At 61.4% G+C, this 108,611-nt stretch carries 115 protein-coding genes, 2 tRNA genes, 1 pseudogene and 1 riboswitch (2 of these 119 only partly in view); of the genes and pseudogenes, 72 read left to right on the top strand and 46 right to left on the bottom strand.

The annotated features are described in order from the left end of the window. Both AKL28_RS03845 and pilM read right to left on the bottom strand, forming a co-directional pair. A protein-coding gene (locus tag AKL28_RS03845; protein ID WP_061286658.1) for a hypothetical protein crosses the window boundary here: on the bottom strand, positions 1 to 127 show its 5' end (the start). It extends 470 nt beyond the left edge of the window; the window shows 127 of its 597 coding nt (coding positions 1-127); the start codon lies at positions 125 to 127; its stop codon lies beyond the left edge, outside the window. After that, the gene (gene pilM, locus AKL28_RS03840) at positions 124 to 987 is read right to left on the bottom strand and encodes a type IV pilus biogenesis protein PilM (RefSeq protein WP_050466726.1); all 864 of its coding nucleotides are present in this window, start codon (positions 985 to 987) and stop codon (positions 124 to 126) included. The genes AKL28_RS03845 and pilM overlap by 4 nt, the downstream gene beginning before the upstream one ends. A 550-nt stretch (positions 988 to 1,537) precedes the next feature. Between pilM and AKL28_RS03835 the strand changes: the two genes are divergently transcribed. Continuing rightward, a complete protein-coding gene (locus tag AKL28_RS03835; protein WP_082221349.1) occupies positions 1,538 to 3,853 on the top strand; it encodes a penicillin-binding protein 1A in 2,316 nt (771 codons plus the stop codon). 87 nt (positions 3,854 to 3,940) lie between these two features. Here AKL28_RS03835 and AKL28_RS03830 read toward each other — a convergent pair whose 3' ends face one another. From AKL28_RS03830 to AKL28_RS03815, 4 genes are all read right to left on the bottom strand, one after another. Continuing rightward, positions 3,941 to 5,119 (bottom strand): serine hydrolase domain-containing protein, encoded by a 1,179-nt coding sequence (locus AKL28_RS03830; protein ID WP_231602328.1) that lies wholly within the window; start codon positions 5,117 to 5,119, stop codon positions 3,941 to 3,943. Positions 5,120 to 5,141: 22 nt separating this feature from the next. Then, entirely contained in the window at positions 5,142 to 5,891 is a 750-nt protein-coding gene (gene queC, locus AKL28_RS03825; protein WP_050466723.1) for a 7-cyano-7-deazaguanine synthase QueC, read from the bottom strand. 289 nt (positions 5,892 to 6,180) lie between these two features. After that, positions 6,181 to 6,963, bottom strand: coding sequence for a DUF3108 domain-containing protein (locus tag AKL28_RS03820; protein WP_050466802.1), 783 nt, complete (start codon positions 6,961 to 6,963; stop codon positions 6,181 to 6,183). Between the two features lie 229 nt (positions 6,964 to 7,192). Beyond that, positions 7,193 to 8,320, bottom strand: coding sequence for a DUF3108 domain-containing protein (locus tag AKL28_RS03815; protein ID WP_050466722.1), 1,128 nt, complete (start codon positions 8,318 to 8,320; stop codon positions 7,193 to 7,195). 168 nt (positions 8,321 to 8,488) lie between these two features. Between AKL28_RS03815 and AKL28_RS03810 the strand changes: the two genes are divergently transcribed. The 4 genes from AKL28_RS03810 (at position 8,489) to rfaE2 (ending at position 12,350) form a co-directional block, all read left to right on the top strand. Then, the gene (locus tag AKL28_RS03810; protein ID WP_414735683.1) at positions 8,489 to 9,781 is read left to right on the top strand and encodes a branched-chain amino acid ABC transporter substrate-binding protein; all 1,293 of its coding nucleotides are present in this window, start codon (positions 8,489 to 8,491) and stop codon (positions 9,779 to 9,781) included. Between the two features lie 52 nt (positions 9,782 to 9,833). Next, positions 9,834 to 10,715, top strand: coding sequence for a PhaM family polyhydroxyalkanoate granule multifunctional regulatory protein (locus AKL28_RS03805; protein WP_050466720.1), 882 nt, complete (start codon positions 9,834 to 9,836; stop codon positions 10,713 to 10,715). A gap of 137 nt (positions 10,716 to 10,852) precedes the next feature. Further along, positions 10,853 to 11,710: an acyl-ACP desaturase gene (locus AKL28_RS03800; RefSeq protein ID WP_050466719.1), complete on the top strand. Its 858-nt coding sequence runs from the start codon at positions 10,853 to 10,855 to the stop codon at positions 11,708 to 11,710. A gap of 157 nt (positions 11,711 to 11,867) precedes the next feature. Beyond that, the gene (gene rfaE2 / locus AKL28_RS03795) at positions 11,868 to 12,350 is read left to right on the top strand and encodes a D-glycero-beta-D-manno-heptose 1-phosphate adenylyltransferase (protein WP_050466718.1); all 483 of its coding nucleotides are present in this window, start codon (positions 11,868 to 11,870) and stop codon (positions 12,348 to 12,350) included. A gap of 82 nt (positions 12,351 to 12,432) precedes the next feature. Here rfaE2 and AKL28_RS03790 read toward each other — a convergent pair whose 3' ends face one another. Both AKL28_RS03790 and AKL28_RS03785 read right to left on the bottom strand, forming a co-directional pair. Further along, positions 12,433 to 12,945, bottom strand: a complete 513-nt coding sequence (locus AKL28_RS03790; protein ID WP_050466717.1) for a copper chaperone PCu(A)C — start codon at positions 12,943 to 12,945, stop codon at positions 12,433 to 12,435. Positions 12,946 to 13,041: 96 nt separating this feature from the next. Further along, entirely contained in the window at positions 13,042 to 13,344 is a 303-nt protein-coding gene (locus tag AKL28_RS03785; protein ID WP_231602327.1) for a DUF2946 family protein, read from the bottom strand. 378 nt (positions 13,345 to 13,722) lie between these two features. On the opposite strand from AKL28_RS03785, the gene AKL28_RS03780 reads away from it, so the two are divergent. The 4 genes from AKL28_RS03780 (at position 13,723) to AKL28_RS03765 (ending at position 17,647) form a co-directional block, all read left to right on the top strand. Next, on the top strand, positions 13,723 to 14,703 hold the full coding sequence (locus AKL28_RS03780; protein ID WP_050466715.1) for an ABC transporter substrate-binding protein: 981 nt from the start codon (positions 13,723 to 13,725) through the stop codon (positions 14,701 to 14,703). Positions 14,704 to 14,851: 148 nt separating this feature from the next. Beyond that, positions 14,852 to 15,841, top strand: coding sequence for an ABC transporter substrate-binding protein (locus AKL28_RS03775; protein WP_050466801.1), 990 nt, complete (start codon positions 14,852 to 14,854; stop codon positions 15,839 to 15,841). 116 nt (positions 15,842 to 15,957) lie between these two features. Further along, the gene (locus tag AKL28_RS03770) at positions 15,958 to 16,851 is read left to right on the top strand and encodes an ABC transporter permease (RefSeq protein ID WP_050466714.1); all 894 of its coding nucleotides are present in this window, start codon (positions 15,958 to 15,960) and stop codon (positions 16,849 to 16,851) included. Position 16,852: 1 nt separating this feature from the next. Next, the gene (locus AKL28_RS03765; RefSeq protein WP_050466713.1) at positions 16,853 to 17,647 is read left to right on the top strand and encodes an ABC transporter ATP-binding protein; all 795 of its coding nucleotides are present in this window, start codon (positions 16,853 to 16,855) and stop codon (positions 17,645 to 17,647) included. An 84-nt stretch (positions 17,648 to 17,731) separates the two neighbouring features. Here AKL28_RS03765 and trmL read toward each other — a convergent pair whose 3' ends face one another. Together trmL and AKL28_RS03755 are read right to left on the bottom strand one after the other, a co-directional pair. After that, entirely contained in the window at positions 17,732 to 18,214 is a 483-nt protein-coding gene (gene trmL / locus AKL28_RS03760) for a tRNA (uridine(34)/cytosine(34)/5-carboxymethylaminomethyluridine(34)-2'-O)-methyltransferase TrmL (protein WP_050466712.1), read from the bottom strand. Between the two features lie 28 nt (positions 18,215 to 18,242). Continuing rightward, positions 18,243 to 19,079 carry a ComF family protein gene (locus tag AKL28_RS03755; RefSeq protein WP_050466711.1) on the bottom strand — a complete coding sequence of 279 codons (837 nt, stop codon included), beginning with the start codon at positions 19,077 to 19,079 and terminating at the stop codon, positions 18,243 to 18,245. A 68-nt stretch (positions 19,080 to 19,147) separates the two neighbouring features. Here AKL28_RS03755 and AKL28_RS03750 point away from each other — a divergent pair, with 68 nt between their 5' ends. From AKL28_RS03750 to AKL28_RS03720, 8 genes are all read left to right on the top strand, one after another. After that, positions 19,148 to 20,089, top strand: coding sequence for a methyltransferase domain-containing protein (locus AKL28_RS03750; protein WP_050466710.1), 942 nt, complete (start codon positions 19,148 to 19,150; stop codon positions 20,087 to 20,089). 378 nt (positions 20,090 to 20,467) lie between these two features. Continuing rightward, positions 20,468 to 20,929 carry a DUF2244 domain-containing protein gene (locus tag AKL28_RS03745; protein ID WP_050466709.1) on the top strand — a complete coding sequence of 154 codons (462 nt, stop codon included), beginning with the start codon at positions 20,468 to 20,470 and terminating at the stop codon, positions 20,927 to 20,929. A 31-nt stretch (positions 20,930 to 20,960) separates the two neighbouring features. Then, positions 20,961 to 22,121, top strand: coding sequence for a cytochrome c oxidase subunit II (gene coxB, locus AKL28_RS03740; RefSeq protein ID WP_050466708.1), 1,161 nt, complete (start codon positions 20,961 to 20,963; stop codon positions 22,119 to 22,121). A 19-nt stretch (positions 22,122 to 22,140) separates the two neighbouring features. Continuing rightward, positions 22,141 to 23,757, top strand: coding sequence for a cytochrome c oxidase subunit I (gene ctaD, locus AKL28_RS03735; protein ID WP_050466707.1), 1,617 nt, complete (start codon positions 22,141 to 22,143; stop codon positions 23,755 to 23,757). Positions 23,758 to 23,811: 54 nt separating this feature from the next. Next, positions 23,812 to 23,922 carry a cytochrome oxidase small assembly protein gene (locus tag AKL28_RS25010; RefSeq protein WP_218008556.1) on the top strand — a complete coding sequence of 37 codons (111 nt, stop codon included), beginning with the start codon at positions 23,812 to 23,814 and terminating at the stop codon, positions 23,920 to 23,922. Next, positions 23,919 to 24,488, top strand: coding sequence for a cytochrome c oxidase assembly protein (locus tag AKL28_RS03730; RefSeq protein ID WP_050466706.1), 570 nt, complete (start codon positions 23,919 to 23,921; stop codon positions 24,486 to 24,488). Before AKL28_RS25010 ends, AKL28_RS03730 begins: the two co-directional genes overlap by 4 nt. A 16-nt stretch (positions 24,489 to 24,504) precedes the next feature. Beyond that, complete coding sequence (locus AKL28_RS03725; protein ID WP_174525336.1) at positions 24,505 to 24,759, top strand: DUF2970 domain-containing protein; 255 nt, start codon at positions 24,505 to 24,507, stop codon at positions 24,757 to 24,759. 100 nt (positions 24,760 to 24,859) lie between these two features. Further along, entirely contained in the window at positions 24,860 to 25,720 is an 861-nt protein-coding gene (locus tag AKL28_RS03720) for a cytochrome c oxidase subunit 3 (protein WP_050466800.1), read from the top strand. A 61-nt stretch (positions 25,721 to 25,781) separates the two neighbouring features. Here AKL28_RS03720 and AKL28_RS03715 read toward each other — a convergent pair whose 3' ends face one another. After that, complete coding sequence (locus AKL28_RS03715) at positions 25,782 to 25,982, bottom strand: twin transmembrane helix small protein (RefSeq protein WP_013236083.1); 201 nt, start codon at positions 25,980 to 25,982, stop codon at positions 25,782 to 25,784. Between the two features lie 349 nt (positions 25,983 to 26,331). Between AKL28_RS03715 and AKL28_RS03710 the strand changes: the two genes are divergently transcribed. From AKL28_RS03710 to AKL28_RS03690, 5 genes are read left to right on the top strand one after another with little or no spacing between them, the layout of a single operon-like run. Further along, positions 26,332 to 27,063, top strand: coding sequence for an SURF1 family protein (locus tag AKL28_RS03710; protein ID WP_050466704.1), 732 nt, complete (start codon positions 26,332 to 26,334; stop codon positions 27,061 to 27,063). Then, positions 27,060 to 27,692, top strand: a complete 633-nt coding sequence (locus AKL28_RS03705; protein ID WP_050466703.1) for an SCO family protein — start codon at positions 27,060 to 27,062, stop codon at positions 27,690 to 27,692. The genes AKL28_RS03710 and AKL28_RS03705 overlap by 4 nt, the downstream gene beginning before the upstream one ends. A gap of 28 nt (positions 27,693 to 27,720) precedes the next feature. After that, positions 27,721 to 28,863, top strand: a complete 1,143-nt coding sequence (locus tag AKL28_RS03700) for a COX15/CtaA family protein (RefSeq protein ID WP_050466702.1) — start codon at positions 27,721 to 27,723, stop codon at positions 28,861 to 28,863. Beyond that, complete coding sequence (gene cyoE, locus AKL28_RS03695) at positions 28,860 to 29,753, top strand: heme o synthase (protein WP_050466701.1); 894 nt, start codon at positions 28,860 to 28,862, stop codon at positions 29,751 to 29,753. Before AKL28_RS03700 ends, cyoE begins: the two co-directional genes overlap by 4 nt. 4 nt (positions 29,754 to 29,757) lie before the next feature. Further along, positions 29,758 to 30,348, top strand: coding sequence for an SCO family protein (locus AKL28_RS03690; protein WP_050466700.1), 591 nt, complete (start codon positions 29,758 to 29,760; stop codon positions 30,346 to 30,348). A gap of 69 nt (positions 30,349 to 30,417) precedes the next feature. Here AKL28_RS03690 and rpoH read toward each other — a convergent pair whose 3' ends face one another. The 4 genes from rpoH to ftsY form a co-directional block, all read right to left on the bottom strand. Next, a complete protein-coding gene (gene rpoH / locus AKL28_RS03685) occupies positions 30,418 to 31,317 on the bottom strand; it encodes an RNA polymerase sigma factor RpoH (RefSeq protein WP_050466699.1) in 900 nt (299 codons plus the stop codon). A gap of 357 nt (positions 31,318 to 31,674) precedes the next feature. After that, the gene (ftsX, locus tag AKL28_RS03680; protein WP_050466698.1) at positions 31,675 to 32,598 is read right to left on the bottom strand and encodes a permease-like cell division protein FtsX; all 924 of its coding nucleotides are present in this window, start codon (positions 32,596 to 32,598) and stop codon (positions 31,675 to 31,677) included. Next, positions 32,595 to 33,287: a cell division ATP-binding protein FtsE gene (locus AKL28_RS03675; protein ID WP_050466697.1), complete on the bottom strand. Its 693-nt coding sequence runs from the start codon at positions 33,285 to 33,287 to the stop codon at positions 32,595 to 32,597. The genes ftsX and AKL28_RS03675 overlap by 4 nt, the downstream gene beginning before the upstream one ends. 5 nt (positions 33,288 to 33,292) lie before the next feature. Continuing rightward, a complete protein-coding gene (ftsY, locus tag AKL28_RS03670) occupies positions 33,293 to 34,438 on the bottom strand; it encodes a signal recognition particle-docking protein FtsY (protein WP_050466799.1) in 1,146 nt (381 codons plus the stop codon). Between the two features lie 205 nt (positions 34,439 to 34,643). Between ftsY and AKL28_RS03665 the strand changes: the two genes are divergently transcribed. The 6 genes from AKL28_RS03665 to AKL28_RS03640 all read left to right on the top strand — a co-directional run bounded on the left by AKL28_RS03665 (position 34,644) and on the right by AKL28_RS03640 (position 39,678). Further along, positions 34,644 to 36,014, top strand: a complete 1,371-nt coding sequence (locus AKL28_RS03665) for a M16 family metallopeptidase (protein WP_050466696.1) — start codon at positions 34,644 to 34,646, stop codon at positions 36,012 to 36,014. A gap of 62 nt (positions 36,015 to 36,076) precedes the next feature. Continuing rightward, on the top strand, positions 36,077 to 36,712 hold the full coding sequence (locus tag AKL28_RS03660; protein ID WP_050466695.1) for a ParA family protein: 636 nt from the start codon (positions 36,077 to 36,079) through the stop codon (positions 36,710 to 36,712). A 108-nt stretch (positions 36,713 to 36,820) separates the two neighbouring features. Continuing rightward, a complete protein-coding gene (locus tag AKL28_RS03655) occupies positions 36,821 to 38,107 on the top strand; it encodes a M16 family metallopeptidase (protein WP_231602326.1) in 1,287 nt (428 codons plus the stop codon). A 10-nt stretch (positions 38,108 to 38,117) separates the two neighbouring features. Continuing rightward, entirely contained in the window at positions 38,118 to 38,783 is a 666-nt protein-coding gene (rsmD, locus tag AKL28_RS03650; RefSeq protein WP_050466693.1) for a 16S rRNA (guanine(966)-N(2))-methyltransferase RsmD, read from the top strand. 36 nt (positions 38,784 to 38,819) lie between these two features. After that, positions 38,820 to 39,308 carry a pantetheine-phosphate adenylyltransferase gene (gene coaD, locus AKL28_RS03645; protein WP_050466692.1) on the top strand — a complete coding sequence of 163 codons (489 nt, stop codon included), beginning with the start codon at positions 38,820 to 38,822 and terminating at the stop codon, positions 39,306 to 39,308. A 109-nt stretch (positions 39,309 to 39,417) separates the two neighbouring features. Beyond that, positions 39,418 to 39,678 (top strand): YfhL family 4Fe-4S dicluster ferredoxin, encoded by a 261-nt coding sequence (locus AKL28_RS03640; protein WP_050466691.1) that lies wholly within the window; start codon positions 39,418 to 39,420, stop codon positions 39,676 to 39,678. Positions 39,679 to 39,740: 62 nt separating this feature from the next. Here AKL28_RS03640 and AKL28_RS03635 read toward each other — a convergent pair whose 3' ends face one another. From AKL28_RS03635 to ychF, 3 genes are all read right to left on the bottom strand, one after another. Further along, positions 39,741 to 40,862: a GGDEF domain-containing protein gene (locus tag AKL28_RS03635; protein WP_050466690.1), complete on the bottom strand. Its 1,122-nt coding sequence runs from the start codon at positions 40,860 to 40,862 to the stop codon at positions 39,741 to 39,743. 199 nt (positions 40,863 to 41,061) lie between these two features. Further along, the gene (locus AKL28_RS03630) at positions 41,062 to 41,982 is read right to left on the bottom strand and encodes a class I SAM-dependent methyltransferase (RefSeq protein ID WP_050466689.1); all 921 of its coding nucleotides are present in this window, start codon (positions 41,980 to 41,982) and stop codon (positions 41,062 to 41,064) included. A gap of 92 nt (positions 41,983 to 42,074) precedes the next feature. Beyond that, on the bottom strand, positions 42,075 to 43,166 hold the full coding sequence (gene ychF, locus AKL28_RS03625; RefSeq protein WP_050466688.1) for a redox-regulated ATPase YchF: 1,092 nt from the start codon (positions 43,164 to 43,166) through the stop codon (positions 42,075 to 42,077). A gap of 380 nt (positions 43,167 to 43,546) precedes the next feature. On the opposite strand from ychF, the gene AKL28_RS03620 reads away from it, so the two are divergent. The 24 genes from AKL28_RS03620 to tatC all read left to right on the top strand — a co-directional run bounded on the left by AKL28_RS03620 (position 43,547) and on the right by tatC (position 61,091). Beyond that, positions 43,547 to 44,350 carry an ABC transporter ATP-binding protein gene (locus AKL28_RS03620; protein ID WP_174525335.1) on the top strand — a complete coding sequence of 268 codons (804 nt, stop codon included), beginning with the start codon at positions 43,547 to 43,549 and terminating at the stop codon, positions 44,348 to 44,350. Continuing rightward, positions 44,347 to 45,126 carry a lipid asymmetry maintenance ABC transporter permease subunit MlaE gene (gene mlaE, locus AKL28_RS03615; protein ID WP_050466687.1) on the top strand — a complete coding sequence of 260 codons (780 nt, stop codon included), beginning with the start codon at positions 44,347 to 44,349 and terminating at the stop codon, positions 45,124 to 45,126. The genes AKL28_RS03620 and mlaE overlap by 4 nt, the downstream gene beginning before the upstream one ends. 23 nt (positions 45,127 to 45,149) lie before the next feature. Beyond that, on the top strand, positions 45,150 to 45,626 hold the full coding sequence (mlaD, locus tag AKL28_RS03610; protein ID WP_050466686.1) for an outer membrane lipid asymmetry maintenance protein MlaD: 477 nt from the start codon (positions 45,150 to 45,152) through the stop codon (positions 45,624 to 45,626). Beyond that, entirely contained in the window at positions 45,623 to 46,336 is a 714-nt protein-coding gene (locus tag AKL28_RS03605; protein WP_050466685.1) for an MlaA family lipoprotein, read from the top strand. Before mlaD ends, AKL28_RS03605 begins: the two co-directional genes overlap by 4 nt. A gap of 216 nt (positions 46,337 to 46,552) precedes the next feature. Continuing rightward, on the top strand, positions 46,553 to 47,185 hold the full coding sequence (locus AKL28_RS03600) for an MlaC/ttg2D family ABC transporter substrate-binding protein (RefSeq protein ID WP_050466684.1): 633 nt from the start codon (positions 46,553 to 46,555) through the stop codon (positions 47,183 to 47,185). 19 nt (positions 47,186 to 47,204) lie between these two features. Continuing rightward, a complete protein-coding gene (locus AKL28_RS03595; protein WP_050466683.1) occupies positions 47,205 to 47,504 on the top strand; it encodes an STAS domain-containing protein in 300 nt (99 codons plus the stop codon). Positions 47,505 to 47,840: 336 nt separating this feature from the next. After that, on the top strand, positions 47,841 to 48,752 hold the full coding sequence (locus tag AKL28_RS03590) for an ABC transporter ATP-binding protein (RefSeq protein WP_050466682.1): 912 nt from the start codon (positions 47,841 to 47,843) through the stop codon (positions 48,750 to 48,752). Then, the gene (locus tag AKL28_RS03585) at positions 48,749 to 49,513 is read left to right on the top strand and encodes an ABC transporter permease (RefSeq protein WP_050466681.1); all 765 of its coding nucleotides are present in this window, start codon (positions 48,749 to 48,751) and stop codon (positions 49,511 to 49,513) included. The genes AKL28_RS03590 and AKL28_RS03585 overlap by 4 nt, the downstream gene beginning before the upstream one ends. A 39-nt stretch (positions 49,514 to 49,552) precedes the next feature. Continuing rightward, positions 49,553 to 49,789 (top strand): BolA family protein, encoded by a 237-nt coding sequence (locus AKL28_RS03580; protein ID WP_050466680.1) that lies wholly within the window; start codon positions 49,553 to 49,555, stop codon positions 49,787 to 49,789. A 9-nt stretch (positions 49,790 to 49,798) separates the two neighbouring features. Then, the gene (murA, locus tag AKL28_RS03575; RefSeq protein WP_050466679.1) at positions 49,799 to 51,049 is read left to right on the top strand and encodes a UDP-N-acetylglucosamine 1-carboxyvinyltransferase; all 1,251 of its coding nucleotides are present in this window, start codon (positions 49,799 to 49,801) and stop codon (positions 51,047 to 51,049) included. A gap of 21 nt (positions 51,050 to 51,070) precedes the next feature. Further along, a complete protein-coding gene (hisG, locus tag AKL28_RS03570; protein WP_050466678.1) occupies positions 51,071 to 51,721 on the top strand; it encodes an ATP phosphoribosyltransferase in 651 nt (216 codons plus the stop codon). Positions 51,722 to 51,768: 47 nt separating this feature from the next. Beyond that, entirely contained in the window at positions 51,769 to 53,082 is a 1,314-nt protein-coding gene (hisD, locus tag AKL28_RS03565; protein ID WP_050466677.1) for a histidinol dehydrogenase, read from the top strand. Positions 53,083 to 53,086: 4 nt separating this feature from the next. After that, positions 53,087 to 53,902: a DNA-methyltransferase gene (locus AKL28_RS03560; RefSeq protein ID WP_050466676.1), complete on the top strand. Its 816-nt coding sequence runs from the start codon at positions 53,087 to 53,089 to the stop codon at positions 53,900 to 53,902. Then, a complete protein-coding gene (hisC, locus tag AKL28_RS03555; protein ID WP_050466675.1) occupies positions 53,883 to 54,995 on the top strand; it encodes a histidinol-phosphate transaminase in 1,113 nt (370 codons plus the stop codon). Before AKL28_RS03560 ends, hisC begins: the two co-directional genes overlap by 20 nt. A gap of 72 nt (positions 54,996 to 55,067) precedes the next feature. Continuing rightward, positions 55,068 to 55,664 (top strand): imidazoleglycerol-phosphate dehydratase HisB, encoded by a 597-nt coding sequence (hisB, locus tag AKL28_RS03550; protein ID WP_050466674.1) that lies wholly within the window; start codon positions 55,068 to 55,070, stop codon positions 55,662 to 55,664. Positions 55,665 to 55,709: 45 nt separating this feature from the next. Further along, entirely contained in the window at positions 55,710 to 56,348 is a 639-nt protein-coding gene (gene hisH, locus AKL28_RS03545) for an imidazole glycerol phosphate synthase subunit HisH (protein WP_050466673.1), read from the top strand. A 93-nt stretch (positions 56,349 to 56,441) separates the two neighbouring features. Beyond that, positions 56,442 to 57,239, top strand: a complete 798-nt coding sequence (gene hisA, locus AKL28_RS03540; protein WP_050466672.1) for a 1-(5-phosphoribosyl)-5-[(5-phosphoribosylamino)methylideneamino]imidazole-4-carboxamide isomerase — start codon at positions 56,442 to 56,444, stop codon at positions 57,237 to 57,239. A gap of 25 nt (positions 57,240 to 57,264) precedes the next feature. Then, entirely contained in the window at positions 57,265 to 58,029 is a 765-nt protein-coding gene (hisF, locus tag AKL28_RS03535) for an imidazole glycerol phosphate synthase subunit HisF (RefSeq protein ID WP_050466671.1), read from the top strand. Beyond that, complete coding sequence (gene hisI, locus AKL28_RS03530; protein ID WP_050466670.1) at positions 58,026 to 58,532, top strand: phosphoribosyl-AMP cyclohydrolase; 507 nt, start codon at positions 58,026 to 58,028, stop codon at positions 58,530 to 58,532. Before hisF ends, hisI begins: the two co-directional genes overlap by 4 nt. After that, positions 58,529 to 58,867: a phosphoribosyl-ATP diphosphatase gene (locus AKL28_RS03525; protein ID WP_050466669.1), complete on the top strand. Its 339-nt coding sequence runs from the start codon at positions 58,529 to 58,531 to the stop codon at positions 58,865 to 58,867. Before hisI ends, AKL28_RS03525 begins: the two co-directional genes overlap by 4 nt. A gap of 35 nt (positions 58,868 to 58,902) precedes the next feature. Next, positions 58,903 to 59,283: a histidine triad nucleotide-binding protein gene (locus AKL28_RS03520; RefSeq protein WP_050466668.1), complete on the top strand. Its 381-nt coding sequence runs from the start codon at positions 58,903 to 58,905 to the stop codon at positions 59,281 to 59,283. A gap of 80 nt (positions 59,284 to 59,363) precedes the next feature. Then, entirely contained in the window at positions 59,364 to 59,570 is a 207-nt protein-coding gene (gene tatA / locus AKL28_RS03515) for a Sec-independent protein translocase subunit TatA (RefSeq protein WP_050466667.1), read from the top strand. A gap of 168 nt (positions 59,571 to 59,738) precedes the next feature. Next, the gene (gene tatB / locus AKL28_RS03510; RefSeq protein ID WP_050466666.1) at positions 59,739 to 60,263 is read left to right on the top strand and encodes a Sec-independent protein translocase protein TatB; all 525 of its coding nucleotides are present in this window, start codon (positions 59,739 to 59,741) and stop codon (positions 60,261 to 60,263) included. A 48-nt stretch (positions 60,264 to 60,311) separates the two neighbouring features. Next, positions 60,312 to 61,091, top strand: a complete 780-nt coding sequence (gene tatC, locus AKL28_RS03505) for a twin-arginine translocase subunit TatC (protein WP_050466665.1) — start codon at positions 60,312 to 60,314, stop codon at positions 61,089 to 61,091. Positions 61,092 to 61,155: 64 nt separating this feature from the next. Here the strand turns inward: tatC and AKL28_RS03500 are convergent, their stop codons facing one another. Both AKL28_RS03500 and AKL28_RS03495 read right to left on the bottom strand, forming a co-directional pair. Then, positions 61,156 to 61,845, bottom strand: a complete 690-nt coding sequence (locus tag AKL28_RS03500; protein ID WP_050466664.1) for a DUF2461 domain-containing protein — start codon at positions 61,843 to 61,845, stop codon at positions 61,156 to 61,158. A gap of 76 nt (positions 61,846 to 61,921) precedes the next feature. Next, positions 61,922 to 63,103, bottom strand: a complete 1,182-nt coding sequence (locus tag AKL28_RS03495) for a Do family serine endopeptidase (protein ID WP_050466663.1) — start codon at positions 63,101 to 63,103, stop codon at positions 61,922 to 61,924. A gap of 35 nt (positions 63,104 to 63,138) precedes the next feature. Between AKL28_RS03495 and AKL28_RS03490 the strand changes: the two genes are divergently transcribed. Beyond that, positions 63,139 to 63,891, top strand: coding sequence for a Nif3-like dinuclear metal center hexameric protein (locus AKL28_RS03490; RefSeq protein WP_402702257.1), 753 nt, complete (start codon positions 63,139 to 63,141; stop codon positions 63,889 to 63,891). A gap of 78 nt (positions 63,892 to 63,969) precedes the next feature. Here the strand turns inward: AKL28_RS03490 and mscL are convergent, their stop codons facing one another. Next, positions 63,970 to 64,401 carry a large conductance mechanosensitive channel protein MscL gene (gene mscL / locus AKL28_RS03485; RefSeq protein ID WP_050466661.1) on the bottom strand — a complete coding sequence of 144 codons (432 nt, stop codon included), beginning with the start codon at positions 64,399 to 64,401 and terminating at the stop codon, positions 63,970 to 63,972. Between the two features lie 293 nt (positions 64,402 to 64,694). Here mscL and petA point away from each other — a divergent pair, with 293 nt between their 5' ends. The 6 genes from petA (at position 64,695) to AKL28_RS03455 (ending at position 68,925) form a co-directional block, all read left to right on the top strand. Further along, positions 64,695 to 65,303 carry a ubiquinol-cytochrome c reductase iron-sulfur subunit gene (gene petA / locus AKL28_RS03480; RefSeq protein WP_050466660.1) on the top strand — a complete coding sequence of 203 codons (609 nt, stop codon included), beginning with the start codon at positions 64,695 to 64,697 and terminating at the stop codon, positions 65,301 to 65,303. A gap of 2 nt (positions 65,304 to 65,305) precedes the next feature. After that, the gene (locus AKL28_RS03475) at positions 65,306 to 66,712 is read left to right on the top strand and encodes a cytochrome b (protein WP_050466659.1); all 1,407 of its coding nucleotides are present in this window, start codon (positions 65,306 to 65,308) and stop codon (positions 66,710 to 66,712) included. 24 nt (positions 66,713 to 66,736) lie between these two features. Continuing rightward, complete coding sequence (locus AKL28_RS03470) at positions 66,737 to 67,501, top strand: cytochrome c1 (protein ID WP_050466658.1); 765 nt, start codon at positions 66,737 to 66,739, stop codon at positions 67,499 to 67,501. A gap of 88 nt (positions 67,502 to 67,589) precedes the next feature. Continuing rightward, a complete protein-coding gene (locus AKL28_RS03465) occupies positions 67,590 to 68,201 on the top strand; it encodes a glutathione S-transferase N-terminal domain-containing protein (protein ID WP_050466657.1) in 612 nt (203 codons plus the stop codon). Between the two features lie 131 nt (positions 68,202 to 68,332). Then, on the top strand, positions 68,333 to 68,824 hold the full coding sequence (locus AKL28_RS03460) for a ClpXP protease specificity-enhancing factor (protein ID WP_050466656.1): 492 nt from the start codon (positions 68,333 to 68,335) through the stop codon (positions 68,822 to 68,824). Between the two features lie 25 nt (positions 68,825 to 68,849). Next, a tRNA-Thr gene (locus AKL28_RS03455) sits at positions 68,850 to 68,925 on the top strand. Positions 68,926 to 69,010: 85 nt separating this feature from the next. Here AKL28_RS03455 and AKL28_RS03450 read toward each other — a convergent pair. The 6 genes from AKL28_RS03450 to AKL28_RS03425 all read right to left on the bottom strand — a co-directional run bounded on the left by AKL28_RS03450 (position 69,011) and on the right by AKL28_RS03425 (position 73,778). After that, positions 69,011 to 69,964, bottom strand: a complete 954-nt coding sequence (locus AKL28_RS03450) for a quinone oxidoreductase family protein (protein ID WP_050466655.1) — start codon at positions 69,962 to 69,964, stop codon at positions 69,011 to 69,013. A gap of 29 nt (positions 69,965 to 69,993) precedes the next feature. Then, a complete protein-coding gene (locus AKL28_RS03445) occupies positions 69,994 to 70,767 on the bottom strand; it encodes an SDR family oxidoreductase (RefSeq protein WP_050466654.1) in 774 nt (257 codons plus the stop codon). A gap of 10 nt (positions 70,768 to 70,777) precedes the next feature. Beyond that, the gene (locus tag AKL28_RS03440) at positions 70,778 to 71,206 is read right to left on the bottom strand and encodes an ester cyclase (protein ID WP_050466653.1); all 429 of its coding nucleotides are present in this window, start codon (positions 71,204 to 71,206) and stop codon (positions 70,778 to 70,780) included. A 31-nt stretch (positions 71,207 to 71,237) separates the two neighbouring features. Next, entirely contained in the window at positions 71,238 to 72,014 is a 777-nt protein-coding gene (locus AKL28_RS03435; protein WP_050466652.1) for an SDR family NAD(P)-dependent oxidoreductase, read from the bottom strand. A 100-nt stretch (positions 72,015 to 72,114) separates the two neighbouring features. Continuing rightward, a complete protein-coding gene (gene wrbA, locus AKL28_RS03430; RefSeq protein WP_050466651.1) occupies positions 72,115 to 72,714 on the bottom strand; it encodes an NAD(P)H:quinone oxidoreductase in 600 nt (199 codons plus the stop codon). A 155-nt stretch (positions 72,715 to 72,869) separates the two neighbouring features. Continuing rightward, positions 72,870 to 73,778, bottom strand: a complete 909-nt coding sequence (locus AKL28_RS03425; RefSeq protein WP_050466650.1) for a LysR family transcriptional regulator — start codon at positions 73,776 to 73,778, stop codon at positions 72,870 to 72,872. A gap of 100 nt (positions 73,779 to 73,878) precedes the next feature. On the opposite strand from AKL28_RS03425, the gene AKL28_RS23825 reads away from it, so the two are divergent. Both AKL28_RS23825 and AKL28_RS03415 read left to right on the top strand, forming a co-directional pair. Continuing rightward, positions 73,879 to 74,751, top strand: coding sequence for a pirin family protein (locus AKL28_RS23825; RefSeq protein ID WP_082221344.1), 873 nt, complete (start codon positions 73,879 to 73,881; stop codon positions 74,749 to 74,751). A gap of 71 nt (positions 74,752 to 74,822) precedes the next feature. Next, positions 74,823 to 75,257, top strand: a complete 435-nt coding sequence (locus AKL28_RS03415) for a DoxX family protein (protein WP_050466648.1) — start codon at positions 74,823 to 74,825, stop codon at positions 75,255 to 75,257. 115 nt (positions 75,258 to 75,372) lie between these two features. Here the strand turns inward: AKL28_RS03415 and AKL28_RS03410 are convergent. Together AKL28_RS03410 and AKL28_RS25290 are read right to left on the bottom strand one after the other, a co-directional pair. After that, positions 75,373 to 75,675 (bottom strand): annotated as a pseudogene (locus tag AKL28_RS03410) (helix-turn-helix transcriptional regulator); the annotation flags it as partial. Between the two features lie 62 nt (positions 75,676 to 75,737). Continuing rightward, complete coding sequence (locus AKL28_RS25290) at positions 75,738 to 75,860, bottom strand: hypothetical protein (RefSeq protein WP_269432166.1); 123 nt, start codon at positions 75,858 to 75,860, stop codon at positions 75,738 to 75,740. Positions 75,861 to 76,501: 641 nt separating this feature from the next. Here AKL28_RS25290 and AKL28_RS23815 point away from each other — a divergent pair. Then, positions 76,502 to 78,631 carry an eCIS core domain-containing protein gene (locus tag AKL28_RS23815; protein WP_197091039.1) on the top strand — a complete coding sequence of 710 codons (2,130 nt, stop codon included), beginning with the start codon at positions 76,502 to 76,504 and terminating at the stop codon, positions 78,629 to 78,631. A gap of 116 nt (positions 78,632 to 78,747) precedes the next feature. On the opposite strand, the gene AKL28_RS03400 is transcribed toward AKL28_RS23815, so the two are convergent. Together AKL28_RS03400 and chrA are read right to left on the bottom strand one after the other, a co-directional pair. Then, entirely contained in the window at positions 78,748 to 79,086 is a 339-nt protein-coding gene (locus tag AKL28_RS03400) for a carboxymuconolactone decarboxylase family protein (protein WP_050466797.1), read from the bottom strand. Between the two features lie 178 nt (positions 79,087 to 79,264). Further along, the gene (chrA, locus tag AKL28_RS03395; RefSeq protein ID WP_050466646.1) at positions 79,265 to 80,488 is read right to left on the bottom strand and encodes a chromate efflux transporter; all 1,224 of its coding nucleotides are present in this window, start codon (positions 80,486 to 80,488) and stop codon (positions 79,265 to 79,267) included. Positions 80,489 to 80,846: 358 nt separating this feature from the next. Here chrA and AKL28_RS03390 point away from each other — a divergent pair, with 358 nt between their 5' ends. Next, positions 80,847 to 81,335: a response regulator gene (locus AKL28_RS03390; protein ID WP_231602324.1), complete on the top strand. Its 489-nt coding sequence runs from the start codon at positions 80,847 to 80,849 to the stop codon at positions 81,333 to 81,335. Positions 81,336 to 81,409: 74 nt separating this feature from the next. Here AKL28_RS03390 and AKL28_RS03385 read toward each other — a convergent pair whose 3' ends face one another. Further along, entirely contained in the window at positions 81,410 to 81,889 is a 480-nt protein-coding gene (locus AKL28_RS03385) for an Lrp/AsnC family transcriptional regulator (RefSeq protein ID WP_050466645.1), read from the bottom strand. A gap of 304 nt (positions 81,890 to 82,193) precedes the next feature. Between AKL28_RS03385 and mdeB the strand changes: the two genes are divergently transcribed. Next, on the top strand, positions 82,194 to 84,869 hold the full coding sequence (gene mdeB, locus AKL28_RS03380; RefSeq protein WP_050466644.1) for an alpha-ketoglutarate dehydrogenase: 2,676 nt from the start codon (positions 82,194 to 82,196) through the stop codon (positions 84,867 to 84,869). A gap of 182 nt (positions 84,870 to 85,051) precedes the next feature. Further along, positions 85,052 to 85,810, top strand: coding sequence for an SDR family oxidoreductase (locus tag AKL28_RS03375; RefSeq protein WP_050466643.1), 759 nt, complete (start codon positions 85,052 to 85,054; stop codon positions 85,808 to 85,810). An 85-nt stretch (positions 85,811 to 85,895) separates the two neighbouring features. Here the strand turns inward: AKL28_RS03375 and AKL28_RS03370 are convergent, their stop codons facing one another. The 9 genes from AKL28_RS03370 to AKL28_RS03330 form a co-directional block, all read right to left on the bottom strand. Then, positions 85,896 to 86,480 (bottom strand): UbiX family flavin prenyltransferase, encoded by a 585-nt coding sequence (locus AKL28_RS03370; RefSeq protein ID WP_050466642.1) that lies wholly within the window; start codon positions 86,478 to 86,480, stop codon positions 85,896 to 85,898. A gap of 40 nt (positions 86,481 to 86,520) precedes the next feature. Further along, a complete protein-coding gene (gene grxD / locus AKL28_RS03365) occupies positions 86,521 to 86,832 on the bottom strand; it encodes a Grx4 family monothiol glutaredoxin (RefSeq protein WP_050466641.1) in 312 nt (103 codons plus the stop codon). 260 nt (positions 86,833 to 87,092) lie between these two features. Further along, complete coding sequence (gene hpf / locus AKL28_RS03360; protein WP_050466640.1) at positions 87,093 to 87,452, bottom strand: ribosome hibernation-promoting factor, HPF/YfiA family; 360 nt, start codon at positions 87,450 to 87,452, stop codon at positions 87,093 to 87,095. Between the two features lie 143 nt (positions 87,453 to 87,595). Next, positions 87,596 to 89,089 (bottom strand): RNA polymerase factor sigma-54, encoded by a 1,494-nt coding sequence (locus tag AKL28_RS03355; protein WP_050466639.1) that lies wholly within the window; start codon positions 89,087 to 89,089, stop codon positions 87,596 to 87,598. 76 nt (positions 89,090 to 89,165) lie between these two features. Further along, positions 89,166 to 89,906: an LPS export ABC transporter ATP-binding protein gene (gene lptB / locus AKL28_RS03350; RefSeq protein ID WP_050466638.1), complete on the bottom strand. Its 741-nt coding sequence runs from the start codon at positions 89,904 to 89,906 to the stop codon at positions 89,166 to 89,168. 1 nt (position 89,907) lies between these two features. Then, the gene (gene lptA / locus AKL28_RS03345) at positions 89,908 to 90,495 is read right to left on the bottom strand and encodes a lipopolysaccharide transport periplasmic protein LptA (RefSeq protein WP_050466637.1); all 588 of its coding nucleotides are present in this window, start codon (positions 90,493 to 90,495) and stop codon (positions 89,908 to 89,910) included. Between the two features lie 26 nt (positions 90,496 to 90,521). Further along, the gene (lptC, locus tag AKL28_RS03340; RefSeq protein WP_050466636.1) at positions 90,522 to 91,130 is read right to left on the bottom strand and encodes an LPS export ABC transporter periplasmic protein LptC; all 609 of its coding nucleotides are present in this window, start codon (positions 91,128 to 91,130) and stop codon (positions 90,522 to 90,524) included. Then, positions 91,127 to 91,678, bottom strand: a complete 552-nt coding sequence (locus tag AKL28_RS03335) for a KdsC family phosphatase (protein WP_050466635.1) — start codon at positions 91,676 to 91,678, stop codon at positions 91,127 to 91,129. Before AKL28_RS03335 ends, lptC begins: the two co-directional genes overlap by 4 nt. Then, positions 91,678 to 92,706, bottom strand: a complete 1,029-nt coding sequence (locus AKL28_RS03330; protein WP_050466634.1) for a KpsF/GutQ family sugar-phosphate isomerase — start codon at positions 92,704 to 92,706, stop codon at positions 91,678 to 91,680. The genes AKL28_RS03335 and AKL28_RS03330 overlap by 1 nt, the downstream gene beginning before the upstream one ends. Positions 92,707 to 93,137: 431 nt before the next feature. On the opposite strand from AKL28_RS03330, the gene AKL28_RS03325 reads away from it, so the two are divergent. The 3 genes from AKL28_RS03325 (at position 93,138) to AKL28_RS03315 (ending at position 97,977) form a co-directional block, all read left to right on the top strand. Then, a complete protein-coding gene (locus tag AKL28_RS03325) occupies positions 93,138 to 95,129 on the top strand; it encodes a cation:proton antiporter domain-containing protein (protein ID WP_050466633.1) in 1,992 nt (663 codons plus the stop codon). Positions 95,130 to 95,138: 9 nt separating this feature from the next. Further along, positions 95,139 to 96,053 (top strand): AEC family transporter, encoded by a 915-nt coding sequence (locus AKL28_RS03320; RefSeq protein WP_050466632.1) that lies wholly within the window; start codon positions 95,139 to 95,141, stop codon positions 96,051 to 96,053. A 184-nt stretch (positions 96,054 to 96,237) separates the two neighbouring features. Then, entirely contained in the window at positions 96,238 to 97,977 is a 1,740-nt protein-coding gene (locus AKL28_RS03315) for a methyl-accepting chemotaxis protein (protein ID WP_050466631.1), read from the top strand. Between the two features lie 92 nt (positions 97,978 to 98,069). Here the strand turns inward: AKL28_RS03315 and AKL28_RS03310 are convergent, their stop codons facing one another. From AKL28_RS03310 to AKL28_RS03300, 3 genes are all read right to left on the bottom strand, one after another. Further along, the gene (locus tag AKL28_RS03310) at positions 98,070 to 98,837 is read right to left on the bottom strand and encodes a phytanoyl-CoA dioxygenase family protein (RefSeq protein ID WP_050466630.1); all 768 of its coding nucleotides are present in this window, start codon (positions 98,835 to 98,837) and stop codon (positions 98,070 to 98,072) included. Between the two features lie 137 nt (positions 98,838 to 98,974). Continuing rightward, positions 98,975 to 101,830 carry an excinuclease ABC subunit UvrA gene (uvrA, locus tag AKL28_RS03305; RefSeq protein ID WP_050466796.1) on the bottom strand — a complete coding sequence of 952 codons (2,856 nt, stop codon included), beginning with the start codon at positions 101,828 to 101,830 and terminating at the stop codon, positions 98,975 to 98,977. A gap of 220 nt (positions 101,831 to 102,050) precedes the next feature. Then, complete coding sequence (locus AKL28_RS03300) at positions 102,051 to 103,817, bottom strand: ArnT family glycosyltransferase (RefSeq protein WP_050466795.1); 1,767 nt, start codon at positions 103,815 to 103,817, stop codon at positions 102,051 to 102,053. 84 nt (positions 103,818 to 103,901) lie between these two features. On the opposite strand from AKL28_RS03300, the gene AKL28_RS25285 reads away from it, so the two are divergent. The 3 genes from AKL28_RS25285 to ssb all read left to right on the top strand — a co-directional run bounded on the left by AKL28_RS25285 (position 103,902) and on the right by ssb (position 106,049). Continuing rightward, positions 103,902 to 104,030, top strand: a complete 129-nt coding sequence (locus AKL28_RS25285) for a hypothetical protein (RefSeq protein ID WP_269432165.1) — start codon at positions 103,902 to 103,904, stop codon at positions 104,028 to 104,030. Positions 104,031 to 104,280: 250 nt separating this feature from the next. Next, complete coding sequence (locus tag AKL28_RS03295; protein WP_050466629.1) at positions 104,281 to 105,522, top strand: MFS transporter; 1,242 nt, start codon at positions 104,281 to 104,283, stop codon at positions 105,520 to 105,522. A 26-nt stretch (positions 105,523 to 105,548) separates the two neighbouring features. After that, positions 105,549 to 106,049, top strand: a complete 501-nt coding sequence (gene ssb, locus AKL28_RS03290) for a single-stranded DNA-binding protein (RefSeq protein WP_050466628.1) — start codon at positions 105,549 to 105,551, stop codon at positions 106,047 to 106,049. 180 nt (positions 106,050 to 106,229) lie between these two features. Here the strand turns inward: ssb and AKL28_RS03285 are convergent. After that, positions 106,230 to 106,306, bottom strand: a tRNA-Arg gene (locus AKL28_RS03285). A gap of 60 nt (positions 106,307 to 106,366) precedes the next feature. Then, positions 106,367 to 107,986, bottom strand: coding sequence for an OpgD/OpgG family glucan biosynthesis protein (locus AKL28_RS03280; RefSeq protein ID WP_050466627.1), 1,620 nt, complete (start codon positions 107,984 to 107,986; stop codon positions 106,367 to 106,369). A 230-nt stretch (positions 107,987 to 108,216) separates the two neighbouring features. After that, positions 108,217 to 108,423: riboswitch (yybP-ykoY riboswitch) on the top strand. A gap of 9 nt (positions 108,424 to 108,432) precedes the next feature. On the opposite strand from AKL28_RS03280, the gene AKL28_RS03275 reads away from it, so the two are divergent. Beyond that, a protein-coding gene (locus AKL28_RS03275) for a TMEM165/GDT1 family protein (protein WP_050466626.1) crosses the window boundary here: on the top strand, positions 108,433 to 108,611 show its start. Its footprint extends 397 nt past the window's final position; only the first 179 of its 576 coding nucleotides appear in the window; its start codon is at positions 108,433 to 108,435; its stop codon lies off the right edge, out of view.

Raw genomic sequence — 108,611 nt, 5'->3', positions numbered from 1 at the left:
ATGCCAGTACCGGCAAGACGCCTAGCAAGGCCGAAAACGCCAGCCAACGGTAGAACGAAAGTTCGCGTTCCCGGAGACGCTGGGACGGGGACAAAGCGAAGTTAGGGGCGGCCTGGCAATTGTTCACATGAGCCCTTCCGCGGCGAGCGCAACGGCGCAATGGAATGCCGGAAGATTGCGCGGCGCGATGGCCGCAGCCACGTGATTCGCCATCAGGATGTGAGGCGGAAATGTAGCAACCGCAGCGGGGATGCCGGCGTATTTCTGCAGCGCTGCCTCAACCAGGGGCAGGTCGACCACATCGCCGCTCAGCAGCAGCCGTTGCGGAGCCGGATGCATCATCGGCGCCAGCTCTCCCAGCAGGTCGGTAATGGACGAACTACCGGGCCGCCATGAGAGCGGTTGCCAGCTTTGCGCGCGCGGCGACAGCCAGGCCGAAGCCGTACCCAGGTGCAAGACGGCTGCGCAATCACTGCCGCGAAGGAAGGCTGCCAGGCTCCAGCCGTCGGGCACGACCGTGCGTGCTTCCAATCCCAGCGATTCGGCCAGGGCCAGCCTGTCTTCCACCAGCATGGCCGGCGCCGTGGCTGCCAGTACCTGCACATCGGCGGGAGAACGCGGAGCCGGGCCGAACACACGATAATCGAGCGCCAATTCATCCAGCGGTTGCCGCTGGTGGGTTGCCACTTCGGCCCGAACCTGCGCCAGCCGTTCCAGTTCGTTCGACGTGGCGGGCAACGTCAGTTGCGTCAATGTGACCGCTGCCGCCGGGATGGCCATGGCAACCGGGCCGGCATGAATCGTGTGTTGCCGCAGCAACTGGCGGCAGCCACGCACCAGCAGTTCGAAGTCGCCGATCTGGCCATCGTTGCAGATGGTCTGGCCAAAGGCATAGTCGGCCAGCAGTTCCAGCTGCAGCCTGTCGCGCTGCCGGCGCAGCACGGCCAGCCTGATGCGGTCGGCGCCAATGTCCAATCCGGCGCACATGCCCCGTGTGCCGATTCGCCATCTTTTCAATGCCAGTGAAAATGCCACGCGGAAATACCCTGTTCGGATGCGTTTCGAATAAGCCGGTGATTGTTCGGCAGGCCGCATCGGGCCGGCAATAGATGAAACTTGAAGAATGCAAAGCAAATGAACCGGCGCTGGAGGGAACCGCAGCGGCTGATCGGGTCAAACGAGTTTGGTCTATTTGCAACACTCGGTTATCCGCGGGTGTTGGATAGTTGTCTGGCGATTGCGCCAAATTGATGCAAATTGGAGGCAGATCGGAGCCGATCCTTCTCCGTGGCAGCATTTGGGCGCCGGTTGCCGCTGTCGATTGGCGGTTGGCCGGGGCCGGCTGCTTGGGCCGTAGGGGCGACCCGCTATAATGCGTCCTTGTCTCTTTAATCCGGCTACGGCCCGATTTGACTCGCCTATCTCGCATTTATCTAGTTTATTTCGCATGTCTTTACCTCCAAACGCTGGCGAAAAACCGAACCCGACTCCGGCTGACAAGCCGCAGGCAGGCAAGGAAAAAGCGCCGCGCAAGCGCCTGCACTGGTCTATCCGTCTCGTTCTCGGCTTCTTCGGCATCATCTTCGGTGTGGTGGTGATGGCCCTGCTGGGCGTGACCTTCATCGTTGCGCTGACCTATCCCAAGTTGCCCGATCTCGACACGTTGACGGATTACCGTCCGAAGATCCCGCTGCGCATTTTCTCGGCCGATGGCGTGCTGATCGGCGAGTTTGGCGAGGAGCGCCGCAACCTGGTGCATTTCAAGGACATTCCCGACATCATGAAGAAGGCCGTGCTGGCCATCGAGGATGACCGCTTCTACGAGCACGGCGGGGTCGACTACCAGGGCATCGCACGCGCCACCTTCTCCAACCTCTCGGGCGGCGGCGGCGGCGCTTCCACCATCACCCAGCAGGTGGCCCGCAATTTCTTCCTGACCAGCAACGAGCCGACCTTCCTGCAGAAGGCCACGCGCAAATTCTTCTATGAGATCCCGCTGGCCTGGAAGATCGAGAACAACCTGACCAAGGACCAGATCCTCGAGGTCTACATGAACCAGATTTATCTGGGGCAGCGCGCCTACGGTTTCGCTTCGGCCGCCCAGATTTATTTCGGCAAGCAACTGAAGGACATCACCATTGCCGAAGCGGCGATGCTGGCCGGCCTGCCCAAGGCGCCGTCGGCCTACAACCCGGTGGTCAATCCCAAGCGCGCCCATGCGCGCCAGCAGTACATCCTGCTGCGCATGCGCCAGCTGGGCTACATCACCGAGCCGCAATATCTGGAGGCGCGGGATGAGGAACTGCGCGTCAAGGGCGACAGTTCCGCCTTCGGCATGCACGCTGAATATGTGGCTGAAATGGCGCGCCAACTGGTCTATGCCCAGTACAAGGACGAGACCTATACGCGCGGCCTGAACGTGTTCACCACGATTACCAAGGCCGACCAGGACGCCGCCTACATCGCCCTGCGCCGCGGCATCATCGACTACGAGCGCCGCCACGGCTACCGCGGTCCGGAAGGCTACATGGAGTTGCCCGAAGGCGCCTCCAAGGAAGCCGTGGAAGATGCCATCGAAGTGGAGCTGGCCGACCATCCCGACAGCGACGACATGGTCTCGGCCGTGGTGCTGGACGCCAAGCCCAAGGAGATCACCGCGGTGCTGGCCACCGGCGAGGAAATCACCATTTCGGGTTCCGGCCTGGGCTTCGGCGCCAACCTGCTGTCGGACAAGGCGCCGCCGCAAAAGAAGATCCGCCGTGGCGCCATCATCCGCGTATTCCAGGACGGCAAGAACTGGATCATCACGCAGATGCCGGAAGTCGAATCGGCCTTCGTCTCGGTCAATCCGCAGGATGGCGCGATCCGTTCGCTGGTCGGCGGCTTCGATTTCAACCGCAACAAGTTCAACCACGTGACGCAGGCATGGCGCCAGCCGGGCTCGTCGTTCAAGCCGTTCATCTATTCCTCATCGCTGGAAAAGGGCTTGTCGCCGGCCACCATCATCAACGATGCTCCGCTGACCTTCACCCAGACCGGTGGCCAGGTCTGGCAGCCGAAGAACTACGGCGGCAAGTTCGAAGGACCGATCTCGATGCGCCGTGCGCTGCAGAAGTCGATCAACTTGGTCTCGATCCGCATTCTGGAGCGCGTCGGCGTGAAGTATGCGCAGGAATACATCACCCGCTTCGGTTTCGACGCCGAGAAGAACCCGCCGTACCTGACCCTGGCGCTGGGCGCCGGCAACGTCACGCCGCTGCAGATGGTGGGGGCGTATTCGGTGTTCGCCAACGGCGGCTACAAGATCAATCCCTACCTGATCACCAAGGTGGCCGACAACAACGGCAACGTGCTGTCGCAGGGTAAGCCGGCCACGGCCGACGACGAGTCCAACCGCGTGATCGATGCGCGCAATGCCTTCATCATGGACAGCATGCTGCGCGACGTGGTGCGCCACGGCACCGCGGTCAAGGCCTTGTCGCTGAAGCGTACCGACCTGGCCGGCAAGACCGGCACCACCAACGACTCGATGGACGCCTGGTTCGCCGGCTACCAGCCCAACCTGGCGGCCATTGCGTGGATCGGCTACGACCAGCCCAAGAGTCTGGGCGACCGCGAAACCGGCGGCGGCCTGGCGTTGCCGGTGTGGATCAACTACATGTCCAAGGTATTGAAGGACGTACCCAACGTGGACCGCAAGGTGCCGGACGGCATCATCGAGTCCGGCGGCGAGTACTACTATGCGGAGTATCCGCCTTCGGCCATGGTGCGCGATCTGGGGATGGGCGACCGTCCACCGCTGTCGCCGGAAGAGGAAAAGGCCAAGACGCAGATGAAGAACGAATTGTTCTGATATCAGGCGCCGTTGCCGCAAGACTGAAAAAAAGCCGTCCGCTTTCTGAAGCGGACGGCTTTTTTCATGCGTGCAGGAAAATCCGGTTCAGTCCTTGCCCGAAACGAAATGGGCCACCTTGCGCATGGCCAGCAAGGTCAGCACTTCATCCTGCTCCACGCCATGGTCGCTCAGTTTGACGATCACGGTGCGGGTTGCCGAGTTGATGTAGACGTACTGGCCGAACACCCCGATGGCGGAAAAATCGCGGTCGGCCTCGTTGCCGGGAGGGATCCACCAGCCGTCGCGGTAGTCGAGGGCGTTGCCGCGGTTGACCGGCTGGCGCGGTTCGTCGGTCCAGGCGGCGCTGACGACTTGCTTGCCGCCGGCACGTCCTTGATTCAGGTAGAGCAGGCCCAGTTTGGCAAAGTCGCGGGCGGTGGTGTTGATGCAGCAGAAGGCTTTTTCGACACCGTGGGCCTGGCTGTCGGTGCTCCAGGTGGCGTCCTGTTCCATGCCCAGCGGTTCCCACAGCGTCTGCTGTGCGTAGCTTGACAGGCTCTGGCCGGTGGTGCGCACCAGCACACGCGACAGCACCAGCGTATCCACGCTGCGGTATTCGAAGCGTGAGCCCGGCGCGAAACGCAGGCCGCTGAGCCCGGCGAGGAATTTGCCGAGATCGGTGCTGAGGTACATGCGCACTACCGGCGAGGTGAGCGAGCCGCCGTAGCGTTCGTCGACATCGATGCCGGAGCGCATGTCGAGCAGTTGGCCGACCGTGATGTTGCCGTAGGCCGGTGCGACCTCTTCGCCGCTGAGATAGTTGCCGATCGGTTCTTGCAGCGATGCCAGCTTGCCTTCGGCCAGCGCGGCGCCGGTCAGTGTGGCGACGAAGGATTTGGCGACCGAGAACGAGGTGAAGCGCGAGGCGGCATCGTAGCCATCGGTGTAGTGCTCGAATACGACTTTGCCATCCTGCACGACGAGGAAAGCATGGGTGTGAGTAGCCTTGAGGAAAGCGGCGACATCCAGCGTGCCGCCGTCTTTCCACGGCAGCGCAAGGTCGAGCGGGTGCAGTGTGGTCGGCAGCGGAGCCGGATGGCTGGAGCGCCGGATCGGGTTGGCGTCGTACAGCTTGTAGGTCTGGCTGCGCGGCGTCAGGTCCAGTTGCAGGTTCACCAGCACCGGCAGGCTGGGCAGGTTGGCGGCACGGCGTGCGATCTCGGCGCCGCCCAACAGCAGCAAGGCGACGGCAGCGCAGGCCAGCAGCCTGGATTTCCTGGTCATCGGCATACGTTTGCTTGCCGGATCAGGCCGCTTGTTGGCGGGCGAGGTATTGATGATAGCCGCGCGCGCGCAGCTCGCAAGCCGGGCATTTTCCGCAGCCGTGGCCCCAGTCATGCAGTGCGCCGCGTTCGCCCAGGTAGCAGGTGTGCGTTTCGCTGCGCACCAGCTCGACCAGCGCATCGCCGCCTAGTGTGCGGGCCAGGTCCCAGGTTTCGGCCTTGTCGATCCACATCAGCGGGGTTTCCACTTTCAGTTGCGTGGCCATGCCCAGGTTGAGCGCGACTTGCAGCGCCTTCATGGTGTCGTCGCGGCAGTCGGGATAGCCCGAGAAATCGGTTTCGCACATGCCGCCTACCAGCACGTTCAGGCCGCGGCGATAGGCCAGGGTGGCCGCCATCGTCATGAACAGCAGGTTGCGTCCGGGGACGAAGGTGTTGGGCAGGCCATTGTCCTGCATGGTGATCTCGACGTCGCGCGTCAAGGCGGTATCCGAAATCGAGCCGATCAGCGACAGGTCGATCATGTGGTCTTCGCCCAGGCGTGCCTGCCACTCGGGCGAGAAGCCCTTCATCTTTTCCAGCAGTGCCGGGCGCACGCTCAGCTCGATGGCGTGGCGCTGGCCGTAGTCGAAGCCGATGGTTTCCACGCGCTGGTAGCGCGAGAGCGCCCAGGCCAGGCAAGTGGTGGAATCCTGGCCGCCGGAAAACAGCACCAGCGCGCGTTGGGTCTTGACGGTCGGCGCGATCGGGGAGTCGGAAGAAGTGAGGGACATGTTGCCTGCCTGATTGTGTGACGTTGAACTGATTCTAACGGCGCGGGGCCTGGTTCGACTGTGTGTCGATTCAGGCCCCGCGTCTGGATTGCTGCAGCGCCGGCGCGGTGGCCGGCAGGTGCATTTGGTGTCCTGCTTTATTAATTCGTTGCGAAAGATTGCCTAAATACACGCCATGCGTCGTTGCAAATCCTCGCGATAGTCCTACTATCGCTGCGGTTTGCGCCTAGCCTGACGTGCATTTAGACAATCTTTCTGATGCAACGAATTAATAAAGCAGGACACCAGCTTAGTTGGTTTTCTTGACCGAATCCAGTACCTGCTCGATATAGTCGCCATCCGGATCGGTGAATTTCAGGCGCACCGGATACCACTCCATCGAGGGCGCCAGCCAGATGTCGAGCTTCTGGCCCTGGTCGTCGGGCGGCGGGGCGCGCAGGATGTGGACAGCGGTGGTTTCGCCCTGGGCGGTCTTGATCTTTTCGCGGCCGACTACAGTGAAGGTCCATTGTTCGGCGTCGCGTGGGCCGGCCACGAAGAACTTCCATTCCGAGTTTGGCGTCATCTTCGCCGGGTTGGCGCGGGCGACCGACACCAGTTGCCAGGTGATGCCGGTGCGGTCCTGTTCGCCGCCTTGCAGCGGGAAAGTATCGGCCGATTGCGTGAAGGTGATCTTGTTCTGCTCGCGATTGAAGGTGGTGGTCGACGGATCGCGGCGCAGGCGTTTCTCGACGAAGCGATCCGGCGCCAGGCCGTAGGCATCCACTGCGCCTTCGCTGCTGGTTTCCAGGATCTTGCCCAGCAGCATCGCGCGCGTTTCGGTCGTGACGCTGTAGGAGGTCTTGCGATTGGTCCATTTCACCAGGCCCTGGCCTTTGATATCCAGGCCGCTTTGCTTGGCCTGGATCGAATAAGTCAGCTCGGCCGAGGGCGGCAGGCTGAAGGCGCGCTTTTCGGCCGGATGCGGGCCGTCGGCTGCGTGCGCCAGCGGCACGGCGAGCAGGGCCGCCAGGGCGGTTGCGATAGTTGCGACGAGGGGGGCGCCGAAGCGGGAAGTGCGGATGTTGGTCATGGCGAGCTCTTCGTGTTGGTCTCTGTTGAAAGTATGGGCATTGCCGGACGACTTGGCGATGCCAGTACAGGTTGAGGCGGATGTGCCGCTTTCAAGCGGTACTGTGTTCTGGCCCTTCTGGACAGACACGTACCCCGGGGCGCGGTTCTGCCGCATTGGCGGAGAATTGTTCTCAATTGTTTCCGATTTTGACAGGGCTTGCTGCTTGTTGCATTCAAAAGCCGGGGTATCACTGCTTCAGCTTCTCCAGCAACATGTCCAGATAATCGCCATTCTGGCGCGGATCGGTATAGCGCAGGCGCACCGGATACCAGCCGTGCAACGGCGCCAGCCAGATATCGATGCGCTGGTCGTAGGAGCCCGGCTTGGGCATGCGCACCACGTGCCAGGCGCGCAGTTCGCCGATGGGGAGCTTGACATCTTCTTCGCCCAGCACCTGGATGCGCCAGATTTCGCCGTCGCGCGCGCCGGCCACGAACAGGTCGATCACTGCGCCGGGCTGGTACTTGCCGGCATCGCCACGGCCGATTGCCGCCAACTGCCAGACCAGGCTGGCGCGGTCCTGTTCGCCGCCGTTGCGCGGGTAGTTTTCGGTCGACGCCGAGAAACTGATCACATTGCGCTCGCGGTTGAAGTGCGTGTTGGTGGCCGATTTGCGCATGCGCTTTTCGGTGTACAGCTCGGGGGACACGCCGAAGGCGTCGATCTCGCCATTGCTGGAAAAATTGAGGAAGGTGAAGAGGAAGTCCTCGGCCTTGCCGTCCAGCCGGTAGGTCTTGCCGTCGGTTTTCCAGTCCAGCGTGCCGGAGCCGTGCACGGGCATCTGGTTGTAGGTGGCCTGTACGTCGTATTCCAGGCGCGCGGTAGGGGGCGGATCGGTGTCGTAGTGGGTGCCGGCGGCAGGCGGTGCCGCCTCCGCTTGCGTTTGGGCGTTTCCATCCTTGCGGTCTTTGCCGGAAGCGCCTGCGTCTTCTGTGCCGGCACCGTCGGTTGAACCGGATTGGGGGGCGGCAGTTTCCGGCGCCGGTTGCGTGCTGACGGCGACTACCGTTTCGCGGATGGGCTCGTCGGGCGGATCGGTCGATTCCGGTGCGGGAAGCGCTTTGCGTGGGGCAGTGGCCCTTCTTTTGGGTGCGGCTTTGGCGGCGGGCGGTTTGGCTACCGGCAGCGATACGGGCTGTTGCGGCGGCGGCACCGGCCGCAGCACGACCGAAATGGCTTGCTGGTCGTCCCGCGCGGCAGGAGCGATCAGGTGGCGCTTGCCCCAGTCCACCAGCAACAGGTGCAGTACAAGGGAGAGCGCGACCAACGCCAGCGCGCGTGGCCAGCGCTTGGGATGGCGGGAAACTTCTGTCATGGTCTCAAGTGTATCGGATCGTGCAGGCCTCGTCGTCGTGGCGCGGCAATTCTGGCAGCAATTTCAAACAACGTACAATGCGGCTTTTTCATGGGGGAGGGCTGGGCGCCATGCAGGTGCGATGCCCGTGCGCCTGCCACTTTCTACGAGATACCAATGAGGAAAATCGTGCGACTGAAGCTCCATCCATTGCTCTGTACCGCTGCTGCCGTCGTTGCGCTTGTCTTGCACGCGGCTGCGCAGGCCGCCGCGCCCGCTGCCCCTATCCGCATCGGCATGATCGATGGCTTGTCGGGTCCCTTCGCCAATGCCGGTGAGGCGGTGGTGCGCAACATCAGTTATGCCATCGACCGCATCAACGCACGCGGCGGGGTCACCCTGCCGGACGGCAAGCATCCACTGCAGTTGTCCACTTTCGATAACAAGCTGGGTGTGGAAGACTCCCTGGTGCAGTTGCGCCAGCTGACCGACCAGCGCATTCCCTTTCTGATCGAAGGCAACAGTTCGGCCGCGGCGGCCGCGCTGATCGATGCGGTCAACAAGCATAACCAGCGCGAACCGGACAACCGCGTGCTGTTCCTGAATTACTCGGCGGTCGACCCCGCACTCACCAATGAGAAATGCAGCTTCTGGCATTTCCGTTTCGATGCCAGCGCGGACATGCGCATGCAGGCGCTGACCGAGGCAATCAAGGCCGATGCCAAGACCAAGCGCGTCTATATCATCGGGCAGGACTATAGTTTTGGCCGTCAGGTGGCCAAGGCCGCGCGCGAGCAATTGACGGCCAAGCGTCCCGACATCGCCATCGTCGGCGACGAGCTGCATCCGATCGGCAAGATCAAGGATTTCGCCCCTTATATCGCCAAGATGAAGAGTGCAGGCGCCGACGCGGTGATCACCGGTAACTGGGGCAACGACCTGACGCTGCTGGTGAAGGCCGCCAGGGATGCCGGCTTCAAGGCCAAGTTTTATACCTTTTATGCCAATAGCCTGGGCGCGCCTGCGGCGATCGGCGACGCCGGCGTGGGCACGGTGCGCGCAGTGGCCGAATGGCATCCGAATGCCGGCACCGGCGCGGCCGATTCGCCCAGCGACATCTTTTATCAGGAGTTCCGCAAGCGCTATCCGCAGGCCAAGGATGACTACATGTACCTGCGCATGCAGGTCATGATCGAGATGCTGGCCAAGGCCATTGAAAAAGCCAAAAGCACCGATCCCAAGTCGGTTGCATATGCGCTGGAAGGCGCGCATTATCAAAGCGCGTTCCACGATGCCACCATGCGCGCGGCTGACCATCAATTGATCCAGCCTTTGTACCTGATGCTGATGCAGCGCGCCGACAGCGGCGGGATCCGCTTCGACAACGAAGGCAGCGGCTACGGTTTCCGCACCGAACGCTTCATTCCGGCCGAGCAGACCGTGCTGCCCACTTCGTGCAAGATGCAGCGCCCGCCGCGCTGATGGCGCGACCGTTCGCGTTTTCATGCGGTTTCCATACCCACAGGAGTATTCAATGCTGAATCAGGAAAAGATGCCGGGAGCAGGCTCGGTGGCCGATACGATCGAATTCATGAAACAGATATGGGGCAACATGGGAGCGCCATCGATGGTGACGCCCTCGTTGTCGGTCGACGATATCAACAAGAAGATTTCCGACCTGAAGACCGTGGCTTCCTGGCTGGAGCTCAACCTCAACATGCTCAAGGGCACCATCCAGGCGATGGAAGTGCAAAGCGCGACCTTGTCGACGCTGCAGGCGATGAGCGCCATCATGGCCTCGCGCGCGGCCGAACCGGAGCCGGCGCCGGCTGACGAGAGCGAGGGCGTGCCGCCATTCCCGTTCGGTTTTCCGATGTGGCCGGGCAGTATCCCTGCCAAAGCGGCCGAGGAGGAGGCGCAGCAGGAGCCCGCGCCGGTTGAGGTGCAAGGCGCCCAGCAACCTGAGCACAGCGAGCCGGAGCCGGTGGTAGAGCCGGACGGGGCGCCCGATTTCCAGTCGGCCATCGCCAATCCCAGTGCCTGGTGGAACGTGCTGCAGGAGCAGTTCAAGCATGCCGTGGGGAATGCCATGGCCGGCGGGCTTGCTGAGCAGGAACCTTTGCTCAAACCGGTAAAACCCGCCGATGCCAGGAAAATGGCCAAATCCGGAAAAACGGCCAAACGTAGCGAAAATAAGACAACCCGGCCGGCCGCCAAGCCTGCTCCCAAAGCCAGGCCCAAGCCCGCTGCCAAGAGGGCTGCGCCAATGAAGAAGGCCGAAAAGCCCGGAGCGGGCAAGCCGGTAGCCAAGAAAGTAGCAAAAAGCCCGGTAAATACGAGCACGTCGGCGAAGGCGGGTGTTGTACAATCCCGGCAAAACAAGAAGCCAGCCTCTCGCAAGCCAACCTCCCCCTGATTCCATCCGCGTCAGAACCCGGTACGCCAAGCCGTGTTCGTGAAGCTTGTCATATTCCTGAAACCTGACGGTTTTAGTATGGGATAGGGAAAAACTTTGTTAAAATCAAACACTTAACGCATATAGGCAAACCACAGATGCTGTACCCTGAATTGTTCAAATCGCTCGAGCAGGTCCGCTGGAATATGGATAAGGATATCCCTTGGGACAAGTTCGACGCTTCGCTGCTCACCGACGAACAGGCCCAGACCATTCGCATGAATGCGATCACGGAATGGTCTGCACTGCCGGCGACCGAAATGTTCCTGCGCGATAACCGCGGCGACAGCGATTTTTCGGCATTCATGTCGGTATGGTTCTTTGAAGAACAGAAGCACTCGCTGGTGCTGATGGAATACCTGCGTCGCTTCCGCCCGGATATGGCGCCGACCGAAGAGGAGCTGCACAACGTGCGCTTCGAGTTCGACCCCGCGCCGCCACTGGAAACCCTGATGATGCACTTCTGCGGCGAGATCCGCCTGAACCACTGGTACCGCTGTGCCGCCGACTGGCACACCGAGCCGGTCATCAAGCAGATCTACAAGATCATCAGCCAGGATGAGGCCCGGCATGGCGGCGCTTACCTGCGCTACATGAAGAAGGCGCTCAACGAAGTGGGCGACAAGGCCCGCGCCGCCTTCGCCAAGATCGGTGTCCTGATGGCGTCGGCGCGCCGTACCGAAAAGCCTTTGCATCCGACCAACCTGCACGTCAACCAGGCGCTGTTCCCGAACGACACGGTCCAAAGCCGCTTGCCGGACCCGGAGTGGCTGGAGCGCTGGCTGGACAACCAGATCAAGTTCGACACCGAATGGGAAAAGAAGGTGGTCGACCGTATCCTGCACAACATGTCGCTGCTGTTCGAGCGTACTTTCGGAACGGTGCAGGAGCTCAATCGCTACCGCAAGGAAGTTGCCCAGCGCCTGATGCCGGGTGAAGCCGTCGTCGCTGCCTGAGCAGCAGGCAGCGAACGTAAAGGGAGGCCCCGAAGCGGTGGCAACGCAGAGTGCCGCACACGGGCTCCTTCCCAGGCAGTAAAATCAAAAGCCGCGCATTTGTTGCGGCTTTTTTCATTTACGGCGGTCATTCATCGCCGGCACAAACCAATTCAACATGGCCGATTTCGAAGACAAGGTATGTACCCGCGCTCAACTCAAGGAGCGTATTTCCCAATTGCCCAAGCCGGTGGTGCTGACCAATGGCGTATTCGACATCCTGCACCGCGGCCACGTGACTTACCTGGCACAGGCGCGTGCACAGGGCGCTTCGCTGGTGGTGGCTGCCAATACCGACGCTTCGGTCAAGCGCCTGGGCAAGGGCGACGATCGTCCAATCAATACGTGTGAGGACCGCATGGCCGTGCTGGCGGCCCTCGAGTCGGTATCGCTGGTGGTGCCGTTTGACGAAGATACGGCGCTTGAAGTGGTGCAGGAGGGACAGCCCGAGATTTACGTGAAGGGCGGCGACTACGACATGGGCGCCATTCCCGAGGGAAAAGCCGTGGTGGCCTATGGGGGCCAAGTGCTGGCGATCGCCTTCGAGCATGACCGCTCGACGACCAAACTGCTGGCCAAGGTGCGCAAGCTGGCGGGCTGAGGTTTCGTACCCACAATGACAAGGCCGGCAGGAGAAAATGCTCCTGCCGGCCTTGTCATTTCTGCATCGAGGCTTGCCGGGATCAGTGGTGCATGTGGCCCTTCATGTCATCTTTGCCCGATGTTGAAGCTGCCGCCGGGTCTTCCACATTGAGCGTGACATCCACCTTGCCGGCCTTTTCGAAGGTCAGGGTCAGCGGTACCTTGTCGCCGGCCTTGAGCGGTTTGGACAAGCCCATCAGCATGATGTGATAGCCATTGCCCGGTTGCATGGCGATCTTCTGGCCGGGTTTGATTTCCAGGCCGCCATCGACCTCACGCATCTTCATCAGGTTGCCTTCCATCGCCATCGTATGGATTTCGGTCGATTTGGCGACCGGCGACGACAGGGCTACCAGCTTGTCCGATGCCGCGCCCTTGTTTTCGATGCTGAAATAGGCGCCGCCAGCCGGTTGGCCGGGCACGGTAGCGCGCGCGTAGGGATGGCCGATTTCCAGTTGACCCAGCTTGTATTCATGCGCCTGCGACAGCGGTGCGGCGGCGAGGAGAGCGGCGGCCATGGCGATGCCGGCGGCGCGTTGGAAGAATTGCTTCATATTATCGAGTCCTTTGGGTGTGTTGGCGCCGGGGGCGCACGGGCGGATGCCGCGCGCATTCCATTCGGCCTGTTTTTGCTGCGTTGTCGAGTGAGATCAGGCCGCGGGCGGCGCTCTGGCGCGCGGCGCACCCGGCGCGAGGCTGGGTGCGAAGCCGGCCTGCCATGTTCGCGCTACAGGATAGCTGATGCCGGACGCAGCGGCTCCGGGCAAGTCGGCCGCAGGCAACGGATAGGGCGTCTGGTTGCCGCAGCATAGCTGGCAATGGGCTGCGGCATGTGCCGGCGTACTGCCGGAATTGCCCGCACCTCCGGTGTTGGCCACGCTGCAGATCGCCATGGCGGGGATATCCTGCGGCGCCTGCGCGAAGGCCGGCTGCAGCCAAGGGCCGGCTGCCATGGACAAGACCAGCCACAGATGCAGCAAAGCGCGCCGCCAAAACGGCAACCCGGCGTGCGGCCTGTGGCGGCGTACGGCGGGGAAATGCGAGGTTGGCGGGCGTGAAGGCATGACGGGGGATTATAGCAACTGGCTGTAGCAAGTTCGGTTGGCCTGGTGCAAGGCGTTAATGCGAGCAGTAATATTGATGTCGATACGATTCGTATCGATTTGCGAGGCCAGTTGATTCTATCGATGCCCCATCACTTTCAGGAGGCGTATCTAAGGCCTGCGCGATGGCGCGGCAGGAATGGCGCTGTGCAAATTGATTGTTGAGGTGCGCTAGGCTAGACTTACCCTCTTTTCGCGTATTCCAAACAATTTCTAAAGGGAGACTTCATGTACTACAACACCAAATTGACGCTGCGTGCCCTGGTTGGTGCATTGTCCCTGGCTGCGGTTTGCGCAGCCCCCGCCATGGCGGCGGATAAGGCGGTTTCGGTGACCGCTATCGTCGAACACCCGGCGCTGGACGCGGTCCGCGATGGCGTCAAGGATGAGTTGAAGGATGAAGGCTTTGAAGCCGGCAAGAATCTGAAGTGGGATTACCAGAGCGCCCAGGGCAATACCGGCACCGCCGCCCAGATCGCCCGCAAGTTCGTGGGCGACAAGCCTGACGTCATCGTGGCCATCGCCACCCCGTCGGCCCAGGCCCTGGTGGCTGCCACCAAGACCATCCCCGTGGTCTACTCCGGCGTGACCGATCCGGTCGCCGCGCAACTGGTGAAGGACTGGAAAGCTTCCGGCACCAACGTGACCGGCGTGTCCGATGTGCTGGAACTGGACAAGCAGGTCGACCTGATCAAGCGCGTGGTGCCCAATGCCAAGCGCGTGGGCATGGTCTACAACCCAGGCGAAGCCAATTCGGCCGTGGTGGTCAAGGCGCTCAAGGAACTGCTGACCAAGTCCGGCATGACCCTGGTCGAAGCCGCCGCGCCACGTTCGGTTGACGTCGGTACCGCAGCCAAGAGCCTGATCGGCAAGGTCGATGTGATCTACACCAACACCGACAACAACGTGGTTTCTGCTTACGAATCGCTGGTCAAGGTCGGCAACGACGCCAAGATCCCGCTGGTCGCTTCCGATACCGACAGCGTCAAGCGCGGCGCCATCGCCGCCCTGGGCGTGAACTACTACGACCTGGGCCGCCAGACCGGCAAGGTCGTGGCGCGTATCCTCAAGGGCGACAAGCCGGGCGACATCGCTTCGGCCACCAGCAGCAAGCTGGAACTGTTCGTCAATACGGCTGCTGCGCAAAAACAGGGCGTGACCCTGTCGCCGGAACTGGTGAACTCGGCCAAGACCGTCATCAAGCAATAAGTTAAAGTAGCGCCTGACGCTCCCGACCGATCCCGCTATTAAGCGGGATCGTTTTATCCGGGGGCGCAAGTTGCCCTATCTGTACATCGTTGCATCGTCATATATGAATAACGGGCCAGGCAGCGCGGCTGCCCAGGCGCCGACCGCCATGAAAGAGGAGTGGACTGTGTTTGCATTAACTAAATCATTGCGCGCCATTGCCGGTGCGCTGGCCATCAGTGCCGTCTGCGCTTCCGCGCTGGCTGCAGAGAAGGTGGTCGCAGTGACTTCCTATGTCGAGCATCCGGCGCTGGATGCCGTGCGCGATGGCACCAAGGATGAACTCATCGCCGAAGGCTTCGAGCCGGGCAAGAACCTGAAATGGGATTTTCAGAGCGCCCAGGGCAATGCCGGCACTGCCGGCCAGATCGCCAAGAAGTTCGTGGGCGACAACCCTGACGCCATCGTCGTGATCGGCACCCCGTCGGCACAGCCGATGGTAGCTGCGACCAAGACTATCCCGATCGTCTATTCGGCTATCGCCGACCCGATGGCGGCGCAACTGGTCAAGGACTGGAAGCCATCCGGCACCAACGTGACTGGCATGTCGCACATGCTCGATCCGGTCCCGCAGGTCGAGATCATCAAGCGCGTGGTGCCCAACGCCAAGCGTGTCGGGATCGTTTACAATCCGGGCGAAGCCAATTCCGTGTCGGCGCTGAACAACATCAAGGGCGAGCTCCAGAAGCAAGGCATCACCCTGGTCGAGGCTGCCGCACCGCGCTCGGTTGACGTGGCGCCGGCCGCCAAGAGCCTGATCGGCAAGATCGATGTGATGTACACCACCACCGACAACAACGTGGTCTCGGTCTTCGAATCGCTGGCCAAGGTCTGCAATGATGCCAAGATCCCGCTGATCGCTTCCGATACCGGCAGCGTCAAGCGTGGCGCCGTGGCTGCGCTGGGTGTGAACTTCTACGATCTGGGCCGCCAGACCGGCAAGGTGGTGGCACGCATCCTGAAGGGTGAGAAGCCGGGCGATATCGCTTCTTCGACCAGCAAGAACCTTGAGCTTTACGTCAATACCTCGGCAGCGCAAAAGCAGGGTGTGACCCTGTCGCCGGACTTCCTGAAGTCGGCGACCAAGGTACTGAACTGATCTGCACGGCACCGCGAGGCACTGCGCCATCCCTGCGGCGCTTCGCGGAACGCAGAAGACATTCGGCATTAGCGTACCGCGCCAATGCCGAATGTGTTTTTTAAGAAAGACCTTTTATGTCGCTGTATACGCTGTTGGGCGCACTGGAAATCGGCCTGATTTTCAGCCTCGTGGCCCTTGGAGTGCTGATTTCCTTCCGCATTCTTACTTTCCCCGACCTGACCGTCGACGGCAGTTTTCCGCTGGGCGGCGCTGTAGCCGCCACCATGATCTCGGCTGGGCATGACCCGTTCCTGTCGACCGGCGTCGCCATCCTGGCCGGCGCACTGGCCGGCTTCACCACCGCCTGGCTGAATGTGCGGCTGAAGATCATGGATCTCCTGGCCAGTATCCTGATGATGATCGCGCTGTATTCGATCAACCTGCGCGTGATGGGCAAGCCTAACGTACCGCTGATTTCCGAGTCGACCATCTTCACGATCCTGCAACCCGACTGGATCCCCGACTATGTCGGCCGTCCGCTGATCCTGCTGGTGGTGGTGGCTGTCGTCAAACTGCTGCTGGATTGGTTCTTCTCTTCCGAAATCGGCTTGGCCATGCGCGCCACCGGCGCCAATGCCCGTATGGCGCGCGCCCAGGGCATCGCCACCGGTACTGCCACGCTGGCCGGCATGGCGCTGGCCAATGCGTTGGTGGCGCTGGCTGGCGCGCTGTTCGCGCAGACCCAGGGCGGCTCCGATATTTCCATGGGCATCGGCACCATCGTCATCGGCCTGGCGGCCGTGATCATCGGCGAGAACATCCTGCCGGCGCGCCGCCTGGTGTGGACCACGCTGGCGGTGATCCTGGGTGCCATCCTGTACCGCTTCTTCATCGCACTGGCCTTGAACAGCGACTTCATCGGCCTACAGGCGCAGGACCTGAACCTGGTGACCGCGGTGCTGGTGATGCTGGCGCTGGTGCTGCCGATGGGCAAGCGCAAGCTGAAACTGCTGATGAAGGGGGCTTGAGATGTTGAAAGCAAGCGATCTCAAGATCACCTTCAATCCCGGCACGCCGATCGAGAACCCGGCGCTGCGCGGCCTCTCGCTGGAAATTCCGACTGGCCAGTTCGTGGCCGTGATCGGTTCCAACGGCGCAGGCAAGTCGACTTTCCTGAACGCCATTTCGGGTGACTTGCTGATGGACTCGGGCACGATCGAAATCGATGGCACCGATGTCACCAGAAAGCAAGCCTGGGACCGCGCCGGCATGGTGGCGCGCGTGTTCCAGGATCCGATGGCCGGCACCTGCGAGGCATTGACCATCGAAGAAAACATGGCGCTGGCGATGGCGCGCGGCCGTCGCCGCGGCTTCAATTTCGCCATCCGCGGCAAGATGCGTGAGTTGTTCCGTGAGCGGCTGTCGGTGCTCAACCTGGGTTTGGAAAAGCGCCTCTCCGACCGCATCGGCCTGCTTTCCGGCGGCCAGCGCCAGGCGGTCAGCCTGTTGATGGCATCGCTGCAGCCTTCGCGCATTTTGCTGCTGGATGAGCACACCGCCGCGCTTGATCCCAAGACCGCCGCTTTCGTGCTGGAGCTGACGGCCAAGATCGTGGCCGAGAGCAAGCTGACCACGATGATGGTGACCCACAGCATGCGCCAGGCGCTGGACTATGGCGACCGCACCGTGATGCTGCACCAGGGCAAGGTGGTGCTGGACGTGTCGGGGAAGGAGCGCGCCGGGCTGGATGTGCCGGACCTGCTCAAGATGTTCGAGCAGACGCGCGGCGAGAAGCTGTCGGACGATGCCTTGTTGCTTGGTTAAGCGTATCGCACCATCAAAAAACGGCTCCTGCGGGAGCCGTTTTTGTTTGTTGTCGTCCCTGCTTTCGCAGGGAGTAGGCATGTATCAGCTCCCGCCCTCGTAGCCGTTCTGCCGCCACGCCTCATACACCACCACCGCCACGGTGTTGGAGAGATTGAGGCTGCGGTTGTCCGGCCGCATCGGCAGGCGGATGCGCTGCGTGGCCGGGAATGACTCGCGCAGTGCCGGTGCCAGCCCGCGTGTTTCGGAACCGAACACGAACGTGTCGCCGGGGTGGAAGGCGAGGCCCGCAAATGGCGTCGAGCCGTGGGTAGTCATGGCGAACATGCGCGCCGGATCGAATTGCGGATCGGCGCGGCGGCGTTCCAGGAAGGCATCCCAGTTGGAATGCACCTGCATGGTCGCGTAATCGTGGTAGTCGAGCCCGGCACGGCGCATCTTGGCGTCGTCCAGCGGGAAACCGAGCGGTTCGATCAGGTGCAGTTGTGCGCCGGTATTGGCGCACAGGCGGATGATGTTGCCGGTATTGGGAGGGATCTCCGGTTCGACCAGTACGACGTGAAACAAACAAATCTCCTGAAAATGCGATGCCGGATCAGCCCGGCGGGGTGCGTGCGAAAACCAAGTTGGTCACGCGCTTGGCGCCGAAGCGCTTGAGGGTGGCGGCCAGCTCGTTGAGGGTCTCGCCGGTGGTCATGACATCGTCGACGATGCCTACGTGGCGGCCGCGCACATGATCCATGGCGTCGTAAGGCACCACGAAGGCTTTGCGGATGTTGCGGCCACGCGCCACCAGCGGCAGGCCGGATTGCGCCTGGGTTTCTTTCACGCGTTCGAGCAGGTATGGATGCAGTTGGATGTCGAGCAGCCTGGACAACGGCTTGGCGATTTCCAATGCCTGGTTGAAGCCCCGTTCCTGCAGGCGGGCGCGGCCCAGCGGGACTGCTGCCAGCATGGTCGGCAGCGGCAGTTGGATATCGCTGCCCGGCAGCGGACTGCGCAGCGCGGCGTTGCGGATCAGTTCAGCCAGCAGCGGCGCCAGCCGCAGGTCGCCGCTGAACTTCAGGGCCAGCACCAGCTGGTCGGACGGCGCGAAATAGTCGGTGGCGACAATGGTGGCGTCGAATGCAGGTTTGTTCTTGAGGCAGGCGCCGCAGCGCAATTCCTTGCCGACGGCGGGCATCGGCAGCGCACACTGGATGCAGCGCCGATGCTGGCGCGTGAAAAAGCGCTGGCGGCAAGGCGTGCACAGCGTGTCGCGTCCGGCATCGCCGCACAGGGCGCAGGAGGAGGGCAGCAGTTGTGGAATACGGGCCAGCACGCGTTTCACCCAGCCGCTTTTTTGCGGCTTGGCTGGCGGTACTCGTTTGTAGGCGGCAGCCGTTTTGGGCGCGGTAGGCGCACTGCCGGGTTTGTGCGGTTTGACGTCCATGGGGTTGCGCCCGGGAAAAATGGATTTCGACTAAACTACGGCCATTATCTCACCTGTTTCCTGATTCGATGTCCCTCAGTCCGCCATCCGCCAGCGCCAAACTCAGCGCGCCTATCGATCTGCCTCTGGTGCGCCGTACCTTTGGCCGGCCGCAGCGGGTAGCCGAATCCGACTTCCTGCGCCGCGAGGTGTCTTTCCGCATGCAGGAGCGGCTGGCGCTGGTGAAGATCGTTCCCAGCCAGGTGCTTGACGCCGGCTGCGGTGAGGGCGCCGATCTGCCGATGCTGCAAAAACGTTACCCCGAGGCCCAGGTGGTGGGGCTGGACGGCGCCTATGGCATGCTGTCCGTGGCGGCCGAACACCAGCGCGGCGCCCAGTCGGCGGTCAACCGCCTGTTCGGTTCGATCAACAAATGGCTGGGCACGTCCGGCGGCAACGGCCCCGAGCTGGCGTGCGCCGACTTCGCCCAACTCCCTTTGGGACCCAATTCGCTCGACCTGGTCTGGTCCAATCTGGCGCTGCACTGGCATCCGCAGCCCGACCGTGTGTTCGCCGAATGGCGCCGCGTGCTGCGGGTGGAAGGCTTGCTGATGTTTTCGTGCTTTGGTCCGGATACCCTGCGTGAAGTGCGTAGCGCCTTCGAGAGCATCGACCTGGCGCCGCATGCCCTGCCTTTCGTGGACATGCACGACTTCGGCGACATGCTGGTCAACGCCGGCTTTTCCACGCCGGTGATGGATATGGAAACGATTACCGTGACTTACGAGACGCCGCAACGCTTGCTGGAAGACGTGCGCGCCTGGGGCGGCAATCCGCTGGAGACGCGTCGCCGCGGGCTGCTCTCGCGCGGACAGCACCAGCGCTTGCTGGCCGCCTTTGAGGCGATGCGCAACCGCGATGGCAAGATACCGCTGACGTTTGAGGTCGTGTACGGCCATGCCTTCCGGCCGGTACCGAAACAGACCGCTGCAGGCGAGAGCATCATCCGGTTCGATTTGCCCAGGAAATAGTGGCAGTGGCATATATCGGTTAGTTGCCAAAGTCCATCTGGATTTGGTCGTCGTTGTTGTATCGTTACGCCCTGCTGAATGGAGGGGAGGCTCCGGAAACCAGTCTACAAGCCGGAAAGCGGGTGGCAGTGCATGTTTTGGGGCGTCCGGGCAAAGCGCCCAAGAACACGGGGTTGCGTTTGCTTGATCACGGGCAGCGTTACCCCTTATACTCAAATGGTTAAGAATAAATAAAGAGCCGCAATGAGGACGGCACCAGCGCCATAGCGCGTCGCGGAGGGCGGCAACAGCCCCGTCGATGCAGTGCGCCGGCTCGGCCTCCAGCGGTTCGACTTATAGAGAGACACGCTCGACCGACAATCATGCTGGCGAGGTGCTATGGAGACGCGGGAATGGATATTGAAGCGCAATTGTTCGATTGCGCCGCGCCAGCTGGCGTGGGTCTTTGCAATACTCTGTGTCGTATCGCTGACGGTCGCGTTGGCATTCACCGTCCATGGTGCCTGGACTATCCTGGTTTTTTCTGTCATTGAGCTTTCGGCGGTCGGCATCGCCTTCCTGGTGTACGCCCGCCACGCAACTGATCGCGAGTATGTCGCTTTGTTGGATGACTGCCTGATTGTCGAATTGACACAGGCAAGCAAGGTAAACCGTATCAAGCTGGACTTGCGCCGTGCGCGTATCGATTTTCCTGTCGCCCGCCAGTCGCTGGTGGGGCTGGAGTGTTCCGGCATGCGCGTGGAAGTAGGCCGTTTTATGAGCGAATGGAAACGACGAGAGTTCGCGCGCGAGCTGGATCGCGAATTGTCCGCAAGGATCGGCGTGTTGGCGAAATTCTAATTCTTATAATTTTGGGCTTTTGAGGAAATCCATGAAACATGCGAAGCGCCTTCAATCGTTGACCCTCGGTGCATCGCTGCTGGCGGCGGGAATCCCGTCCTGGGCAGTGGTGGACAGTCCAGGGGGACCCGCAGTAAGGCAAATGAACTTCCAGCCGCCTGTCACCCAAATCGCCGAACAAATCTACGACCTGCACATCCTGATGCTGATCATCTGCCTAGTGATCTTCGTGGCGGTGTTTGGCGTCATGTTTTATTCCATCCTCAAGCACCGCAAGTCGCTTGGCCACAAGGCTTCTACCTTCCATGAAAGCACGACGGTGGAAATCGCCTGGACCGTGGTGCCGTTCCTGATCGTGATCGGCATGGCGCTGCCGGCCACCAAGACGGTGGTGGCGATGAAAGATACTTCCAATGCGGACCTCACCATCAAGGTCACCGGCATGCAGTGGAAGTGGGGCTACGATTACCTGAAGGGCGAGGGCGAAGGCATCTCCTTCCTCTCCAATCTGGCCACGCCGCGCGAGCAGGTCACCGACGCTTCGATCAAGAAGAACGACAACTACCTGCTGGAAGTGGACAACCCGGTCGTGGTGCCGGTCAACAAGAAGGTGCGCATCGTCACCACCGCCAACGACGTGATCCACTCGTGGACCATTCCCGCCTTCGGCGTCAAGCAGGATGCGATCCCCGGTTTCGTGCGTGACACCTGGTTCCGCGCCGAGAAGATCGGCACCTATCGCGGCCAGTGCGTCGAGCTGTGCGGCAAGGACCATGCTTTCATGCCCATCGTGGTGAACGTGGTCAGCGAGGCCGACTACAAGACCTGGGTCGATGAAAAGAAAAAGGAAATGGCGGCCAAGGCCGACGATCCGAACAAGACCTGGACTATCGACGAGCTCAAGCAGCGCGGCGAAAAGGTCTACACCGCCAATTGCGCCGTCTGCCACCAGGCTACCGGCAAGGGCGTGCCCGGCGCTTTCCCGGCGCTGGACGGCGACCCGGTGGTCAACGGCCCCAAGGCAGAGCAGATCCATGTGGTGCTGAACGGCAAGAACGCCATGCCGGCCTGGAAGACAGTGCTGAACGACACCGAGATCGCCGCCGTCATTACCTATACGCGCAACAGCTGGTCCAACAAGGCGCAGGAAAACATCGTTCAGCCCGCAGAAGTGCTGGCTGGCCGCAAGTAATCGATTGGAGAACAGGACTATGACCACCACCGTTGATCACACCCCTGATCATTCCCACGATCACGCGCATGGCCACGATCACGACCACTCGCACGACCATCCACACGGCTGGCGCCGCTGGCTGTTCGCCACCAACCACAAGGATATCGGCACGCTCTACCTGTGGTTCTCGTTCACCATGCTGCTCTCAGGCGGCGTGCTGGCGCTCCTGATCCGCGCCGAGCTGTTCCAGCCGGGCCTGCAGTTCTTCCGTCCCGAGTTCTTTAACCAGTTGACCACCATGCACGGCCTGGTGATGGTGTTCGGCGCCATCATGCCGGCCTTCGTCGGCTTCGCCAACTGGATGATCCCGCTGCAGATCGGCGCCTCCGACATGGCGTTCGCGCGCATGAACAACTTTTCGTTCTGGCTGCTGCCGCCGGCAGCGCTGCTGCTGGCAGGTTCGTTCCTGGTGCCGGGCGGCGCCACCGCCGCAGGCTGGACGCTGTACGCGCCGCTGTCGACGCAGATGGGCCCTGGCATGGACATGGCCATCTTCGCCATGCACATCATGGGCGCTTCGTCGATCATGGGTTCGATCAACATCATCGTCACCATCCTGAACATGCGCGCGCCCGGCATGACGCTGATGAAGATGCCGATGTTCTGCTGGACCTGGCTGATCACCGCCTACCTGCTGATCGCCGTGATGCCGGTGCTGGCAGGCGCCATCACCATGACGCTGACCGATCGCCACTTCGGCACCTCGTTCTTCAACGCGGCCGGCGGCGGCGATCCGGTGATGTACCAGCACATCTTCTGGTTCTTCGGCCACCCGGAGGTCTATATCATGATCTTGCCGGCCTTCGGCATCGTCTCGCAGATCATCCCGGCCTTCGCGCGCAAGCCGCTGTTCGGTTATGCCTCGATGGTGTACGCGACCGCTTCGATCGCGATCCTGTCCTTCATCGTCTGGGCGCACCATATGTTCACCACCGGCATGCCGGTGACTGCGCAGTTGTTCTTCATGTACGCCACCATGCTGATCGCGGTGCCGACCGGCGTGAAGATCTTCAACTGGATCGCCACCATGTGGCGCGGTTCGATGACCTTCGAGACGCCGATGCTGTTCTCGGTCGGCTTCATCTTCGTGTTCACCATGGGCGGCTTCACCGGCCTGATCCTGGCGGTCACCCCGATCGACATCCAGATGCAGGATACCTACTACGTGGTGGCGCACTTCCACTACGTGCTGGTGGCCGGTTCGCTGTTTGCGCTGTTCGCCGGTTACTACTACTGGAGTCCGAAGTGGACCGGCTACATGTACAACGAATGGCGCGGCAAGTTCCACTTCTGGGCTTCGCTGATCACCTTCAACGTCACCTTCTTCCCGATGCACTTCCTCGGGCTGGCCGGTATGCCGCGCCGCTATGCGGACTATCCGGCGCAGTTCACCGACTTCAACATGCTCGCCTCGATCGGCGCCTTCGGTTTCGGCCTGAGCCAGGTGTACTTCCTGTTCTGCGTGGTGATCCCGTCGATCAAGGGCGGCAAGAAGGCGGAAGCCAAGCCGTGGGAAGGTGCGGAAGGCCTGGAATGGACCGTGCCCAGCCCGGCGCCTTTCCACACTTTCGAAGAACCGCCTGTCCTCAAGTGATGAACCGGGCGCACGCGGGCAATGCCGGTGTGCGCCGACCAATCCGGGATTACCATGTCTGATCGCAAGAAACCGAACAATCTGCGCACCGGCCTGTTGCTGGGGCTGGTGGCGCTGGCCTTCTTCGTCGGCATTTTCATCAACCGCATCTGGTTTGCCAAATGAGCAAAAATGATCCGCAAGGCGGCAGCCAGGAGCGCGGCTTGAACCGCGTGATGCTGCGCAAGCTGGTGGTGGTGGCGGTGCTGATGTTCGGCTTCGGCTACGCACTGATTCCGCTGTACCGCAAGATCTGCGAAGTGACCGGCGTCAATTTCCTGACGCTCAAGGACGCGACGGTGGAAGCGCCGTCCAATACGCAGGTCGACAAGACGCGCACGGTCACCATCGAGTTCGACGGCAATTCGCAGGGGCCGTGGCGTTTCCGCCCGACGGTGGCGAGCATGCAGGTGCATCCGGGCGAGATGACCCAGGTGACCTACGAAGTGGTGAACACGCAGTCGCGCAATGTGGATGCCCAGGCGATCCCCAGCTATGCGCCGCAGCAGTCGGCGGCCTTCTTCAAGAAGGTGGAGTGCTTCTGCTTCACGCAGCAGACGCTGGGGCCGAACGAAGCCAAGCAGATGCCGGTGGTGTTCTACATCGATCCAAAACTGCCCAAGGATGTGACCACGATCACGCTCTCGTATACTTTCTTCGAGATCGGCGGCAAGGACAAGAAGGCGGGTTGACCGGGCCGGTTGGGCCATGGCGATACGCACGGGAGGAAGGGCTTTGACCGAAGAGCTGAAACAGGCATCGCAACGCAAGGCGTCATTCGGCGCGACGATGAAGGCGGTGTTCTGGTCCTTCTTCGGTGTGCGCAAGAAAAGCGACTACGAATCGGATGCGGCCAGGCTTAATCCCATCCACGTGCTGGTGGCCGGCGTGATCGGTGCGGCGATCTTCGTGGCGGTGCTGGTGGTAATCGTGAAGCTGGTGGTGGCACAGGCCGCCGGATGACAATGAATTAAAGGCAAGTGGCCAGCATGCCTGAAACAGGCGCAGGCCATTCAAAACAACGGAACAACAAGTCAGCTGAATTTCGTATCGGGAGATGGAAATGAGTTCTCAACAAGCCAAGGCGCCGTACTACTTCGTTCCGGGGCCGTCGCGCTGGCCGATGATGGCAGGCCTATCGATGCTCATCACGATGGCTGGCGCATCGGCATGGGTCAACGGCGCGGCATGGGCGCCCTATGTCAACATCTTCGGCATCCTGATGGTGCTGGCGGTGCTGTATTACTGGTTCGGCGACGCCATCAAGGAGTCCGAGTCCGGCCTCTACGGCGAGCACGTCGACCGCTCCTACCGCTGGAGCATGAGCTGGTTCATCTTCTCGGAAGTGATGTTCTTCGGCGCCTTCTTCGGGGCATTGTTCTATGCGCGCAGCATTACGATGCCCTGGCTGGCCGACCTCGACCACAAGGTGATCTGGCCGGACTTCGCCGCGCACTGGGGCGGCGTCGGCCCGGCGGGCACCGTGGAGAGTTTCACCACCATGGGACCGTTCCCGATCCCGACCATCAATACATTGCTGCTGCTGAGTTCGGGCGTGACCCTGACCATCTCGCACCATGCGCTGCGCGCCGGCCACCGTGCGAAGACGGCAGTGTGGCTGTTCCTGACCATCCTGCTGGGTGCGGTGTTCATGGGGTTCCAGGCGTACGAATACATCCACGCCTACACCGAACTGAACCTGAAGCTGACGTCCGGTATCTATGGGTCGACCTTCTTCATGCTGACCGGCTTCCACGGCTTCCACGTGACCATGGGCGCGATCATGCTGTCGGTGGTGCTGTATCGCTTGCTGCGCGGCCATTTCACGCCGACGCACCACTTCGCCTTCGAAGGCGCGGCCTGGTACTGGCACTTTGTGGACGTGGTGTGGCTGGGCCTGTACGTTGTGGTGTACTGGTTGTAAGCCTGACGGTTTCGTTGGATGATGTGAAAAAGCCGCACCCGTGTGCGGCTTTTTCATGTGGTCAGCGTATGCCGGTGGGCTGTATCCATCCGAGCTTGTAGCTCAACAGGATGAACAGGAACAACGCCACCGAGAAGCCCACGCGCAAAGTCAGGGCTTGCACCGTACGGTTGCTTTTGCCCTTGTCGCGCATAAGGAAGATCAGCGCGGAAGCCAGGCTGGCGAGGATGAGGATGAACGCGATCGCGACGACGATTTTCATGCGGGTAAAATTCCTGTGTCTCCGCCGCGTCGCCGGGTTGAATCGTCGGCGCAGCCGTTTGAAATATTTTCGTTCATTGTAGAGCGTGTTATGACTTATTTCAGCCCCCGCGTTCGGATGAGAAGGGTGCAGTGCAAGGCGCGGTGCGCCGCGCAGAGTGGGTCTCTGCGCAAGCGCCGCAACGCCGCAATGCGCTCTTCTCATCCGAACCTTCCGGGCAGCCCCGGCAACGGGCTGCCTGCCGCGTTACTCCTCCTTGCCGTGGCATCACCACGACGCGTCGTCGCGCCTTGCATCCGGCCCGTTGCCGGGGCTGCGCGGGGGCTGAAATAAGTCATAACACGCTCTAATGTCAATCAGATTTCGAATTCGCTGGATTCCCTTATGCGCCACGATCGTGGTCGCCGCCGCCGGCATCGCCCTTGGACAATGGCAGACTCATCGCGCCGAAGAGAAACTGGCGATCCAGCAGCGCATCGAGGTGCGCGCCAAAGAAGCGCCCTTGCAGGCGCTGCCGCTCGACAGCGATGCCGGTGCGAGCGAATTCCGCCATGTCTTGCTGGAGGGGGAGTTTGTGCCGCAGTGGACGGTCTATCTGGAAAATCGTCCGCATGATGGCGCGGTGGGCTTTCATGTGCTGACGCCGTTTAAAATAGCGGGTTCGCAGCGCACCGTCATGGTGGCGCGGGGCTGGGCGCCGCGCGATGCCACCGACCGTGCGAGAGTGCCGCATCCGGCCACGCCGGCCGGATTGACGCGCATCGATGGCATACTGCGTCGCGATGCCGGCCATGTGCTGCAGTTGGGACAGGCCGATGCGCCCAAGCCGGGCGCGATCCTGCAGAACCTCGATATCGCTGCGCTGGCCGTAGCCAGCGGCTTGCAGTTGTCGTCGCTGGTGGTGGAGCAGCGTGCCGCACCGCCGGATGGCGACGATGGATTGGTGCGCGACTGGCCCGTGCCGTCGCTGGGCATTGACCGTCACCGCGCCTATGCCTTGCAGTGGTATGCGCTGGCGGCGATGGCGCTGGTGTTTTTTCTTGTTACGGGATTGAGACGCAAGGGTAACGACAGGCAATGACAAACCTCGATGCAAGCCGGCCGGCCGCTTCCGCTGCCGCCGACGATGAAAAGCGCCGCCGCCGCGGCCGCTGGAAGATGCTGCTGGTGGTGCTGATATGTGCAGCGCCGATGATCGCGTCGTATTTCACCTATTACGTGATCAAGCCGGAGAGCCGCAACAACTACGGTGAGCTGATCGATCCGCGCCAGTACCCGATTCCCGACCTGGGCAGCAGCACGCTCGATGGCGGCAAAGGCGGGCTGGCGGATTACAAGGGCAAGTGGGTCATGCTGCAGGTGGATAGCGCCGACTGTGCCGCAGCCTGCCGCAACAAACTGTTCACCCTGCGCCAACTGCGGCTGATGCAAGGTAAGGAGATGGAGCGCGTCGAGCGCGTCTGGCTGGTGACCGACAAGGCGCCGGTAGAGACCATGCTCATCCGCGAATACGACGGCACCGATATGCTGCGGGTGGATGCCGCCAAGCTGAAGGCCTGGCTGCCGGTGGAGGCGGGCGGTTCGGCTGAGGATCATATCTACCTGATCGATCCGCTGGGCAATCTGATGATGCGCTTCCCCAAGGACCCGGACCCGGGCAAGATGAAGAAGGATATTTCCAAGCTGCTGCGCGCCTCGGCCATCGGCTAGACGCTATGCGGCGCAGGTTTGAAAGAAGATGAACGCAACGACGCTGATTGAACTGGGCCTGACCGGCCTCCTGGTGGCATTGATTCCGCTCTCGCTGGTATGGCGGGCCCAGGGTTTCGACAACAAGTATCGCAAACTGGTGTGGGTGACGATGTTCTTCACCTTCGACCTGATCATGTTCGGCGCCTTTACGCGGCTGACCGATTCCGGTCTGGGCTGCCCGGACTGGCCAGGCTGCTACAACCATTCGAATCCTTTGCTGGCGCATGCGCACATCAACGCCGCGCAGGAAGCCATGCCGACCGGACCGGTGACCTGGGGCAAGGCCTGGATCGAGATGACGCACCGCTATTTCGCCATGGCGGTAGGGGTACTGATCATCGCGCTGATGGCAATGGCCTGGCGGCGCTGGATCAAGTCCAAGGGCGCCGAGCGCCAATACCGCCCGTGGTTCCCGACGGCCCTGCTGGGCTTTGTCTGCCTGCAAGGCGCTTTCGGCGCCTGGACCGTGACCATGAAGCTGCAGCCTGTCATCGTCACCCTCCACCTGTTATTGGGACTGACGTTGCTGGCCATGCTGGCCTGGCTGGCCGCACGCCAGAATCCGCACCTGCCAGTGGCGCCCTCCGGCCGGGCGCTGGTGTGGCCCGCCACGATAGGTCTGGCGCTGCTGACGTTGCAGATCGCGCTGGGAGGCTGGGTCAGCACCAATTATGCGGCGCTGGCCTGCACCGACTTCCCGCTGTGCAATGGCAAGCTGGTGCCGGACATGGATTTTGAACATGGCTTCACCTTGTGGCGCCATCTGGGCATGACGGCTGACGGCGATTTCCTGCCGTTCCAGGCGCTGACGGCGATTCACTGGGTGCATCGCAGTTTCGCCTTTGTCGTGATCTTGTATGTTGTATGGCTGGCACACAAGGCGTTGCGCGACGAGGGCCTGCGCAAGACCGGCCGCTGGCTCTTGATCATCGTGGGTTTGCAACTGGTGACTGGCCTGGCGACCATCTACCTGAGCTGGCCGCTGGCCATTGCCGTGGTGCACAACGGCGGCGCGGCGCTGCTGGTCATGTTGCTGGTCATGTTAAACTACAAAGCTCGATACGCTCCCGCCGGCATCGCCGAGGCTGATTCCCAGCCAGCCGTTGCCGCGCCACTAGGCTCTGTATGACCACTCTGACTGCCCAACCTAACCGCATCGCCCAGTACTGGGCCCTGACCAAGCCGCGCGTGACGCAGCTGGCCGTGTTCTGCGCCGTGATCGGCATGTTCCTGTCGAGTCCGGAGCTGCCGGACTGGCACAAGGTGGTGTTCGGTACCGTGGGCATCTGGCTGCTGGCCGGCGCCGCTTTTGCGATCAACTGCCTGGTCGAACGCGAAATCGATTCGCGCATGGCGCGCACCGCCCGCCGTCCGCTGGCGCGCGGCGAAATCACCGTGACGCAGACGCTGATATTCTCGGGCGTCATCGGCGGCATGGGCATGTGGGTACTCTACAACCTGGTCAATCCGCTGACCATGTGGCTGACCTTCGCCACCTTCGTCGGCTACGCCATCATCTACACCATCATCCTGAAGCCCGCCACGCCGCAGAACATCGTGATCGGCGGCCTGGCCGGCGCCATGCCGCCGGCGCTGGGCTGGGCTGCGATCGCCAATGACGTGCCGATGCAGGCCTGGGTGCTGGTGATGATCATCTTCATCTGGACCCCGCCGCACTTCTGGGCGCTGGCCATGTACCGCCGCGACGATTACGCCAAGTCCGGCCTGCCGATGCTGCCGATCACGCATGGCATGGACGTGACCAAGTTCCACATCCTGATGTACACCATCGCACTGCTGGCGACCAGCATGCTGCCCTTCGCCATCGGGATGAGCGGTTTGATTTACCTGGGTACCGCCATCGTGCTGGGCGGCATCTTCTTCTGGTATTCGTGGCAGATCTACCGCCACTACACCGACCTGATCGCCCGCCGTGCGTTTGCCTATTCCATCGTCTACCTGTCGATCCTGTTCGCAGTGCTGCTGGTGGACCACTATTTCCTGTTCCGTACTTTCTGATCAGATGAAGCGATTCCTCTCGACGCTGCTGCTGGCAGCCTGCGCTACGTTGCTGGTTGCTTGCGGCCAGTCCAAGCCAGAACTCAAATTCAATAACACCGATGTCACCGGCCTTGATTACGCCAAGGATTTCGCGCTGACCGACCATACCGGCAAACCACGTACACTGGCCGATTTCAAGGGCAAGGCGGTGGTCGTGTTCTTCGGCTATACCCAGTGCCCGGATGTGTGTCCGACCACCATGGTCGAGATGGCCAATGTGATGAAGGAACTGGGGCCTGATGCCGACCGTGTGCAGGTGTTGTTCATCACCGTCGATCCTGAGCGCGATACGCAGGAAATTCTGTCGCAATATGTGCCGGCTTTCGACAAGCGTTTCCTGGGGTTGCGCGGTGATGCTCAACAGACCGAGAAGGTGGCCAAGGAATTCAAGGTGTTCTACCAGAAAGTGCCGGGCAAGCAGCCGGGCAGCTATACGATGGATCACACCGCTGGCAGCTATGTGTTCGACCCGCAGGGCCACATCCGTCTGTTCGTCAAGCACGGCCAGGGTCCGCAGACGCTGGCGCACGATATCAAGCTGCTGTTGTCCTGAGCGAAAACCGTACAGACAAAGAAAAAGGCACCCTCGGGTGCCTTTTTCTTTATTGCTTGCTGGTACGAATTACGAATACGCCTGCAGCGAAGTCTTCATCTTCTTCAACGCTACCGCTTCGATCTGGCGAATGCGCTCGGCGGACACGCCGAACTCGTCAGCCAGCTCATGCAGGGTTGCGCCAGAGCCGTCGTCGTTGGCCAGCCAGCGGGCTTCCACGATACGGCGCGAGCGGTCATCCAGCTTGGACAGGGCGGCTTCAATGCCTTCCGACTGCATGCGGTCGTAACGCTTGGCTTCCATCACGCGGGTCGGCTCGGTGTTTTCCGACGACAGGTAGGCGATCGGTGCGAACTTGTCGTCATCGTCATCGGTCGGCGATTCTAGCGCGATATCGCGGCCGGACAGGCGCGTTTCCATCTCGATCACTTCTTCGCGCTTGACGTCCAGCGTCTTGGCCAATGCCTCGACCTGGGCCGGCGACATGGTGTCCAGGCCTTCCTTGTGGCTGCGCAGGTTGAAGAACAGCTTGCGCTGCGCCTTGGTGGTGGCCACCTTGACCAGGCGCCAGTTCTTCAGGATGTACTCGTGGATCTCGGCCTTGATCCAGTGCATGGCGTAAGACACCAGGCGCACGTTCTGACCCGGATCGAAGCGCTTGACCGCCTTCATCAGGCCGATGTTGCCTTCCTGGATCAGGTCGGCGTGCGGCAGGCCATAGCCCAGGTAACCGCGGGCGATCGACACCACTAGGCGCAGGTGCGACAGCACCATTTTCTGGGCGGCGCCCAGATCGTTCTTTTCGCGCAGGTCGCGGGCCAGCTGGACTTCTTCTTCCTGAGTCAGCATGGGCAGGCGGTTCACTGCCGAAATGTATGCGTCGATATTGCCCAGGCTGCCGGAAAAACCGAGCGCGAGTGCATTCGACTCGACCGGCATGAGTGCAGATTGTGCAGACGCTGATTTCATTGATTCTCCTTGTTTCCTAAACGGAAGGACGTGTAGATTAAAGCAATGCTTTAAAGCTGGAGCATTTCGATAGGGTATTTTAGCACTCGTCATTTGAGAGTGCTAATTGCAAGTTTGGAAGACCCCGATAGAACTGCTCTATTGCAATTCTGATAATCATTGCTTTCGTCCCTGCATATTAGAAGGACATTGAGGGGGAAAGTTGCTGCGGCAGGTCAAAAAGGAAGTCAAAAACCTGTAACAAATTCTGTATGGCGATAGAGCCAAAACTAGGGCTGTTTGACGGTTTTTCAAGGCCCATCAATGAAAATGGCCGTCAGCGATGCCGGCGGCCATTGCATTGCAGAAATACAAGTCTTATTTCATGCGCGCCAGGTGCCTGCGTACCGACATCATCGCGCCGAACAGGCCAAGCAGGGCGCTCACCGCCAGCAGCAGGCCGATCGCCATGGGGCTGGGCAGCGCCAGCTGGAATTCGGACGCGTACAGGTGGGCGAAATCCAGAATGGCCGCATTCAGCGGCTGCTGCGCGGCGATGACCAGGCCCAGCGCCACCACTCCCGCACACAAACCGAGCAAGGCGCCGGTGTAGTAAAACGGGCGATGGATGAAGGCGTTGGTCGCGCCGAGCAGGCGCGAGACCTCGATTTCTTCACGCTGCGTCATCACTTGCAGACGGATGGTGTTGAACACCACCGCCACTACGACCGCACCCAGCGTGATGCCCAGGAACAGCAGCACCAGCCGCAGGATGCGCAGCAGTGCCGCCAGCCGCTTGACCCAGGCCGAATCGATCTGCACCGTGTCCACGCCCGGCTGGTTCTTGAGCTTTTGCGCGATATCGTCCACCCGGCCGGCATCCATGGCGTTCTGGAAGCCCGGCAGGCGCAGCACGAAGCTGTCCGGCAGCGGATTGCTGCCCAGCGTGGCCAGCACGTCGGCCAGGCCGGTCTTGCTCTTCATGGCATCAAAAGCCTTTTCGCGCGGGATGAATTCCACGCGGCCGACAGTGTCGCTGTCCTTGAGCACCTGGGCAATCGCCTTGCCCAGGGCCTGCGAGGCGTCGCGGCTGGCATCCATTTTCATGAAGATGCTGATCTCGGGCTCGACCGACATCTGGTCGGAAATCGGCCGCACGTTCTCCAGCGCCGACAGGCCGGCAAACGGCAGCGCCAGCGCGATCGACACCACCAGCACATTGAGGATGAAGTTGCCGGGCGAACGCAGCAGGTGGCGCAGCGCGTCGGCTGCGGCGGCGAAGTGTTGGCGCAGCCAGTTCATGGCGACACCTCCACCGGATTGGCCACGCCGTTGTGCCAGCCGTCGACGATGCGGCCGCGGTCCAGGTAGACGATGCGGTCGGCGCCGGTCAGGTATTGCTCGTCGTGGGTCGAGATCAGGCAAGTCACGCCCACGCCGTGGAAGGATTTGAGCGCGGCCAGCACCTTGTTGGCGTTGGCGCGGTCGAGGTTGGCGGTGGGTTCGTCGGCCAGGATGATCTGCGGGCGGTTGACGATGGCACGGGCGATCGCCACGCGCTGCTGCTCGCCGCCGGACAGCTCCTGCGGCTCGGATTGCGCCTTGTCCAGCAGATCGACCTTGTCCAGCGCGGCGCGCGCGCGCTTTTCGGCGTCTGCGCGTGAGGCCCCGGTGACGATCAGCGGCAGCATTACATTAGCCAGCAGGTTACGGTCCAGCAGCAGGCGCTGCTGCTGGAAGATCAGTCCCAGGTTGCGGCGCAGGTAAGGCAGCCCGGACCCCTTGATGGTGCCGATATCCTGGCCGCTCACGGTCAGTTTGCCTGCGCTCGGACGTTCGATCGCTGCAATCATCTTCAGCAGGGTCGATTTGCCGGCGCCGGACGGACCGGCCAAAAACAGCAGCTCGCCCTTGCCGACGGACAGGGAAATGTCGCGCAAGGCATAGACCTCGCGCGAATATTGTTTGGATACCCGGGAAAATTCAATCATTGAATTCAGCTCAAGAGGGCGTCGACGAAATCGGTGGCGTTGAAGGGCTGCAAGTCTTCGATCTTTTCGCCCACGCCGATGAAATACAGCGGCACCGGCCGGGTCTTGGCGATCGCGGCCAGGATGCCGCCCTTGGCGGTGCCATCCAGCTTGGTCACCACCAGCCCGGTCAGGCCCAGCGCATCGTCGAAGGCCTTGACCTGGGCCAGCGCATTCTGGCCGGTATTGCCGTCGATGACCAGCAGCACCTCATGCGGCGCCGAGGCCATGCCCTTGGCGATCACACGCTTGATCTTCTTCAGCTCGTCCATCAGGTGCAATTGCGTCGGCAGGCGGCCGGCGGTATCGACCATCACCACGCTGGTGCCGCGCGCCTGCGCCGAATGCACGGCGTCGAACGCGACGGCGGCCGGGTCGCCCGATTCCTGGGCGATCACGCTGACGTTGTTGCGTTCGCCCCAGATCGCCAGCTGCTCGCGTGCGGCGGCGCGGAAGGTGTCGCCGGCGGCCAGCAGCACCGACTGGCCGTGGGCTTGCAGGTGCAAGGCCAGCTTGCCGATGGTGGTGGTCTTGCCGGCGCCGTTGACGCCGGCGATCATCATCACCAGCGGCTGTTCGCGGCCCAGTACCAGCGGGCGCTGCAGCGGCTGCAGCAGATCGATGAGCAGGCCGCGCAAGGCGGTACGCACCTGGGATGCCTCGGTCAGGCGCTCGGCCTTGACCTTTTTCTTCAGTTCGTCCAGCAGCCATTGGGTGGCCTCGACGCCGGCGTCGGACATCAGCAGCGCCGACTCCAGTTCGTCGTACAGGTCGTCGTCGATGCGCGCGCCGACAAACAGCGTGGTCAGGTTGCTGGAGGTCTTGGACAAGCCCGATTTCAGGCGCGACAGCCAGGAACGCTTGGCTTCCGGCGTCGGCTGGGGGGCTTCGATGATGTCGATTTCTTCCGCTACGGCCTCGGCAGCAGGTTCGGCAAGGTTGCCGGCCTCGGGTTGGGCCGGGGGCACATCGGCCTCGCCCAGTGGCGTTGCCGGAGCGGAAACAGGGGGTATGGCTGGTGCTTCAGGCTGGATTGGGGCCGTCGGCTGGATTTCCGGCTGCACTTCCAGTTCGGGTTGCGGCTTGGGTTTTCTTTTGAAGAAACTAAACATCGGTGGCGGAATGGAATTTGTCTGGTTGTTGCCCGCGGCGCAAGCGGTATGGGGCGCAGCAGGACGATCCAGGCGGATCGGGTTGCGGCGGAGACGCTGGAACATGCCCTGACAAGCGGTTGGGACAGGTTACAATTGCCCATCCACAAGACCCGCGCACAGCCGCCAGGGTCAATGAATCCCGCATTTTATCAGAGCATAGCGAATGAAATTGAAGATCAGGGCAATCCTCTCCATCGGTCTTTTCGGCTTTTGCGCGGCGTTGGCGCAGGCACAGACGGCCCAGGAATTCGTGCTGAAGAACGGGATGAAGGTGGTGGTCAAAGAGGACCGCCGTGCGCCGACGGCCGTGCAGATGGTCTGGTACAAGGTCGGTTCGGTCGATGAACTCAACGGCACCACCGGCATTTCGCATGCGCTGGAACACATGATGTTCAAGGGCACGAAGACACATAAGGTCGGCGAATTCAGTCGCCTGGTAGCCGAGATGGGCGGGCGCGAGAATGCCTTTACCGCCAACGATTACACCGCCTATTTCCAGCAGATCGAGAAATCCCACCTGGAAGCCGTGATGGCGCTGGAAGCCGACCGCATGGCCAACCTGCAGTTTGACGCCACTGAATTCGCCAAGGAAATCCGGGTAGTCATGGAAGAGCGCCGCTGGCGCACCGACGACCAGCCCATGGGCTTGCTCAACGAAGCGCTCAACGCCGCTGCCTGGACCTCCCATCCTTATCATCACCCGGTGGTGGGCTGGATGGATGACCTGCAGCATATGACCGTGCAGGATATCGCGGCCTGGTACCGCCAATGGTACGCGCCCAACAATGCCACGCTGGTGGTGGCGGGCGATGTCGATGTCCAGCGCGTGCTGGCGCTGGCCAACAAGTATTTCGGCAAGATCCCGCCGCATGCGCTGCCGCGGGAAAAGCCGCAGAACGAGCCGCAGCAGCTGGGCATGCGCCGCGTAACGGTCAAGGCGCCGGCCGAGAATCCCTATGTGGTGCTGGGTTTCAAGGTGCCGGGTTTGCGCGATGTCGAGAAGGACCAGGAAGCCTATGCGCTGGACGTTCTCTCCACGGTGCTCGACGGCTATGAGAATGCCCGCCTCACCGCGCGCCTGGTGCGCACCGGGAACAAGGCCACCTCGGTCGGCGCCAGCTACAGTGGCGTGGCGCGCGGCCCGGTACTGTTCACGCTGGAAGGCAGCCCGGCCGACGGCGTCACCACCGAACAACTGGAAGGATTGCTGCGCGCTGAAGTCGAACGCATCGCCAAGGATGGCGTGTCGCCGGAAGAGCTGCAGCGGGTCAAGACCCAGCTGATCGCTTCCCAGACCTACAAGCGCGATTCGGTATTTGGCCAGGCCATGGAAATCGGCATGATGGAAACCACCGGCATCGGCCAGAAGAACATCGACCGCATCATCGACCGGCTCAAGACAGTCACGCCTGAACAGGTGCAGGCGGTGGCGCAGAAATACTTCAAGGACGACAACCTGACCGTGGCCACGCTGGTGCCGCTGCCGCTGGACGGCAAGAAGCCCGCTCCGCCGCCGCCAGGGATGCTGCACTGAGTACTTGCAGGAGCGTCGTTTTTCGCAGTCGGCCAGGTTCGCTGTTCTTCTCGGAGGAAAACATGCCTGTCATCGTTGTTGCCAATCCCAAAGGTGGAGTCGGAAAAAGCACGCTGTCCACCAACCTGGCCGGGTATTTCGCCAGCCGCGGGCATGGCGTATTGCTGGGCGACATCGACCGCCAGCAGTCGGCCCGCGCCTGGCTCGCTATCCGGCCGCCGGAAGCCAGGCCGATCACGACCTGGGAGGTCAGCGAGGACAACATCGCCAAGCCGCCCAAGGGCACCAGCCACGTGGTGCTGGATACGCCGGCCGGCCTGCATGGCTGGCGCCTGAACGACACGCTGAAGATGGCCGACAAGGTACTGGTGCCGCTGCAGCCGTCGATCTTCGACATCCTGGCGACGCAAGACTTCCTGCGCCGCCTGGCGGACGAGAAAAGTGTGCGCAACGGCGAGATCGACGTGGGCATTGTCGGCATGCGGGTCGATGCGCGCACCCGTTCGGCCGAGCAGCTGCATCGCTTCATCGATGGGCTGAAGCTGCCGGTGCTGGGCTACCTGCGCGACACGCAGAATTATGTGCAGCTGGCCGCGCATGGGCTGACGTTATGGGACATCGCGCCCTCCCGCGTGCAGCGCGACCTTGAACAGTGGCAGCCGGTGCTGGACTGGGTGGAAAAGAAACACGGCGGATGATGCGCCAGGACGCCGCCTGAAATGGGCGTCCATTGCTTTTAATTGGTATCGGGTCTCATGAAAAAACATTTCGGTTTTCTGTTGTTGGCAATTGGCCTCGGCCTTTCCATGTCCGCCTCGGCGGCTTTGCAAATCCAGTCATGGACGCAACCCGACGGTGCGCGCGTGCTGTTCGTGGCCAACCATGCGATCCCGATGCTGGATGTGAGCGTGCAGTTCGATGCCGGCCAGCGTCGCGATCCGGCCGGCCGTGCCGGCCTGGCCGAACTGACCGTGGGCAGCCTGACGCGCGGCGTGGCCGGCGGGGAAGGGGGCGACCTGAGCGAGGCACAGATCCTGGATGGCTTCGCCGATGTCGCCGCCGAACGTCATGCAGGGGCCGGCGAGGACCGTGCCGGCGTCAACCTGCGCACGCTGTCGTCGCCGGCCGAACGCGATGCATCGCTGGCGCTGCTGGCGCGCACCCTGGCCCACCCCAGCTTTCCGCAAGCCGGCCTCGAGCGCGACAAGGCGCTGGCGATTGCCGGTATCCGCGAAGAACTGACCAAGCCCGAGGCCATCGCGGAGAAGGCTTTCATGGCGGCGATCTACGGCAGCCACCCTTATGCCGTCGTCGCCAGCGAAGCCAGCATGCAGGCCATCAGCCGCGATGATGTCGTGGCTTTCCACCGGGCGCACTATGTGGCCAACCGCGCCGTCATCGCCATGATCGGCGACATCACGCGCGAGCAGGCCGAACAGATCGCCGCGCGGCTGACCCGCGAATTGCCGCAGGGCGCCGCGTTGTCGGCGTTGCCTGATGTTGCCGTACCCAAGGGCGGTGAGGTGCGTATCGCGCACCCGGCGTCGCAGTCGCACATCCTGATCGGCGCGCCTGCCATCCAGCGCGGCGATGCGGACTTTTTCGCGCTCACGGTCGGTAACTACATCCTGGGCGGCGGCGGTTTCGTTTCCCGCTTGACCGATGAAGTGCGCGAGAAGCGCGGTCTCGCCTACAGCGTCTATAGCGGTTTCTCGCCGCTGGCGCAGCCGGGGCCGTTCCAGATTGGCCTGCAGACCAAGAAGGAGCAGACCGGGCAGGCGCTGCAGGTGGTGCGCGACACGCTGGCCAAATTCCTCAAGGACGGCCCGACCGCGGCCGAGATGAAGGCCGCCAAGGACAACCTGACAGGCGGCTTCGCCTTGCGCATCGACAGCAACGCCAAGCTGCTGGAGAACATGGCAGTGATCGGTTTCTATAACCTGCCGCTGGATTATCTTGACCGCTGGAGCGGCCGAGTCCGGGAGGTCAGCATCGCCGACGTGCGTGCGGCATTGCGCCGCCATATCCATCCCGGACAGTTGTCGACGGTGATCGTCGGCGAAGAGGCGCCGGCCGCCACGGCCGCAAAGTAAGGACGGCGGCATGAACAAGGCAAACAGGAATCGCCCGGCGTCCAAGGCCGGGCAGGGCGGCAAGCCGGCTTCGCGCGGACCGCACCAGGTGCGCATCATCGGCGGCCAATGGAAGCGTACTCCGCTGCCGGTGCTGGATGCGGATGGCTTGCGTCCGACCCCCGACCGCGTGCGCGAGACGGTGTTCAACTGGCTCACCCATCTGCTGGATGGCGATTGGAGCCAGGTGGCTTGCCTCGACTTGTTCGCCGGCTCCGGCGCGCTGGGGTTCGAAGCCGCCAGCCGCGGCGCGCGCCGCGTCGTGATGGTCGAGCAGAGCAGCCCCGCGGTGCGCCAGCTGGAAGCCAACCGCGACAAGCTCAAGGCCGATGCCATCGCCATCGTGCGCGGCGACGCGCAGGCCATTGCGCGCAATGCGGCGCAGCGCGAACCGGGGGGATTCCAATTGGTGTTTATCGACCCGCCCTATCATCAGGGCTGGCTGGAAAAGATGCTGCCGGTGTGCGAAGTGCTGCTGCCGCCGTCCGGGCTGGTCTACGCCGAAGCCGAGTTCCCGCTTGAGGGCGAAGAGGCGCCGGTATGGATGGCGCCGTGGGAAGTGGTGCGTTCGGACAAGGCGGGTATGGTGTTCTATCATTTATTGCAACGCAAAAGCGGCGCGCAAATTCAGGCATAATGCGCGTTCTGATTGAATTGCCGGTGAGGAGACACCATGGTGACAGCAATATATCCAGGGACATTCGATCCGTTGACGCGCGGCCATGAGGACCTGGTCCGACGCGCATCCGGATTGTTTGATAAATTGGTGGTCGGGGTAGCGGACAGCAAAAACAAGAAGCCGTTTTTTTCGCTCGAAGAGCGCTTGTCGATTGCCAACGAAGTGCTGGGACATTATCCGAATGTCCAGGTGGAAAGTTTTTCCGGATTGTTGAAGGACTTCGTACGCCAGAACAATGCACGCGTGATCGTGCGTGGCCTGCGTGCGGTGTCCGACTTCGAATATGAATTCCAGATGGCGGGCATGAACCGCTATCTGCTGCCGGACGTCGAAACCTTGTTTCTGACGCCGTCGGATCAATACCAATTCATCTCCGGCACCATCGTGCGAGAGATCGCGCAGTTGGGCGGCGATGTGTCCAAGTTCGTGTTTCCTTCGGTCGAAAAGTGGCTGAAGGCCAAGATAGCGAAGCAGAACGGCTGAGGCCGGTTGCAGTAGCCACATGCAGGCAGGGTAGGGAAATGAAGGTTCGAGCAGGAAAGTTCGCAGACGGCAAGGCGCGGCGCGGGAATGGCGGCGCAAAGGAGCAGCCATGGCGCTGATGATTACCGACGACTGCATCAATTGCGATGTCTGCGAGCCCGAGTGCCCGAACGAAGCGATCTACATGGGTCCCCAGATCTATGAGATCAATCCGGACAAGTGCACCGAGTGCGTCGGCCATTTCGATGAGCCGCAATGCCAGCAAGTCTGCCCGGTCGCTTGCATTCCCTTCAATCCTGCATGGCGGGAAAGCCGTGAACAGCTGATGGACAAGTACGAACGCCTGCAGGCTGGGGCCAAGCAAGGCTGATGCCGGGGCTGTCCCTCCTGGCGCTGCGATAAAAAAGCCGGCATTGCCGGCTTTTTTCTTTTTCAGGCCATCGGCGCCAGCACCACGCGATTGCGGCCGCTTTCCTTGGCCTGGTAGAGCGCCTGGTCGGCGGCCTTGAGCATGGCCTGCTTGACCTCCTCGGCCGGGCGGCTGCGGTCCGGCGGCACCAGCGAGGCCGAGCCGATGGAGGCGGTGATCTTGAGCGGATCGCGCGAACCCTCGATCATGATGCCGCGAGTGCCGATGCCGGCGCGGATGCGCTCGGCGATGCGCGCCGCATCATCGCGCGTGGCATGCGTGAGCAGCACCACGAATTCTTCGCCGCCGAAACGCCCCAGCGCATCCGACAGGCGCAGCTCCTTCTTGATGCGCGCCGCCACTTCGCGCAGCACATCGTCGCCGCTCTGGTGGCCGAACTGGTCGTTGACGCGCTTGAAATGGTCGATATCGATGAACAGGCAGGACAGCGCCGAGCGTTCGCGCTGGCCGCGTGCGACTTCCTCATGCATGCGCTGCTCGATATAGCGGCGGTTGTTCACGCCGGTGAGCGGGTCGGTGAGGCCGATATGTTTCAGGCGCTCGTTGTTGATGACGTTTTCGAGGCAGATCGCGGCGACCGTCGCCAGGCGCTGGATGAAATCGGTGGCCAGCTTGCGCGTGAAGCGTTCCTGGTAGGCGCTGCCCAGCGCCAGGTAACCCAGCAGGCGATGCTGGCGCACCAGCGGCAGCACGGCCACGCTGACCGGCTGGTAGTTGGGGAACAAGGGCAGGTGCAGCGCCGGGAGGTACTCGCCCAGCCGCGGCTTTTCCGCTGACGGGCGGCGGCCGTCTTCATCGGGGAAGGCGATTTGCTGTTTCAGGAACAGCAGGTTGGGGAATTCGTTCAGGCCGATCTGCAGGTCGCGCAGGATGCGCTGGATCGCGTAGTCGTCGTCGATCAGGGACAGCGTCACGGTTTCGAGGTTGAACACGCCGGGCATGGTCGTCAGCATGGCCTCGATCAGTTCGCGGAATTCGCTGGCGCCGATGAGCTTCAGGTCGAAAGCCTGGTGGCGTTCGATGATGGACTGGTTGATGTGCGCCTGCTGCAGCAGATCCTGAAGTTCAGCCCGCAACTGCTGGTTGTCGGCGATGAGCGTTTCCGTGTCGACAGCGGATGTCATGTGCATTTTCCGGCGTTTGGCCGGCCCCCGTTGCGCAAACCGGTTTCCCGGTATCCCCTTGCTTTCCCGCCGGCGCTTGTGGCGTCCGGCATCGTCATACTGGCGGCTATATCGGCAGCATCAGCCCAATCCTGAAGACCTGCTGCGAGAAGCGCCGCTATCTTACCCCCATTGCAGGAAATGTTCCCGCGGCCTTTCTTTACTGCATCGCTTCAGCTGTTTGCGACACGAAGAAGCGTTCTCCCATCTCTTCCAGTCCCAGCGTGCGCAGCACTTCCAGCAGGCGATCGGCCGGACGGCGGCGCGGCAGGTCGCGGTATTGCGCGATGATCAGTTCGTTCTTCATCGAATGCTCCCAGCCCACCAGTTCGGTCACGCTGACCTTGTAGCCGTGCGCTTCCAGTTGCAGGCAGCGCAGCACATTGGTGACCTGGCTGCCGAACTCGCGCGTGTGCAATGGGTGGCGCCAGATCTCGGTGAGCGAATTGGCCAGCGACTTGCCCTTGTGGCGGTTGAGCACCGAGGCGACCTCTGCCTGGCAGCACGGCACCAGCACGATGAAGCGCGCCTGCTTCTTCAGCGCGAAATGGATGGCGTCGTCGGTGGCGGTATCGCAGGCGTGCAGCGCGGTGACCACGTCGATCTGCTGCGGCAGCTTGTCGGACACGATGGAGTCGGCCACCGACAGGTTGACGAAGGACATGCCGCCAAAGCCCAGGCGCGCGGCCAGTTCTTCCGACTTCTTCACCAGTTCTTCGCGGGTCTCGATGCCGTAGATGTGCGGCGCCCCTTGCAAGGCCTTGAAGAACAGGTCGTACAGGATGAAGCCCAGGTAGGACTTGCCGGCGCCGTGGTCGACCAGCGTCACGTCGGGATGGTCCTGCAGCACTTCGGCCAGCAACGGTTCGATGAACTGGTACAGGTGGTAGACCTGCTTGAGCTTGCGGCGGCTGTCCTGGTTGAGCTTGCCGTCGCGCGTGAGGATGTGCAGTTCCTTGAGCAGTTCGATCGACTGGCCGGGACGAATTTCGTTGGCCTGGGGCGCGGCATCGGCTGCCTGCGGCGGGCGCTTGGCGCGGCTTTTGCCGCTGCCCGGTTGCGGGATGGCTTGCTTGCTCATGGTGCTGCTATAAAGGTTGACGCCGGCAGGATACCTGCCGGCGATGACTGCAATACGACAAAGCCTGACGGCTGCGCGAGATCAGGCGTTAATCAGACATTAAACAGGAAGTTCATCACATCGCCGTCCTTGACGATGTATTCCTTGCCTTCGGCGCGCATCTTGCCGGCTTCCTTGGCGCCTGCCTCGCCCTTGAAGGCAATGTAGTCTTCATAGGCAATGGTCTGGGCGCGGATGAAACCGCGTTCGAAGTCGGTGTGGATCACGCCCGCGGCTTGCGGGCCGGTGGCGCCGACCGGTACCGTCCAGGCGCGCACTTCCTTCACGCCGGCGGTGAAATACGTCTGCAGGCCCAGCAGCTTGAAGGCGGCGCGGATCAGGCGATCCAGGCCCGGTTCCTGCATGCCCATGTCGGCCAGGAAGTCCGCCTTGTCGGCATCGTCCAGGTCGGCGATCTCGGCCTCGATGGCGGCGCAGATGGCCACGATCGGGGCGTTCTGTTCCTTGGCGTAGGCCGTCAACTGGTCCAGCAGCGGGTTGTTGGTGAAGCCGGAGTCGGAGACATTGGCCACATACATGGCCGGCTTGGCGGTGATCAGGCACAGCGGCTTGATCAGCAGCATTTCCTCTGCATCCAGATTCAGCGCGCGTACCGGCTTGGCTTCGTCCAGCGCCGGCATGATGCGTTCCAGCAGCGTCACCAGCTTGGCGGCATCCTTGTCGCCGGAGCGTGCCTTCTTCTGTTCGCGATGGATGGCTTTTTCGACGGTGCCCATGTCGGCCAGCGCCAGTTCGGTCTGGATCACGGCGATGTCGTCCAGCGGGCTCACACGGCCGGCGACGTGGATCACGTTCGGGTCTTCGAAGCAGCGCACCACGTTGACGATGGCGTCGGTTTCGCGGATGTGCGACAGGAACTGGTTGCCCAGGCCTTCGCCCTTGGAGGCGCCCGCCACCAGGCCGGCGATGTCGACGAATTCCACCGTGGCCGGCAGGATGCGTTCCGGCTTGACGATGTCGGCCAGCGCGTTCAGGCGCGGATCGGGGACTTCCACCACGCCCACGTTCGGCTCAATGGTGCAGAACGGATAGTTCTCGGCGGCGATGCCGGCCTTGGTCAGGGCGTTGAAGAGGGTGGATTTTCCGACGTTGGGCAGGCCCACGATGCCGCATTTGAGGCTCATGACAAATTCTTCCGAAAGCAAAACCGCCATTGTATCAAGCCGGGCGAGGTTGCCCTAGGGCGGGCATGTGCAGCCGGGCGCGAAACTGCGTGGTTGCCGAATGCCGATACGATTCGTGTCGATAGGATTGCTCAAGAAGTAAGCAAACGTTGTACGCGAACCACGTTTTAGCAATTTTATGTGTTTCGCGAGAATTTAATGACTGATATGTCAGTAAGGGCGGCGCGCTTAAAAAACGGTAACTGAGGTGAAAATGTCGGGAAATTGTTAAGAACATACAATTTCGTTGCAAGCCATTTACACGCTGTATTGCCGTCTTGAAAGCGATTTGTAAATTTTGCTCTACAATGTCGGTTTCCAAAGAAATCAAAGAAACCGCTTTGCCAAATATCGTAGAAATCCGCGATCTGCATTTCCGTTATGGCGACCGCCCCATCCTGACCGGGTTGCGCATGGATTTTCCACGCGGCAAGGTCGTGGCGGTGATGGGCGGTTCCGGTTCGGGAAAAACCACCATCCTGCGCCTGATCGGCGGCCAGCTGCATCCGCAGCAGGGCACGCTGACGGTGGATGGGGAGAACGTCCCCGGTCTCGATACGAAGCAACTCTATCTGCTGCGCCGCAAGATGGGTATGCTGTTCCAGAACGGCGCATTGTTTACCGACATGACGGTGTTCGACAATGTGGCTTTCCCGCTGCGTGAGCACACCGACCTGGGCGAAGATCTGATCCGCGACCTGGTGCTGATGAAGCTCAACGCGGTCGGCTTGCGCAATGCAGCAAGCTTGAAGCCAGCTGAAATTTCCGGCGGCATGGCGCGCCGTGTTGCTTTGGCGCGCACGATCGCGCTCGATCCGCTCCTGATCATGTATGACGAGCCCTTCGCCGGCCTCGATCCGATTTCCATGGGCGTGACCGCCAACCTGATCCGACGTTTGAACGATGCGCTGGGCTCGACCTCGATCCTGGTGTCGCACGATGTCAACGAATCCTTCGCCATCGCCGACTATGTGTATTTCCTGTCGCAGGGACAGGTCGTGGCGCAAGGTACGCCGGCCGAGATGCGTACGTCGACCGATCCCTACGTGAAGCAGTTCGTGCACGCCGAGTCGGACGGTCCGGTGCCTTTCCACTATCCGGGCAAGTCGCTGGCCGAGGACCTGGGGCTGGGAGGCCGATCATGATCGTCAACCTGTTGGCCAGCCTGGGCCGCGGCGTCCGCGAATTCATCGTCGGCACGGGTTTTGCCGCGCGCATGTTCTTCAATATGCTGGGTGCGTCGCTGGGCCTGTTGCGCCGTCCGCGCCTGGTTACCGACCAGATCCATTTCATCGGCAATTATTCGCTGGTGATCATCGCGGTATCGGGCTTGTTTGTCGGTTTCGTGCTGGGCCTGCAAGGCTATTACACGCTCAACAAGTACGGTTCCGAGCAGGCGCTGGGCCTGCTGGTGGCGCTGTCGCTGACGCGTGAGCTGGGTCCGGTGGTGACTGCGCTGCTGTTCGCCGGCCGCGCCGGCACCTCGCTGACCGCCGAGATCGGCCTGATGAAAGCCGGCGAGCAGTTGTCGGCAATGGAGATGATGGCCGTCAATCCCCTGCAGCGCGTGATTGCTCCGCGTTTCTGGGCCGGCGTGATCGCCATGCCGGTGCTGGCCGCCATCTTCAGTGCGGTGGGCGTGATGGGCGGCTATGTGGTTGGCGTGCTGCTGATCGGCGTCGACGAAGGCGCGTTCTGGTCGCAGATGCAGGGCGGCGTGGACGTGTGGAACGACATTGCCAATGGCGTGCTGAAAAGCATCGTGTTCGGTATCGCAGTGACCTTCGTGGCGCTGTTCCAGGGTTATGAGGCGCAGCCGACGCCGGAAGGCGTGGCGCGCGCCACCACCCGTACCGTGGTGATCGCTTCGCTGATGGTGCTGGGCTTGGACTTCCTCCTGACCGCGCTGATGTTCAGCTGACAGAATCAATAAAAGGGTTGACTATGCAACGTAAATCACTGGACGCTTGGGTTGGAATCTTCGTGCTGCTGGGCGTGGCGGCACTGGTGTTTCTGGCGCTCAAGGCCGGCAACATGAGCGCCATGTCGTTCGGCCAGAAAACCTATACCGTCAAGGCCAATTTCGATAACATCGGTGGACTGAAGTCGCGCGCGGCGGTAAAGAGCGCGGGTGTGGTGGTGGGCCGGGTCGATTCGATCCGCTTCGACGACCAGACTTTCCGCGCCATCGTTACCCTCAACATGGATGACGGTTACAAGTTTCCCAAGGACAGCTCTGCCAAGATCCTGACCTCGGGCCTGCTGGGCGAGCAATACATCGGCCTCGAACCGGGTGGCGATACCGTCAACCTGGCGTCGGGCGATACTATAAAAATGACACAATCTGCCATTGTTCTGGAGAATCTGATCAGTCAGTTCCTCTATAGCAAAGCGGCAGAGGGAAAGGATGATTCGAAATGACTTACGCAGCGCGCATCGGCGCATTTGCCCTGGCAGCCGCAGCCCTGACCGGTTGCGCCACCAACAATAACCCTGGCGATCCGCTGGAGGGCTTCAACCGCGCCATGTTCAGCTTCAACGACACCGTCGACAAGGTGGCGCTCAAGCCTGCTGCGCAAGCTTATGACGCAGTGGTGCCGAATCCGGTGCAGGCCGGCGTGGGCAACTTCTTCGGCAACATCGGCGACCTGTGGTCGTCGATCAACCAGCTGTTGCAAGGCCGTGTCGAGCAAGGCGTGTCGACCTTCATGCGCGTGGCGATCAACACCACCTTCGGGTTGGGCGGCGTGCTGGACGTGGCGACCGAAGCCCGCCTGCCGCGCGAGAAGTCCGACTTTGGCCAGACCCTGGGCAAGTGGGGCGTAGGCTCCGGCCCGTACGTGGTGCTGCCGTTCTTCGGCCCGTCCACCATCCGCGACACCGCCGGCCTGCCGGTCGACCTGTATGGCGACCTGTGGACCTACAAGCGTCCGGTCCGCTGGCGTAACGTAGGCAGCGTGATCCGTGTGGTGGATCGTCGCGCCCAGTTGCTGGATGCCTCGACCCTGCTGGAAGACGCTGCGCTGGACAAGTACGATTTCGTGCGTGACGCCTACCTGCAGCGCCGCCAGTCGCAAATCAATGGCGGCAATTCCGGCAGCGAACAGAAGGAAGAAGCCATCAAGCCGTGATGGCGTGGCCACGGCGGCGTTGCCGCCTGCGGCCGGCTTCTTGAAATTGCAGTAAATCGCACAAACTGTAAGATCCGTCGCCGTCTGTGACAGCACGGGAACCCGACGGGCTGCGCGGTCTCGAAAGAAGGCCGGCCGTCGTCGGAAGTTTGCGCCGGCTCACCGACTTTCAGCGGCATGCGGTTTCGCCGCTCCTATTCGAATGGATAAAGACCTATGAAGATGTTCACCAAATTTATCGCCATCGCCGTTTCCGCACTGGCCTTTTCCGGCGCTGCTTCCGCGCAGGAGGCACCGGACGCGCTGGTCAAGCGCATCAGCTCGGAAGTGCTGGATACCGCCAAGAACGACAAGGACATCCAGTCCGGCAACAACACTCGCATCATGCAGCTGGTTGAGCAGAAGATCCTGCCTTATGTCGACTTCGAGCGCATGACCCAGCTCGCGGCCGGCCGTTTCTGGCGCCAAGCCACTCCGGACCAGCAAAAGCAGCTGATTACCGAATTCCGCAGCCTGCTGGTCTATACCTACGCCGGCGCGCTGTCGCAGGTGCGCGACCAGAAGATCGAATTCAAGCCGCTGCGCGCCGCGCCGACCGACACTGAAGTGGAAGTGAATTCGCAAGTGATCTCGGCACGCGGCGGCGAGCCGATCCAACTGAGCTATCGCCTGGAAAAGAAGGCCGACGGCTGGAAGCTGTATGACGTCAACGTGCTGGGCGCCTGGCTGGTGGAAGCCTACAAGGGGACCTTCGCCAATGAAATCAACAAGGGCGGCATCGACGGCCTGATCAAGGCGCTGTCGGACAAGAACAAGCAACTGGCGGCACGTTCTGCCGGCAAGAAGTAATCCAGAAAGACCATCGACCATGTTCAAGCCCGGCACCTCGCTGACCGTCAATAATGCCCGTTCCGTCCTGAGCGAGGGGCTGTCGGCCATCGCCGCCGGCCAGGCCAGCATCGACGTCAGCGAAGTGGCGGTGGTCGATTCGTCGGCGGTGGCTACGCTCCTGGCCTGGCGTCGTGCGGCACAGGCCCGCGGCGCGGCGCTCGAGTTCGGCACGCTGCCGGCCAACCTGCAGAGCCTGGCCGACCTCTATGGCGTTTCGCCGCTGCTGCACGGCAATGCCTCGGCGGCGCCCACTTCCGCCACCGATCGACATCACTGACGGCCTCCACCGCCGTTATTCCGGCATTCCCAAGGCTGCCGCCGCGTCTGCGGCAATCCGGCCCGGAAAATCGAATTCCCCTATAATCTCCTGTTTTACCGCCAGTTCATGACGCTGGTTCTGTGCCATTTCGGGGTGCCCGGTGTGCCTTGCGTGAGCCGCATGGTTCCATGGCGCAGCAGCGCGGCGATCCATCAAATGACATCACAAGGCATCCGCAGGGACGCGACGACCGCCACGGCGGCCGCACCAGGATGCCAGGGCGAGGCCGGCAGGGCGAATTCCTGCCACCTTATTCTTTCTTAAAAGTAACGAATAGAACGGGCTATCGGCAACATGGCCGCTTTGCAAATCAATGACATCAAGAAACGCTACCAGTCGCTGCAGGCGCTGGGCGGCGTTTCGCTGGCGATCGAAGAAGGCGAATTCTTCGGCTTGCTGGGCCCCAACGGCGCCGGCAAGACCACGCTGATCTCCATCATCGCCGGCCTGAACCGGGCGGACTCCGGCAACGTCACCATCCACGGCCACGATGTGGTCACCGACTATCGCGCCGCACGCATGAAGCTGGGCGTGGTGCCGCAGGAGCTGGTGTTCGATCCCTTTTTCACCGTGCGCGAAACCTTGCGCATGCAGTCCGGCTATTTCGGCCTGAAGAACAACGACAAGTGGATCGACGAGGTCATGGAAAACCTCGACCTCACCAACAAGGCCGACACCAACATGCGTGCGCTCTCGGGCGGCATGAAGCGGCGCGTGCTGGTGGCGCAGGCGCTGGTGCACAAGCCGCCGGTGATCGTGCTGGACGAGCCGACCGCCGGTGTGGACGTGGAGCTGCGCCAGACGCTGTGGAAATTCATCGGCCGCCTGAACGGCGAAGGCCACACCATCGTGCTGACCACCCACTACCTGGAAGAGGCGCAGGCGCTGTGCAACCGCATCGCCATGCTCAAGTTCGGCCGTGTGGTGGCGCTGGACTCCACCGAAGGCCTGATCAAGCGCATTTCCGGCTCGCAACTGGCGCTGCGCTTGAAGAGCGGCGGCTTGCCGGATGCGCTCAAGCCGTTGGTGACGCATCCGGAGGAACTGCTGTCGGGCAACAAGTTCACGCTGCGTGTGACCGACTACAAGGAAGTCGAGCCGATCCTGGCCGCGCTGCGCGCCGCAGGCGCCGAGATCGACGACATGCAATTGCAACAGGCCGACCTGGAAGATGTGTTCATCCAGATCATGGGAGATGAAAAATGACCGGCTTCCAGACCCTGTTCTACAAGGAAATCCTGCGTTTCTGGAAGGTGGCGACGCAGACCGTGACAGCGCCGATCATGACCGCGCTGCTGTACCTGCTGATTTTCGGCCACGTGCTGCAGGACCACGTACAGGTTTATCCCGGTGTGCAGTACACCGGTTTCCTGGTGCCCGGCCTGGTGATGATGAGCGTGCTGCAAAACGCCTTTGCCAACAGTTCATCCTCGCTGATCCAGTCCAAGATCACCGGCAACCTGGTGTTCGTGCTGCTGACGCCGCTGTCGCACTGGGAGCTGTTCGGCGGCTATGTGCTGGCGGCGGTGGTGCGCGGCCTGATCGTCGGCGCCGGCGTGTTCGTCGTCACTGCGTGGTTCGGCCACTTGGATTTCGTGGCGCCGTTGTGGATCGTGGTATTCGCCGTGCTGGGCGCGGCCATTCTGGGTACGATGGGCCTGGTGGCCGGCATCTGGGCCGAGAAGTTCGACCAGCTGGCGGCGTTCCAGAATTTCCTGATCGTGCCGCTGACTTTCCTGGCCGGCGTGTTCTATTCGATACACTCGCTGCCGCCGTTCTGGCAGGCGGTGTCGCATTTCAACCCGTTTTTTTATATGATCGATGGCTTTCGCTACGGCTTCTTCGGCCAGTCCGACATCAATCCCATGACCAGCCTTGGCATCGTGACCGTGTTCTTCGTGGTGCTCGCCACGCTGGCAGTGCGCTTGCTCAAGAGCGGTTACAAGCTGCGCGCGGGTTCGCACTGAAGTGCCGCCCCATTATCGAACCTAGTGAAGAGCCGAACCATGCTACCCACACCCGAACTCGTCAAAAGCTATATCGTTGCCGGCCTTGAATGCCAGCATATTGAAGTCGAAGGCGACGGCCAGCATTTCAACGCCGTCATCGTTTCCGACGCCTTCTCCGGCAAGCGCCTGATCCAGCGCCACCAGTTGGTCTACGCCGCGCTGGGCGACCGCATGCGTGAAGAGATCCACGCGCTGTCGATGAAGACCCTCACTCCCGAAGAATTCCAGAAATAAGGCAAGAACATGGACAAGCTCCTGATCCGCGGCGGCAAGCGCCTCTCCGGCGAAGTCACCATCTCCGGCGCCAAGAACGCGGCGCTGCCCATCCTGTGCGCCGGTCTGCTGACGGCCGACGACCTGCACCTGAAGAACATCCCGCACCTGCAGGACGTGATCACCATCACCAAGCTGATGAAGCAGATGGGCCTGCGCGTGCAGGAAAACGGCGATGAGACCGTGCTCAACGGCAACGACATCACCAAACTGGAAGCGCCGTATGAGATGGTCAAGACCATGCGCGCCAGTATCCTGGTGCTGGGCCCGCTCTTGGCGCGCTTCGGCGAAGCCAAGGTCTCGCTGCCGGGCGGCTGCGCCATCGGCTCGCGTCCGGTGGACCAGCACATCAAGGGCTTGCAAGCCATGGGCGCGGAGATCCACATCGACGCCGGCTATATCTATGCCAAGGCCAAGCGCCTCAAGGGCGCGCGCATCGTCACCGACATGATCACCGTCACCGGTACCGAGAACCTGCTGATGGCCGCGGTGCTGGCCGAAGGCGAGACCGTGCTGGAAAACGCCGCGCGCGAACCGGAAGTGGGCGACCTGGCCAACTTGCTGGTGAAGATGGGCGCGAAGATCGAAGGCATCGGCAGCGACCGCCTGGTGATCCAGGGCGTGGACAAGCTGCACGGCGCCACCCACGAAGTGATTGCCGACCGCATCGAGACCGGCACCTTCCTGTGCGCGGTGGCGGCCGCCGGCGGCGACGTGACGCTGCGCCGCACCCGTTCCGGCCTGCTCGACGCGGCGCTGGACAAGCTGCGCGAAGCCGGCGCCATCCTCACCTCGGGCGAGGACTGGATCCGTATCCAGATGGCCGCGCGTCCCAAGGCGGTGAGCTTCCGCACCACCGAATACCCCGGTTTCCCGACCGACATGCAGGCGCAATTCATGGCGCTGAACTGCATCGCCGATGGCACCAGCCACGTCACCGAAACCATCTTCGAAAACCGCTTCATGCACGTGCAGGAGCTGAACCGCCTGGGCGCGGCCATCGACATCGAAGGCAACACCGCCATCATCAAGGGCGTGGACAAGTTCGTCGGTGCGCCGGTGATGGCTACCGACCTGCGCGCCTCCGCCTCGCTGGTGATCGCCGGCCTGGCGGCGCAGGGCGAGACCCTGGTCGAGCGCATCTACCACCTCGACCGTGGCTACGACCGTATGGAAGCCAAGCTGTCGGCCATCGGCGCCGACATCGAACGCGTCAAATAAGCCTTTCGCAAAGTCCAAGACATGACCCAACAACTGACGCTGGCGCTTTCCAAGGGCCGCATCTTCGAAGAAACCCTGCCGCTGCTGAAAGCCGCCGGCATCACCGTGGCCGAAGACCCGGAATCGTCGCGCAAGCTGATCCTGCCGACCAACGACCCCGACGTGCGCGTGATCATCGTGCGCGCTTCGGACGTGCCGACCTACGTGCAATACGGCGCGGCCGACTTCGGCGTGGCCGGCAAGGACGTGCTGCTGGAGCATGGCGGCGAGGGGCTGTACCAGCCGATCGACCTGAACATCGCCAAATGCCGCCTGTCGGTAGCAGTGCAGGAAGGCTTCGACTACGCCAACGCGGTGCGCCAGGGCGCGCGCCTGCGGGTAGTGACCAAGTACGTCAAGACCGCGCGCGAACACTTCGCCGCCAAGGGCGTGCACGTCGACCTGATCAAGCTGTATGGTTCGATGGAGCTGGGACCGCTGGTGGGCCTGTCGGATGCCATCGTCGACCTGGTCAGCACCGGCGGCACGCTGCGCGCCAACAAGCTGGTGGAAGTCGAGCACATCATCGACATCTCCTCGCGCCTGGTGGTCAACCAGGCTGCGCTGAAGCTGAAGCGCGAGCGCCTGCAGCCCATCCTCGACGCCTTCGAGAAGGCGTCCAAAGCCAAGTAAGACCGCAACGAAACCAAGTTGAACCCAGCCGTATTGCAGGTGACCCCATGAGCATTGCCATCCGAAAACTCGATTCCTCCGACGCCGGCTTCCGCGACAAGCTGTCGGCCGTGCTGGCCTTCGAAGCCAGCGAAGACGAGGCCATCGACCGTGCCGCCGCCGGCATCCTGGCCGACGTCAAGGCGCGCGGCGATGCTGCAGTGCTGGAGTACACGCAGCGTTTCGACCGCGTGCAGGCAGCCTCGCTGGCCGCGCTGGAAATCGGCAAGGATGCCTTGCAGGCGGCATTGGCCGGCCTGTCGGAAACGCGCCGTGCGGCGCTGCAAGCTGCAGCCGACCGCGTGCGCGCCTACCACGAGCGCCAGAAGAAAGAGTGCGGCTCCGACGGTTTCCTGTACCGGGAAGCTGACGGCACCGAACTGGGCCAGAAGGTCACGCCGCTGGACCGCGTCGGCATCTACGTGCCGGGCGGCAAGGCTGCCTATCCCTCGTCGGTGCTGATGAACGCGATCCCGGCCAAGGTGGCCGGCGTGCAGGAAGTCATCATGGTGGTGCCCACGCCGGACGGCGTGAAGAATGAACTGGTGCTGGCCGCTGCCGCGATTGCCGGCGTGGACCGCGTGTTCACCATCGGCGGCGCGCAGGCTGTCGGCGCGCTGGCCTATGGCACGGCGACCATTCCGCAAGTCGACAAGATCGTCGGCCCCGGCAACGCCTATGTCGCCGCTGCCAAGCGCCGCGTGTTCGGTGTGGTCGGTATCGACATGATTGCCGGGCCCTCCGAGATCCTGGTGGTGTGCGACGGCAGCACCGACCCGGACTGGATTGCCATGGACCTGTTCTCGCAGGCCGAGCACGATGAACTGGCGCAATCGATCCTGCTGTGTCCGGATGCCGGCTACATCGCCAAAGTCGAAGCCTCCATCAACAAGCAGCTCGACGCCATGCCGCGCAAGGATGTGATCCGCACCTCGCTGACCGACCGCGGCGCGCTGGTGAAAGTGCGCGATATGGAGGAGGCCTGCGAGATCGCCAATATGATCGCCGCAGAACACCTGGAAATTTCCACCGAAGATCCGCAGCGCTGGGCCGACAAGATCCGTCATGCCGGCGCCATGTTCCTCGGCCGTTTTTCGTCCGAATCGCTGGGCGACTACTGTGCCGGCCCCAACCATGTGCTGCCGACTTCGCGCACTGCGCGCTTTTCATCGCCGCTGGGCGTGTACGATTTCCAGAAGCGTTCGAGCCTGATCCGCGTGTCTGAAGCCGGCGCCCAGACGCTGGGCAAGATTGCCGCAGAGCTGGCCTATGGCGAGGGCCTGCAGGCGCACGCCCGTTCCGCCGAACTGCGCCTGAAGTGATGCGATGACGGCTGCCTCCGACCCGTTTGCAGGCGAAGGCTGGCTGGATCGCGTGCATTGCGAGGATGCGCTGCAGGGTTTGCGGCGCATTCCGGACGGCAGCATCGACCTCTTGATCGCCGACCCGCCGTACGGGCTGGGCAAGGACTACGGTAACGACTCCGACAAGCTCGATACCGTCGAATACCTGCGCTGGACCGAGCAATGGATCGATGCCGCGCTGCCCAAGCTCAAGGCCAACGGCAGCCTCTACATTTTCCTGACTTGGCGCTATTCGCCGGAGATCTTCGTCATGCTCAAGCAGCGCATGACCATGATCAACGAGATCGTCTGGGACCGCCGCGTGCCCTCCATGGGCGGCAGCACCCGGCGTTATTCTTCAGTGCACGACACCATCGGTTTCTTTGCGCGCGCGAAGGATTATTTCTTCGACCTCGATGCCATCCGCATCCCCTACGACGAGCAGACCAAGAAGGCGCGTTCGCGCTCCATCTTCATCGGCGCCAAATGGCTGGAGATGGGCTACAACCCCAAGGATGTCTGGAGCGTCTCGCGCCTGCACCGCGAACACAAGGAGCGTGCCGACCATCCCACGCAAAAGCCGCTGGAGATTGTCGAGCGCATGATCAAGGCATCCTGTCCGCCAGGCGGCGTGGTGCTCGACCCGTTCATGGGCAGCGGCACCACCGCGGTGGCGGCGCGTCGCTGCGGCCGGCGTTTCGCCGGCTTCGAACTCAATCCCGATTACTGCGAACTGATTCGCCAGCGCCTGGTGGCGCTGGAACCTGCGAGCCAACAAGATGAACAAGTCACCGGCTGACTCCGCTTCCTGCGAACCATTGATTGCCAGCGTGATCCGTCCGCTGGTGCGCGGCTGGCAGGCGTATCACGTGCCTGAAGCCGAGGGCATGCTCAAGCTGGATGCGATGGAGAATCCGTATATCCTGCCGCCCGAACTGCGCCAGGCCTTGGCGCAGCGGCTGGCGCAGGCGGAACTGAATCGCTATCCAGTGCCGGGTTATGTGCGGCTGAAAGAGGCAATCCGCAGCAAACTGGGTGTGCCGGAAGGCTATGACGTGCTGCTGGGCAACGGTTCGGACGAGCTGATTACCATCCTCTCGACGGCGTGCGCCGTGCCGGGACGCAAAGTGCTGGCGCCGGAGCCCAGTTTCGTGATGTACCAGGTCTCGGCGCTCGCCGCCGGGCTGGACTATGTCGGCGTGCCGCTGCGCGAGGATTTCACGCTGGATCTGCCGGCGATGCTGGCGGCAATGGAGCAGCACCGCCCGGCGCTCACCTATCTTTCCTATCCCAATAACCCGACCGGCACGCTGTTCGACGCCGCCGACATCCTGCGCATCGTGGAAGCTGCCGCGCCGTATGGCCTGGTCGTGGTGGACGAGGCTTACCAGCCGTTTGCCCAGGCCAGCCTGATGCAGGCATTGCCGCAGTTCAATAATCTGGTGGTGATGCGCACGGTGTCCAAGCTGGGGCTGGCGGGCATCCGCCTGGGTTACATGTCGGCCGTACCGGCGCTGTTGCGCGAATTCGACAAGGTGCGCCCGCCGTATAACATCAACGTATTGACCGAGACGGCCGCGCTGTTCATGCTGGAGCATCTCGACGTGCTGGAAGCGCAGGCGGCGGCGCTGCGCAGCGGCCGTGCCGCCCTGATGGCGCAATTGGCGGCGCTGGATGGGGTGGAAGTGTTCCCGTCGGCCGCGAACTTCGTGCTGATCCGGGTCCCGGATGCCGATAAAGTTTTCAGCGCTTTGCTCGCCAGTAAGGTGCTGATCAAAAATGCCGGTAAAATGCATGCATTGCTGCAGAACTGTTTGCGTATTACCGTTAGCACACAAGAAGAAAATACCGCTTTCCTGGCAGCGCTGAAACTGGCGCTGCAAGCGCAATGACGCACTTGCGGCTGGCGCATCCGGAACCATCTTTGCAGAACCTTTTCGTTTGAATCCCGCTTTACCCTGACCATGTCTACACCCAGAACCGCGGAAGTCGTCCGCAACACTAACGAGACGCAGATTCGCGTCGCGATCAACCTGGACGGAACCGGCAAGCAAAAGCTCGATACCGGCGTGCCTTTCCTTGACCACATGCTGGACCAGATCGCACGCCACGGCCTGATCGACCTTGATATCGAAGCCAAGGGCGACCTGCATATCGACGCGCACCACACGGTGGAAGACGTGGGCATCACCCTGGGCCAGGCCTTCGCCAAGGCTATCGGCGACAAGAAGGGCATCCGCCGCTACGGCCACGCCTACGTGCCGCTGGATGAAGCGCTATCGCGCGTGGTGATCGATTTCTCCGGCCGTCCCGGCCTGGAATACCACATCCCGTTCACCCGTTCGATGATCGGCGCGTTCGATGTCGACCTGACCAGCGAGTTCTTCCACGGTTTTGTCAATCATGCGCAGGTGACCCTGCACATCGACAACCTGCGCGGCATCAATGCGCACCACCAGTGCGAGACCGTGTTCAAGGCATTCGGCCGCGCGCTGCGCATGGCGATCGAGCTCGACGAGCGCGCCGCAGGCACGATTCCATCCACCAAGGGCAGCTTGTAATCACCTGGCATTCCCGGCGCAGCCAAGCGCGCCGCCATCTTCGATATGAATAAAATTGTTGTAGTGGATTACGGCATGGGCAACCTGCGCTCGGTAGCGCAAGCCCTGCGCCATGTCGCGCCTGAAGCCGACGTGCGCATTTCCGGCGAGGTTGCGGACATTCGCGCCGCCGACCGCGTGGTGCTGCCCGGCCAGGGCGCCATGCCCGACTGCATGCGCTGCCTGCGCGAGTCGGGCCTGCAGGAAGCGGTCGTCGAGGCCTCGCGCAGCAAGCCGCTGTTCGGCGTGTGCGTGGGCGAGCAGATGCTGTTCGACTGGAGCGAAGAAGGCGATACCCCCGGCCTGGGCCTGTTGCCGGGCAAGGTGGTGCGTTTTGAGCTGGACGGCATGCTGCAGGACGACGGTTCCCGTTTCAAGGTGCCGCAGATGGGCTGGAACCATGTCCGCCAGACCACGCCCCATCCATTGTGGGAGGGGATTGCGGACAATGCCTTCTTCTATTTCGTGCACAGTTTCTATGCAGTCCCTGCGGAACAGGCCCATGTGGTCGGCCAGACGCCCTATGGCCGCGACTTCGCTTGCGCGGTGGCCCGCGATAATATCTTTGCAACCCAGTTCCACCCGGAAAAAAGTGCCGCTGCGGGTTTGCAGCTGTATCGGAATTTCGTACACTGGAAGCCCTGATTTTTGTATTTAAAGCAAGTTCGGCAAGTCCGGAAAATCCTGCCGGGCCTGCCTTACCCACAAACTCCTTTTACAGATAGTCATACCGTAGCCATGCTGCTGATACCCGCCATCGACCTGAAAGACGGTCATTGCGTCCGCCTTAAACAAGGCGATATGGAACAAGTCACCGTTTTCTCCGAAGACCCGGCAGAGATGGCCCTGCACTGGCTCAAGCAAGGCGCTCGCCGCTTGCACCTGGTCGACCTGAACGGCGCGTTTGCGGGCAAGCCCAAGAACGAGGCTGCGGTGAAGGCTATCCTCAAGGCCGTCTCTGCGTTTGCCGAAGAAAACGGCGTCGAAGAGATTCCCGTGCAACTGGGTGGCGGCATCCGCGACCTGGATACCATCGAGCGCTACCTGGATGACGGCCTGTCCTACATCATCATCGGTACCGCGGCGGTGAAGAACCCCGGTTTCCTGCATGACGCCTGCAGCGCCTTCCCCGGCCAGATCATCGTCGGCCTGGACGCCAAGGATGGCAAGGTCGCCACCGACGGCTGGAGCAAGCTGTCGGGCCACGAGGTCGTCGACCTGGCCCGCAAGTTCGAAGGCTACGGCTGCGAAGCCATCGTCTATACCGACATCGGCCGCGACGGCATGATGGGCGGCGTCAACATCGAAGCTACCGTGCGCCTGGCGCAGGCAGTGTCGATCCCCATCATCGCCTCGGGCGGCGTGCATAACATCAAGGATGTGGAAGCGCTGTGCGGCGTGGAAGATGAAGGCATCGAGGCGGTCATCTGCGGCCGTTCGATCTATGAAGGCACGCTGGACCTGCGCAGCGCGCAGGACCGCGCCGATGAACTGACGGAAGCCGAAGGCACGGATACCGAAGCCGGCGGCGACTAATGCAGCAAATAAGGTAGCAAACAAGATGGCCCTCGCAAAACGCATCATCCCCTGCCTCGACGTGACCGCCGGCCGCGTCGTGAAGGGGGTCAATTTTCTCGAACTGCGTGATGCCGGCGACCCGGTGGAGATCGCGCGGCGCTATGACGAGCAGGGCGCCGACGAGCTGACCTTCCTCGACATCACCGCTTCCTCCGATGGCCGCGACCTGATCCTCGACATCATCGAAGCGGTCGCCTCGCAGGTCTTCATTCCGCTGACGGTGGGCGGCGGCGTGCGTGCGGTCGACGATGTGCGCCGCCTGCTCAACGCCGGCGCCGACAAGGTCGGCATCAACACTTCCGCCGTGACCAACCCGCAACTGGTGGCCGATGCCGCCAGCAAGTACGGTTCGCAATGCATCGTGGTGGCGATCGACGCCAAGCGCGCAGGCGACGGCAAGTGGGAGGTCTACACCCACGGCGGACGCAAGGCCACCGGACTGGACGCGGTCGAATGGGCACGCAACATGGCGCGCCTGGGCGCCGGCGAAATCCTGCTAACCAGCATGGATCGCGACGGCACCAAGAGCGGTTTCGACCTCGATCTGACACGCGCGGTATCGGAGGCGGTGAGCATTCCGGTGATCGCATCGGGTGGCGTCGGCGGCCTGCAGGACCTGGCCGACGGCATCAGCCGCGGCAAGGCTGACGCGGTGCTGGCCGCCAGCATCTTCCACTATGGCCAGCACACCGTGCAGGAAGCCAAGCGCTTCATGGCCGACCAAAACATTCCAATGAGGCTGGCATGAGCATCAGCGCCAAGTGGCTGAACAAGGTCAAATGGGACGAAGTCGGCCTGGTGCCGGTGATCACCCAGGAAGTCGGCAGCAACGATGTGCTGATGTTCGCCTGGATGAACCGCGAGGCGCTGGCCAAGACGGTTGAAGTCGGCCAGGCCGTCTACTGGAGCCGCTCGCGCAAGAAACTGTGGCACAAGGGCGAGGAGTCCGGCCACTTCCAGAAGGTGCACGAGATCCGCCTCGATTGCGACGAAGACGTGGTGCTGCTCAAGGTCGAGCAGGTGGCCGGCATCGCCTGCCACACCGGCCGCCATTCCTGCTTCTTCCAGAAGTTCGAAGGCAGCGCCGACAATGGCGAATGGTTGACCATCGAGCCGGTATTGAAGGACTTGCCGCCGGGCGCCGGCGGTGCGCCTGCGGCCAAGGACGAGAAGGTTGCCGATAAGCCCAAGCGCACGCGCAAGACCGCCGACGCGGCCAAGAATATCGAACCGGGCAAGACCGAATCATGAGCGAAACATTGAAGCGCCTGGCCGAGATTATCGAGTCGCGCAAGCTGGCCAATGGCGGCAACCCTGAAAAGTCGTATGTCGCCAAGCTGTTTTCCAAGGGCGACGACGCCATCCTCAAGAAGATCGGCGAAGAGGCCACCGAAACCGTGATGGCCGCCAAGGATGCCCGCGTCTCCGGCGACAAGTCCAAGGTGCTCTACGAGTGCGCCGACCTCTGGTTCCATTCCATGGTGATGCTGGCCCAGTTCGACCTGACGCCTCAGGACGTGCTCGACGAACTGGCGCGCCGTGAAGGCCTCTCCGGCCTGGAAGAAAAAGCCGCGCGCAAGGATTGAGCGGCATATCCCCCCATCTACGCAGGAGAACGGTTTTGGACAATTGTATTTTCTGTAAGATCGCTGCCGGCGAAATCCCGTCGAAGAAGCTGTACGAAGACGAGGATGTGGTCGCTTTCCACGACATCAATCCGGCTGCGCCGGTGCATTTCCTGATCGTGCCGCGCCAGCATGTCGCCACGCTGTCGGACTGCGGTCCCGAGCAGGCCGCCTTGCTGGGTAAAATGGCGCTTCTCGCGCCCAAGCTGGCGGCCGAGCAGGGCTGCGGCTTCCAGGTCGATACCGACGGCAACCGCAGCGGCGGTTTCAAGACGCTGTTCAATACCGGACCGGATGGCGGGCAGGAGGTGTACCATCTGCATATGCACGTGATTGGCGGCCCGCACCCGTGGCGGGTACGCTTCGTGCAACAATAATGAGCCGGCGCGCGCGCAGCGCCGGTAGAGACAGGGAACGTTTTGTAGACAGGGCAGGGATGTCCGCTTAGGAGAAGAGAATGGGTTCGTTCAGTATTTGGCATTGGCTGATTGTTCTGGTGATCGTCATGCTGGTTTTCGGTACCAAGAAGCTCAGCAACATGGGCTCTGATCTGGGCAAGGCCGTCAAGGGCTTCAAGGATGGCGTCAAGGGCGCCGAAGACGAGCAGGCCAAGGATCCGGCCATCGATGTCCAGGCCAAGGAAAAAGACAAGTCCGGCAGCTGATCAAGCGGCGCCTGTTGCGTGCCCGGTGCGTCGGCGTCATGCCGGATGCAAGTGGGGAGCGTTGCAGGCCGCCTCCAGATTTTCGTGCCCGCCGCCGGTTTGGCGGGTGCGTCCACCGCACCTCGTTGTGCCTTGCCTGTCGTACTTTGCCATTAATGTCCAAGACCCATGATTGATATCGGCCTTTCCAAGCTGGCCCTGATCGGCGTGGTCGCGCTGGTCGTGATCGGCCCCGAGCGGCTGCCCAAGGTGGCGCGCATGGCCGGCACCCTGTTCGGCCGCGCACAGCGCTACATCAACGACGTCAAGAGCGAGGTCAGCCGCGAGATCGAGCTGGACGAGCTGCGCAAGATGCAAAAGGATGTGGAACAGGCTGCCAGCGATGTATCGGGCAGCATCCACAAGAGCATGTCCGACACCGAAGCATCGCTCAACGACGCCTGGAACGGCGGCGACGGCGCTGCGGCCGGCGATAGTGCCGCTTCGGGCGCAAGCACCTGGAGCCGTACGCCCAGCGCCGATATGCTCTCGATCAAGGCCAAGGCGTTCCGCCGCAAGAAACTGGCGCGCACCACCGCCGTCCCGTCCTGGTACAAGCACCAGAGCGGGCGCAAGACACGCGTGATCTCGGCTTCGGCGCGAGTGGCAAAATATCGTCCGATCGGCGCCGGCAAGTCGGCCGGTTTCTTTTAATCCCGACGGCGCCCCGCGTCCTCACCTTACCTTTGCGCAGCAAATTCCATGGCTGAAGAAAACAATACGGCCGGCACCGAAGACAGCTTCATCTCGCACCTGATCGAACTGCGTAGCCGCGTCGTCAAGGCAGCAGCGGTGGTGCTGGTGGTCTTCCTGTGCATGATGCCTTTCGCGGCCCACATCTTCGACGTGCTGGCGGCGCCGATGATCCATGCGCTGCCTGTCGGCAGCAAGATGATCGCCACCGGCGTCATCACGCCTTTCCTGATCCCGATCAAGGTCACCATGCTGGTGGCGGTGCTGGTGTCGCTGCCTTGGGTGCTGTACCAGATGTGGGCCTTCGTTGCCCCCGGCCTGTATACGCATGAAAAGAAGCTGATCGCGCCGCTGGTGATCTCGTCCTCGGTGCTGTTCATCGTCGGCGTGGCGTTCTGCTATTTCTTCGTGTTTGGCGTGGTGTTCCCGTTCATCAACAACTTCGCGCCCAAGTCGGTCTCGGTGGCGCCGGACATCGACAGCTACGTCGACTTCGTGCTGACCATGTTCATCGCCTTCGGGGTCACTTTCGAAGTGCCGGTGATCGTGATCGTGCTGGTGCGCATGGGACTGGTGCCGTTGCAGAAGCTCAAGCAGATCCGCCCTTACGTGATCGTTGGCGCTTTTGTGGTCGCTGCCGTGGTGACGCCGCCCGATGTCATGAGTCAGCTGATGCTGGCCGTGCCGTTGGTGCTGCTGTATGAGATCGGCCTGATTGTAGCGCCCATCTTCGAACGCGCCACGCGCGCGCCGGATAGCGAAGAGGCTAAATCTTCCGCTGCCGAGTAGGCCAGCCGCCATAAAAAAAGCCCGCGCATAGCGGGCTTTTTCATATGCGTACTTTGCCGGCCGTTTATTCTTCCGCCACCTGCAGCGGCACATTGCGCAGCCAGTTCACCAGCGGATAAGCGTCCTTGAATCCAGCCAGCACATCCTTTTTCAGGTCGGCCGGTACCTTCTTCTTGATGCTGGTTTCGGTCCACACAATGAAGCTCTTCAGCTTCACATATTCGATATTGGGGCTGTCCGGATCGAAGCCCTTCGGCGGGCGCACCAGCTTGCCTTCTTCTTGCAGGTCGCCGTAGGTCTCCACCAGTTTCTTATTCTTGCGCATCTTGTTGAAACCCGGTGCATCGCTGATGACCTGGTTGCGGATGGCGCGCAAGCGATCCGATGGAGGCATGTATTCGCCGCCTGCGATGAGCAGCTTGCCGTCTGCGTCAATGTGGAAGTAATAGGCCGGGCCGCCGCCCTGGCTGGGCTTTTTCAGGCCGCTGGCGGTGATGGCTGCGGAGAAGTGCGTCTTGTACGGGCTCTTGTCGTGCGAGAAGCGCATGTCGCGGTTGATGCGAAACAATGCCTTCTTGGGATTGCAGCCCGCAATGGCAGGATCGAACTTGGCGATATCGGCGATCAGTTGCGTGGTCAGCGCCAGGAACTCCTCACGCAGGATGTCGTAGCGCGGCTTGTTCATCACGAACCAGGCGCGGTTGTTGTTATCGGAAAGTTCGGCCAGGAACTGGGTCAGGTCGCGCACGTGCATCTTGTTCGATCTCCTTCTGATGGCGATGGCCGCGCCCCGGTGTCGGGGCGCGTGGCATCGGGCATTCTAGCCCTTCTTATTCTTCGTCGCTGTCTTCGGTCTTGGGCGGCGGCGGGCGCTTGCCCACGGTGATGTTGAGCTTGGTTTCCTGCGCCCGGCGCAGCACCGTCATGGCAATGTTCTGGCCGGGGGTGAGCTGGGCGATCACGTTGAGCATCTCGGTCGTGTCGGAGACCGGTTTGCCTTCGATGCTGACCAGGATATCGCCCGGCTTCATGCCGGCGCGGTCGGCCGGACCACCCTTCAGCACGCCGGCGATGATGGCGCCGGTCTTCTTGCCCAGGCCGAAGCTTTCGGCCAGTTCAGGCGTGATGTCTTGCGGTTCGACGCCGATCCAGCCGCGCACCACCTGGCCGTGGCTGATGATGGCTTCCATCACGGTCTTGGCGGTCGACATCGGGATGGCGAAGCCGATCCCCAGGTTGCCGCCGGTGCGCGAATAGATCGCGGTGTTGATGCCGAGCAGGTTGCCGTTGGTATCCACCAGCGCGCCGCCGGAGTTGCCGGGGTTGATGGCTGCGTCGGTCTGGATGAAGTTCTCGAAGGTGTTGATGCCGAGATGGTTGCGGCCCAGGGCCGACACGATGCCCATGGTGACGGTCTGGCCCACGCCGAAGGGGTTGCCGATGGCCAGCACCACATCGCCCACGGAGCTGCTCTCCGGATGGCCCAGCGTGATTGCCGGCAGGTTGGGCAGCTCGATCTTGATCACCGCCAGGTCGGTTTCAGGGTCGATGCCGACCACCTTGGCGGTCGCCTTGCGGCCGTCGGCCAGCGCCACTTCGATCTGGTCGGCGGCTTCCACTACGTGGTTGTTGGTCAGGATGTAGCCTTGCGGGCTGACGATCACGCCCGAGCCCAGGCTCGATTGCTTGTCGTCCTGCTGCTGTTCATCGAACTGGTCGCCGAAGAACTTGCGGAAGAAGGGATCGTTCTGGAACGGGCTTTTCTGCGGGCGTGCTTCCGTGGTGGTGAAGATGTTGACTACCGACGGCATGGCTTGCTGCGCGGCGTGGCGGTAGGAACCCGGCGCAGGCGCATCGGGAGCGGCCTCCTGCATTTGCACGGTGGATTGGGCGGGGCGCGCACGGGAGCCGAAGGAGCCGGATATCCAGCTGGGCTTCAAGGTCGTTACAATGAACCACACTGCCAAACCGATTGTCACGGTTTGGGCAAACAACAACCATAAACGTCGCATATAGAAACCAGATGAGGATGAAAATGAGCCGGCAAATTACCAGGGACGAGTTCGGGAAATATCTCGGCCAGACGCTGAATGCCGGGCAATACCGCGATTATTGCCCAAACGGCCTGCAGGTGGAAGGGCGGGAGACGATCGCCAAGGTCGTCAGCGGCGTGACAGCGAGCCTGGCGCTGATCGAAGCCGCCCTCGATTTGAAGGCCGACGCGATCCTGGTCCACCACGGTTATTTCTGGCGTGGCGAAGATATGCGCGTGATCGGCACCAAGCAGCGCAGGCTGAAGCTGCTGCTCTCCAACGATGTCAACCTGTTCGCCTACCATCTCCCGCTGGATGCGCATCCGCAATTGGGCAACAATGCGCAACTTGCGCGCCAGCTCGATTTCACCGCCAGCGGCCGTTTCGGCGACGATGACCTGGGCTGGCTCGGGCGCAGCAATTCGCCTTCAGTGAAGACTGCCGCCGATCTTGCCGCGTTGGTGGAAAAGCGACTGGGGCGGATGCCGCTGCTGATCGGCGACCCGCAGCAAGCGCTGGGCGACATTGCATGGTGCACGGGGGCGGCGCAGGGCATGTTGGCCGATGCGATCGCAGCCGGCGCTTCGGCTTACATCAGCGGCGAGATTTCCGAGCCTACCGTGCATCTGGCGCGCGAGACCGGCACTATCTATATCGCAGCGGGCCATCATGCCACCGAGCGCTATGGCGTGCAGGCGCTGGGTGCGCACGCGGCGGAACATTTCGGCATCGAGCACCAGTTTATCGACATCGATAACCCGGTTTGATCGGGGAGGGCAGGTTTTCGAGGCAGCGTATTGAATCAAAAAGCCCGTGCAGGGCTTTTTGATTGCAGAGATGCTGGCTTACTTCTTCAGCGCATCGCGGATTTCGCGCAGCAGCAGGACGTCTTCCGACGGTTCTGCGGGCGCGGCCGGTGCGGCTTCCTCTTGCTTGGTGGTCATGTCGCGTGCCTTGTTGATGACGCGAATCATCTGAAAGATGATGAAGGCCAGAATCAGGAAGTTGATCAGGATGGTGACGAAATTGCCGTAGGCGAATACTGCGCCGGCCTTCTTGGCCTCGGCCAGCGACAGGCCGTAGGGTTGGCCGTTGAGCGGGATGTAGTAGCTGGCGAAATCGAGGCCGCCGAAGATTTTGCCGACGATCGGCATGATGATGTCTTGCACCATGGATTCGACGATTTTGCCGAAGGCGCCGCCGATGATGACACCGACTGCGAGGTCGACAACGTTGCCTTTGACCGCAAATGCGCGGAATTCCTTAAGCATGCTCATCGTTGATTTCTCCTGTGGAAGGTTGCTATTTGTTTATGAAGTGAGGGCTATAAGGCGTTATATCCCGTCGCGTCTGAAAAGTAAATTGGCGATTATCTTGTGCTGCGACGCAAAAAAAGAAGCGAAAAGAGCATATTGACAACAGGTTGCGCTGCGTCAAATGGTTTTTTGCACCAGTCGGTACCATAACTGCCCGTTAGCTTCAAAACCCTATTCAGCTTATATATAATCAAAAGTTGCATGAGGGTCACTTAGAAGGTCCACGCTAACTTACATATGGAGATGGGGTCTTTATGACGGATGAGAATCAGGTCGACGCAAGTCGACGAGGTTTGCTTGTTGCCACTTGCGCGGCCGGCGGTGTAGCCGGTTTAGCCACTGCCGGAGCTTTCGTCTCCACCTTGCAGCCATCGGAACGGGCCAAGGCTGCAGGCGCACCGGTTGAAGTCGATATTTCTACCTTGACTCCCGGTGAAATGCGTACCGTGGAATGGCGCGGCAAGCCGGTCTGGATTCTCAAGCGTACTCCCGAGATGGTCGCGTCGCTCAAGCAGGTGGATGGCGAAGTGGCCGATCCGCAGTCCAAGCGCACCGATTTCTCCGAGACGCCTGCCTATGCGCTCAATGAATGGCGCTCCATTCGCAAGGATCTCCTGGTCGTGGTCGGCATTTGCCCGCACCTCGGCTGCTCCCCCAGCGCGCGTTTCCAATCGGGCCCGCAACCTTCGTTGCCGGATGACTGGCATGGCGGCTTCCTGTGCCCCTGCCACGGTTCCACGTTCGATCTTGCCGGACGCGTCTACAAGAACAAACCGTCCCCAGACAACCTCCAGGTGCCGCGTTACATGTTCGAAGGCGATAACAAGCTGGTCATCGGCAAAGACGAAAAAGGGGAGGCATGACCATGGGTGCATTCCACGAAAAAAAATTGCCCGACGATGCGCCGGTCTCCGCCAAAGCGCTTAACTGGATCGACTCACGCTTTCCATTGACATCGACCTGGAAAGCCCATCTTTCCGAGTATTACGCTCCCAAGAACTTCAATTTCTGGTACGCCTTCGGTTCGCTGGCGCTCCTGGTACTGGTCATCCAGATCGTCACCGGCATCTTCCTGGTGATGCACTACAAGCCGGATGCCAACCTCGCCTTCGCCTCGGTGGAGTACATCATGCGCGATGTGCCCTGGGGCTGGCTGGTGCGCTACATGCACTCGACCGGCGCGTCGGCCTTCTTCATCGTGGTCTACCTGCACATGGTGCGCGGCCTGCTCTACGGCTCCTACCGCAAGCCGCGCGAGCTGGTGTGGCTGTTCGGCGTGGCGATCTTCCTGTGCCTGATGGGCGAGGCCTTCATGGGCTACCTGCTGCCCTGGGGCCAGATGTCGTACTGGGGCGCGCAGGTGATCGTCAACCTGTTCGGCGCGATCCCCTTCATCGGTCCTGACCTGTCGCTGTGGATTCGCGGCGACTACGTTGTGTCCGACGCTACCCTGAACCGCTTCTTCTCGTTTCACGTGATCGCCATTCCGCTGGTGCTGATCGGCCTGGTGGTGGCGCACATCATCGCGCTGCACGAAGTCGGTTCGAACAACCCCGACGGCGTCGAGATCAAGGAAAAGACCGACGAAAACGGCGTGCCGCTGGATGGCGTTCCGTTCCACCCGTACTACTCGGTGCACGACATCTTCGCCGTGTCGATCTTCCTGATCGTGTTCTCGGCGGTAGTGTTCTTCGCGCCGGAAATGGGCGGCTACTTCCTGGAGTACAACAACTTCATCCCGGCCGATTCGCTCAAGACGCCGCCGCACATCGCACCGGTGTGGTACTTCACACCGTTCTATTCGATCCTGCGCGCCACGACTGCCGACTTCATGGGCTGGCTGATCGCCGGTGTGGCGGCCTATGTCGCGCTGCTGGTGTTCAAGTCGCGGCTGGCCGGCGCGTTCAAGATCGCCGCCATCGTGATCGGCCTGGCAGTGATTGCCGGCATGCTGGTGTTCGATGCCAAGTTCTGGGGCGTGGTATTGATGGGCCTGTCGGTGGTGATCCTGGGCGGCTTGCCGTGGCTGGACCAGTCGCAGGTCAAGTCCATCCGTTACCGTCCGGACTGGCATAAATATATTTATCTTGTCTTTGGCGTTGCCTTTATTGCGCTGGGTTATCTGGGCGTGCAGCCGCCGACTGCCATCGGTACTGTCATCTCGCAGGTCTGCTCGTTCATCTACCTTGGCTTCTTCCTGCTGATGCCGTGGTGGAGTGCCGCCGGCACTTTCAAGCCGGTGCCTGACCGTGTCGTCTACCATCCGCACTAAGCCAGCCGCCAAAAGGACAAGAATATGAAATTGCTGAAGAGACTGATCGCAACGCTGGTGCTGTTGCCGGCGTTCGCTTGCGCCAACGAAGGTGGCTTTGCACTGGATCACGCGCCGGATCGCACCAAGGATGTTTCCGCATTGCAAAATGGCGCCAAGCTGTTCGTCAACTATTGCCTGAATTGCCATTCGGCATCATCGATGCGCTACAACCGCCTGCGCGACATCGGCCTGTCGGAAGACCAGATCAAGAATAACCTCTTGTTTACAGGGGAAAAAGTCGGAGATCTGATGAAAATTTCGATGCAGCCGCAGGACGCCAAAGCCTGGTTTGGGGCCACGCCACCGGACCTTTCGGTGATCGCGCGGGCCAAGGCATCCGAACTTGGATCGGGTCCGGACTGGATTTATACCTACCTGCGCAGTTATTATAAGGATGACAGCCGCCCCACCGGCTGGAACAACATGCTTTTCCCTAATGTCGGCATGCCGCATGTGTTGTGGGAATTGCAAGGAATCAGGGGCGCCAAGTACGTCGAGGAGAAAGATCCCCACGACGAAGGCAAGACTATCCACAAATTCGCGGGATTCGAGCAGATCAAACCGGGCAAGATGAGCGCAATCGAATATGATAACGCCGTCGCCGATCTGGTCGGTTATCTCGAGTGGATGGCCGAACCTGCGCAGAATACGCGTAAACGGCTTGGCGTCTGGGTACTGTTGTTCCTGGGCGTCTTCCTGGTTCTGACGTGGCGTCTGAACGCTTCCTACTGGAAGAACGTCAAGTAAAATCTCGACTCCGCGAAGTTTGCGGAATTGCGTATCGGGGTGAGCGTTATGCGTCTCGCCCCCCTTTTGTTTTTAGGGCTCTACAAAAATGATGGTTCTTTATTCGGGCACGACCTGCCCATTTTCGCAACGTTGCCGCCTTGTCCTGTTCGAAAAGGGCATGGATTTCGAAATCCGCGATGTTGACCTGTTCAACAAGCCGGAAGACATTTCCGTCATGAACCCCTACGGCCAGGTTCCCATCCTGGTCGAGCGCGACCTGGTGCTGTACGAGTCGAACATCATCAACGAATACATCGATGAGCGTTTCCCGCACCCGCAACTGATGCCGGCCGACCCGCTCATGCGCGCCCGCGCCCGCCTGATGCTGTTCAACTTCGAGAAGGAACTGTTCATCCACGTGCACACGCTGGAGAACGAAAAGTCCAAGGCTGCCGAGAAGAGCCAGGAGAAGGCTCGCAACGAAATCCGCGACCGCTTGACTCAACTGGCGCCCCTGTTCCTGAAGAACAAGTACATGCTGGGCGACGAGTTCTCCATGCTGGACGTGGCCCTGGCCCCGCTGCTGTGGCGCCTGGATCATTATGGCATCGAGCTGTCCAAGACCGCAGCCCCGCTGATGAAGTATGCCGAGCGCATTTTCTCGCGCCCGGCCTACATCGAAGCGCTGACCCCGTCGGAAAAGGTCATGCGCCGTTAAGCCGTACATGCCGTCCGTTCCGGCTTCCAGCCGGGACGGCAGCAGCAGTCGAACCGTTTTGCAGTTCCACCCCGGCCATGCCGGCAGATGCGCAGGCCCCCATGCCAGTGCATCGCACTACACACCCAGTCATGCCTGAAGTTTCAACCAAGCCTTATCTGCTGCGCGCCATTTACGAATGGTGCACCGACAATGGCTTTACGCCCCACATCGCAGTAGTGGTCGACGGCCGTACGCGTGTGCCGATGCAATTCGTCAAGAACGGCGAAATCGTCCTCAACATCAGCTTCGAGGCCACCAGCAGCCTGAAGATGGAAAATGACAGCATCAGCTTCAGTGCGCGTTTTGGCGGCGTTTCCAAGGACATCCTGATCCCGGTCGAGAACGTCATCGCCATCTACGCCCGCGAAAACGGCCAGGGCATGGCCTTCGAAGCGCCCAACCTGGGCACTGCACCCGTCGAGGCTGAACAGGAAGGCGAGAAGGATGGGAGCGCCCCCATGTTGTCTTCCGTCCCGGTTTCCGAGCCCGAGAAAAAGGCCTCTGTGACCGAAGCGCCGGGCGATGATGACCCGGAACCACCAAAAAAGGGCGGACGCCCTGTACTTACCCGTATCAAGTAGGCTATAATCGCCGGCTGAAGTTTTTGCTGGCTTAGCTCATCTGGTAGAGCACCTGACTTGTAATCAGGGGGTGGCGGGTTCAAGTCCTGCAGCCAGCACCAATATCGAAGCGGCCCACAGTGATGTGGGCCGCTTTTTTTTGTTTCGCAATTTTTTTATTTGTTCAGAGAGATTTGCCACACCGTATCACGGAATCAGCACCAGCGATCCTGCCTTGTTGCGCCCGGCGATGTCGGCGTGGGCTTGGGCAGCATCTTTGAGCGCGTAGCGCGTGGCGGCGACCGAACCGAACAGGCCGCGCCGGTAGGCATCGAACACCGCGGCCGTGGCTTCACCGGTACGTCCTTGCAAGTGGTTGACCATCGGGCCGCCGACCATCCGGATTTGGCGACGCGCGATCTCGGCCTGGTCGAACTCCGGGGCGCCGGAGGCGGAGCCGATCGAGACGATGGTTCCGCCGTCGCGCACCGCGGCTAGCGTGGCTGCGAAAGTCGCCTTGCCAACGAATTCGTAGGCCACATCGATGCCCTGCGGCGAGAGGCGCTTCAACTGGGCCGCCAGATCAGGCGCGTCCGACGGCAATACATGGTCGATCGCGGGGGCCAGGGCAGCGCGCTTCTCTGGCGATCCTGCTGTGCCGATCACGGTGGCGCCGCGCGCCTTGGCCCAGCGTGCCAGCAGATTGCCCACGCTGCTGGAGGCGCCTTGGACCAGCACGGTTTGCCCGGCCTGGAGCTGGTGGTAGCCGTTCAGTCCGGCCCAGGCGGTCAGGCCCTTGGTCAGCAAGGCAGCCACCAGTTCGGCGGATAGGTCGTCCGGCACCGGAACCAGATGCTCGGCCGCAATCAGGCGCTGCTGGGTGTAGCTGCCCGGCGCCAGGTAGTAGGCCATGCGCTGGTCTGCCGTGATGCCGGCAACGCCGGCGCCCAATGCCTCGACAATGCCGACTCCCTCGACGCCAGGCACTGAAGGCAGCGGCACCGGGTACGTACCTTGCCGGAACAGCGTGTCGATGAAATTGACGCCGATGGCTTCATGGCGCAGGCGTACTTCGCCGGCGCCGGGTGCGCCAATGGGATCGTCTTCGATCTGGAGGACGGAAGGAGTACCGTACTGATGGAAGCGGATGGTAGTGTTCATGATGAGTAGCCTTGAAATAGGAGGAGGTTTCAGATGACGGACAGCAGGCCGCCGTCGACTAGCAAGGCAATGCCCGTCACATAGCTGGACAGGTCCGAGCCCAGCCAGGCTACGGCATCGCCAATTTCTTCGGGACGGCCCAGGCGGCGCAGGGGCGTGCGCTGGCGAAAGCCCTCTGCCGCCTCGGCGATGCCGGGGCTGGTGCGCAGCAAGTGGGTGTCGATGGTGCCGGGCGCCACCGCATTGACGCGGATACCGTCCGGCCCCAGCGCATCGGCCATGGCCTTGGCCATCAGCACCACGCCACCCTTGCTGGTGGAATAGGCCACGGTCATGCCGGCGCCCGACAAGCCGCCCATGCTGGCCATCAGCACAATGCTGCCGGCCTTGCCGCGCGCCTTCATCTGGCGCGCGGCGGCTTGGGCGCTGAACAGCGTCCCGTCAAGATTGACCGACATCAGGCGATGAAAATCGTCTTCGTTCACATCTGCGCCGTCGGCACGGAGCGTAATGCCGGCGTTTGCGACCATCACATCGACGCCGCCGAATTTCGCCGCAGCCTCGACCAGCGCATCGACTTGTTCGCGCTGGCTGACGTCGGTCTTGTGGAAACGGACCGGCACATCGAATGCCTCGATCTCGTGAGCGGTGGGTGTGCCGCCTTCGCGCGGCGTTTCGTTGATATCGGAAACGATGACCGCCTTGGCGCCATGCTTGGCGGCATTGATGGCGATGGCCCGGCCGATGCCGCTGGCCGCGCCGGTGACGACAACGACCTTGCCTTGCAGGATATTGGTATTCATGGCTTGCTCCTTAGCGCGGCAGTGCGCCTAGTTGTTGAAGTACCGAGTACAGATTGGCCACCCCCCAGTGTTCGGTGATCTTGCCGTTTTGTACGCGCATGGCATCCACCGTTTCGAAATGGATGGCCCGGCCCGTGGGCGCAAGGCCCAGGAAGTCGCCCCGATGCGTGCCGTAGTAGGTTTTATAGGTGGTCACTACATCACCATCGGCGCGTTGCCAATGGATGGCGGCGTGGAAATCCGGGAAGGCCTCGCGCAGCTTGCGGTACAGGCCCAAGGCGCCGGCCTTGTCCGGGGTGCAGTTCGGTTGCGGCGTGTGGTCGAGGAAACCGTCGTCGAACAGTTCGTCGAACAGCGCCCAGTTGCCGCCGCTTTGTACTTCCTCGGTGTTGCGGCGGATGACGGCCTTGGCGGCCTCGCTGGCATTGGCTTGAGACATGGATTTTTCCTTGGATAGTGGGTGCAGAAGTTCAGAGTTCGAAGCCGCCGATTGTCATGCCGCCGTCAACGACCAACATCTGGCCCATCACATAGCTGGCGGCATCGGAGGCTAGCCAGACGGCCGCTGCGGCAATCTCGTTGGGATGCGCGCCGCGCTTGGCGGGGATGGCGGTGGTTGCCAGTTGGGCAAAGCCGGGGTTCTGGGCGCTGGCCGTAACGACCATGGGCGTCTCGGTCCAGCCGGGAGCCAGCGCATTGACGCGCACGCCATGAGCTGCGTTCTCCATCGCCGCCACCCTGGTCAGTCCGTGCACGCCGTGCTTGGATGCTGCATAGGCGCTCATGCCGCCTGGTCCGGTCAGCGCCGCGACCGAGGCGGTGTTGACGATTGCGCCACCCCCGCTGCGCTTGAGCAGGGGCAGCTCATGCTTCATACCCAGAAACACGCTGCGCAGATTGATCGCGATCACACGGTCGAAGTCGGCCGTCGGGTAGTCCTCGATCCGGTGAGCCTGGCCGGAGACGCCGGCATTGTTGAACGCGACATCCAGGCGGCCAGCTTCCTTGGCAATTCGCTTGACCAGTGCGGCAACCTCGCTTTCGACGGATACATCGACCCGTGCCGCCTGCACCTTGCCACCGAGCTCGGCAATCAGATCCTTGGTTTCTGCCAAGCCGTGAGCGCCGACGTCCGCCAGGTAAACCAAGGCGCCCTGATCGGCAAAGATGCGTGCGGCTTCGCGGCCGATACCGGAGCCGGCTCCCGTAACCAGCACAACCTTGTCGGTGAAATCCTTGATGCTCATGTTGTTCTCCGGAAAAGGGACGAGTGCGCCCCGCCCGGGCCGCAAGCCCGGGATGATGGTATTGAATGGATGCCAGGCCGCCTGGATGCGGCGTGGGGCCTTAGCTGAACAGCTTGGCGGCTGTCTTGGCGACCAGTTCGCCTTGGTGGCGCGCGCCAGCCAGGTCGATCGCCGATGGCTGGCGTGAACCGTCGCCTCCGGCCACGGTAGTTGCACCGTAAGGCGCGCCTCCCACAATCTCGTCGACGCTCATTTGGCCTTGGTGGCTGTACGGCAGGCCGACAATGGTCATGCCAAAGTGCAGCAGGTTGGTGATGATCGAGAACAGGGTGGTCTCTTGGCCGCCATGCTGGGTGGCCGACGAGCTGAAGGCGGCGCCGACTTTGCCGTTGAGTGCGCCACGTGCCCACAGGCCGCCGGCCTGGTCGAGGAAGGCTGCCATCTGGGAAGACATGCGGCCAAAGCGTGTGCCGGTGCCGACGATGATGGCGTCGTAGTGCTCCAGGTCAGCCACTATCGCGACAGGTGCCGCCTGGTCAAGCTTGAAGTGCGCGTTCTTCGCGATTTCCGTCGGCACGGTTTCGGGCACGCGCCTGATATCGACCTGGGCGCCGGTGCTGCGGGCGCCTTCGGCAATGGCTTCGGCCATTTGCTCGATGTGGCCGTAGGAGGAATAGTAGAGAACGAGTACCTTGGTCATGAGAGGCTCCTGGTTTGGGCAACTCGGCGAGTTGCATGTAACGAAGATTAGGAGCCATTGACCTATAGTGGAAGCCTGTTTGTTTCGATGGAATCCATCGGCGAAACCGATGTCAAGAAAGGGCGCCGGAGCCATGAGGGCTCTCGGGAACAGGGTCATGCCGCCGCATTGGACATGAACTGTTGCAGCCGATCGATGAACCAGCGTCCGGCCGGCCCGGGCGGCGCATCTTTGCGGTAGACGGCATACATGGCGATGCCTGGTGTCGTCGGGTGATGGATTTCCAGATGGATGCGAACCAATCGCCCAGCTTCCAGGTCTGGTTCCACCATTGCCAGCGGCATATGTCCCCAGCCAAAACCGGCTTTGAGGAAGGCATGCTTCGCACCGAGGTCGGCAAGGCGCCAGATCAACGGAGAGAACACGCCGAAATTGCTGCCGGCAGTCAGTGTGGTGCGGTCGGTCAGCACCAATTGCACATGCTGTTCGAGTTCTTTGCTGCGCAAGATGCCTTGGGTTTGTGCCAGCGGATGGGCTGGGGCGACGACGGTGATCATAGGTACTTCTGGTAGCTTCTCTGCGTCCAGCCCATCGGGAACCACGGGCATCGAACCAATCACTCCGATGCGGCAAGCGCCATCCAGCACAGGTTGGACAACCGCGCCAAGTGCCTCGACATACATGCGCAGCGGCGTCGTCGGAAAAGCCTGGCGAAAGGCGCCGACGGCGTCCGTCAATGACGCCATCGGATACATCACATCAACGGCCACCGATAGCTCTGGTTCCAAGCCCTCGGACAAAGTGCGTGCTCTCGCCTTGAAGGCATCCATGCCATTGACCACGGTCTTGGCTTCCCCCAGCAGTGCTTTGCCCTCGTCGGTCAACACCGGGTAGCGCGCGCTGCGATCGAACAGAGGCACGCGCAACTGTGCCTCGAGGTTGGCCATGGTCTGGCTCACCACGGATTGGGCCCGGCGCAGCTTGCGTCCCGCTGCCGAAAAACTGCCTTCTTCTGCCGCTGCTATGAAGGTCCGTAATTGATCTAGGGATACGCCGTCGAGCATCTATCGCTCCTGTGGATGGGATCCATCGAAACATATAGGCTTCCCAGTTGGAAGTCTAGTTTCTAAAGTGCCGTCTAACCCATTAGACGGAACTACTTCGATGTCCATCCTTACTCCATCACCTCGCCCCACGCGGTCATTGACCGCAGCTCAAGGCCCCCGGCGTTACGTTGTCCAGCGGACTTCCGGCCATCGTCATGGCCCTGTGACCAGGATATTCAGTCCCGGAGACGTCGGTCGCCAGGTCAAGCCCTTCGTGTTTTTAGACTACTTCGACTTCCAGGCTACAGGCGGCGCGATGTTTCCGATGCATCCACATTCGGGCATCGCTACGACGACCGTGTTGCTGTCGGGCTCCTTGCGTTACGAAGATACAACGGGGGCCTCGGGCGTGCTGGAAGCGGGCAGTGTCGAATGGATGCGGGCGGGCCAAGGCGTTTGGCACGACGCTTCTCCGGCCGGCATCGGACGCTTTCGAGGGTACCAGTTATGGGTTGCCTTGCCGGCCGCACTGGAACACGCGCCGGCGCAGAGTCAGTATCTGCCGCCCGAAGCCGTTCCCCAATCAGGGCCGGCACGCCTGATTCTTGGTCGCCATGCCGGTGCCCAAAGTCAGGTGGTTGCCCCTGAAAACCTGCTGTTGCTGCATGTCCGGCTGCGCGATGGTGAACGTTGGCAACTGGCGCCGGAGCCGGATCATCACGTCGGCTGGCTCCATGTCTCCGAAGGTGCGCTGCACCTGGCTGGCGCGCGTATCGCCAACGAACTCGCTGTGCTCAATGAGAGCAGTGCCGGGATTGAGGTCGTTGCAGAAGGTGCAACGGAATTCATCCTCGGCACGGCGGTTCTGCATCCCCACCCATTGGTGCTGGGACACTATTCCGTCCACACCAGCCGCGCTGCATTGCAGCGCGGCGAACAAGAAATTGCTCGGCTCGGCGAGCAACTCCGCGCCCGCGGCCGAGTGCGCTGAAGGCGCGCCAACACCGAGCCCCTTGTTTGCATCAACTTTTTTATTGTCGACATTTTTGAAAGGACTTCATCATGACCACCACATCCACTCCCGCTTCAGTCTCGGTACTGCCTTTGATCGGCCGCTTGCTGATTTCCAGTATTTTCCTGGTCAGCGCCTTTGGTAAGCTGATGGCCCCTGCCGGCACCATCGGCTACATTGCCTCGGTGGGGCTGCCGTTGCCCATCCTGGTCTTCGCCGCTGCACTGGCGACCGAATTGGTTGGCGGCGCGCTTCTGGCGCTGGGCTATCGTACTCGCCTGGTTGCAGTCATCCTGGCGTTGTTCTCGGTGGCTTCGGCCCTGATCTTCCACAACGCGCTGGCCGATCAGAACCAGTTGTTCCATTTCTTGAAGAACCTGGCCATGGCCGGCGGTTTGCTGCAAGTCGTGGCTTTCGGTGGCGGCGCGTTCAGCCTCGACCAGCGCCACAGCAAGGTGGCGGGCACGCTCAGTTCTGCCCGCTGAACGGACTGGAACAGAAAAAGGGCTGCGATGCGTCGCAGCCCTTTTCTTTTGGGTGGCCGAAGGCTTGAATCAACGCTTGCTCAACCGTCCAGGCGGTGTAGAGGCGCCGAAAAATTCAGTGCGCTAGAGAAAACTGCGAGATTTGTGCCGCTGGCGATAGTGCGAATGAGGCTCTCATATCGCGCACCTCCTCGATCGGACTGCGACCGAAGAAACGCTTGAATTCGCGGCTGAATTGCGAGGGGCTTTCATAGCCGACGCGTGCCGAAGCGGACGCCGCAGTCAGCCCGTCGCGAATCATCAGCAGCCGTGCCTGATGCAACCGGGTCGATTTGATGTACTGGATCGGCGAAGTGTGCGTGACCGTCTTGAAGTGGGCATGGATACTCCTCAGCGCCTTGGCGACCTTGCCGAATTGACATCAGGCATTGAATGCAAAAACGGCCCTTGCAAGGCCGTTTTTTGTTTCTACCCAGAGCTTTAGTCTGCTTTCTTGGCTTCCTGAAGCGACTGCTCCAAATCCAGAAGCGACTCGATCGCAGCAATTAATTGTCCAATTCGGTGACGGCGGTAAATCAGTCTTTTTTTCAGGCGGTTGTTCATGTTTTCTCCAGCGACCAGCAACATGCTGCTCTTGCACGGCCATAGCCGCGTCAAGCGCGGCTATGGTCCTTCTGGCATGGAAGAGGCAAGTTTCCTTTACGCTCCGATGCCATTGCTGTGTAAACGGCTGGTCAGTCATGGAAACTTGCTGTCAGCCGCTCAAGACAATGTTTGGGCGTCCGTGATTATATATGGGTAACGCGGTATCGGACGTGCTCAGGTTGCGATCCTGCGGGATCATGCGCCGTATAACAATGCACAGGAGCACCGCGCTGTCGGGCTTGCGCTGGCCTCTGTGTATTTCGCCGCATGCGTCTGCGAAGCACGAGAAACGCTGCAATGATCAGCGTGAGGCACTGGTAATACTCTTCTTTCCCTTGCTCATATCAATATAAAGTGGACTTTGCCAATCCAACATTGGAAAGCTGCACTAACCGGGATTACTATTCAGTTCGGTGAACGAATCTCTATGAATTGAACGAAAGAACGAAACCTCGTTTACACAAAAAATCGGGCATGCCCTTGCATGTGTGCCAAGCGATGTTGGACGGCGTAGTTGATGAATGGGCAATTGATCGAGGGTTTGCAACTATTTTTCTTGGGCGGGGGAAATGGTTTATCAATCTGTTATTCGGCAACCGATGAAACAGCGACAAGCTGAATTTGCCGGCAAAAAATCTGCACAATCGAATGCGGCAATATCATCGTTTATCGATAATCGCGCCTCTGCGGCTGCCGACGTTCAGCGGAAAGCAATGATGGATGCAAGTCCGCGGCATGATGGTATGCGAACGCTGAAGCAGTTGATGGAGAGCGACACAGCAGCGCGTACGACGTCGCAGAAGATGAAATTTGAGGATCCGGAGCAGGAAGAGTCTGAGACCTCCCAGCGCGTATCGGATGAAGAAATTCTGCAAGGAAAATTCGAAATTCCGCAACGTGCTGGCATCGCGGAAGATAAGTCGCAGCAAGGAAATTTCCTGCCCTCAGCACCGACACAGTTGGCCAAACAGGAAGTTCTCCATCCCAATAACACAGGCCTGCCGGACAACTTGAAATCGGGCATTGAAAATCTGTCGGGAATGGGCATGGATCATGTGAGGGTGCATTACAACTCGCCGCAACCGGCACAGTTGAACGCACATGCGTATGCGCAAGGCAGCGACATTCATCTCGCGCCAGGCCAGGAGCGACATTTGCCTCACGAAGCCTGGCATGTGGTGCAACAGGCGCAAGGACGAGTGAAGCCGACGATACAGATGCAGAGTGGCGTACCGGTCAACGATGATGCGGGGTTGGAGCATGAGGCCGATGTAATGGGAGCCAAGGCAGTCGCGCAGCGTACAGATGAAGGTGCAGACGAGAACATAGCGCAAATGAATTTGCTTGCGCCATCGGCCATGCCCGTGGCTCAACGCGCCATTGGGTATGAGGTCGAACTTGGCACAGTGGCCGTCAGACCGCGGCCGGGCGTGGCCCCGCCACCGGTGCTGAGCAAGGGCATGGTGTTGTGGAGCGGTTCCGGCTGGGATGTGTCGGTCGATGACCTCAACGGTTCGTTCGACCTTGAAATGCGGACCGAGCCGATTGACGATCTCGCAGCGGGTGGCCGGTCGAAAGCGGAAGGCCGATTGCGTACCCTGGCCGCCCTCTGGCAGCGTATCGACAATGCCAACGGTATCCAACCTGCCAGCTTTTACAGCGGCAACGCCTCCCCCGACATCGAAATAGTCAGTGCGGGCGCCCCTCACTATGCGCAAATCCAGGCCAGCGCGGGTCTCAGTCTCGATGCGCTGCGGGAGATCCGGTCGGGGGCCGCCATGGCCGCCGTAAACGTACCCGGTGCGGCCCCCGCCGTCGCTTACATCAATCAAGGCGGCGAAGAACACGTTGGCATCCGTGCACAAGTTACGGCACGCCTGCCCAACATACGTGCAGCACTGGGGCTTGGAGCTGCTGAGAACATCAATAACATGGCTGCCGTGATCGGCATGATTGTCGAGGTTCCTGTCAATTCGTGGAATACCAATGCCCCGTATCCCAAGGGTTTTGCGGGCGGCCTGATGGCGCGCACCGACTTTGCCACCGTGCTGCGGCAATTGCCGCCGAACCAGGTACACGCCATCGCCACGAATGCAGCGGCCTGGCGGCAGGAATTGATGCACATTGCCCGGCAGATGATCATAACAAGCCCGCACGCGCCCGCGCACGTCAACGGTCAAACGTCGGTATTCCGGGCCGGGTCGGCGCCCGGCGCAGGCAACTTCGGAGGACGCTTGCGCATGGGCGACTGGTTCCAGGGCTTGGCAACCGGCACCGATCGCCTCACAGCCGCTGACTATCGCACGCGGTATCCAGGACGCGCCGAAGCCGACGATCTCGAATCGCTGGGCAGCTACGGTGCGCGCATGGATGCGGGCAGCTACGACGTACAGATCGGTTCGGCGCTGGAAGCGGTAGCCGGCGCCGCGCTGGTGGTCGCCGGCACTATCGCTAGCTATGCACCTGTCGAAGGAGCCGCGGCCACAGGCGCTGCGGTAGCTGGCACCGGAGCATTGATGACGGCACACGGGGTCGGTAATATCGCAACACCCAACAGGAATCGGCCGATTTTCGAATTCCGTGCGCTTGGCCAACCAGATCGGCCTGATCTCGTGGATGCCGGGCTTGCGGTCTGGGATTACGTGGACGCCGCACATGGACGCGGGCCGGGCGGGGCGAACCAACTCGGTCTGGGGCAGAGGATTTGGAATTGGTGGGGCTCGAGGTGAAATTGGCTGTAGTAGTTTGCTTCAGCTTCTACCGGAGGGATGCAGGCAATGGACTCCAGCAGTCGATGATGATTGAACCAAGCCACCCTCCCGTCTCATGCGAGGGGAGTGCCGGATCAAGGATGCTTGACTGAAAAGGCATCCATGACCCGCGCCGAATACACCATCGCGGCACCCGCATTGACTGCGATCGCAACGCCCAGGGCCTCGGCAATTTCCTCGACGGTGGCGCCATGCTTGGCTGCGGCGTCGGTATGCACCGTGATGCAGCCATCGCACTGGCGGGTGACTGCCACTGCCAGTGCAATCAGTTCGCGGGTCTTGGCATCAAGTTTTCCCGTCTTCTGGCCTGCGGTGGAGAGTGCCTGATACCCGCGCAGGGTGTCGGGACTGAGTTTTCCAATTTCGCCGATACGGGCCATCAATTCTTTTTGATAGTCATTCCACTCGAGCATCATTTTGATTTTCCTTTCAGGTAGTCAAGATGGTTGTATGCAAGCGTCGTCAGAATTCCGTGTTGTCGATCGCCAGTATTCGGATGTCGGATGAGTCGCGGCGCTTATTGATGCTCGGCGCGTTTTCTGCTTTCGTCAAGGCGAGAATGTGGAATGCCCGTTTTCCCGCAACTTCCAATCAACCGTTGCCCAGGATGCTGGCGGCACCGCCTGCCGCACCGAATAAAAGTACTACCAGCCACGGTGGAAATTTCCAGAACATCAGTGCAATCAATGCCAATAGCGCCATGGCAAAATCAACCGGCTGGTGAATGGCGCTGGTCCATACTGGCTGGTAGAGCGCGGCCAGCAACAGGCCGACTACGCTTGCATTGACTCCGGCAAGAGCGCCTTGCATGCGAGCGTCCTTGCGCAGGCTGTCCCAGAAAGGAATGGCGCCGGCCACAAGAAGGAACGACGGGGCAAATATCGCCAGCAGGCAAATCAAGCCGCCGGACCATCCGGATGGGGATGTGTTCATGGATGCGCCCAGGAAGGCGACAAATGTGAACAACGGGCCGGGGATGGCCTGGGCTGCGCCATAACCGGCCAGGAATGTATCGTTATCGACCAGCCCTGACGGCACCACTTCGGATTGGAGCAATGGGAGAACAACATGGCCACCACCGAAAACCAGCGAGCCTACGCGGAAAAATGAACTGATGTCGGCAATGGCGCCATGCGGGAATGAAGCCGCCAATATGGGAAGGCCGAAGAGCAGGCAGGCAAAGAGCAGCAGCAGGCGGCAGCCTGCCCGGCGGCTTATGCGCAGAGGCAAGGGCTCATGGGGGTGAGCAGTATCAGGCTTGAACGTCAGCATCCCTACCAGTCCGGCCGCTGCGATGACGGTCAACTGGCCGAATGTGTTGGGCAGGAGCAGGGCGATACATGCCGCAACAGCCATGATTGAGATGCGCGCGGCATCGGTGCATAGATTGCGCGCCATGCCCCACACGGCCTGGGCAACTACCGCCACGGCAACGACCTTCAAGCCATGTAATGCTTCCGGGGGAATGAGTGTCCCGAAATGGGAAATGCCGAGGGCAAAAAGTATCAATGCAATGGCAGAGGGCAAGGTAAAGCCTGCCCACGATGCTACTGCGCCAAGATAGCCGTGTCGGAGGAGTCCAATGGCAATTCCGACCTGGCTGCTTGCAGGGCCGGGAAGGAATTGGCATAAAGCGACCAGGTCCGCGTAACTTCGCTCGGAGAGAAATCGCCTTTTGGTGACGAATTCATTGTGGAAGTAGCTGAGATGGGCAATCGGGCCGCCAAACGAGGTGAGGCCAAGACGAAGGAAAATGAGGAACAGGCCGAAGATGCTCTCGTGATCGTTGGCTGATTCTTTATGGTCTGGGTCCATGTGGCCGTCATTGGGGAACGAAACAGGTGCCGTGACAATGCATCGATGCAAGCGTCGCCATTATCCTGCATGAGTGGCAGATATTGCCGCTACCTCCCGTACTAAAAATACTTGGATGCGCCCTGTTCGTGTGGCGCAATAACATCGTGTCGGCTGCTGCGGCAAGGGGGAGGGCCTGAGTTTGTGCCTTGAAAACCGGGACTGTGGGCGGGATCCCCGAAAGCGTGGAATCTTGTCGCTCAGGAAATTTCCGATGCCGTTGGCGTGTTGACTCCTGTAAAACATCAAGGTCGGCCAAAGCCGGCAGTTTCTTCGAGTTTTACAGGATGTACGGTGTATGGATTTCCCTAGTATTGTCATGATCGATTCCAGTCCCGAAGCGGCCGATCTGGTCCGCTTCGCGCTCTGGAAGGGCAATCTGCGCTGTTCCTTCCATGTGTATTCCGACGCGGCGACGGCCCGTCGTTGCCTGTTGCAGCAGCGCCGCCGCACCAGTGACAGTCCGCTGCCTTCGCTGATCCTGCTGGAGTCCGACCTGGACGGCGCCGATGGCCTGGAAGTGTTGCGGGAATTGCGTGCCGATCCGGATTTGGCCGGCGTTCCGGTGGTGGCTTTCCCTTCGTACGATATGGAGGGAGAAGATGCAGCACTGGCGGCCGGCGCTACCGAATACATGCCCAAGCCGGTGGATGCCGAACGGTATGCGCGCTGTATTGCCGAGTTCTATCGGCGCTGGTGCCAGCCTCAAGGGCAGGATGCCGATGGTGCGCCGGTGTCGGGCAAGGCGCATCCGGGCGACTGGATGCGTCCGGCGGCACAGTGGAGAAAGCCGCCTGTTGGCAATTGAATGGTTGTGCATGACGAAAACAAAAGGGCCGCAAGGCCCTTTTGTTTGTCTGTATCTTTTTGATGCGGTACCGTTCAGCGCTTGGTTTTGATCTTGGGTGTGGGCAGCGCGGTCTTGTACTTGATCTGCTTGAGCGCGAAGCTGGAGCGGATGTTCTTGATGCCGGGTATCTTGGTCAGGTGGTCGACGATGAAGTGCTCCAGCGTCAGCAGGTCGGGCACGACGATACGCAGCAGGTAATCCTCGTCGCCGGTCATCAGATACACTTCCATGACTTCATCGAAAGCACTCACCGCGCTTTCAAACTGGGCCAGCGCTTCGGCGCCCTGGCGTTCCAGGATCACCTTGACGAACACGTTGACCTTCAACCCCAGCAGGTGCGGATCGGCCAGCGCCACGTAGCGCGAGATGATGCCCTCCGTCTCCAGGCGCTTGACGCGTGCCAGGGTCGGCGAGGGGGAAAGGTTGATGCGGCTGGCGAGTTCCAGATTGCTGATCGAGCTGTTCTCCTGGAGGATGTTCAGGATTCGCAAATCGGTGGTATCTAGTTCCATTATCGAAATTTAATTCTGTAAGTTTCAATTTTTTAGCACGTGGTGCTGAATATTGTATGACAACTTCCCATTTTAAGTGACTCATGCCGGTGCATCAGGCGTATCGTAGACCAATTACCAATAAAAACGCTGAACAAGGCGTCCGGTGTGAGGAGACCAAGGGTGCGGCCTGTGTTTTACCGGCTTTTTGGCTCTTTGCATAGAACTCATTGCAGCATGCCGGCGCTTCCCGCGTGGAGCGTCTGGATTGTGCGATAGGTTACGGCCCTTGGCCTGCGTTGCAACAGGAGATCAGGAAGTGGAGATGTCGTCAGCCAATGGTATTGCCCGCGATATTGATATCGATGCCCAGGAAACCCAGGAATGGCTGGAGGCGCTGCAAAGCGTGCTGGCCGAAGCCGGCCCGGAACGGGCGCGCTTCCTGCTCTCGCGGATGTCGGCCGCAGCCCAGCAATACGGCATCAACTGGCGCGATGCGCGCAATACTCCTTACCTCAACACCATTCGTCCTGAACAGGAACCGCCTTTCCCCGGCGGTTCCGACGCGCAGGCCATTGAAGAGCGCATCGCCAGCATCATGCGCTGGAACGCGCTGGCCATGGTGGTGCGCGCCAACCGGTCTTATGGCGAGCTGGGCGGCCACATCGCCAGCTTTGCATCGGCGGCCGACCTGTTCGAAGTCGGCTTCAACCATTTCTTCCGCGCACGCGACGACAAGTTCGCCGGTGACATCGTTTATTTCCAGCCGCACTCGGCGCCGGGCATCTATGCGCGCGCGTTCCTGGAAGGTGCGCTCTCCGAAGAAGACCTTGGTTACTACCGCCGCGAAATAGAAGCCAAGCGTGCCGGCAAGCAGGGCCTGTCGTCCTATCCGCATCCCTGGCTGATGCCGAACTTCTGGCAGTTCCCCACCGGCTCGATGGGCATCGGCCCGATCAACGCGATCTACCAGGCGCGCTTCCTGCGCTACATGGAGAATCGCGGCTTGCTGCAGGACCAGAATCGCAAGGTATGGGGCGTGTTCGGCGACGGCGAGATGGACGAGCCGGAATCCCTGGCGGCGCTCTCGCTGGCGTCGCGCGAGAAGCTGGATAACCTGATCTTCGTGGTCAACTGCAACCTGCAGCGCCTGGACGGTCCGGTGCGCGGCAACGGGCACATCGTCGATGAGCTGGAGACCTTGTTCGCCGGCGCCGGCTGGAATGTGGTCAAGCTGTTGTGGGGCTCGGACTGGGATGCGCTGTTTGCCCGCGACAAGGACGGCGAGCTGGTCGATGCGCTCAACCGCACCGTCGATGGCCAGTTGCAGACCTTCGCCGCCAACGACGGCGCCTTCAACCGCGAACACTTCTTCGGCCAGACGCCCGGCACCAAGGCGATCGGCGCGACGCTGACCGATGAGGAGATCAACCGCCTGCGTCGCGGTGGCCACGACATGAAGAAGATCTTCTCGGCCTACCAGGCGGCAGCCGACCATCGCGGCCAGCCGACCGTGATCCTGGCGCAGACCAAGAAGGGTTACGGCATGGGCGCGGCCGGCGAAGGCAAGATGACCACCCACCAGCAAAAGAAGCTGGATGAAGAAAGCCTGCTGCAATTCCGCGACCGCTTCAAGCTGCCGCTGTCGGACGAGCAATGCCGCTCGCTGGCCTTCTACAAGCCGGCCGACGATAGCGCCGAGATGAAGCACCTGCACGCGCGCCGCGCGGCGCTGGGCGGTTACATGCCACGCCGCAAGGCCGGCGATGCCAAGCGCACGGTGCCGCCGATGGCGTCGCACAGCAAGTTCGCGCTGGAGGCCGACGGCAAGGAAATGTCGTCGACCATGGCGCTGGTGCGCCAGTTGGGCAACCTGTTGAAGGACAAGGACTTCGGCCAGTACGTGGTGCCGATCGTGGCCGATGAGGCGCGCACCTTCGGTATGGCCAACCTGTTCCGCCAGGTCGGCATCTATTCTTCCCAGGGCCAGTTGTACGAGCCGGAAGACATCGGTTCCATCCTCTACTACCGTGAAGCCAAGGACGGCCAGATCCTGGAGGAAGGCATTACCGAAGCGGGTGCGATCTCTTCATGGACTGCGGCCGCGACCGCCTACTCCGTGCACGGTACGCCCATGCTGCCGTTCTACATCTATTACTCGATGTTCGGCTTTCAGCGCATCGGCGACCTGATCTGGGCCGCGGCCGACCAGCGTGCGCGCGGTTTCCTGATCGGCGCCACGTCGGGACGCACCACGCTGGGCGGTGAAGGCCTGCAGCACCAGGACGGCAGCAGCCATGTGGTGGCGGCGTCGATCCCGAATTGCGTGTCTTACGATCCGGCCTATGCGTATGAGCTGGCGGTGATCATCGATGACGGCATGCGCCGCATGCTGGAGCGCAATGACGACGTGTTCTACTACGTCACCGTGACCAATGAAAACGAGGCGCAGCCGAGCATGCCGGCCGGCGTCGAGCAAGGCATCCTGCGCGGCATGTATTGCCTGGGCAAGAAGGCGAAGCCGCAGGCGCGCTTGCTGGGGGCCGGCCCCATCCTGAAGGAAGTGGTGGCCGCCGCCGAGCTGCTCAGCAAGCATTGGCAGATCGACGCCGAGGTGTGGAGCGTCACCAGCTTCACCGAGCTGGCGCGTGACGGCGTGGCCGCGCAGCGCAAGCGGCGTCTGGCCGGCGGCGATGCGCAACCGTATGTGACGCAGCAACTGCAAGGCAGCGATGCGCCGGTGATCGCGGTGAGCGATTACATCCGCACACTGCCTGAAAGCATCCGCGCCTTCGTGCCGGGCACCTACGTCACGCTGGGCACCGATGGTTTTGGGCGCAGCGATACGCGGGTCAACCTGCGCGATTTCTTCGAGATCGATGCGCGCTGGATTGCCTACAGCACGCTGGCGGAAATCACCGGCGGCGACCGCGCCAAGCTGGAAGAGGCGGCACGCACGCTGGGCATCGATATCGGCAAGCCGTGGTCGGCTACGGTGTAAGCGGCCGGCATCGGCCGATGCATGAAGATTGGCGCGAGGATTGAAAATCTCTCATCGAAGCCGCCCATTGCGTTTGCTATAGTGAAGGCCGCCTGTGCATAACGGGCGGCTTTTTTTACGGCCGCGCTTGGCGTACATCATTGCACATCATCCACCAAGAAGATCAGACAGGAGTAGACACGATGGCAGCACCGAAACGAATTGCGCTGGTAACCGGCGCGGGCTCCGGCATCGGCCGGCAGATCACCCTGGCGCTGCTGCGCGACGGCTATGGCGTGGCCCTGGCCGGCCGCCGCCAGGATGCGCTGGAAGAGACCGTGAAGCTGGCCGGCGAGCATGGCGCCAACGCGCTGGTGGTGGCCGCCGACGTGACCGACCCGGCTTCGGTGAAGAACCTGTTCGCCAAGGCGAAGGAGCGTTTCGGCCGCATCGACATGGTGTTCAACAACGCCGGCATCTTTGCGCCGCCGGTGTCGCTGGAAGAACTGACCGTGGAACAGTGGAAGTCGGCGGTGGACATCAACCTGACCGGCGTCTTCCTGTGTACGCAGGAAGCTTTCCGCATCATGAAGGCGCAATCGCCGCGCGGTGGCCGCATCATCAACAACGGCTCGATCTCGGCGCACGCGCCGCGTCCGTTCTCGGCGTCGTACACCGCGACCAAGCACGCCATCACCGGCCTGACCAAGGCCACCTCGCTGGATGGCCGCCAATACGACATCGCCTGCGGCCAGATCGACATCGGCAACGCCTCGACCGACATGACCACGCTGATGAAGAAGGGCACGCTGCAGGCCGATGGTTCGACCAAGGTGGAGCCGACCATGGATGCCGAGCATGTGGCGAAGGCGATTCTCTACATGGATAGCCTGCCGCTGGATGCCAACGTGCAATTCATGACGGTGATGGCGACCAAGATGCCTTACATCGGCCGCGGCTGATCACTGTTCGTTGGCAACAAAAAAACGCGCCGCAGGTTTTCCCGCGGCGCGTTTTGTTTTTTGGTATGCGTCGTTGTGCTGCCGCTTAGTCCGATGCTGGTTTCATTCCTTGCCATTCCGGCGTGAGCTGGTGCGCCAGGCCAAACAGGTCAAGCACGCGTCCCAGCGTATGGTCGACCATCTGTTCCATCGAGGATGGCCGATGGTAGAAGCCGGGCAGCGGCGGGAAGATCACGCCGCCCATCTCGGTCACCGCCGTCATGTTGCGCAAGTGGGCCAGGTTGAACGGCGTCTCGCGCACCATCAGGACCAGGCGGCGGCGTTCCTTCAGCACCACGTCAGCGGCGCGCGTGATCAGGTTGTCGGAAAGGCCATGTGCAACCGACGCCAGCGTTTTCATCGAGCATGGCGCAACGACCATGCCGGCTGATGCGAAAGAGCCGCTGGCGATCGACGCGCCGACATCGCGCACGTTGTAGACCACGTCGGCCAGCGCTTCAATATCCTTGCGGTTCCGGTCGAGTTCCTGGTGGATATTGAGTACGCCGGCGTCCGAGATCAGCAGATGCGTTTCAACCTGCGCGTGGCCGCGCAGGTGTTCGAGCAAGCGTACGCCATAGACCGCGCCTGTCGCGCCGGTGATGGCGATGATCAGGCGTTGGCGCGGCATGTGGCGGGAACGAGGGGAGTCAATACGGCGCGGCCGGGGCTCAACCCTTGATCAGGGTTTGCAGTTCACCCGATGCGTACATTTCGTTCATGATGTCCGAGCCGCCCACGAATTCGCCCTTGACGTACAGTTGGGGAATGGTCGGCCAGTTCGAATATTCCTTGATGCCTTGGCGCACATCCGGGCTTTCCAGCACGTTGACGGTGACGATGTTCTCGGCGCCGCTGGCCTTGAGCAATTGGATCGCCTTGCCGGAGAAGCCGCATTGCGGGAATTGCGCGGTGCCCTTCATGAACAGCACGACAGGGTTTTGGGTCACGGTTTCCTTGATCCAGGATTGAACGTCGCTCATGGCTATGCCTTAAAAAATGGTGATTGCCGACATTATATGAAAAAGCCGCAATCCGCGTTTGAAACACCGTGTGCGAAGGGAAAACGTGTTGTGTCCGCCCACGTAAATTATTTGAATTGTTTGCAATGTTTCCCGGTGGCCATTTTTAATGGCGGTTCCGGTGAACAGGAAACAAGAAAGCCGGGAGAAATGAAAAAGGGCGCTTTCGCGCCCTTTCCTCATTGAAGGGACCTATGGCCCCGTCGTTGGCGGATTATCCGCTATGCACTTGCTGCCGCGCCCGAAACGGTGTCTTCCGGCAGCCTCTTGGCCATCGAATGATGGTCTTGCAGACGATCCTTGTGCTTGATGACCTGGCGATCGAGCTTGTCGATCAATGCATCAATAGCCGCGTAGAGATCGTGGGCGATACTTTCCGCATGTAAATCTTTCCCCTTGATATGGACGTTGATTTCCGCCTTTTGCCTTTTTTCTTTTTCTGTCAGTTTATCTACGCTCAGGATGACGCTGACGTCGATCACGTTGTCGAAATGGCGCTTGATCCGTGCCAGCTTGCTTTGCACGTATTCCCGCAGAGCAGGGGTCAGTTCGAGGTGGTGTCCACTAATGGTCAGATTCATACAACACTCCTATCGTGAAGTCACTGGAGGTTCGTGCATCTCATCCAATACACCTTGAGAGCACATGCGTGGTCAGATTGCACCGGATGGTTGCCTGAACACAGCGACGGCTGCAAAGTACAACAGAAAAACTGAGAAACAACTCAGAGGGATTTGCGGAGATTGACTGGGGGAATCTTCAGCACTTCTCGGTATTTTGCGACTGTGCGTCGCGCGACCACCATGCCTTGTTCTGCCAGCATATCCGCAATCTTGCTATCGGATAATGGGGTCTGCGGGTTTTCAGCTCCTATCAATTGTTTGATCAGCGCCCGGATCGCAGTGGAGGAAGCTTCACCTCCGGTTTCCGTTGCGACGTGGCTGCCGAAGAAGTACTTCAACTCAAACATGCCATGCGGTGTCAGCATGTATTTTTGAGTTGTGACACGCGAGATAGTGCTCTCGTGTAGACCCAGTGTATCAGCAATTTCACGCAGCACAAGGGGGCGCATGGCAACTGCGCCATGTGAAAAGAAGTTTCTTTGACGTTCGACAATAGCTTGTGCAACTCGCAAAATTGTATCGAAGCGCTGCCGCATATTTTTGATCAGCCACTTCGCTTCCTGCAGCTGCGATGTGAGCGAAACTTCGCCTTTCGATTGCTTGAGCGCACTCGCATACATCGCGTTCACCCGCAGCTTGGGCATCACGTCATGGTTGAGCATGACCTGCCAGCCGCTCTTTGTTTGTTTGACAATCACGTCCGGCACCACGTAGTCGGAGGTGTCGCGTGCGAATCCGGCGCCCGGGTGCGGTTGGCATTGGCGGATGACGACCTGGGCTTCGCGCAGGTCCTCGTCGTCGCAGTCGAGCGCCTTCTTGATCTTGTTGAAGTCGCGCTGGGCGAAGAGCGGCAGGTAGTCCTCGACGATCTTCAGCGCCAGCTTGCGCGTGACGAAGGGGATCTTGGGCAGCCGGCGGATTTGCAGCGCCAGGCATTCGCTTGGACTGCGCGCGCCGACGCCGGCCGGGTCAAGGCTTTGCAGCAGCTTGAGCGCAATCGACAGCTCTTCAAGATCGATCCCCAGCTCTTCGGGCAGGTGCGACAGGATATCTTCCAGCGGCTCGTCCAGGTAGCCGTTGTCGTCCAGCGTATCGGCCAGCAGCTCCAGCAGCGCGCGGTCGCGCAGTGTGCGGGCGGTGACGCGGATCTGTTCCACCAGATGCTCGCGCAGCGTGGTCTGGTGCGCTTCCAGTTGCGGCCGCGCATCTTCATCGTCCGATGATTTTCCGTTGCGCGCGACATCGTCGAAACTCCATTCGGATTCGCCGCTGACGCTGCCTTCAGGCGTGTTGTCCTGGTATTCGAGGCTGGATTCGCCATCGCTTGCGGGCGCGGCTGCTTCGGTATTGCTACTTTCGCTGGCGCTGTCGGCCACACCGCTGGAGGGCGAGGCGGAGAGGGCGCCGTCGGCCAGCAGGCGCACCGAATTGTCGAGTGCGTCGTCGAGCCGTTCCAGCAGCGGATTGTCGGACAGGATTTGTTCCAGTTCCTGATGCAGTTCCAGTGTCGACAATTGCAGCAGCCTGATCGACTGCTGCAATTGCGGCGTCAATGCGAGGTGCTGCGATGTGCGTAACTGGAGGGACTGTTTCATCTGGCTTTCAGGAGCCGCGTAGCCGGCTTGTTACGTGCTGCGTGCGTGTTGTGCGTTGCGGCTGCCCGCACGGCGCTCACATGCGGAAATGTTCGCCCAGGTAGACGCGCCGCACCGATTCGTTGGCGATGATGTCGTCCGGACTGCCGCTGGCCAGCACCGTGCCCTGGTTGATGATGTAGGCGCGGTCGCAGATGCCCAGCGTCTCGCGCACGTTGTGGTCGGTGATCAGCACGCCGATGCCGCGCTCCTTGAGGAAGCGCACGATGCGCTGGATCTCGATCACTGCAATAGGATCGATACCGGCGAACGGTTCGTCCAGCAGCACGAAGCGCGGATCGGTTGCCAGCGCGCGCGCGATTTCGACGCGGCGCCGTTCGCCGCCCGACAGCGAGAGTGCCTGGCTGTCGCGCAGCTTCTCGATCTGCAGTTCATGCAGCAGGTTGTTCAGGCGGCCTTCGATCTCGTCGCGCGAGAGCGGCTTGCCGTTTTCCTGGCGCAGCTCAAGCACGGCGCGGATATTGTCTTCCACCGTGAGCTTGCGGAACACCGATGCTTCCTGCGGCAGGTAAGACAGGCCCAGCGTGGCGCGCTTGTGGATCGGCAGACCCGAGATGGCCGATCCATCCAGGTCGATTTCGCCGCCGTCGGATGGCACTAGGCCGACGATCATGTAGAACGAGGTGGTCTTGCCGGCGCCGTTGGGCCCCAGCAGGCCGACCACTTCGCCGCTCTGCACTTCCATCGACACGTCACGCACCACCTGGCGTGCGCCATAGCTTTTCTTCAGTCCGCGGACAACCAGCGAGCTCACCATGTTACTGGCCCTTTCCGGGTTGGGCCGGCGGTGTTTGCGGCACCGGCTGGGCAGGCGGATTCTTGGGCTGGATCACTGCGGTGATGCGGCCCGCGCCCGGCTTGCTTTCACCCGATGCGGTGTTGTTGACCGAATAGAATTCGGCGCGGCTGTCGTAGGAGATGAACTCGCCGTTGACCTCGTCGGTAATGCGCTTGCCGTCCATGCGCTGGATGTGCGCGCGGTTGAACAGCTTGGAAATCTCGGTCTGTTCGGAATACTCGATGCGCTCGGCCTGGCCTTCGATCCACAGGTCGGGGCCGCCGTCGCGCTTCTGGCGGAAGCTGGCCAGCGAACCCGATGCCGCATACAGCACCGCATATTCGTAGCCGTACTGGTCGGTGGTCAGCACCACGCGGCCGGCCTTGATCAGCAGCGTGCCGCGCGTGAGCACCACATTGCCGGTGAAGGTCTTCACCTGACGTACATCGTCGTAGACCATCTGGTCGGCTTCGATGTTGGTCGGCTTGGTCGAGTCGGCCTTTTCCGCGCGCGCTGCACCGCAGACGGCGATCAGCAGCAACCAGGGCAGTAAGAGTGAGCGTTTCATAAGTTCCTGTCAGGTTGAGTCTTGGCTCAGCGTTTCTTTTGTGTCGGTTCGTAGTAGCCGCGCACGTTGCCCAGCAGTTGCACTTCCTGCGTGGCATTGTTGGCGATCATCCCCACACCGTTCAATCTGGTGGTGCCCATCGTCATTGCAACGGGTTTATCGGTCTTGACGATTTCATCGTCCGGCAGCAGCAACAGGTATTCGGAGACCAGATGCATCGGGGCTCCACCGTTGGTGCCGCCGCGAATGGCGTTGGCGTTGCCGTACATATGGATCTTGGTCTGGTCGTCGGTAACGCGCGCGGTATTGGAATACAGCTCCATCGGCGGCTTTTCCTTGTCCAGGCTGTGCACCACCGGCTTGGTGATTTCGAAGGAATCGTCAGTCGGGAAGTGGACCATTTTGGTGCCCGATACGTCGTAGCGCGGCAACCCGGTCGGGCCCAGTTTCACGTAGTTGAAATTTTCCAGGTAGTAGTCGGGTTTGCTGGTCGGCCGGACGTACGGCTGCAGGTCGCCGCTGCTGCGCAGCGTTTGCAGTATCCAGAAGCTGCCCAGCGCGAGCGCGATCAGCACCACCAGGAGCACGCCCAGGCGGATGCGTTGCGCCGCGCGCTCGCCGCTGTGGTTGCTCATGCCAGATACGGCGCCAGGGCCGCCTCGTAGTTCCCTTGTGCGGCCAGCACCAGGTCGCAGACTTCGCGCACGGCACCGTTGCCGCCGGCGGCAGCCGTCACGTAGTCGGAACGCAATTTGACTTCGCGGTGCCCGTTGGCGACGCAAGCCTTGAAGCCGACCTTGGTCAGGACCGGCAGGTCGATGATGTCGTCGCCCAGATACCCGCAATCTCCGGCCTGCAGGCCGGTGTGCTGCAGCAATGCCTGGAATGCCAGCCGCTTGTCATGCGCACCCTGGAATACGTGGGCGATGCCCAGGTCATTGGCCCGGCGCAGTACGAAAGGCGACTGGCGCGCGGTGATGATCGCGGCGGCCACGCCGAACTGCTGCATCATCTTGATGCCGTGGCCGTCCAGCGCATTGAAGCGCTTCACCGATTCGCCGTCTTCGCCGTAGAACAGCCCGCCGTCGGTCAGCACGCCATCGACGTCGAAGATCATCAGCCGCGTGGCGGCTGCCTTGGCGAGGACTGCGGGAGCAAAGGTGCTGGCGAAGGCTTGCGTCATCAGATCACCTTGGCGCGGGTCAGGTCATGGATGTGCAGCGCGCCAGTCAGCACGCCTTGCGCATCGGTCACCAGCAATTGGTTGATGCGGAACTCTTCCATCAATTGCACGGCGTCCACGGCCAACTGGTCCTGGTTCACGGTGCGCGGATTGGCGTGCATGACATCAGCGATGGAGAACTGGCTGAAATCCTGTCCACGCTCCAGCAGGCGGCGCAAGTCGCCGTCGGTGAACACGCCGATCGGGTGGAAGTGCTCGTCGACCACGGCGGTCATGGCCATGCCCTTGCGCGTGATTTCCATCAATGCCGCCGATAGCGAGACATCCGGCCGCACGGCAGGGATGGCGTCGCCGCTGCGCATGACATCGCGCACATGGGTCAGCAGGCGGCGGCCCAGGGCGCCGCCCGGATGGGAGCGTGCGAAATCTTCTTCCATGAAGCCGCGCGCATCCAGCAGTGACACGGCCAGGGCGTCGCCCATGGCCAGTGTGGCGGTGGTGCTGGCGGTCGGCGCCAGGTTCAGGGTACAGGCTTCCTTGTCGACGCCCACGTTGAGGTGGACGGTGGCCAGCTCGGCCAGGCTGGATTCATCGTTGCCGGTCATGGCAATGATGACGGCCCCCATGCGCTTGACGATCGGCACGATGGCCAGCAGCTCGGCGGTTTCGCCCGAGTTGGAAATGGCGATGAAGACGTCGTTGGGCGTGACCATGCCGAGGTCGCCGTGGGCGGCTTCGGCCGGATGCATGAACAGCGATGGGGTGCCGGTGGAGGCCAGCGTCGCAGCGATCTTGCGGCCGATATGGCCGGACTTGCCGATGCCGGACACGACCGCACGGCCTTTGCAGCCGAGCAAGAGATGCACGGCGCGGGCAAGCGGTTCGGAGCTGTCGTCGGACAGGCGGTTTTTCAGCGCCAGGATGGCATCGGCTTCGATCTGCAAGGTCTGGCGCGCAAGCTCGATTGCGCGGCGTGCGTCCTCGGTCGAAAAAGATGCAGGCGTGGATTTATCATCGGTTACACTCATAACCGAAGTATAAACGAATTAGCAAAGCAAAAAACTTGCCAGATGTAAGGAGGGGTTGCATTGACGGCAAGTACGCCTTCATTGCGGTTGCGATGCAACATGCGCGCAACACCCGACGAACGGGCCCGGCAAACGCCAATGTGCCAGATCTGCAGTGCAGGCATAACCGCCGGTATTGTCGGCAGGTTGTCATGATGGCATGCCTGCCATGGGCTGCGATCGGTATCGTTTGCATGAATGCCTGCACCGACTTGGTGGAACTCGTATTGTGCGCCGCGTTATGCGAATGCGCATGGCGGCGCGGGAGGCGCCGTCCGGGCATGTTTCTCGCTTAACTGATTCGCATAGTTCAGCCCATATAAGATTAAGAACCTGTCCACGATCTCCCCCGGGGGATCGTGGACAGGTTCTAACAAGCGAATCATCCACACATGTTTTCTGGACTGGAACTGACTTTATTCCTGCTCGCCGCGGCTGTGCTCGGCGTGGTGGCTTTTCGCATGATGCATCTGCCGCCGATGCTGGGCTACCTGGTGGTCGGCATCGTGATCGGGCCGCATGGCCTGGGGTTCGCCGAAGACAATGAAACCACCCACGCGCTGGCCGAGTTCGGCGTGGTGTTCCTGATGTTCTCCATCGGGCTGGAGTTCTCGCTCAACAAGCTGTCGGCGATGCGTCACATCGTGTTCGGCCTGGGCGTGGCGCAGGTGGCCACCACCATTGCCGTGACCATGGTGTTCGGCTGGGCGGTCGCCTATTTCCTGCCGCAACTCACCTCTATCAGTTGGCAGGCCGCGTTCGCCCTGGGCGGCGCGCTCACCATGTCTTCCACCGCCATCGTTTCCAAGCTGCTCACGGAAAGACTGGAGCTGGAGACCGAACACGGCCGCCGCATCCTCGGCGTGCTGCTGTTCCAGGATCTGGCGCTGGTGCCGCTCTTGATCGTGGTGCCGGCGCTGGCCAAGGATTCCGGCAACCTGATGGTGACGCTGGGCTGGGCGGTGGCCAAGGCGATGGTGGTGCTGGCCCTGCTGCTGTTCTTCGGCCACAAGCTCATGCGCAGCTGGTTCAAGATAGTGGTCAAGCGCCGCTCGCAGGAGCTGTTCATGCTCAACCTGCTGCTGATCACGCTGGGCGCGGCCTGGATCACCGAGAAAGCGGGGCTGTCGCTGGCGCTGGGCGCGTTCATCGCCGGCATGCTCATTTCCGAGACCGAGTTCAAGCACCAGGTGGAGGAGGACATCAAGTCCTTCCGCGATGTGCTGCTGGGCCTGTTCTTCATCACCATCGGCATGCTGCTCGACGTGCATACGCTGATCGATCACTGGTTCCTGGTGCTGCTCCTGCTGACCGGGCCGGTGCTGTTGAAATTCGGCCTGATCGCGGCGCTGTCGCGCTTGTTCGGTTCCAGCACCGGCGTTGCCTTGCGCACGGGGCTGGCGCTGGCGCAGGCGGGGGAGTTCGGTTTCGTGCTGCTGAACCAGGCCGGCGGCCTGAAGCTGATCGATCCTTTGCTGATCCAGGTGATCCTGGCCTCGATGGTGTTGTCCATGCTGGCCGCGCCCTTCATCCTGGCCAAGTCCGACGCCATCGTGATGAAGCTTTCGGCCAATGAGTGGATGCTGCAATCGCTGGCGCTGACCCAATTGGCGACGCGTACCATGAGTGCGCAGAAGCACGTGATCATCGCCGGTTTCGGCCGCAGCGGGCAAAGCCTGGCGCGCCTGCTGGAAGAGGAAGGCATTACCTACCACGCGCTGGAGATGGACCCGGAGCTGGTGCAGGACGCCCGCAGCGGCGGCGCCAGCGTCTCCTACGGCGATGCCGCCCGGCGCGAGAGCCTGGTGGCGGCCGGCATCCACCGCGCCGCAGCGCTGGTGGTGACTTACGCCAGTACGCCATCGGCGCTGAAGGTGCTGCACCATGCGGCCGAACTGGCGCCGGAGCTGCCGGTGATCGTGCGCAGCTACGACGATGCCGATCTCGACAAGCTGCTTGCCGCCGGCGCCACCGAGGTCGTGCCGGAATCGCTGGAAGGCAGCCTGATGCTGGCCTCGCATGCGCTGGTGATGCTGGGCATACCGCTGCGCCGTGTGGTGCACCGGGTGCAGGATGCGCGCGATGAGCGCTACGCCTCGCTGCGGGGCTATTTCCACGGCGCCGCCGACATCGATGACGACAGCGAAGGACTCAACGTGCGCCTGCAGTCGGTGACGCTGATCGACGGCGCGCACGCCATCGGCAAGACCCTGGCCGAGATCGACCTGCCGGGCCAATGCGGCACGGAAGTCGCCATGCTCAGGCGCGGCAAGCAGCGCGTCGACGCTGCCCAGGACACGATCCTGATGGGCGGCGATATCGTGGTGCTGCGCGGCAGCTCGGAAAACATCTCGCGGGCGGAGAAGCGCCTGCTTAGCAAATAAGCACTCTGCATGCCACTTATCGAACGCATCTGCAGCATCATCCTTCCGGTTTTCGTCATCATCGGCATGGGCTATGGCTACGCCCGCTGGCGCGGCGAAGTGGTGCGCATGGACATGGCATCGGTCAACCGCGTCTCGATGGAGGCGTTGGCGCCGCTGATGATTTTCAGCGCGCTCTCATCCAAGTCTTTCGACCTTTATCACAATGGCTGGCTGATCCTGGCCAGTGTGTTGATCGCGCTTGGATCGGGGTTGCTGGCATGGCCGGTGGCACGGGCGCTGGGCTACGACAAACGCACCTTCCTGCCGCCCATGATGTACAACAATGGCGGCAACATGGGGTTGCCATTGCTGCTGCTGGCCTTCGGCCAGGATGCTTTGCCGGCAGCGGTGGCGCTGTTTACCGCCTCTACCTTCGTTTATTTCTCGCTGTGCGTAAAGATGATCCAGTCCGGCCGCGAGCAGCGTCCGGGTTCGCTGCTGCGGCTCGTTTCCAGCCCGATCATGCTGGCGATGATTTTGGGCGTCTTGTGCGCAGTTTTCCACATCAGCCTGCCGGCGCCGCTGTTCTCGGCCATGAAATTGCTGGGTGAGGCCAGCATCCCCATCATGCTGTTTTCGCTGGGCGTACGCATGATGGATATCAGCTTCAAGAGCTGGCATATCGGCCTGGTGGGCGCCGTGGTGTGCCCGGTGTCCGGGCTGATCTGCGCACTGGTGCTGGACCAGCTGCTGCCGCTGACGGCGGTGCAGCGCGGCGAGATGTACTTGTTCGCTGCGTTGCCGCCGGCCGTGCTGTGTTTCATGGTCGCCGAGCAATATCGGCAGGAGCCGGACAAGGTCGCCTCCATCGTGCTGATGGGGAATCTGGCGGCGATCGTGTTTGTCCCTTTGGGGCTTTGGCTGGGCTTGCCGGGCCATTGACTTGCGGACGGCATCGGCTGGTACAGGAAATGCTTGGGATAGGAGCCGCCAGCGGCATTTTGTTGGCGGCTCTTAGCTGCGGTATTCTGCGGTATCCATGGCCGCCGGCCACGGTATAAAAGAAAAACCGATGCCGCATTTCATCGTTGTCGCGGCGTCAACAGACATGACTCAAGGGAGGCATATGTTCAGCAAATTGACGATCAAGGCGCGCCTGATCTTTGTTATCGGTTTTCTTGCCAGCTTGTTGGTGGCCACCGGCGTGCTCGGACTGGTCAGCCTCAAATCCACCAATGCGCAAATGCGTTCGCTTTACGAGGACCGCCTGGCGGCCTTGGCCCAATTGGAGACGATCACGGGCGCCATCGATACCGGCCGCTATGGCATCGCCACGGCTATCGTCGGTGATTCCGGTGAAATCGACAAAGGCATGGACAAGCTGGAACAGACCATCAAGGATAGCGACAAGGTGCTGCAAGCCTATCTCGGTACTTACCTGACTCCGGATGAAAAGATCCTGGTGGATAAGTTTCTTCCCCAGCGCCAGAAATTCATCGCGGAAGGTGTGAAGCCGGCAGCCGAGGCGCTGCGCAACCGCGATTTCCAGGGGGCCAGCGATCTCTATGACGGCGTCATGCTCAAGCTGTTTTCCGAGGTGCACGCCACGGTGGTCGAACTGATGAATCTGCAGCACCGCGTCGGCCGCGAGCTTTATGAGGACGCGCAGCGGCGCTACCAGCTCCTGGTGGGGGTGATAGCGGCGACCATCGTGGCCGGGCTGGCGGTTGCGCTCCTCATGGGTTTCCTGCTGGTGCGCGCGATTTCGCGTCCGCTGGAGCAGGCGGTGAAGCTGGCGCAAGGTGTGGCCGCAGGCGACCTGACCCAAGAAATCGAAGTGCGCAGCCGCGATGAAACAGGCCAACTGATGCAGGCCTTGAAGGACATGAACAGCAACCTGCAGAAGATCGTCGGCGAGGTGCGCGTGAGCACCGACACCATCAATACCGCTTCGGCGGAAATCGCGAGCGGCAACCTCGACCTCTCTTCGCGCACCGAGCAGCAGGCAGGTTCGCTGGAAGAGACCGCATCGGCCATGGAAGAACTGACTTCCACCGTCAAGCAGAATGCCGACAATGCCCGCCAGGCCAATCAGTTGGCAGCATCCGCTTCCGATGTGGCTTCGCGCGGCGGCGATGTGGTCAAGCAGGTGGTCGATACCATGAGCTCGATCAACGAGTCGTCCCGGAAGATCGTCGACATCATCAGCGTGATCGACGGCATCGCCTTCCAGACCAACATCCTGGCGTTGAATGCCGCGGTGGAAGCGGCCCGCGCGGGTGAGCAGGGGCGCGGTTTCGCAGTGGTGGCATCCGAAGTGCGTTCGCTGGCCCAGCGCTCGGCGGCGGCGGCCAAGGAAATCAAGGGACTGATCGACGATTCGGTGACGAAGGTCGGCAACGGCAGCGCGTTGGTGGCCCAGGCCGGGCAAACCATGGATGAAGTGGTGGCCAGCGTCAGGCGCGTGACCGATGTCATGGGCGAGATCACCGCCGCCAGCCAGGAGCAGAGCACCGGCATCGAAGAGGTCAATCGCGCCATTACCCAGATGGATGAAACGACACAGCAGAATGCGGCACTGGTTGAAGAGGCTGCTGCCGCTGCCCAGTCCTTGCAGGAGCAGGCCGGCCGGTTGCTGAGTGCGGTCGGCGTATTCCGCTTGAATGGCATGCAGGAGATGCGTGTGTCTGCTCCGGCGGTTTCCAGGGTAGCGATCGCTGCCGCCACACCATCGGCGCCGGCGCGTGCCAAGCCGTTGTCGCCGCCTAAAGCGGCGGCAGCCAAGACAACCGCTCCTAAGCTGGCGGCGCCTGCTTCGGCATCCGGAAGATCGGCCGCAAGCGATGATGATTGGGAGCAATTCTGAGCGATAGCCCTGCTGACCAGATTCTTGGCCGGATAAGAAAAAGCGCAGCGGATGCTGCGCTTTTTTCTTTGGCCAGGGCAGCTCAGAGGGGCTTAGGTATCCAGCTGGATATCGTCCGACGCGGCGGAGCGCGTGCCCGGCACCGGCGGGTTGCTGCGGCCATGATAGGCGAACACCACCGAGCATTTGACCTGTTCGCTGTCGTTGCGGCCGGCAGCGTGGAACAGGCCGCTGTGGAACAGCACCACATCACCAGGTTCCAGGCTGGGAGCGACGCCTTGGGCGAACAGAGCTTGGTTGGCCGGGACTTCAGGACGCAGGAAATCGAGTTCATCCATCTGTTCCGGCTGCAGTTGCAGCAGGTGCGAGCCGGGGATGAACTTGAGTGCGCCGTTGCCCGGGGCCTCCGTGCCCAGCGCCAGCCATACCGATATCAGCTCATTGCGCGGGAACGACCAGTAGCGGATATCACGGTGCCAGCCGGTGGCGGTGCCGAAGGTCGGATGTTTGGTCATCACGCAGTTGTGATGGGCCAGTGTGATGCATGCCGGTTCGCCAAACAACTGGTGCAGGATGGCGACCAGCTTCGGGTCGGATGCCCACTGGCGGTAGGCCGGGTCGCGCTGCCAGGCCGCACGCAGGCGCCGGGCGGTGCGTCCGCCTTCCGCCTCCAGTGACGACGGGGCGCCTTCGTAGCCGACTTCGGCCTCGTATTCGAGCGGCGCGACGGCGCGCCGGAGGTGGTCCTGGGTCACGGCCAGCATCTGTTCGCGCTGGGCGGTGGGGACCAACCCCTTCAACAACAGATAGCCTTCCTTGCGGAAAGAGTCGACCTGGACGGGAGACAGCGGGTTTTGCATGGCGGATTTTCTCGATGGCATGTGCCGGTATTGTGCGCCTGACGGCAGCCGAATGCATGACTCTAATCCTATCCGGCCGGCGCGCAAGATACAGTTCCTGCCTTTATCTGTATCGTTTGCGCGCCCTCAAGCCGGCATCACTTTTTCTTCTTCAGCAACGGCGCCAAGTACTTGCCGGTCACGCTGGCCGGGTTCTTGGCCACGTCTTCCGGGGTGCCGGTGGCCACAATTTTCCCGCCGCCGGCGCCACCCTCCGGGCCGAGGTCGATGATCCAGTCGGCAGTCTTGATCACGTCCAGGTTGTGCTCGATGATGGTCACCGTATTGCCCTGGTCGCGCAAGCGGTGGATCACCTTCAGCAGCAGGTCGATGTCGTGGAAGTGCAGGCCGGTGGTCGGCTCGTCCAGGATATACAGCGTGCGGCCGGTATCGCGCTTGGACAGCTCCAGCGACAGCTTGACGCGCTGCGCCTCGCCGCCGGAAAGCGTGGTCGCGCTCTGGCCCAGCTTGATGTAGCCCAGGCCGACGTCCAGCAAAGTCTGCAGCTTGCGCGCAATCAATGGCACCGGCTTGAAGAACTCGTGCGCATCCTCCACCGTCAGGTCGAGGATTTCGGTGATGTTCTTGCCCTTGTACTGTACTTCCAGCGTTTCGCGGTTGTAGCGCTTGCCGTGGCAGACGTCGCAGGGCACGTACACGTCTGGCAGGAAGTGCATCTCGACCTTGATCACGCCGTCGCCCTGGCAGGCCTCGCAGCGGCCGCCCTTGACGTTGAACGAGAAACGGCCGGCGCTGTAGCCGCGTTCCTTGGCCATCGGTACGGTGGAGAACAGGTCGCGGATCGGCGTGAACAGCCCGGTATAGGTCGCCGGGTTGGAGCGTGGCGTGCGCCCGATCGGCGCCTGGTCGACCGCGATGACCTTGTCGAAATGCTCCAGTCCGCCGATCGCCTCGTGGGCGGCAGGTTCGGTCTGCGAGCCGTACAGGTGGCGTGCTGCCGACAGGTAGAGGGTGTCGTTGACCAGCGTCGACTTGCCCGAGCCGGATACCCCGGTCACGCAGGTCAGCAAGCCCACCGGCAGTTCCAGGTCGACGTTCTTCAGGTTGTTGCCGGTGGCGCCGGTAATGATCAGCTGGCGCTCGGGATCAGCCGGCGTGCGTTTCTTGGGCACGGCGATTTCCAGCGAGCCATTGAGATACTTGGCGGTCAGCGACTTCTTGTTCTTCAGGATATCTTCCAGAGTGCCCTGGGCGATCACGTCGCCGCCATGCACGCCTGCGCCGATCCCCATGTCGACCACGAAATCGGCGGTGCGGATGGCGTCTTCGTCATGCTCCACCACCAGCACCGTGTTGCCGATGTCGCGCAGGTGCTTGAGGGTAGCGATCAGGCGGTCGTTGTCGCGCTGGTGCAGGCCGATGGACGGCTCGTCCAGCACATACATCACGCCGGTCAGGCCGGAGCCGATCTGCGATGCCAGGCGGATGCGCTGCGCCTCGCCGCCGGAGAGCGTGTCGGCGCTGCGTTCCAGCGACAGGTAGTCGAGGCCGACGTTGTTCAGGAATTTCAGGCGCGAGATGATTTCCTTGATGATGCGGTCGGCAATTTCCTTCTTGGCGCCGGTCAGCTTCAGGGTCTCGAAGAAGTGCAGCGTGTCGCGTAGCGGCGTTGCGGCTACTTCATAGATGGCGCGCTGCTGCTTGCCTGCGCCAACCTTTACGTAACGCGCTTCCACGCGCAGGCGGGCGCCGTGGCAGGACGGGCACTGCTTCTCGTTGATGAACTTGGCCAGTTCTTCCTTGACCGCCATCGAATCGGTTTCGCGGTAGCGGCGCTGCAGGTTGTTGACCACGCCTTCGAAGGTGTGCTCCTTGACCACGGTACGGCCGCGCTCGTTGACGTAGGCGAACGGGATCGCCTGGCGGCCGGAGCCGAACAACACCGCCTGCTGCGCTTTTTCGTCCAATTGCTCGAAGGGGACGTCGAGTTCGAAACCATAGAAGGCGGCGATGCTGGTGAGCATCTGGAAATAGAACTGGTTGCGGCGGTCCCAGCCCTTGATGGCGCCGGAAGCAAGCGAAAGATTGGGGAAGGCGACGATGCGCTTGGGGTCGAAGAATTCGATATGGCCCAGGCCATCGCATTCAGGGCAGGCGCCCATCGGGTTGTTGAACGAGAACAGGCGCGGTTCCAGCTCCTGCAGCGAATAGCCGCAGATCGGGCAGGCGAACTTGTTGGAGTACAGGTGCTCCTTGCCGGTATCCATTTCCAGCGCGATGGCGCGGCCCTCGGCCAGGCGCAGCGCGGTCTCGAAACTCTCGGCCAGGCGCTGCTTGATATCGGTCTTCACTTTCACGCGGTCGATGACGACGTCGATGGTGTGCTTCTCGGTCTTCTTCAGCTTGGGCAGTTCGTCGACCTCGTAGACCTTGGCCGCGCCGGTGCCGCTCTGGATGCGGAAGCGGATGAAACCCTGGGCCTGCATCTCTTCGAACAGGTCGGCGTGCTCGCCCTTGCGATTGGCCACCACCGGGGCCATGATCATCAGCTTGGTCTCTTCCGGCAGCGCCAGCACGGCGTCCACCATCTGCGACACCGATTGGGCTTCCAGCGGGTGTTCGGGATGGTCCGGGCAATACGGCGTACCCACGCGCGCATACAGCAGGCGCAGGTAGTCGTGGATTTCGGTAACGGTGCCGACTGTCGAGCGCGGGTTGTGCGAGGTCGCCTTCTGTTCGATCGAGATCGCCGGCGACAGGCCTTCGATCATGTCGACATCGGGTTTTTCCATGAGCTGGAGGAACTGGCGCGCGTAGGCCGACAGCGACTCGACGTAACGGCGCTGGCCCTCGGCGTACAAGGTGTCGAAAGCCAGCGACGACTTGCCCGAACCGGACAGGCCGGTGATCACGATCAGCTTGTTGCGGGGGAGGTCTAGGTTGATATTCTTCAGATTGTGCGTGCGTGCGCCGCGAATGCGAATTTCTTCCATGGATGCCTTCAGCAAAGTTTTCCTGCCGCCGCGCGGGCCGAAGCAAGGCGCGGGGGAACTGGGGGAGACAACATGTAACTATAACAGGACTGCCAGTCGCCGGCAGGGCTGGTCACTGGGGTAACGCGGATGTGGGAGCCGATTCGCAAAATGGAAGTGCTGTCATGGAAAAAGCCGGCATCAAGCCGGCTTTTGTTGTGTCAGTATCAATGCTTGGCGACTATCCCGAGGTAGCTCCGTTGCGGCGGTAGACTTTCAACAGCTGGTCTTCGTCGCCATCGCGGCGGCCTTGCCAGAACAGCGTCCAGTTGCCTGCAGGCAGCGGCGCCACACCTGGGGTTTGCAGAATCACCCAGTTGCATTGGGTCTTGTTGATGTTGTCGATTGGCCGATGCAGGATGCCGGTGTAGTAATACAGCATGGGAGATTCGGACTCGCCGAGATTCCGGCTGGCCATGCAGTCACTGGACGCCCAGGTGGAAGAAATTTTCTCGTCCAGGTCGTTGTATACATATTCGTAGCTCTTGGCGTAGTCGCCCCAAGGCAGCAGCAAGGTATACGCCAGTCCCCACATCAGCGTGATCCCTGCGAACCAGCCGAAGACCCCGCGCCATTTTCCAGTCAGCCGGATCTTGCCGAGCGACCAGATCCAGCCGGCGGTCATGGCCGAGGCGGCAGCGACAGCCAGCGGCTGGAATGGAGTGACGAATCCTAGCGGCAGCCATCTGCCGAAATAGGCGATCCAGTGATGGTATTCGACCGGCATGCTTGAGATGATGTAGGTCGCCCAGATGACCGCTGCAATCAGGCCAAAACTGATACGAGAGAACCAGTCCCAGGCAGTGTGCAGCCAGCCCGGCAGGTGAGGTACCACGCGGGTGCCGATCATGATCAGGGGCAACAATACGGGCAGCAAGTAAAGCTGACGTGCCGTCGCCGAGCTTTCCAGCACGATGATGCTGATGATGGAGAACGATAACGGCAATGCAAGGTGCGGTGTCGGGATCTGGCGCCATTCACCGGCTGTCAGGGCCAATACCGCGAGGATGGATCCCGGCAGCGCGAAGCCGAACAGCGCACGCAGGATCACGGCATGGTCGTTGTCGGAGCCCAGTTTGGCGACCGAGAAGCCGAAGAAGCGCCCGACGTTGTTATCCCAGAACCACTCCATGAACAGCGGCATCGAATGCTGCGCCAGCAGGGCCGGCCAGACTACGAAGAAGGGCAGCGACACCAGCACGGCAATGCCGACCATTTTCCAGTACGACCGTGAACGGCATTCACGCACCAGCACCCCCATGCACACGGTAGTGGCTGCGAAGATCAGCGGCACAAACAAGCCCTTGCTCATCTCGGCAATACCCACGCCCACGCCGAACCACACTGCAGCCGTGAGGCGGGGTGTCTTGCCTTGTGCGTTCATGGCGATTGCCAGCAGACCATAGGTGGCAATGGCGCTGCCGCATACCAGGGCGACGTCGGTGAACATGTCGTGGGCATGCTTGAGCATGCCGGGTGAACCTGCAAACAATGCTAGCGTGCCGAGCACCGGCAGGCTGAAGAGTGTGCGTTTGTTCCAGACCATCATCGCAATTTTGGCAACGAACACCAGCGTCACGATGTTGTAGAACACACTGGCGACACGTGCGCCATCGTGGTAGTCCAGCAGCGGATAAAGGGCCTTGGCAAACAGCAGCGCCGTCCAGTAATACAGGGGCGGCTTTTCCATGAACGGCTCGCCGGCGTTGGTGGGGACCAGGTAGTCTCCCGAGACCAGCATATGATGGATGATGCCGAAGGAGTAGGTTTCATCCTGCTTCCACGGGCCATGGCCGAAGATTCCCGGCAATAGCCAGGCACAGGCAATGAGGGCCAGCAACACCCAGGCAGAAAGGGGCGGCGATACACCGTTGCCATAGCCGGCAACGGAGGTTGCAGAATACGGTTGGCCCGACTTGACGTCAGGAGCCGGAGAGAAGAAAAACATACTGATATAAGCGCCAGCCGGCTGGTTGGCCGACAAGAAAAACAAAAATCGAAATCAAAGCTTAGGAATGGGCGGTGACCAGCAATGATCATCACCGTTATTTATCCGGGCTTTCCCCCTGCAATACCGAGCGATTGCTTCTTTTTCTTGGCTATGGTTATTGCTTTTTGGAAACGCGAGTGGATGTCGCGTGCCGGCGGCTTTTATGAGTAATTCAGAAAAATGAGCAACTCTGCATTCTTGCATAAAAGCTGATGAGGAAGCCTGAGTTCAGGTGCGCCGGGATGAATTTTTCATGAAGACAAAATGAAGTGTTGGATGAATGCCGCAGATAGACGAATGCCGGTTCGAATAAGTGCTATTGGTTCCCGTTGGCTGGGGGCGTGTGCCGATGCTGTTACCATAACGTTTTCGTCTCATAGCAAGCGCGCAGCCGGAACGACGCGCAGCCGCCATTTTCGCCATGACCCAGTCCGTTACCTCATCCGCACTGCCCGAAAAATCCGGCATGTCGCGCGCGGAAGTGCGCGCCAGCGCATCGCTGGCGTCCATCTTCGCCCTGCGCATGCTGGGCCTGTTCCTGATCTTGCCGGTGTTTGCGGTCTACGCCCATGGCTTGCCCGGTGGCGATAATGCGGCCCTGGTCGGCCTGGCAATGGGGATCTACGGACTGGCACAGTCGTTCGGCCAGATCCCGTTCGGTATCGCTTCGGATAAATACGGGCGCAAGCGCATCATCGTGATCGGCCTGGTGCTGTTCGCACTGGGTTCCTTCATCGCGGCGGCGGCCGATAGCGTGGCTTGGGTGATCGCCGGTCGTGCGATCCAGGGCGCCGGCGCGATCTCGGCCGCCATTACCGCCTTTATTGCCGATTCCACCCGTGAAGAACACCGCACCAAGGCCATGGCCATGGTCGGCGCCTCGATCGGGCTGACCTTCGCTGTCTCGCTGGTGGCCTCGCCGGTGCTCTACCGGCTCATCGGCATGGGCGGCATCTTCGGGCTGACCGGTGTGCTGTCGTTGCTGGCCATTGCCGTCGTGTTGTGGGTGGTGCCGGATTCGCCCATGGTCAAGGCCAGGCGTGTGCCTTTCAGGGAGGTACTGCGTCATGGGGAGTTGATGCGCCTGAACTTTGGCGTCTTCACGCTGCATATGACCCAACTGGCCATGTTTGTGGTACTGCCGGGGGCGCTGGTGCAGTATTCGGGCATCCCGGTCGACGAGCACTGGAAAATCTACCTGCCGGTAGTGCTGGCCTCCTTCGTGCTGATGCTGCCGCCGGTCTTCGTGGCTGAGAGGCATGGGCGCATGAAGCTGGTTTTCGTTGCCGCCATCGCGCTTTTGCTGCTGGTCCAGCTTGGCTTCTGGGCAGCGCTGTCGCACCCGGTTACGCACTGGTGGGTGCTGGTGGCGCTGTTGTTCCTGTTTTTTGTCGCGTTCAATATTTTGGAGGCATCCCAGCCTTCGCTGGTTTCGCGCATCGCGCCGCCGGCGGCCAAAGGGGCGGCGCTGGGTGTTTACAACACCTTGCAGGCATTGGGGCTATTTTGCGGCGGCGCCCTGGGCGGCTGGCTCAAACAAAATGTAAGTACGTCGGCAGTATTCTTGTTGTCGGCTGCGGTAACCCTGACCTGGCTTATAATCGCGGCTAACATGAAAAACCTGCCGCGGCGCGGTACGCATGCGGCAAGTGCAACTGCTTAACTGTAATTAGTAATCCAGGAGAAACAATGGCATCGGTCAATAAAGTCATCATCGTCGGCAACCTCGGACGCGATCCGGAAACACGCTACATGCCGAACGGTGAAGCCGTCACCAACATCGCCGTCGCTACGACCGAAAGCTGGAAGGACAAGAACTCCGGCGAGAAGAAAGAGCTCACCGAATGGCACCGCATCACTTTCTACCGCAAGCTGGCGGAAATCGCCGGCCAGTACCTGAAGAAGGGTTCGCAAATCTACGTTGAAGGCCGCCTGCAGACCCGCAAGTGGCAAGACAAGGATGGCGTTGAGCGCTACACCACCGAAATCATCGCCGATACCATGCAGATGCTGGGCAGCCGCCAGGGCGGCGGCGGTGCATCGATGGACGATGGCGGCGGCTATGGCGGCGGCAGCCCGGCGCCGCGCCAGAATACAGGAGGCGGTGGTGGTGCCAGCGCGCCACGCCAGCAGCCGGCTTCGCGTCCGGCGTCGAACTTCTCGGACATGGACGACGATATTCCGTTCTGATGGTTCTGTGCCGGTTTCCGGCACCGGCAAGAGACCAGCAAAACCCGTGGATGCATTCACGGGTTTTTTGTTGACGGTTATCTGGCGGACAGGACGAGCGTGACAGCCATCGTGCATGCCATGATGAAATCAATCCGGGAAAAGAAAAAGGGCCCATCTGACGATGGACCCTTTTGCATTTGGTGCGGCTGGCAGGAATCGAACCCACGACCCCTTGGTTCGTAGCCAAGTACTCTATCCAGCTGAGCTACAGCCGCAAGAGGCGCGATTATAAAGGCAATTCAAAAGAATGGGCAACCTTTTTTTATTGCGCATACTCATCGGTACACAGGGCTGGTCTTGAACGGATGGTACTGGAACAGCCAGGTCTCCGTGAGCGCCTCGCCTTTGTCGCGCAGGAACAAGCGCATGTCGACCGGTTCTTCGCCATCCACGGCGAGGTCGAACTGCGCGCGCCAGTGGCCGGCTATGCCGTTGGGGACCGGTTCGGCGAAGATGTAGGAAAAACTGCCGCGCGAGGTGTTTAGTACCACCTCCGGTTTGGTGCCGAAAGGCAGTTTTTCCAGCGGCGCGCCTTTGAATTCCACCACGAACTTGCGCATATTGGGCGGGCGCGGCTGGCCCGGCTGGCCGCCGTTGCCAAGGCGCGTGGCCACGCAGCGCGCCAGCGGCGAGGGGAATGGTTCGTCCTGCTGCCAGTACAGGCGATAGCGCAGGCGGTAGTTGCTGCCTGCGGTGGCCGCCGCCTTGGGCACCCACATGGCGACGATGTTGTCATGGATCTCGTCGTCGGTATTGATTTCGATCAGTTGTACCGCGCCATCGCCCCAGTTTTCCAGCGGTTCCACCCACAAGCCGGGCCGGCGCTGATACATGACGCCGTCCTGGTAATGGTCGAAGTCGCGGTCGCGCTGCGACAGGCCGAAGCCGCGCAGGCCGCTGTCGGCGAAGGCCGAGGCGATGGTATGCGGCGGGTTGTTGAGCGGGCGCCAGATGTGCTCGCCGTTGCCGTTCCACATTGCCAGGCCGTCCGAGTCGTGCACTTCGGGGCGCCAGTCGACGCCGGTACCTTTGACCGTTTCCGAGAACCAGTACATCGAAGTGGCCGGCGCCAGTCCCAGGCGGGCGACGTCGCGGCGCAGGAACAGCGATTTGTCGATCTCCATGGTCACGCCTTCGGCGCGGCGCATCGTGAACCGATAGGCGCCGGTGACGCTGGGGCCTTCCAGCAACGCGTAGACCACCACGGTGTCGCTGTCCGGTGCGGAAGGCTCGAAGAAGAAATGGGTGAAGTCCGGGAATTCCTCCTTCTTGCCGGCCTCGGCCACGTCGATAGCGATGCCGCGCGCCGATAGTCCATATTGGTACAGGTCGCCGATGGCGCGGAAATAGGAGGCGCCGAGGAAGGCCACCCAGTCGTTGCTGCGCCAGTCCTTCTTTTGCTGGTCGGCCAGGCGGCTTTCCTGGAAGCGGAATCCGGCGAAGCCGCTGCCTGCCGGCAGTTTGTGTGCGGGGCTGTCGGCCGGCATGTCGAAGTAGTTGTCGTTATACAGGATCTCGCGCGCACGGGTGGGGGCGCTGCCGGGGCCGTCCAGCAGATACATGTGCACCGGTACCAGAAAGAATTTGCCGAGATGGAAGAAGGTCAGCGGAAACTGGCCGGGGCCATCGGCGAATGGCGCATAGTCGGTGTTGAACCTGATCTTGCCGTGCGCTTCGTAGTCGATCTGGTCGAGTATGTCGCGCGGGACCTTGTTGTGCGGGTTGTATGGCGTCTTTGCCATGTCGCGCGCGCGGGCAATCAGCGTGTCGAAGGAGAATTTCTCGGAGGATCCCATTTTGATACGCCCGGCGGCCACGGCTTCCGGCGCAATGCCCAGGGCGGCAAGTGCGGCGGCGGCAGAGGCGGAGGCCAGGAAGCGGCGTCGGTTCAGCATAGGCATGGGTTCTACGGTCTGTTGTCTGGAAGTATGGGGAGCGCACGGCCGGGCTTGGCCATGCCATTAAAGAGTTGCCATCGAAGGCGATGGTTCCGCCATGGGCAGGACAGGCCGGCAAGTTCAGGCATTGTCTGACGCGCCTCGTGGGAAAGAGGGAAGCGATGCCATCATTGCAATGCGAAAAGTGCTGTCTTCGCATGGACTCGGCGGTTCAAAATCAGTAAAATGCGCCGGTCATTGGGGAGTAGTCGCCTTCCATCCTGAGGAGGGGCTTGCGTCAACATACTTGATCCACAGATCATGGCGCCGGCGGTTCCTGAGAACGCATGTCTTTGACGGGATGCGTTCTTCGCTTGACAAGACCTTTGACCACGTAGCCTCCGACAATGGCCGGGGAGCGCGCGTGGTCATGCGTTTTTGTCCGGCCATGGAGAGAAAACCCAATGGATGCATTCCTTGTTTCCACAGGCATCGTCGCACTCGCCGAAATCGGCGATAAAACCCAACTGCTGGCCTTCATCTTGGCAGCCAAGTTCCGCAAGCCCCTTCCCATTATCCTCGGCGTCCTGGTCGCGACCATCGCCAACCATGCTTTTGCCGGCGCGCTGGGCGCGTGGATCAC

Source organism: Herbaspirillum chlorophenolicum, assembly GCF_001189955.1.
GTDB lineage: Bacteria > Pseudomonadota > Gammaproteobacteria > Burkholderiales > Burkholderiaceae_D > Herbaspirillum > Herbaspirillum chlorophenolicum.
Note: the sequence above shows the minus strand (reverse complement) of the source record. Positions and strands in the feature narration are given on the sequence as shown.

What these genes read in the sequence shown, in the direction of transcription:
- pilM (WP_050466726.1), bottom strand. Translation starts at nt 987, where the DNA reads ATGTGCGCCGGATTGGACATTGGCGCCGACCGCATCAGGCTGGCCGTG.
- AKL28_RS03830 (WP_231602328.1), bottom strand. Translation starts at nt 5,119, where the DNA reads ATGACCAGGAAATCCAGGCTGCTGGCCTGCGCTGCCGTCGCCTTGCTG.
- queC (WP_050466723.1), bottom strand. Translation starts at nt 5,891, where the DNA reads ATGTCCCTCACTTCTTCCGACTCCCCGATCGCGCCGACCGTCAAGACC.
- AKL28_RS03820 (WP_050466802.1), bottom strand. Translation starts at nt 6,963, where the DNA reads ATGACCAACATCCGCACTTCCCGCTTCGGCGCCCCCCTCGTCGCAACT.
- AKL28_RS03815 (WP_050466722.1), bottom strand. Translation starts at nt 8,320, where the DNA reads ATGACAGAAGTTTCCCGCCATCCCAAGCGCTGGCCACGCGCGCTGGCG.
- AKL28_RS03805 (WP_050466720.1), top strand. Translation starts at nt 9,834, where the DNA reads ATGCTGAATCAGGAAAAGATGCCGGGAGCAGGCTCGGTGGCCGATACG.
- AKL28_RS03800 (WP_050466719.1), top strand. Translation starts at nt 10,853, where the DNA reads ATGCTGTACCCTGAATTGTTCAAATCGCTCGAGCAGGTCCGCTGGAAT.
- rfaE2 (WP_050466718.1), top strand. Translation starts at nt 11,868, where the DNA reads ATGGCCGATTTCGAAGACAAGGTATGTACCCGCGCTCAACTCAAGGAG.
- AKL28_RS03790 (WP_050466717.1), bottom strand. Translation starts at nt 12,945, where the DNA reads ATGAAGCAATTCTTCCAACGCGCCGCCGGCATCGCCATGGCCGCCGCT.
- AKL28_RS03785 (WP_231602327.1), bottom strand. Translation starts at nt 13,344, where the DNA reads ATGGCAGCCGGCCCTTGGCTGCAGCCGGCCTTCGCGCAGGCGCCGCAG.
- AKL28_RS03780 (WP_050466715.1), top strand. Translation starts at nt 13,723, where the DNA reads ATGTACTACAACACCAAATTGACGCTGCGTGCCCTGGTTGGTGCATTG.
- AKL28_RS03775 (WP_050466801.1), top strand. Translation starts at nt 14,852, where the DNA reads ATGAAAGAGGAGTGGACTGTGTTTGCATTAACTAAATCATTGCGCGCC.
- AKL28_RS03770 (WP_050466714.1), top strand. Translation starts at nt 15,958, where the DNA reads ATGTCGCTGTATACGCTGTTGGGCGCACTGGAAATCGGCCTGATTTTC.
- AKL28_RS03765 (WP_050466713.1), top strand. Translation starts at nt 16,853, where the DNA reads ATGTTGAAAGCAAGCGATCTCAAGATCACCTTCAATCCCGGCACGCCG.
- AKL28_RS03755 (WP_050466711.1), bottom strand. Translation starts at nt 19,079, where the DNA reads ATGGACGTCAAACCGCACAAACCCGGCAGTGCGCCTACCGCGCCCAAA.
- AKL28_RS03750 (WP_050466710.1), top strand. Translation starts at nt 19,148, where the DNA reads ATGTCCCTCAGTCCGCCATCCGCCAGCGCCAAACTCAGCGCGCCTATC.
- AKL28_RS03745 (WP_050466709.1), top strand. Translation starts at nt 20,468, where the DNA reads ATGGAGACGCGGGAATGGATATTGAAGCGCAATTGTTCGATTGCGCCG.
- coxB (WP_050466708.1), top strand. Translation starts at nt 20,961, where the DNA reads ATGAAACATGCGAAGCGCCTTCAATCGTTGACCCTCGGTGCATCGCTG.
- ctaD (WP_050466707.1), top strand. Translation starts at nt 22,141, where the DNA reads ATGACCACCACCGTTGATCACACCCCTGATCATTCCCACGATCACGCG.
- AKL28_RS25010 (WP_218008556.1), top strand. Translation starts at nt 23,812, where the DNA reads ATGTCTGATCGCAAGAAACCGAACAATCTGCGCACCGGCCTGTTGCTG.
- AKL28_RS03730 (WP_050466706.1), top strand. Translation starts at nt 23,919, where the DNA reads ATGAGCAAAAATGATCCGCAAGGCGGCAGCCAGGAGCGCGGCTTGAAC.
- AKL28_RS03725 (WP_174525336.1), top strand. Translation starts at nt 24,505, where the DNA reads ATGGCGATACGCACGGGAGGAAGGGCTTTGACCGAAGAGCTGAAACAG.
- AKL28_RS03720 (WP_050466800.1), top strand. Translation starts at nt 24,860, where the DNA reads ATGAGTTCTCAACAAGCCAAGGCGCCGTACTACTTCGTTCCGGGGCCG.
- AKL28_RS03715 (WP_013236083.1), bottom strand. Translation starts at nt 25,982, where the DNA reads ATGAAAATCGTCGTCGCGATCGCGTTCATCCTCATCCTCGCCAGCCTG.
- AKL28_RS03710 (WP_050466704.1), top strand. Translation starts at nt 26,332, where the DNA reads ATGTCAATCAGATTTCGAATTCGCTGGATTCCCTTATGCGCCACGATC.
- AKL28_RS03705 (WP_050466703.1), top strand. Translation starts at nt 27,060, where the DNA reads ATGACAAACCTCGATGCAAGCCGGCCGGCCGCTTCCGCTGCCGCCGAC.
- AKL28_RS03700 (WP_050466702.1), top strand. Translation starts at nt 27,721, where the DNA reads ATGAACGCAACGACGCTGATTGAACTGGGCCTGACCGGCCTCCTGGTG.
- cyoE (WP_050466701.1), top strand. Translation starts at nt 28,860, where the DNA reads ATGACCACTCTGACTGCCCAACCTAACCGCATCGCCCAGTACTGGGCC.
- AKL28_RS03690 (WP_050466700.1), top strand. Translation starts at nt 29,758, where the DNA reads ATGAAGCGATTCCTCTCGACGCTGCTGCTGGCAGCCTGCGCTACGTTG.
- rpoH (WP_050466699.1), bottom strand. Translation starts at nt 31,317, where the DNA reads ATGAAATCAGCGTCTGCACAATCTGCACTCATGCCGGTCGAGTCGAAT.
- ftsX (WP_050466698.1), bottom strand. Translation starts at nt 32,598, where the DNA reads ATGAACTGGCTGCGCCAACACTTCGCCGCCGCAGCCGACGCGCTGCGC.
- AKL28_RS03675 (WP_050466697.1), bottom strand. Translation starts at nt 33,287, where the DNA reads ATGATTGAATTTTCCCGGGTATCCAAACAATATTCGCGCGAGGTCTAT.
- ftsY (WP_050466799.1), bottom strand. Translation starts at nt 34,438, where the DNA reads ATGTTTAGTTTCTTCAAAAGAAAACCCAAGCCGCAACCCGAACTGGAA.
- AKL28_RS03665 (WP_050466696.1), top strand. Translation starts at nt 34,644, where the DNA reads ATGAAATTGAAGATCAGGGCAATCCTCTCCATCGGTCTTTTCGGCTTT.
- AKL28_RS03660 (WP_050466695.1), top strand. Translation starts at nt 36,077, where the DNA reads ATGCCTGTCATCGTTGTTGCCAATCCCAAAGGTGGAGTCGGAAAAAGC.
- AKL28_RS03655 (WP_231602326.1), top strand. Translation starts at nt 36,821, where the DNA reads ATGTCCGCCTCGGCGGCTTTGCAAATCCAGTCATGGACGCAACCCGAC.
- rsmD (WP_050466693.1), top strand. Translation starts at nt 38,118, where the DNA reads ATGAACAAGGCAAACAGGAATCGCCCGGCGTCCAAGGCCGGGCAGGGC.
- coaD (WP_050466692.1), top strand. Translation starts at nt 38,820, where the DNA reads ATGGTGACAGCAATATATCCAGGGACATTCGATCCGTTGACGCGCGGC.
- AKL28_RS03640 (WP_050466691.1), top strand. Translation starts at nt 39,418, where the DNA reads ATGGCGCTGATGATTACCGACGACTGCATCAATTGCGATGTCTGCGAG.
- AKL28_RS03635 (WP_050466690.1), bottom strand. Translation starts at nt 40,862, where the DNA reads ATGACATCCGCTGTCGACACGGAAACGCTCATCGCCGACAACCAGCAG.
- AKL28_RS03630 (WP_050466689.1), bottom strand. Translation starts at nt 41,982, where the DNA reads ATGAGCAAGCAAGCCATCCCGCAACCGGGCAGCGGCAAAAGCCGCGCC.
- ychF (WP_050466688.1), bottom strand. Translation starts at nt 43,166, where the DNA reads ATGAGCCTCAAATGCGGCATCGTGGGCCTGCCCAACGTCGGAAAATCC.
- mlaE (WP_050466687.1), top strand. Translation starts at nt 44,347, where the DNA reads ATGATCGTCAACCTGTTGGCCAGCCTGGGCCGCGGCGTCCGCGAATTC.
- mlaD (WP_050466686.1), top strand. Translation starts at nt 45,150, where the DNA reads ATGCAACGTAAATCACTGGACGCTTGGGTTGGAATCTTCGTGCTGCTG.
- AKL28_RS03605 (WP_050466685.1), top strand. Translation starts at nt 45,623, where the DNA reads ATGACTTACGCAGCGCGCATCGGCGCATTTGCCCTGGCAGCCGCAGCC.
- AKL28_RS03600 (WP_050466684.1), top strand. Translation starts at nt 46,553, where the DNA reads ATGAAGATGTTCACCAAATTTATCGCCATCGCCGTTTCCGCACTGGCC.
- AKL28_RS03595 (WP_050466683.1), top strand. Translation starts at nt 47,205, where the DNA reads ATGTTCAAGCCCGGCACCTCGCTGACCGTCAATAATGCCCGTTCCGTC.
- AKL28_RS03590 (WP_050466682.1), top strand. Translation starts at nt 47,841, where the DNA reads ATGGCCGCTTTGCAAATCAATGACATCAAGAAACGCTACCAGTCGCTG.
- AKL28_RS03585 (WP_050466681.1), top strand. Translation starts at nt 48,749, where the DNA reads ATGACCGGCTTCCAGACCCTGTTCTACAAGGAAATCCTGCGTTTCTGG.
- AKL28_RS03580 (WP_050466680.1), top strand. Translation starts at nt 49,553, where the DNA reads ATGCTACCCACACCCGAACTCGTCAAAAGCTATATCGTTGCCGGCCTT.
- murA (WP_050466679.1), top strand. Translation starts at nt 49,799, where the DNA reads ATGGACAAGCTCCTGATCCGCGGCGGCAAGCGCCTCTCCGGCGAAGTC.
- hisG (WP_050466678.1), top strand. Translation starts at nt 51,071, where the DNA reads ATGACCCAACAACTGACGCTGGCGCTTTCCAAGGGCCGCATCTTCGAA.
- hisD (WP_050466677.1), top strand. Translation starts at nt 51,769, where the DNA reads ATGAGCATTGCCATCCGAAAACTCGATTCCTCCGACGCCGGCTTCCGC.
- AKL28_RS03560 (WP_050466676.1), top strand. Translation starts at nt 53,087, where the DNA reads ATGACGGCTGCCTCCGACCCGTTTGCAGGCGAAGGCTGGCTGGATCGC.
- hisC (WP_050466675.1), top strand. Translation starts at nt 53,883, where the DNA reads ATGAACAAGTCACCGGCTGACTCCGCTTCCTGCGAACCATTGATTGCC.
- hisB (WP_050466674.1), top strand. Translation starts at nt 55,068, where the DNA reads ATGTCTACACCCAGAACCGCGGAAGTCGTCCGCAACACTAACGAGACG.
- hisH (WP_050466673.1), top strand. Translation starts at nt 55,710, where the DNA reads ATGAATAAAATTGTTGTAGTGGATTACGGCATGGGCAACCTGCGCTCG.
- hisA (WP_050466672.1), top strand. Translation starts at nt 56,442, where the DNA reads ATGCTGCTGATACCCGCCATCGACCTGAAAGACGGTCATTGCGTCCGC.
- hisF (WP_050466671.1), top strand. Translation starts at nt 57,265, where the DNA reads ATGGCCCTCGCAAAACGCATCATCCCCTGCCTCGACGTGACCGCCGGC.
- hisI (WP_050466670.1), top strand. Translation starts at nt 58,026, where the DNA reads ATGAGCATCAGCGCCAAGTGGCTGAACAAGGTCAAATGGGACGAAGTC.
- AKL28_RS03525 (WP_050466669.1), top strand. Translation starts at nt 58,529, where the DNA reads ATGAGCGAAACATTGAAGCGCCTGGCCGAGATTATCGAGTCGCGCAAG.
- tatA (WP_050466667.1), top strand. Translation starts at nt 59,364, where the DNA reads ATGGGTTCGTTCAGTATTTGGCATTGGCTGATTGTTCTGGTGATCGTC.
- tatB (WP_050466666.1), top strand. Translation starts at nt 59,739, where the DNA reads ATGATTGATATCGGCCTTTCCAAGCTGGCCCTGATCGGCGTGGTCGCG.
- tatC (WP_050466665.1), top strand. Translation starts at nt 60,312, where the DNA reads ATGGCTGAAGAAAACAATACGGCCGGCACCGAAGACAGCTTCATCTCG.
- AKL28_RS03500 (WP_050466664.1), bottom strand. Translation starts at nt 61,845, where the DNA reads ATGCACGTGCGCGACCTGACCCAGTTCCTGGCCGAACTTTCCGATAAC.
- AKL28_RS03495 (WP_050466663.1), bottom strand. Translation starts at nt 63,103, where the DNA reads ATGCGACGTTTATGGTTGTTGTTTGCCCAAACCGTGACAATCGGTTTG.
- mscL (WP_050466661.1), bottom strand. Translation starts at nt 64,401, where the DNA reads ATGAGCATGCTTAAGGAATTCCGCGCATTTGCGGTCAAAGGCAACGTT.
- petA (WP_050466660.1), top strand. Translation starts at nt 64,695, where the DNA reads ATGACGGATGAGAATCAGGTCGACGCAAGTCGACGAGGTTTGCTTGTT.
- AKL28_RS03475 (WP_050466659.1), top strand. Translation starts at nt 65,306, where the DNA reads ATGGGTGCATTCCACGAAAAAAAATTGCCCGACGATGCGCCGGTCTCC.
- AKL28_RS03470 (WP_050466658.1), top strand. Translation starts at nt 66,737, where the DNA reads ATGAAATTGCTGAAGAGACTGATCGCAACGCTGGTGCTGTTGCCGGCG.
- AKL28_RS03465 (WP_050466657.1), top strand. Translation starts at nt 67,590, where the DNA reads ATGATGGTTCTTTATTCGGGCACGACCTGCCCATTTTCGCAACGTTGC.
- AKL28_RS03460 (WP_050466656.1), top strand. Translation starts at nt 68,333, where the DNA reads ATGCCTGAAGTTTCAACCAAGCCTTATCTGCTGCGCGCCATTTACGAA.
- AKL28_RS03450 (WP_050466655.1), bottom strand. Translation starts at nt 69,964, where the DNA reads ATGAACACTACCATCCGCTTCCATCAGTACGGTACTCCTTCCGTCCTC.
- AKL28_RS03445 (WP_050466654.1), bottom strand. Translation starts at nt 70,767, where the DNA reads ATGAATACCAATATCCTGCAAGGCAAGGTCGTTGTCGTCACCGGCGCG.
- AKL28_RS03440 (WP_050466653.1), bottom strand. Translation starts at nt 71,206, where the DNA reads ATGTCTCAAGCCAATGCCAGCGAGGCCGCCAAGGCCGTCATCCGCCGC.
- AKL28_RS03435 (WP_050466652.1), bottom strand. Translation starts at nt 72,014, where the DNA reads ATGAGCATCAAGGATTTCACCGACAAGGTTGTGCTGGTTACGGGAGCC.
- wrbA (WP_050466651.1), bottom strand. Translation starts at nt 72,714, where the DNA reads ATGACCAAGGTACTCGTTCTCTACTATTCCTCCTACGGCCACATCGAG.
- AKL28_RS03425 (WP_050466650.1), bottom strand. Translation starts at nt 73,778, where the DNA reads ATGCTCGACGGCGTATCCCTAGATCAATTACGGACCTTCATAGCAGCG.
- AKL28_RS23825 (WP_082221344.1), top strand. Translation starts at nt 73,879, where the DNA reads ATGTCCATCCTTACTCCATCACCTCGCCCCACGCGGTCATTGACCGCA.
- AKL28_RS03415 (WP_050466648.1), top strand. Translation starts at nt 74,823, where the DNA reads ATGACCACCACATCCACTCCCGCTTCAGTCTCGGTACTGCCTTTGATC.
- AKL28_RS25290 (WP_269432166.1), bottom strand. Translation starts at nt 75,860, where the DNA reads ATGAACAACCGCCTGAAAAAAAGACTGATTTACCGCCGTCACCGAATT.
- AKL28_RS23815 (WP_197091039.1), top strand. Translation starts at nt 76,502, where the DNA reads ATGAAACAGCGACAAGCTGAATTTGCCGGCAAAAAATCTGCACAATCG.
- AKL28_RS03400 (WP_050466797.1), bottom strand. Translation starts at nt 79,086, where the DNA reads ATGCTCGAGTGGAATGACTATCAAAAAGAATTGATGGCCCGTATCGGC.
- chrA (WP_050466646.1), bottom strand. Translation starts at nt 80,488, where the DNA reads ATGGACCCAGACCATAAAGAATCAGCCAACGATCACGAGAGCATCTTC.
- AKL28_RS03390 (WP_231602324.1), top strand. Translation starts at nt 80,847, where the DNA reads ATGATCGATTCCAGTCCCGAAGCGGCCGATCTGGTCCGCTTCGCGCTC.
- AKL28_RS03385 (WP_050466645.1), bottom strand. Translation starts at nt 81,889, where the DNA reads ATGGAACTAGATACCACCGATTTGCGAATCCTGAACATCCTCCAGGAG.
- mdeB (WP_050466644.1), top strand. Translation starts at nt 82,194, where the DNA reads ATGTCGTCAGCCAATGGTATTGCCCGCGATATTGATATCGATGCCCAG.
- AKL28_RS03375 (WP_050466643.1), top strand. Translation starts at nt 85,052, where the DNA reads ATGGCAGCACCGAAACGAATTGCGCTGGTAACCGGCGCGGGCTCCGGC.
- AKL28_RS03370 (WP_050466642.1), bottom strand. Translation starts at nt 86,480, where the DNA reads ATGCCGCGCCAACGCCTGATCATCGCCATCACCGGCGCGACAGGCGCG.
- grxD (WP_050466641.1), bottom strand. Translation starts at nt 86,832, where the DNA reads ATGAGCGACGTTCAATCCTGGATCAAGGAAACCGTGACCCAAAACCCT.
- hpf (WP_050466640.1), bottom strand. Translation starts at nt 87,452, where the DNA reads ATGAATCTGACCATTAGTGGACACCACCTCGAACTGACCCCTGCTCTG.
- AKL28_RS03355 (WP_050466639.1), bottom strand. Translation starts at nt 89,089, where the DNA reads ATGAAACAGTCCCTCCAGTTACGCACATCGCAGCACCTCGCATTGACG.
- lptB (WP_050466638.1), bottom strand. Translation starts at nt 89,906, where the DNA reads ATGGTGAGCTCGCTGGTTGTCCGCGGACTGAAGAAAAGCTATGGCGCA.
- lptA (WP_050466637.1), bottom strand. Translation starts at nt 90,495, where the DNA reads ATGAAACGCTCACTCTTACTGCCCTGGTTGCTGCTGATCGCCGTCTGC.
- lptC (WP_050466636.1), bottom strand. Translation starts at nt 91,130, where the DNA reads ATGAGCAACCACAGCGGCGAGCGCGCGGCGCAACGCATCCGCCTGGGC.
- AKL28_RS03335 (WP_050466635.1), bottom strand. Translation starts at nt 91,678, where the DNA reads ATGACGCAAGCCTTCGCCAGCACCTTTGCTCCCGCAGTCCTCGCCAAG.
- AKL28_RS03330 (WP_050466634.1), bottom strand. Translation starts at nt 92,706, where the DNA reads ATGAGTGTAACCGATGATAAATCCACGCCTGCATCTTTTTCGACCGAG.
- AKL28_RS03325 (WP_050466633.1), top strand. Translation starts at nt 93,138, where the DNA reads ATGTTTTCTGGACTGGAACTGACTTTATTCCTGCTCGCCGCGGCTGTG.
- AKL28_RS03320 (WP_050466632.1), top strand. Translation starts at nt 95,139, where the DNA reads ATGCCACTTATCGAACGCATCTGCAGCATCATCCTTCCGGTTTTCGTC.
- AKL28_RS03315 (WP_050466631.1), top strand. Translation starts at nt 96,238, where the DNA reads ATGTTCAGCAAATTGACGATCAAGGCGCGCCTGATCTTTGTTATCGGT.
- AKL28_RS03310 (WP_050466630.1), bottom strand. Translation starts at nt 98,837, where the DNA reads ATGCAAAACCCGCTGTCTCCCGTCCAGGTCGACTCTTTCCGCAAGGAA.
- uvrA (WP_050466796.1), bottom strand. Translation starts at nt 101,830, where the DNA reads ATGGAAGAAATTCGCATTCGCGGCGCACGCACGCACAATCTGAAGAAT.
- AKL28_RS03300 (WP_050466795.1), bottom strand. Translation starts at nt 103,817, where the DNA reads ATGTTTTTCTTCTCTCCGGCTCCTGACGTCAAGTCGGGCCAACCGTAT.
- AKL28_RS25285 (WP_269432165.1), top strand. Translation starts at nt 103,902, where the DNA reads ATGATCATCACCGTTATTTATCCGGGCTTTCCCCCTGCAATACCGAGC.
- AKL28_RS03295 (WP_050466629.1), top strand. Translation starts at nt 104,281, where the DNA reads ATGACCCAGTCCGTTACCTCATCCGCACTGCCCGAAAAATCCGGCATG.
- ssb (WP_050466628.1), top strand. Translation starts at nt 105,549, where the DNA reads ATGGCATCGGTCAATAAAGTCATCATCGTCGGCAACCTCGGACGCGAT.
- AKL28_RS03280 (WP_050466627.1), bottom strand. Translation starts at nt 107,986, where the DNA reads ATGCTGAACCGACGCCGCTTCCTGGCCTCCGCCTCTGCCGCCGCCGCA.